This window comes from Streptomyces sp. NPDC059850 (assembly GCF_042731515.1).
In the GTDB taxonomy this organism is placed as follows: Bacteria; Actinomycetota; Actinomycetes; order Streptomycetales; family Streptomycetaceae; genus Streptomyces.
Window position 1 is genome coordinate 155,661 of record NZ_JBHWJI010000001.1, and the last position, 113,787, is coordinate 269,447.

The 113,787-nt window shown below is 71.0% G+C and carries 98 protein-coding genes, 3 tRNA genes and 2 pseudogenes (1 of these 103 cut by a window edge); 47 read left to right on the forward strand and 56 right to left on the reverse strand.

The window, feature by feature from the left end; all coding sequences use genetic code 11:
* The first annotated feature begins 845 nt into the window (after nucleotides 1-845).
* Entirely contained in the window at nucleotides 846-980 is a 135-nt protein-coding gene (locus tag ACFV9T_RS00815) for a hypothetical protein (RefSeq protein WP_385435924.1), read from the forward strand.
* A gap of 324 nt (nucleotides 981-1,304) precedes the next feature.
* On the opposite strand, the gene ACFV9T_RS00820 is transcribed toward ACFV9T_RS00815, so the two are convergent.
* Nucleotides 1,305-3,050 (reverse strand): hypothetical protein, encoded by a 1,746-nt coding sequence (locus tag ACFV9T_RS00820; protein ID WP_385435925.1) that lies wholly within the window; start codon nucleotides 3,048-3,050, stop codon nucleotides 1,305-1,307.
* 147 nt (nucleotides 3,051-3,197) lie between these two features.
* Here ACFV9T_RS00820 and ACFV9T_RS00825 point away from each other — a divergent pair, with 147 nt between their 5' ends.
* Nucleotides 3,198-3,827, forward strand: coding sequence for a hypothetical protein (locus ACFV9T_RS00825; RefSeq protein ID WP_385435926.1), 630 nt, complete (start codon nucleotides 3,198-3,200; stop codon nucleotides 3,825-3,827).
* Between the two features lie 1,218 nt (nucleotides 3,828-5,045).
* On the opposite strand, the gene ACFV9T_RS00830 is transcribed toward ACFV9T_RS00825, so the two are convergent.
* The 6 genes from ACFV9T_RS00830 to ACFV9T_RS00855 form a co-directional block, all read right to left on the reverse strand.
* Entirely contained in the window at nucleotides 5,046-6,539 is a 1,494-nt protein-coding gene (locus ACFV9T_RS00830) for a terminase large subunit domain-containing protein (protein ID WP_385435927.1), read from the reverse strand.
* The gene (locus ACFV9T_RS00835; RefSeq protein ID WP_385435928.1) at nucleotides 6,536-7,069 is read right to left on the reverse strand and encodes a hypothetical protein; all 534 of its coding nucleotides are present in this window, start codon (nucleotides 7,067-7,069) and stop codon (nucleotides 6,536-6,538) included. The genes ACFV9T_RS00830 and ACFV9T_RS00835 overlap by 4 nt, the downstream gene beginning before the upstream one ends.
* Before the next feature lie 25 nt (nucleotides 7,070-7,094).
* On the reverse strand, nucleotides 7,095-7,997 hold the full coding sequence (locus ACFV9T_RS00840; RefSeq protein WP_385435929.1) for a ParB N-terminal domain-containing protein: 903 nt from the start codon (nucleotides 7,995-7,997) through the stop codon (nucleotides 7,095-7,097).
* 2 nt (nucleotides 7,998-7,999) lie between these two features.
* Nucleotides 8,000-9,334, reverse strand: coding sequence for a hypothetical protein (locus ACFV9T_RS00845; RefSeq protein ID WP_385435930.1), 1,335 nt, complete (start codon nucleotides 9,332-9,334; stop codon nucleotides 8,000-8,002).
* A gap of 130 nt (nucleotides 9,335-9,464) precedes the next feature.
* Entirely contained in the window at nucleotides 9,465-9,875 is a 411-nt protein-coding gene (locus ACFV9T_RS00850) for a hypothetical protein (protein ID WP_385435931.1), read from the reverse strand.
* 230 nt (nucleotides 9,876-10,105) lie between these two features.
* On the reverse strand, nucleotides 10,106-11,260 hold the full coding sequence (locus ACFV9T_RS00855; RefSeq protein ID WP_385435932.1) for a ParB/RepB/Spo0J family partition protein: 1,155 nt from the start codon (nucleotides 11,258-11,260) through the stop codon (nucleotides 10,106-10,108).
* Nucleotides 11,261-12,171: 911 nt separating this feature from the next.
* Here ACFV9T_RS00855 and ACFV9T_RS00860 point away from each other — a divergent pair.
* Nucleotides 12,172-12,699, forward strand: a complete 528-nt coding sequence (locus ACFV9T_RS00860; protein WP_385435933.1) for a hypothetical protein — start codon at nucleotides 12,172-12,174, stop codon at nucleotides 12,697-12,699.
* Complete coding sequence (locus ACFV9T_RS00865) at nucleotides 12,680-13,471, forward strand: hypothetical protein (RefSeq protein WP_385435934.1); 792 nt, start codon at nucleotides 12,680-12,682, stop codon at nucleotides 13,469-13,471. Before ACFV9T_RS00860 ends, ACFV9T_RS00865 begins: the two co-directional genes overlap by 20 nt.
* A gap of 6 nt (nucleotides 13,472-13,477) precedes the next feature.
* On the opposite strand, the gene ACFV9T_RS00870 is transcribed toward ACFV9T_RS00865, so the two are convergent.
* Entirely contained in the window at nucleotides 13,478-14,458 is a 981-nt protein-coding gene (locus ACFV9T_RS00870; protein WP_385435935.1) for a recombinase family protein, read from the reverse strand.
* 532 nt (nucleotides 14,459-14,990) lie between these two features.
* Between ACFV9T_RS00870 and ACFV9T_RS00875 the strand changes: the two genes are divergently transcribed.
* Nucleotides 14,991-16,874, forward strand: coding sequence for a tyrosine-type recombinase/integrase (locus ACFV9T_RS00875; RefSeq protein ID WP_385435936.1), 1,884 nt, complete (start codon nucleotides 14,991-14,993; stop codon nucleotides 16,872-16,874).
* A gap of 148 nt (nucleotides 16,875-17,022) precedes the next feature.
* On the opposite strand, the gene ACFV9T_RS00880 is transcribed toward ACFV9T_RS00875, so the two are convergent.
* From ACFV9T_RS00880 to ACFV9T_RS00890, 3 genes are all read right to left on the reverse strand, one after another.
* A tRNA-Ile gene (locus ACFV9T_RS00880) sits at nucleotides 17,023-17,099 on the reverse strand.
* A gap of 191 nt (nucleotides 17,100-17,290) precedes the next feature.
* Nucleotides 17,291-17,363: transfer RNA gene (locus ACFV9T_RS00885), tRNA-Asn, on the reverse strand.
* Between the two features lie 5 nt (nucleotides 17,364-17,368).
* Nucleotides 17,369-17,441, reverse strand: a tRNA-Asn gene (locus ACFV9T_RS00890).
* Between the two features lie 204 nt (nucleotides 17,442-17,645).
* Here ACFV9T_RS00890 and ACFV9T_RS00895 point away from each other — a divergent pair.
* Complete coding sequence (locus ACFV9T_RS00895; RefSeq protein ID WP_385435937.1) at nucleotides 17,646-17,918, forward strand: YtxH domain-containing protein; 273 nt, start codon at nucleotides 17,646-17,648, stop codon at nucleotides 17,916-17,918.
* A gap of 25 nt (nucleotides 17,919-17,943) precedes the next feature.
* Nucleotides 17,944-19,395, forward strand: a complete 1,452-nt coding sequence (locus tag ACFV9T_RS00900) for an FGGY family carbohydrate kinase (RefSeq protein WP_385435938.1) — start codon at nucleotides 17,944-17,946, stop codon at nucleotides 19,393-19,395.
* Nucleotides 19,396-19,411: 16 nt separating this feature from the next.
* Here ACFV9T_RS00900 and ACFV9T_RS00905 read toward each other — a convergent pair whose 3' ends face one another.
* The 7 genes from ACFV9T_RS00905 to ACFV9T_RS00935 form a co-directional block, all read right to left on the reverse strand.
* Complete coding sequence (locus tag ACFV9T_RS00905; RefSeq protein WP_385435939.1) at nucleotides 19,412-20,725, reverse strand: sigma-70 family RNA polymerase sigma factor; 1,314 nt, start codon at nucleotides 20,723-20,725, stop codon at nucleotides 19,412-19,414.
* 196 nt (nucleotides 20,726-20,921) lie between these two features.
* A complete protein-coding gene (gene dnaG / locus ACFV9T_RS00910) occupies nucleotides 20,922-22,859 on the reverse strand; it encodes a DNA primase (RefSeq protein ID WP_385435940.1) in 1,938 nt (645 codons plus the stop codon).
* An 87-nt stretch (nucleotides 22,860-22,946) separates the two neighbouring features.
* The gene (locus ACFV9T_RS00915) at nucleotides 22,947-24,242 is read right to left on the reverse strand and encodes an NAD(P)/FAD-dependent oxidoreductase (protein ID WP_385435941.1); all 1,296 of its coding nucleotides are present in this window, start codon (nucleotides 24,240-24,242) and stop codon (nucleotides 22,947-22,949) included.
* 234 nt (nucleotides 24,243-24,476) lie between these two features.
* Entirely contained in the window at nucleotides 24,477-25,886 is a 1,410-nt protein-coding gene (locus ACFV9T_RS00920; protein WP_385435942.1) for a deoxyguanosinetriphosphate triphosphohydrolase, read from the reverse strand.
* Nucleotides 25,883-26,656, reverse strand: a complete 774-nt coding sequence (locus tag ACFV9T_RS00925; protein WP_385435943.1) for a sirohydrochlorin chelatase — start codon at nucleotides 26,654-26,656, stop codon at nucleotides 25,883-25,885. Before ACFV9T_RS00925 ends, ACFV9T_RS00920 begins: the two co-directional genes overlap by 4 nt.
* A 553-nt stretch (nucleotides 26,657-27,209) precedes the next feature.
* Nucleotides 27,210-27,665, reverse strand: coding sequence for a MarR family winged helix-turn-helix transcriptional regulator (locus ACFV9T_RS00930; protein WP_385435944.1), 456 nt, complete (start codon nucleotides 27,663-27,665; stop codon nucleotides 27,210-27,212).
* Between the two features lie 34 nt (nucleotides 27,666-27,699).
* A complete protein-coding gene (locus tag ACFV9T_RS00935; RefSeq protein WP_385435945.1) occupies nucleotides 27,700-28,680 on the reverse strand; it encodes an adenosine deaminase in 981 nt (326 codons plus the stop codon).
* 188 nt (nucleotides 28,681-28,868) lie between these two features.
* Between ACFV9T_RS00935 and ACFV9T_RS00940 the strand changes: the two genes are divergently transcribed.
* Together ACFV9T_RS00940 and ACFV9T_RS00945 are read left to right on the forward strand one after the other, a co-directional pair.
* A complete protein-coding gene (locus ACFV9T_RS00940; protein WP_385435946.1) occupies nucleotides 28,869-29,480 on the forward strand; it encodes a Uma2 family endonuclease in 612 nt (203 codons plus the stop codon).
* Nucleotides 29,481-29,554: 74 nt separating this feature from the next.
* Nucleotides 29,555-30,238, forward strand: coding sequence for a vancomycin high temperature exclusion protein (locus ACFV9T_RS00945; protein ID WP_385435947.1), 684 nt, complete (start codon nucleotides 29,555-29,557; stop codon nucleotides 30,236-30,238).
* A gap of 16 nt (nucleotides 30,239-30,254) precedes the next feature.
* Here the strand turns inward: ACFV9T_RS00945 and cutA are convergent, their stop codons facing one another.
* A complete protein-coding gene (gene cutA, locus ACFV9T_RS00950; RefSeq protein ID WP_385435948.1) occupies nucleotides 30,255-30,578 on the reverse strand; it encodes a divalent-cation tolerance protein CutA in 324 nt (107 codons plus the stop codon).
* A gap of 108 nt (nucleotides 30,579-30,686) precedes the next feature.
* On the opposite strand from cutA, the gene ACFV9T_RS00955 reads away from it, so the two are divergent.
* Nucleotides 30,687-31,046: a cupin gene (locus tag ACFV9T_RS00955; protein ID WP_385435949.1), complete on the forward strand. Its 360-nt coding sequence runs from the start codon at nucleotides 30,687-30,689 to the stop codon at nucleotides 31,044-31,046.
* A gap of 114 nt (nucleotides 31,047-31,160) precedes the next feature.
* Here ACFV9T_RS00955 and ACFV9T_RS00960 read toward each other — a convergent pair whose 3' ends face one another.
* Nucleotides 31,161-33,719: a CBM35 domain-containing protein gene (locus ACFV9T_RS00960; RefSeq protein WP_385435950.1), complete on the reverse strand. Its 2,559-nt coding sequence runs from the start codon at nucleotides 33,717-33,719 to the stop codon at nucleotides 31,161-31,163.
* Entirely contained in the window at nucleotides 33,716-34,792 is a 1,077-nt protein-coding gene (locus ACFV9T_RS00965; RefSeq protein ID WP_385435951.1) for a LacI family DNA-binding transcriptional regulator, read from the reverse strand. Before ACFV9T_RS00965 ends, ACFV9T_RS00960 begins: the two co-directional genes overlap by 4 nt.
* Before the next feature lie 74 nt (nucleotides 34,793-34,866).
* On the opposite strand from ACFV9T_RS00965, the gene ACFV9T_RS00970 reads away from it, so the two are divergent.
* Nucleotides 34,867-36,981 (forward strand): alpha-galactosidase, encoded by a 2,115-nt coding sequence (locus tag ACFV9T_RS00970; protein ID WP_385435952.1) that lies wholly within the window; start codon nucleotides 34,867-34,869, stop codon nucleotides 36,979-36,981.
* Here ACFV9T_RS00970 and ACFV9T_RS00975 read toward each other — a convergent pair.
* Together ACFV9T_RS00975 and ACFV9T_RS00980 are read right to left on the reverse strand one after the other, a co-directional pair.
* Nucleotides 36,978-37,877, reverse strand: coding sequence for a hypothetical protein (locus ACFV9T_RS00975; protein WP_385435953.1), 900 nt, complete (start codon nucleotides 37,875-37,877; stop codon nucleotides 36,978-36,980). The two genes, ACFV9T_RS00970 and ACFV9T_RS00975, sit on opposite strands and share 4 nt — an antisense overlap.
* Nucleotides 37,878-37,938: 61 nt before the next feature.
* Nucleotides 37,939-38,505, reverse strand: coding sequence for a TIGR04222 domain-containing membrane protein (locus ACFV9T_RS00980; RefSeq protein WP_385435954.1), 567 nt, complete (start codon nucleotides 38,503-38,505; stop codon nucleotides 37,939-37,941).
* A 178-nt stretch (nucleotides 38,506-38,683) separates the two neighbouring features.
* Between ACFV9T_RS00980 and ACFV9T_RS00985 the strand changes: the two genes are divergently transcribed.
* Nucleotides 38,684-39,886 carry a GDSL-type esterase/lipase family protein gene (locus tag ACFV9T_RS00985; protein ID WP_385435955.1) on the forward strand — a complete coding sequence of 401 codons (1,203 nt, stop codon included), beginning with the start codon at nucleotides 38,684-38,686 and terminating at the stop codon, nucleotides 39,884-39,886.
* 63 nt (nucleotides 39,887-39,949) lie between these two features.
* Here ACFV9T_RS00985 and ACFV9T_RS00990 read toward each other — a convergent pair whose 3' ends face one another.
* From ACFV9T_RS00990 to tnpA, 3 genes and pseudogenes are all read right to left on the reverse strand, one after another.
* Nucleotides 39,950-40,597 (reverse strand): 1,4-alpha-glucan branching protein, encoded by a 648-nt coding sequence (locus ACFV9T_RS00990; protein ID WP_385435956.1) that lies wholly within the window; start codon nucleotides 40,595-40,597, stop codon nucleotides 39,950-39,952.
* An 80-nt stretch (nucleotides 40,598-40,677) separates the two neighbouring features.
* The gene (locus ACFV9T_RS00995) at nucleotides 40,678-41,340 is read right to left on the reverse strand and encodes a hypothetical protein (protein ID WP_385435957.1); all 663 of its coding nucleotides are present in this window, start codon (nucleotides 41,338-41,340) and stop codon (nucleotides 40,678-40,680) included.
* A gap of 85 nt (nucleotides 41,341-41,425) precedes the next feature.
* Nucleotides 41,426-41,731 (reverse strand): annotated as a pseudogene (gene tnpA, locus ACFV9T_RS01000) (IS200/IS605 family transposase); the annotation flags it as partial.
* 23 nt (nucleotides 41,732-41,754) lie between these two features.
* Between tnpA and ACFV9T_RS01005 the strand changes: the two are divergent.
* The gene (locus ACFV9T_RS01005; RefSeq protein ID WP_385435958.1) at nucleotides 41,755-42,981 is read left to right on the forward strand and encodes an RNA-guided endonuclease InsQ/TnpB family protein; all 1,227 of its coding nucleotides are present in this window, start codon (nucleotides 41,755-41,757) and stop codon (nucleotides 42,979-42,981) included.
* Between the two features lie 12 nt (nucleotides 42,982-42,993).
* On the opposite strand, the gene ACFV9T_RS01010 is transcribed toward ACFV9T_RS01005, so the two are convergent.
* Together ACFV9T_RS01010 and ACFV9T_RS01015 are read right to left on the reverse strand one after the other, a co-directional pair.
* A complete protein-coding gene (locus tag ACFV9T_RS01010; protein WP_385435959.1) occupies nucleotides 42,994-43,596 on the reverse strand; it encodes a response regulator in 603 nt (200 codons plus the stop codon).
* Nucleotides 43,593-44,747 (reverse strand): sensor histidine kinase, encoded by a 1,155-nt coding sequence (locus ACFV9T_RS01015; RefSeq protein ID WP_385435960.1) that lies wholly within the window; start codon nucleotides 44,745-44,747, stop codon nucleotides 43,593-43,595. The genes ACFV9T_RS01010 and ACFV9T_RS01015 overlap by 4 nt, the downstream gene beginning before the upstream one ends.
* Before the next feature lie 160 nt (nucleotides 44,748-44,907).
* Here ACFV9T_RS01015 and ACFV9T_RS01020 point away from each other — a divergent pair, with 160 nt between their 5' ends.
* A complete protein-coding gene (locus ACFV9T_RS01020; protein WP_385435961.1) occupies nucleotides 44,908-45,801 on the forward strand; it encodes an ABC transporter ATP-binding protein in 894 nt (297 codons plus the stop codon).
* A gap of 68 nt (nucleotides 45,802-45,869) precedes the next feature.
* Nucleotides 45,870-46,589 carry an ABC transporter permease gene (locus ACFV9T_RS01025; RefSeq protein ID WP_385435962.1) on the forward strand — a complete coding sequence of 240 codons (720 nt, stop codon included), beginning with the start codon at nucleotides 45,870-45,872 and terminating at the stop codon, nucleotides 46,587-46,589.
* Between the two features lie 35 nt (nucleotides 46,590-46,624).
* Here the strand turns inward: ACFV9T_RS01025 and ACFV9T_RS01030 are convergent, their stop codons facing one another.
* Nucleotides 46,625-47,407 carry a sulfite exporter TauE/SafE family protein gene (locus ACFV9T_RS01030; RefSeq protein ID WP_385435963.1) on the reverse strand — a complete coding sequence of 261 codons (783 nt, stop codon included), beginning with the start codon at nucleotides 47,405-47,407 and terminating at the stop codon, nucleotides 46,625-46,627.
* 194 nt (nucleotides 47,408-47,601) lie between these two features.
* Between ACFV9T_RS01030 and ACFV9T_RS01035 the strand changes: the two genes are divergently transcribed.
* The 8 genes from ACFV9T_RS01035 to nirD all read left to right on the forward strand — a co-directional run bounded on the left by ACFV9T_RS01035 (nucleotide 47,602) and on the right by nirD (nucleotide 56,048).
* Nucleotides 47,602-48,942, forward strand: a complete 1,341-nt coding sequence (locus ACFV9T_RS01035) for an ATP-binding protein (RefSeq protein ID WP_385435964.1) — start codon at nucleotides 47,602-47,604, stop codon at nucleotides 48,940-48,942.
* Nucleotides 48,942-49,385 (forward strand): roadblock/LC7 domain-containing protein, encoded by a 444-nt coding sequence (locus ACFV9T_RS01040; RefSeq protein WP_385435965.1) that lies wholly within the window; start codon nucleotides 48,942-48,944, stop codon nucleotides 49,383-49,385. The genes ACFV9T_RS01035 and ACFV9T_RS01040 overlap by 1 nt, the downstream gene beginning before the upstream one ends.
* On the forward strand, nucleotides 49,382-49,741 hold the full coding sequence (locus ACFV9T_RS01045; RefSeq protein WP_385435966.1) for a DUF742 domain-containing protein: 360 nt from the start codon (nucleotides 49,382-49,384) through the stop codon (nucleotides 49,739-49,741). The genes ACFV9T_RS01040 and ACFV9T_RS01045 overlap by 4 nt, the downstream gene beginning before the upstream one ends.
* Nucleotides 49,725-50,360: an ATP/GTP-binding protein gene (locus ACFV9T_RS01050; RefSeq protein WP_385435967.1), complete on the forward strand. Its 636-nt coding sequence runs from the start codon at nucleotides 49,725-49,727 to the stop codon at nucleotides 50,358-50,360. Before ACFV9T_RS01045 ends, ACFV9T_RS01050 begins: the two co-directional genes overlap by 17 nt.
* Nucleotides 50,357-51,661 carry a cytochrome P450 gene (locus ACFV9T_RS01055; protein ID WP_385435968.1) on the forward strand — a complete coding sequence of 435 codons (1,305 nt, stop codon included), beginning with the start codon at nucleotides 50,357-50,359 and terminating at the stop codon, nucleotides 51,659-51,661. Before ACFV9T_RS01050 ends, ACFV9T_RS01055 begins: the two co-directional genes overlap by 4 nt.
* The gene (locus ACFV9T_RS01060; protein WP_385435969.1) at nucleotides 51,658-52,935 is read left to right on the forward strand and encodes a cytochrome P450; all 1,278 of its coding nucleotides are present in this window, start codon (nucleotides 51,658-51,660) and stop codon (nucleotides 52,933-52,935) included. Before ACFV9T_RS01055 ends, ACFV9T_RS01060 begins: the two co-directional genes overlap by 4 nt.
* Nucleotides 52,936-53,043: 108 nt before the next feature.
* Complete coding sequence (nirB, locus tag ACFV9T_RS01065) at nucleotides 53,044-55,665, forward strand: nitrite reductase large subunit NirB (protein ID WP_385435970.1); 2,622 nt, start codon at nucleotides 53,044-53,046, stop codon at nucleotides 55,663-55,665.
* Nucleotides 55,662-56,048: a nitrite reductase small subunit NirD gene (gene nirD / locus ACFV9T_RS01070; RefSeq protein ID WP_385435971.1), complete on the forward strand. Its 387-nt coding sequence runs from the start codon at nucleotides 55,662-55,664 to the stop codon at nucleotides 56,046-56,048. Before nirB ends, nirD begins: the two co-directional genes overlap by 4 nt.
* Here the strand turns inward: nirD and ACFV9T_RS01075 are convergent.
* From ACFV9T_RS01075 to ACFV9T_RS01095, 5 genes are all read right to left on the reverse strand, one after another.
* Nucleotides 56,031-56,339, reverse strand: a complete 309-nt coding sequence (locus ACFV9T_RS01075; protein ID WP_385435972.1) for a hypothetical protein — start codon at nucleotides 56,337-56,339, stop codon at nucleotides 56,031-56,033. The two genes, nirD and ACFV9T_RS01075, sit on opposite strands and share 18 nt — an antisense overlap.
* A gap of 104 nt (nucleotides 56,340-56,443) precedes the next feature.
* Nucleotides 56,444-57,619: a CU044_5270 family protein gene (locus ACFV9T_RS01080; protein WP_385435973.1), complete on the reverse strand. Its 1,176-nt coding sequence runs from the start codon at nucleotides 57,617-57,619 to the stop codon at nucleotides 56,444-56,446.
* Nucleotide 57,620: 1 nt separating this feature from the next.
* Complete coding sequence (locus ACFV9T_RS01085; protein WP_385435974.1) at nucleotides 57,621-58,157, reverse strand: RNA polymerase sigma factor; 537 nt, start codon at nucleotides 58,155-58,157, stop codon at nucleotides 57,621-57,623.
* 169 nt (nucleotides 58,158-58,326) lie between these two features.
* Complete coding sequence (locus ACFV9T_RS01090; protein WP_385435975.1) at nucleotides 58,327-59,706, reverse strand: endo-1,4-beta-xylanase; 1,380 nt, start codon at nucleotides 59,704-59,706, stop codon at nucleotides 58,327-58,329.
* Nucleotides 59,707-59,722: 16 nt separating this feature from the next.
* Complete coding sequence (locus tag ACFV9T_RS01095; RefSeq protein ID WP_385435976.1) at nucleotides 59,723-60,766, reverse strand: endo-1,4-beta-xylanase; 1,044 nt, start codon at nucleotides 60,764-60,766, stop codon at nucleotides 59,723-59,725.
* Nucleotides 60,767-60,887: 121 nt separating this feature from the next.
* On the opposite strand from ACFV9T_RS01095, the gene ACFV9T_RS01100 reads away from it, so the two are divergent.
* The 5 genes from ACFV9T_RS01100 (at nucleotide 60,888) to ACFV9T_RS01120 (ending at nucleotide 68,273) form a co-directional block, all read left to right on the forward strand.
* Nucleotides 60,888-61,931 carry a LacI family DNA-binding transcriptional regulator gene (locus tag ACFV9T_RS01100; RefSeq protein ID WP_385435977.1) on the forward strand — a complete coding sequence of 348 codons (1,044 nt, stop codon included), beginning with the start codon at nucleotides 60,888-60,890 and terminating at the stop codon, nucleotides 61,929-61,931.
* A gap of 812 nt (nucleotides 61,932-62,743) precedes the next feature.
* Nucleotides 62,744-64,054, forward strand: a complete 1,311-nt coding sequence (locus tag ACFV9T_RS01105; RefSeq protein ID WP_385435978.1) for an ABC transporter substrate-binding protein — start codon at nucleotides 62,744-62,746, stop codon at nucleotides 64,052-64,054.
* Complete coding sequence (locus ACFV9T_RS01110; RefSeq protein ID WP_385435979.1) at nucleotides 64,054-64,968, forward strand: carbohydrate ABC transporter permease; 915 nt, start codon at nucleotides 64,054-64,056, stop codon at nucleotides 64,966-64,968. Before ACFV9T_RS01105 ends, ACFV9T_RS01110 begins: the two co-directional genes overlap by 1 nt.
* Nucleotides 64,965-65,873, forward strand: coding sequence for a carbohydrate ABC transporter permease (locus ACFV9T_RS01115; protein WP_385435980.1), 909 nt, complete (start codon nucleotides 64,965-64,967; stop codon nucleotides 65,871-65,873). Before ACFV9T_RS01110 ends, ACFV9T_RS01115 begins: the two co-directional genes overlap by 4 nt.
* Nucleotides 65,874-65,915: 42 nt before the next feature.
* Entirely contained in the window at nucleotides 65,916-68,273 is a 2,358-nt protein-coding gene (locus ACFV9T_RS01120; protein ID WP_385435981.1) for a beta-glucosidase, read from the forward strand.
* Nucleotides 68,274-68,335: 62 nt separating this feature from the next.
* Here the strand turns inward: ACFV9T_RS01120 and ACFV9T_RS01125 are convergent, their stop codons facing one another.
* A complete protein-coding gene (locus ACFV9T_RS01125; protein WP_385435982.1) occupies nucleotides 68,336-70,339 on the reverse strand; it encodes a hypothetical protein in 2,004 nt (667 codons plus the stop codon).
* Between the two features lie 143 nt (nucleotides 70,340-70,482).
* On the opposite strand from ACFV9T_RS01125, the gene ACFV9T_RS01130 reads away from it, so the two are divergent.
* Nucleotides 70,483-71,412 carry an oxidoreductase gene (locus ACFV9T_RS01130; protein WP_385435983.1) on the forward strand — a complete coding sequence of 310 codons (930 nt, stop codon included), beginning with the start codon at nucleotides 70,483-70,485 and terminating at the stop codon, nucleotides 71,410-71,412.
* On the opposite strand, the gene ACFV9T_RS01135 is transcribed toward ACFV9T_RS01130, so the two are convergent.
* From ACFV9T_RS01135 to ACFV9T_RS01145, 3 genes are all read right to left on the reverse strand, one after another.
* A complete protein-coding gene (locus tag ACFV9T_RS01135; RefSeq protein WP_385435984.1) occupies nucleotides 71,405-71,785 on the reverse strand; it encodes a hypothetical protein in 381 nt (126 codons plus the stop codon). The two genes, ACFV9T_RS01130 and ACFV9T_RS01135, sit on opposite strands and share 8 nt — an antisense overlap.
* A 69-nt stretch (nucleotides 71,786-71,854) precedes the next feature.
* The gene (locus ACFV9T_RS01140; protein WP_385435985.1) at nucleotides 71,855-71,986 is read right to left on the reverse strand and encodes a hypothetical protein; all 132 of its coding nucleotides are present in this window, start codon (nucleotides 71,984-71,986) and stop codon (nucleotides 71,855-71,857) included.
* A 125-nt stretch (nucleotides 71,987-72,111) separates the two neighbouring features.
* Complete coding sequence (locus ACFV9T_RS01145) at nucleotides 72,112-72,417, reverse strand: hypothetical protein (RefSeq protein ID WP_385435986.1); 306 nt, start codon at nucleotides 72,415-72,417, stop codon at nucleotides 72,112-72,114.
* A 200-nt stretch (nucleotides 72,418-72,617) separates the two neighbouring features.
* Here ACFV9T_RS01145 and ACFV9T_RS01150 point away from each other — a divergent pair, with 200 nt between their 5' ends.
* From ACFV9T_RS01150 to ACFV9T_RS01160, 3 genes are all read left to right on the forward strand, one after another.
* Nucleotides 72,618-73,370, forward strand: a complete 753-nt coding sequence (locus tag ACFV9T_RS01150) for a DUF6879 family protein (protein WP_385435987.1) — start codon at nucleotides 72,618-72,620, stop codon at nucleotides 73,368-73,370.
* 12 nt (nucleotides 73,371-73,382) lie between these two features.
* Entirely contained in the window at nucleotides 73,383-74,231 is an 849-nt protein-coding gene (locus ACFV9T_RS01155; protein WP_385435988.1) for a helix-turn-helix domain-containing protein, read from the forward strand.
* 138 nt (nucleotides 74,232-74,369) lie between these two features.
* A complete protein-coding gene (locus tag ACFV9T_RS01160; protein WP_385435989.1) occupies nucleotides 74,370-75,164 on the forward strand; it encodes a putative protein N(5)-glutamine methyltransferase in 795 nt (264 codons plus the stop codon).
* A gap of 5 nt (nucleotides 75,165-75,169) precedes the next feature.
* Here the strand turns inward: ACFV9T_RS01160 and ACFV9T_RS01165 are convergent, their stop codons facing one another.
* From ACFV9T_RS01165 to ACFV9T_RS01195, 7 genes are all read right to left on the reverse strand, one after another.
* Entirely contained in the window at nucleotides 75,170-75,544 is a 375-nt protein-coding gene (locus tag ACFV9T_RS01165; protein WP_385435990.1) for a hypothetical protein, read from the reverse strand.
* Nucleotides 75,545-75,581: 37 nt separating this feature from the next.
* Nucleotides 75,582-76,043, reverse strand: coding sequence for a roadblock/LC7 domain-containing protein (locus ACFV9T_RS01170; protein ID WP_385435991.1), 462 nt, complete (start codon nucleotides 76,041-76,043; stop codon nucleotides 75,582-75,584).
* Between the two features lie 38 nt (nucleotides 76,044-76,081).
* Nucleotides 76,082-76,816, reverse strand: coding sequence for a transcriptional regulator (locus tag ACFV9T_RS01175; protein WP_385436124.1), 735 nt, complete (start codon nucleotides 76,814-76,816; stop codon nucleotides 76,082-76,084).
* Nucleotides 76,817-76,863: 47 nt separating this feature from the next.
* Complete coding sequence (locus tag ACFV9T_RS01180) at nucleotides 76,864-77,280, reverse strand: hypothetical protein (protein WP_385435992.1); 417 nt, start codon at nucleotides 77,278-77,280, stop codon at nucleotides 76,864-76,866.
* 118 nt (nucleotides 77,281-77,398) lie between these two features.
* The gene (locus ACFV9T_RS01185) at nucleotides 77,399-77,734 is read right to left on the reverse strand and encodes a hypothetical protein (RefSeq protein ID WP_385435993.1); all 336 of its coding nucleotides are present in this window, start codon (nucleotides 77,732-77,734) and stop codon (nucleotides 77,399-77,401) included.
* A gap of 72 nt (nucleotides 77,735-77,806) precedes the next feature.
* A complete protein-coding gene (locus ACFV9T_RS01190; RefSeq protein ID WP_385435994.1) occupies nucleotides 77,807-79,156 on the reverse strand; it encodes an MFS transporter in 1,350 nt (449 codons plus the stop codon).
* Nucleotides 79,157-79,224: 68 nt separating this feature from the next.
* Entirely contained in the window at nucleotides 79,225-80,205 is a 981-nt protein-coding gene (locus ACFV9T_RS01195; protein WP_385435995.1) for a zinc-binding dehydrogenase, read from the reverse strand.
* Between the two features lie 251 nt (nucleotides 80,206-80,456).
* Between ACFV9T_RS01195 and ACFV9T_RS01200 the strand changes: the two genes are divergently transcribed.
* The gene (locus tag ACFV9T_RS01200; RefSeq protein ID WP_385435996.1) at nucleotides 80,457-81,275 is read left to right on the forward strand and encodes an IclR family transcriptional regulator; all 819 of its coding nucleotides are present in this window, start codon (nucleotides 80,457-80,459) and stop codon (nucleotides 81,273-81,275) included.
* Between the two features lie 34 nt (nucleotides 81,276-81,309).
* Here the strand turns inward: ACFV9T_RS01200 and ACFV9T_RS01205 are convergent, their stop codons facing one another.
* Nucleotides 81,310-81,747 (reverse strand): MarR family winged helix-turn-helix transcriptional regulator, encoded by a 438-nt coding sequence (locus ACFV9T_RS01205; protein WP_385435997.1) that lies wholly within the window; start codon nucleotides 81,745-81,747, stop codon nucleotides 81,310-81,312.
* 198 nt (nucleotides 81,748-81,945) lie between these two features.
* Here ACFV9T_RS01205 and ACFV9T_RS01210 point away from each other — a divergent pair, with 198 nt between their 5' ends.
* From ACFV9T_RS01210 to pcaH, 4 genes are read left to right on the forward strand one after another with little or no spacing between them, the layout of a single operon-like run.
* Entirely contained in the window at nucleotides 81,946-82,767 is an 822-nt protein-coding gene (locus ACFV9T_RS01210; RefSeq protein WP_385435998.1) for a CoA transferase subunit A, read from the forward strand.
* A complete protein-coding gene (locus ACFV9T_RS01215; protein ID WP_385435999.1) occupies nucleotides 82,764-83,537 on the forward strand; it encodes a CoA-transferase subunit beta in 774 nt (257 codons plus the stop codon). The genes ACFV9T_RS01210 and ACFV9T_RS01215 overlap by 4 nt, the downstream gene beginning before the upstream one ends.
* Nucleotides 83,537-84,739, forward strand: a complete 1,203-nt coding sequence (locus ACFV9T_RS01220) for a thiolase family protein (RefSeq protein WP_385436000.1) — start codon at nucleotides 83,537-83,539, stop codon at nucleotides 84,737-84,739. The genes ACFV9T_RS01215 and ACFV9T_RS01220 overlap by 1 nt, the downstream gene beginning before the upstream one ends.
* A gap of 11 nt (nucleotides 84,740-84,750) precedes the next feature.
* Nucleotides 84,751-85,521, forward strand: a complete 771-nt coding sequence (pcaH, locus tag ACFV9T_RS01225) for a protocatechuate 3,4-dioxygenase subunit beta (protein WP_385436001.1) — start codon at nucleotides 84,751-84,753, stop codon at nucleotides 85,519-85,521.
* A gap of 30 nt (nucleotides 85,522-85,551) precedes the next feature.
* Here pcaH and ACFV9T_RS01230 read toward each other — a convergent pair whose 3' ends face one another.
* A complete protein-coding gene (locus ACFV9T_RS01230) occupies nucleotides 85,552-86,748 on the reverse strand; it encodes an RNA-guided endonuclease InsQ/TnpB family protein (RefSeq protein ID WP_385436002.1) in 1,197 nt (398 codons plus the stop codon).
* Nucleotides 86,749-86,903: 155 nt separating this feature from the next.
* On the opposite strand from ACFV9T_RS01230, the gene pcaG reads away from it, so the two are divergent.
* From pcaG to ACFV9T_RS01260, 6 genes are all read left to right on the forward strand, one after another.
* Nucleotides 86,904-87,488 carry a protocatechuate 3,4-dioxygenase subunit alpha gene (gene pcaG / locus ACFV9T_RS01235; RefSeq protein ID WP_385436003.1) on the forward strand — a complete coding sequence of 195 codons (585 nt, stop codon included), beginning with the start codon at nucleotides 86,904-86,906 and terminating at the stop codon, nucleotides 87,486-87,488.
* Between the two features lie 16 nt (nucleotides 87,489-87,504).
* Nucleotides 87,505-88,779, forward strand: coding sequence for a 3-carboxy-cis,cis-muconate cycloisomerase (gene pcaB / locus ACFV9T_RS01240; protein ID WP_385436004.1), 1,275 nt, complete (start codon nucleotides 87,505-87,507; stop codon nucleotides 88,777-88,779).
* Nucleotides 88,780-89,296: 517 nt separating this feature from the next.
* Complete coding sequence (pcaC, locus tag ACFV9T_RS01245) at nucleotides 89,297-90,460, forward strand: 4-carboxymuconolactone decarboxylase (protein ID WP_385436005.1); 1,164 nt, start codon at nucleotides 89,297-89,299, stop codon at nucleotides 90,458-90,460.
* 97 nt (nucleotides 90,461-90,557) lie between these two features.
* The gene (locus ACFV9T_RS01250; RefSeq protein WP_385436006.1) at nucleotides 90,558-91,820 is read left to right on the forward strand and encodes an ABC transporter substrate-binding protein; all 1,263 of its coding nucleotides are present in this window, start codon (nucleotides 90,558-90,560) and stop codon (nucleotides 91,818-91,820) included.
* A complete protein-coding gene (locus ACFV9T_RS01255) occupies nucleotides 91,820-92,734 on the forward strand; it encodes a carbohydrate ABC transporter permease (protein ID WP_385436007.1) in 915 nt (304 codons plus the stop codon). The genes ACFV9T_RS01250 and ACFV9T_RS01255 overlap by 1 nt, the downstream gene beginning before the upstream one ends.
* Nucleotides 92,735-92,739: 5 nt before the next feature.
* Nucleotides 92,740-93,606 carry a carbohydrate ABC transporter permease gene (locus ACFV9T_RS01260; protein WP_385436125.1) on the forward strand — a complete coding sequence of 289 codons (867 nt, stop codon included), beginning with the start codon at nucleotides 92,740-92,742 and terminating at the stop codon, nucleotides 93,604-93,606.
* Here the strand turns inward: ACFV9T_RS01260 and ACFV9T_RS01265 are convergent.
* On the reverse strand, nucleotides 93,564-94,652 hold the full coding sequence (locus tag ACFV9T_RS01265) for an ArsR/SmtB family transcription factor (protein ID WP_385436008.1): 1,089 nt from the start codon (nucleotides 94,650-94,652) through the stop codon (nucleotides 93,564-93,566). The genes ACFV9T_RS01260 and ACFV9T_RS01265 overlap by 43 nt on opposite strands.
* A gap of 390 nt (nucleotides 94,653-95,042) precedes the next feature.
* On the opposite strand from ACFV9T_RS01265, the gene ACFV9T_RS01270 reads away from it, so the two are divergent.
* Nucleotides 95,043-95,882: a class I SAM-dependent methyltransferase gene (locus ACFV9T_RS01270; protein ID WP_385436009.1), complete on the forward strand. Its 840-nt coding sequence runs from the start codon at nucleotides 95,043-95,045 to the stop codon at nucleotides 95,880-95,882.
* Nucleotides 95,883-96,016: 134 nt separating this feature from the next.
* Here the strand turns inward: ACFV9T_RS01270 and ppdK are convergent, their stop codons facing one another.
* Complete coding sequence (gene ppdK, locus ACFV9T_RS01275) at nucleotides 96,017-98,743, reverse strand: pyruvate, phosphate dikinase (protein WP_385436010.1); 2,727 nt, start codon at nucleotides 98,741-98,743, stop codon at nucleotides 96,017-96,019.
* Between the two features lie 491 nt (nucleotides 98,744-99,234).
* Between ppdK and ACFV9T_RS01280 the strand changes: the two genes are divergently transcribed.
* Nucleotides 99,235-100,554 (forward strand): hypothetical protein, encoded by a 1,320-nt coding sequence (locus ACFV9T_RS01280; protein ID WP_385436011.1) that lies wholly within the window; start codon nucleotides 99,235-99,237, stop codon nucleotides 100,552-100,554.
* Here ACFV9T_RS01280 and ACFV9T_RS01285 read toward each other — a convergent pair.
* From ACFV9T_RS01285 to dusB, 6 genes and pseudogenes are all read right to left on the reverse strand, one after another.
* Nucleotides 100,542-103,199, reverse strand: a complete 2,658-nt coding sequence (locus ACFV9T_RS01285; protein WP_385436012.1) for a tetratricopeptide repeat protein — start codon at nucleotides 103,197-103,199, stop codon at nucleotides 100,542-100,544. The genes ACFV9T_RS01280 and ACFV9T_RS01285 overlap by 13 nt on opposite strands.
* A gap of 142 nt (nucleotides 103,200-103,341) precedes the next feature.
* A pseudogene (locus ACFV9T_RS01290) lies at nucleotides 103,342-104,082 on the reverse strand (hypothetical protein); the annotation flags it as partial.
* Nucleotides 104,082-105,059 (reverse strand): AAA family ATPase, encoded by a 978-nt coding sequence (locus ACFV9T_RS01295; protein WP_385436013.1) that lies wholly within the window; start codon nucleotides 105,057-105,059, stop codon nucleotides 104,082-104,084. The gene ACFV9T_RS01295 and the pseudogene ACFV9T_RS01290, both read right to left, overlap by 1 nt.
* Before the next feature lie 15 nt (nucleotides 105,060-105,074).
* Nucleotides 105,075-107,270 (reverse strand): caspase family protein, encoded by a 2,196-nt coding sequence (locus ACFV9T_RS01300; protein ID WP_385436014.1) that lies wholly within the window; start codon nucleotides 107,268-107,270, stop codon nucleotides 105,075-105,077.
* Nucleotides 107,267-108,517 (reverse strand): hypothetical protein, encoded by a 1,251-nt coding sequence (locus ACFV9T_RS01305; RefSeq protein ID WP_385436015.1) that lies wholly within the window; start codon nucleotides 108,515-108,517, stop codon nucleotides 107,267-107,269. Before ACFV9T_RS01305 ends, ACFV9T_RS01300 begins: the two co-directional genes overlap by 4 nt.
* Before the next feature lie 90 nt (nucleotides 108,518-108,607).
* On the reverse strand, nucleotides 108,608-109,747 hold the full coding sequence (dusB, locus tag ACFV9T_RS01310; protein WP_385436016.1) for a tRNA dihydrouridine synthase DusB: 1,140 nt from the start codon (nucleotides 109,745-109,747) through the stop codon (nucleotides 108,608-108,610).
* Nucleotides 109,748-109,926: 179 nt separating this feature from the next.
* Here dusB and ACFV9T_RS01315 point away from each other — a divergent pair, with 179 nt between their 5' ends.
* Nucleotides 109,927-111,426 carry an MFS transporter gene (locus ACFV9T_RS01315; protein WP_385436017.1) on the forward strand — a complete coding sequence of 500 codons (1,500 nt, stop codon included), beginning with the start codon at nucleotides 109,927-109,929 and terminating at the stop codon, nucleotides 111,424-111,426.
* Here the strand turns inward: ACFV9T_RS01315 and ACFV9T_RS01320 are convergent.
* Nucleotides 111,393-112,259 (reverse strand): helix-turn-helix transcriptional regulator, encoded by an 867-nt coding sequence (locus ACFV9T_RS01320; RefSeq protein WP_385436018.1) that lies wholly within the window; start codon nucleotides 112,257-112,259, stop codon nucleotides 111,393-111,395. The two genes, ACFV9T_RS01315 and ACFV9T_RS01320, sit on opposite strands and share 34 nt — an antisense overlap.
* Nucleotides 112,260-112,361: 102 nt before the next feature.
* On the opposite strand from ACFV9T_RS01320, the gene ACFV9T_RS01325 reads away from it, so the two are divergent.
* Nucleotides 112,362-113,787, forward strand: the 5' portion of a protein-coding gene (locus tag ACFV9T_RS01325) for an MFS transporter (protein WP_385436019.1). The gene runs 32 nt beyond the window's last position; 1,426 of the gene's 1,458 nt are visible here — the first part of the coding sequence; its start codon is at nucleotides 112,362-112,364; its stop codon lies off the right edge, out of view.

Here is a 113,787-nt window from a genome sequence, read left to right on the forward strand (position 1 = left end):
GTGGTTTTTTTTTTTTTGTTTGTTTGGTTGGGGGGTTTTTTTCCGGTGTTTTGGTTGTTCTTTTGTTTTTTTTTTGGGGTGTTTTTTTGGTTTTTTGGGGGTTTTTTTTTTTTTTAATTTCTCATTTTTGTGGGTGCCCCCCCGGGCTTACCCCCGGCGGGGCCCCCCAGCCGCTGGAAGACCACTCCCCAGGGAGCCCTGCTCTGCACGCGGAGCAGGGCTCCACTGTGTGCGCCAAGCACGGCTTACTCATGTCCTGGACAACGTGGTCGGGCCATTGGCGGTCGGCCCTATCTCGGCCAGTCGAGTGGCGGGCACAACTGGCTCTGGCGATTAGTCGGGTACCGAAAGCGTAGACGATCCGAGAGGCCACTCATAGGGCTTTAAGAGTCATCACCACAAGAACGGCCCTGATCAGCAAGCATTCAGTCGTGTGTTGGTACACGACTCCCGATCGTTGACCCCTGCACGTCCGGGGCTGGTCTCGGGCCCCGCCGCCCTTCTGCAACATCATGGCCAAGCCTCGGTCCTGGCACGTCGGAAGCCGCAGCGCGCCGCGAACTCCCACGGTACGTATGGCACTTGAGATACGCTGCGAGCAGCCAGTCGAGGAGCGCCGACTGGCCTTCAGACACGGAGTACTGGCCGCTGTCGCAGGTCAGCACGTCGCACCCGTGTCTCTGCACTACGAAGCACGATGGGGATGCAAAGAGGGAACGAGTAAGTTTCTGGCGACAGCAGGAACTCAGCTTGGCCATGCCCACCGACATGGCCGGACTGAGTCCTGCCATCAGTCCGGCCGCAGTAAACAGCGGGGAATTATGGACTGGGACACGATCACACTCGTGACACTCGCAGCCTTCGGGTTCGCCGGACTCCTCATCACCCTTTCGATCGGCCTGCTACGCCAGCTTCCGGAACTCTTCCGGGCGCTCCGCGCGGCGAAGAATGCGCTGCGCGATCAAAGCGACCACGAATGACAGCGCCCGCCGTCTCAGGCCCAGACCGCCGGGCCTCCGCCACGCCACTCGACCATGGCCGGGTCCTCCAGCCCTACGTCATCTGTGTCCAGCCCCGCACGCCGAAGAAATTCACGCAGATCAGAGAGGCCGTACGCGATCCCGAGGAACCGTCCATAGGCGGTGACACGGCGCCCACCCTCCGGCGACGGCCGGTGTACAACGATCTGAGCGGCCATACCTTCACCCTGCTCCCGTACGGCGGACCACGCACCTCGGCAGGCAAGCCCGGCCGCGATGGCTCCAGCACGGAAGGATCACCAGCAGGCAACAGGATGGAGCGGATCAGCCACTGGTTGTCGCTGCGGCTTCGAGCTCACGTGACGACCTTTCCGGCCCGTCCTCGTCCTCTTCCTCCGATTCCTCATCGTCCTGTCCACGACGGGCTGCGGCCTCCGCCATCCGTACGGCGGCCTCCTGCTCCGCCTTCGCCCGAATCCGCTCCACCTCCTGCGAGGCGTCCTTGATCGGGTACCCGGCCTCCAGCAGCATCGTCACCGCCGTCTCCAGCGACAGCACCCCGGCCCCGTACGCCGTGACGACCTCCTCCAGCACCGCGGCCCGGTCCGTCGGCGTGTGCGGCGCCCACGCCAGCCGTGTCGGCAGCGTCTCCCCTGCCGTCCAGCCCTCCGCCCGACCCGCCTGGTACAACCGCTGGACCATCTTGAACAGCAACCGGTACTTGTGCTCCCGCGCCAGCCGCATCATCCCGATCAGCGCGTCCAGCGGCCCCAGCGCCAGCTTCAACGCGTACCCCGACGGGACCTCCGTCGCGTCCAGCGTGCCGAGCCCGGCCGCCGTCACTCGGCTGTTCGCCGCGATCCGCTCCAGCAGGTGGTCCACCCGCGCGCGCAGTTCGGCCAACTGCGGCGACGTATCCAGCGCATCCATCCGCCCGGTATCGCCGAGCTGCCACACCGCACCGGCCTTCACCTGAAGCTCCTGCGGCCTGCCCGTCGCCCGGTCCACCGGCAGCCGCGCACCCGCCAGCCCGATGATCGGCGTACCCGTCGTCGCCGACGCCGCCGAACCGTCGGAGTCCGTAGCCGCCAGCTCATCGAGCGCCTGCAGAACCCGCGCGAGGATCGATCGGCCCCAGTGCTCCCCGCCGTCCGGGATCGTGTTCGCGATGTGCACCACCGGCACGAAGTCGATCATCAGATCCAGCCGGTTCAGCTCCGTACCATCCGGTCGCACTCGGAAGCTCGCCTTGCTCTCCGGTAGACGGTCCAGCGTCACGCCGTCCTTCAGGTCCTCCAGCAGCCATTCCGCATCCGTGAGGTAGCACGTCACGTTGGACGCCCGGCCTGGTTCCCACGGGTACTGCCGCCCACCTGCCGCCGCGCCGTCGTCGCCGTGCTCGGCATCCTCGGAGATGGGCCCCAGTTCGTACGTCACCCGACGCACCCTGGCTTTCAACCCGGCATCGTCGTCCGCTGGCAGCTCCCACGCCAGATGCACCCGGCTCGGGAAGTCCTCGTCCTCGTCGTCCCACTGCGGGAAGAAGAACCCGGGATCATATACGCGCAGCGTGGGCCGCTGCTTCGCCGGGTTCCACGCCAGCACCATCACACTGTCCCCAAGCAGCACCGCCGCCCGCTCGGCCTGCTGAACCCGGAAGGTCAGCAGCTCCTTGTCCGCCCACTTCCGCAACCGGTCCTGCACCGCGGCAGCCTCCGCCGCGCCCGGCGTCGGCGTCTCCTCGTCGGCGTGCTCCGCCCCCTCGACCGCGACCTTCTGCTCCGAACCGAGGAGGTAGCCGAGCGCGGTGTCCACGAGCTTCGCCGCGTCGCCCAGCTCCCGCCGCTCCAACGCACTCTGGTCGCCACTGGCCGCCGCGAGCTGCCCGGCCTGGTTGTTGTCGTACGACGCCAGCACCTTGTACGCGGCCAGCCGCCGCAGCTCGTCCGGCGGCACCCACGTCTTGGCCAACTCCGGAAACGCACGGCTGCCCGGACGCCCGGCCTCCGCCATCACCGGCTTGTAGTTCAGCCACGACCACGCATCAATCACGAGTTGGCGCAGGCCCACGGTCTCCTCCGGACGTCGGCCCCGCGCCTGGCGCCCAGCGTAATCCCACGTCAAGGGCGATGTGGAGCGACGTCACCCTGCCGCAGACAAGCCACACTGATCGGAACCAAGCACGACCTACCCGGAGGAGAGAGTACTATCGCTTACATGTCCGGCGCCCGCTTCGAACCGGTACGACCGATTGATATCGATGTCGATCGGCGGGCAGCCATGACCTTGGCCATCGCCTTGGATGCTGCGATTCCGAGTCCCGGATATGTCAGCATCTCTCCGGACTCCACGCTCATCTTGGCGAATGGGTACACCCAGGTGAGCCGCATCCGCGAGGCACTGCTCCTAGGTCTGCTCCGCGCGGAACAAGAGCGCGAACGCATCAGGCGTGAGATCGCAGCACAGCGGACCTACGGTGCCACACAAGACGCGCTGACTTCCTATCTTCGGGACTCGGCTGAGGAACAAACTGGCCTACCCAGCATCAGAACCGACTTCAATCCCGCTCACCCACACTTGCCAGTCGGCGACGCGGCGGTAGATGCAGTTCAGCGTATCGAGCTACTGCGGCAGCAGGAGGCCATCCTCAGCAGGCGCATCACACGCCTGCGCGACTTGCTGGCCCTCGTTCTGGGCACAGCCCACGGCGACTTCGCCGAAACGGTTCCACCACTAGATACATCCCCCTGTGGGGTGATCAGGCTCGCCGCGCCACGGATCCCTCGCGCACCGGCAGAGACCAACTGTCCGCTGGACTCATCCCACAAGCGGGCGATTGCCGCCTAACCTCATCGAGCGATGGGCGGTAGTCCCCATTACTCAGCGAGGTATCCAAGTAGTGCGCGTGTTCCGAGACCTACCGCTTCCGTCATCCCTACATCTCCCGCTGGCGATCCTGCTGGCCGTTGTGGTGCTCATTCCTGTCATCGACTGGTACAGGAGGCAATACGCCCGGAAGTTACGGATCGCGTGGCGAGCCCTGAAACTTCGCATCCGCATGCGCCTCCGTCGAATCCTGCAACACCTGATGCGGGACCCTGACGACCCCGCTTCCGTCTGATCTGCAATGCCGGGGCCCGACCGCCCTCCGCGTCGGGCCCCGGATACAACTCAGACAGAGGCATCCATCATCTTCAACCAATTTGGGACCGTGCGCCGAGTCACACCGCTCAAATCTGCAAGCCGTGTGGTGCCCGCTCCATCGTGGTACGCCGCGACCATGTACTCTCGGACGCGATGCTCAACGCTATCCAATTCCTGTAGTACGCGCTGACGTTGAACACCTTGCACGGCAAGCGCGTGCTCTGCCGTGAGAGGTGGTGCGGGGTTTTGGTCTGACCATTCCCAGATCTGATCCGCCAACTCCTGCCACTTATACGAATCTGGCGCCTGATACGTGGCCTTGGGGATTTCTGCATACCGCCGAGCCCTTTCTTCGGCTTCCAGAAGTTCCTCTGGGGAAAGCGCGACGGCTCGAAAAGTCCGTGGTTGTACCAAGTCCCACCATGCGACATGCGGCGGTTGCGCCTCGGGGAACATCGCAGATTCGCCTGTCGCCGTACCCCAGCAACGTCGGCATCGTCGCTTCAGATCACTCAGGTGCCCTCTTGAGCCCGCAGACCCAGTCCCGCGCCAGAACCAGCAGAGCACAGGGAGAGTCCACGTGACGGAGTAAGCCGCATGGATCCCTTCATAGCCGCATGCGTCGTCATTGAGATGCGGGGTCACCCGGATCAGAGGGGACCACCACTCATCAGCCAAGCTGACGGCGCCCTCCTGACTTTCTTTCACCACTAACTCGTGGCGCCTCAATACGTGGGCCAGTCTTTTGACCGGAGCAGCATCTGGCAGCTCCTCAACCATCACATCAAACGGCCCCACAGTCGTGCACCTCTTCCCGAACGCACGGGAAGGACTTCCCGCTATTTCGAGACGGTGTATCAGCTCTGGAACTGTAGGACAAAGACCACGAGCAGCCATTCACTCATGCAGCTGAATCGAAAATCACCTGCGCCCACTCAACCGCTGGTCATCCCCACCACGCGGCGGCGGCATCGTCGGGTCGAGGAACAGGTCCCACAGCGCCCACACCGCCGAGTCCAGCAAGTCCGGCGAGTCCTCGGTCTCCCCCTGGCCGACGAACGTCGTCATCTGCTCCTCCAGCTCCGCGAACACCCGAGCCGAACCGACGTGATGCACACGCGCCTGCTCGTACAGCTGCGCCGCCGGAGCCGCCCGAGCCCGCTTCCCGCGAGTCGCATGAACAATTCGCCAGTTCACCGTGGGGTCCACCTGCTCCAGCAGCGCGGGCAGGTAGTCCCCACCGTTGTTCGCCTCGATGACCACGCAGTCCGCCCGGTGCTCGTGATACAGCCTCGCGGCCCGCTTCATCGCCTGCGTCGGCGTATACCGGTCCTGCTCGGCGTGCAGCAGATACCCACGGGGCCGGTCGTCGCCGAACATCGTCTCCACCGGCCAGCCGCGCCCGGCGACGGTGAAGGCGGTCATGTCCGCGTTCTCGTGGCTCTTGGTCGCCGGGTCCACCGCGACCACGAGGCGCTGCATGTCCGGCAGGTGCTCCGGCCTCGGGCGGAACCCTTCGACCTCCAGCATCCAGCCCTGCCACAACGCGCCCTCCACGTCCTCAAGCAGCTCGCCCGACAGCTCCTGCCGCCCCAGCCTGGTGCCGGCGTACTCCTCCTCCAGCTCCTCCCGGGCCGCCGCCGACAGGTTCGCGTCGTTCTCCCGCATGTGCCCACGGGTCAACACCACCCGCGGCCGGGTCCCTCCCTCTCGATGCGCCTTCTCCTGGGCGCGGCCGCGCTCGACCAGCCGCTTGACGTGAGGGAGCGGCTTCGGCGTCGTGGAGATGACGACCTGCGGGGTGTCCGCCTCACGCAGGCAGAACCACAGCATGTCGTAGACCTCTTGCGCGGTGTGCCGCGACCAGGCCGCGTACTCGTCGCACCACGCCTTGTCGAACGCCCACCCGCGCAGGTTGTCCGGCGTTTCCGCACCAAACCCGCGGATCAGCGTGCCGTTCTTCAGCTTCAGCGTCGTCTCGCCCAGGCTGGAGTTGTACTTCGCCACCTCCTCGGGCGGGAACACCGACAGCAGCCCCGACTTCGGGGACTCGAAGCAGATGTCCCGCACCAGCGTCGCGTTCCTCGCGATCACCGCTATCTGCTGCCCCGGCGTCTGCGCCCACGCCCGTACCTCTTCCGCAGCCGTCCGCGACTTTCCCCAGCCACGGCCGGTGAGCAGCATCCACACCGTCCACAGCCACAGCGGCCGACGCTGCGCCGCACGGGCATGGTGGTGCAGCCACCCCGTATGGGGCAGCCCGTCACAGTCCGGGACCTCGCACGCCCACCTCCGCGCCGACAGCTCATCGGCCCGGAACAGCGCCGCGGCCTCGGCCCGAAGCTGCTCCTCGCTCATCACCGACGGGTCCGCGAACCCCTCGACCATGCGGCGCTTGGCCAGACCACGGCTCACTGCGCGCCCTCCGACAACCGGCGCTCCAGCTCCCGGCGCAACTGATCCATCCGCGTCCGGCGCTCCTCATCCGACAAGGCAGCCACGTCCGCGCCCTGGTCCCGGTCCTCCACCGCCCCGACCGCCGGTGCCTCACCCACGGCCCGCCGCTCGATCTCCGCAGCGACCTGGACGTACCGCAGCAGCTCCGCAGGCGACAGCTCCCGTGGGTCGAGCACCTGGAGCCGGGCCACCGCCTTGCTCTGCACTGCCTGCGCCAACTTCGCGTGCCTGCGCGCCAGATCCCGCCGCGCCTGCGCCTGCTCCGCGAGGAACAACCGGTCCTGCTCCCGGTCATACGCCGTCGCCCGCATCACCCATGCGAACTGCCGCGACCACCGGCCCACCAGCGCGCGGGATTTATCCAACTCCCGTGCCACCTTCGTGACACTCCGCGCCGGGCCCAGATCGCGGTACACGGCGAACGCCTCGAACGCCTGGACCGACTCCCCACCCTGCCGCTCCCAGGACTCCACGGTGCCCTCGGCCACCGCTCACCTCCTGGCCATCGGCCATCTAGTTCTGCTGTGCGGCCAGGACTTCCAGCGCCCGCCACGGTTCGTCGGCAGGCACAGTGCCGTCCTGCACCATCCGGTCGATCGCCGCCCGTACGACGGCCGCCGTCTCCACCGGCACGTCCCGCACGCCGAACACCGTCTCCAGCGGCGCCGTCCCCGCCCTCGTCGCCTCCCCGGAAGCAGCGTCGAACCAGCCCTCAGCCAGCTCGCCCACATGCCGCTCGAACACGGTGAGGATCACACCCAGCGCCGTCGCGCTGTTGCCGATCCTGTACGCGGCCCGGGAGGACTCCAGCGCATCGAGCACCGGCTCGTACTGCTCCAGCCCCGCCACCCACCGCTGGTCCGACGTCGCCGTCGATCGGGCCGCATCGAACGCGGCCTCCGCCCGCTCCAGCTCATCGGGCAGGAACATGAACTGCACGCTGGTGAAGTCCAGATTCGCCTCACCCAGAGAAGCGACGTCCACCTTCTCCAGCAGATCCAGAGACTTGTCATCCAGCCCCGTGTACTGCCGCCACTCCACCGACTCCAGCTCGTCGTACAGCTCCTTGAGGATCGCCGGATCATCCTGACCCGCGATGGCATTGTGCGAGAGCTGGAGCGCGATCTGCCGCTGACGGGGCAGCGGCTCGTCTATCTGCATCCACCAGATCTGCGGCAGGCCAGCCTCGATCGCCGCCAGCGTGCGGTGGTTGCCCGACAGCACGACCAGCCGCCCCGTCTCGCCGTCGTTCCACACCAACGGCGTCGAGGTCAGGCAGCCATCCTGCTCGATGTTCGCAACGAGCTGCCGGAACTGCTCGTGCGGCAGAAACCGTGCGTTGACATCGAGCAGCGTCAGGGTGCGCGGGTCGCCCTGCACCATCTGCGGCGGGGCGAGCTGCGTGGTCTCCTCCATGGTCAGACTCCCGTCTTCGTCGTCGGGGCGCCCCACCGCTTCGCCCATATCTGAAGGGCATCGGCCAGCGTGTGCTGGCCCATGGCCCCTTGGTAGTGCAGCTGGTACTTCCAGCCGTCCTCGTTCGACGGGCTGCGCTTGTGCAGCCGCAGCAGCCCGCGGTACTTCATCGACACCGGGTTGTTGCTGAACGCCGTCGTCGCCACCCGCCGGATGCGCCGCGAAAGCACCCGCTGGCACAGCAACTGCGCCTCCGAGCTGGTGGCCGCAAGCACGATCAGCTTCGACAACCGCGGGTAGTCGGTCGGCGCGACCGCGAAGTCAGAGAGCAAGTAAGCCTGCTCCGGCGGGAACGTGCTCGGCTCCATCGCGAACACGCCCAGCAGCCGCCCTCCGCCGTCCCGGACCGCCACGGCCAGCCTCGCCGCACCGGGCGTGATCTTGGGGTTGAGGTACCGGGAGCGCAGGGCGTTGAACTGGCCGCGCTTCAGCAGCGACAGCGTCAGTGGGCCGACCAGTTCCTCACCCTGGCGTAGCCGAGGAATCTTCACCGGCTCAATCTGCTGGCGCGGGGCAACGACTCTGGTCGGGGCGGCGCTGGCGTACACGTAGAAGGGAGCGGCCCTTGGTGTCGCCTTGATCACGCCACGCAGGTAGGGGTGCAGCTCGGGAACGTCGTGGTTGGAGGCCGTCAGCCAGTACGGCCGGTCCGTGATCGCGCCGAGCACGCTGACCACGTCGTCGTCGGACAGCGGCTCGTACTCGGGGGCGTCCCAGGTGAAGTGGGCTTCCAGCGGTTCGTACAGCTTCTCGTAGCCGCCGCCGTAGAAGGGAGGGAAGGAGCACACCGGGGCGTCGTGGGGAACCTTCTGGAGCCAGGAGCGCACGTCCTCCACCTCGTACGAGGCCAGCTCGATGTCCGAGGCGGACAGCCGCTCGACCGTCTCCGCATGCTTGGCCTTCCACTGTTCCCGGTAGGAGCGCACCACCCGTTCGTGCCACAGCCCCTCGCGGCCGACACTGGCCAGGAACCGGGTGCCCAGCATCATCGTGGCGACGGTGCCGACCCCATCGTCCAGGGAGTCTGCGAGCCAGCCGAGTTCGTCTCCGCTCTCCTCCCGAAGCTGGATACCGACCGGCTGCCGGGTGAGCCACCGGCCGACCGCGCTGGTGTAGATGGACACGTCCGAGGAGTGGAGGTCGAACCCCATGCCGGCCACGCTGCGCTCGATGGTGAAGTTGCCGCAGCACGGGACGTACACCGGGCCGCGGGGCCACCGGGCTGCGGTCTCGCGCACGATGGAACGCATGGGGCCCGGGATGGTGCCCTGGAACATCTCTCGCCTCCTGGACGGAACAGCGCCCGGCCGGGCGGATGCCAGACCGGGCGCTGCGCTGGAACGTAACACAAGGAGCACGCAGCCCCTTGAAATAATGTCACCTATCTTGTGGGAACGGTTCCGACCCTCACATCAAGGTGCCCTGCTCGTACTGGTCCTCCATGGGCGACAGCTCCCGCACCTCATCCCCGGTGGCGTCCTGCCACCACGCAGCAAAGACCCGGCGGTGACACCACAGCCCCGGCTTGGCCAAGTCCTCGAAGCAGAGAAGGACCAGCCGGTGATCCCCTTCCGCATCCGCAATCTCCCGCAGGCGCGACGCGATCCGCACAGGGCCGAGCTGATCGAGATCAGCTCGGTACACGCGGGTGAACTCGGGCTCGGGCCGGTTCAGATACTCCCGGCGGGGAGCCAGCTCCCGTACCGAGTGGGTGAGGGCATAGGGGAGCTTGAAACGAGGAGCGCCCAGCGTGATACGCACCGGCACCCCCTGCGGAGGCCGGTATGCCTGGTATCGGTTGGTAAAGAGGGTGAGCACGAATTGCTCCTTTCCTGCTGACGGCCGCGACACCGGATCGGCACGGCGGCCCTGTACTCGGTCGGCGTCCGTTCGCGCCCGAGTGAACCCGAACGGCACCGAGCCCGCAGGGAGGCAATCCCTGCGGGCTCGGCGGTGCCGTGATCCTCATCTCGCTCACTAAGCTGGGTGCGTGCCGAGGGGCCCGATTCCAGCGGGCCCCTCGGTGTACCACCAGGCGATCGCAGCCCCTACTTGGCCGCCCCAGCCTCACCCTTGGGAGCGACCTTCTTGGCAGGAGCCTTGCGGGCCACCGGCTTCGTGCCCGCTGCTGTCCGGGTGGTCGGCTTCGCCGCCGCCGTCTTCCTCGTCGGCCGCGGCTTGGGCGCAGGCTTCGCTGCGGGCTTCTCGCCCGCCTTCGGCTCAGTCGGCTTCTCAGCCTCGACCGCCTCGGGCTTGGGCGCCGTCTCCGCCTTCTTCGCGGCCGCTTCCTTCTGGACCTCGACCGCAGCCTTGTTGAACTGCTCCTGCATAGCGCGCTGGATTCCCTGGGCCTTGCTGAGGAGGTTGCGCACCAGCTGCACCTGGCTGAAGAGCTTGCCGACCACCCGCACGTGGCGATCGAGATCGTCACCCAGGATGACCGCCAGGTCCTCCGGCTTCTTCTCCGCCAGTTCCTCCAGGAGAGGCAGCAGCACCTCTTCCGCCTTGCCGAGGCCATCCTTCGCCTTCGCCTTGGCCTTCTTGCGGGTTTCCTGCTCCTCGACGCTCGGCGCCTCCTCGTTGGTGAGCGACGTCTGCTTCTCCATCGTCTTGAGACCGTTCGCGAAGTGCTGCGCCTCGGCCTCGGAGTCGAAGTCGCCCCGCACGTACCGCGTCGCAGCGACCATCTGGTTGCCCGGGTTGAGCTGTGCGATGTGCCACGCCAAGTTCGGCTTGATGTGCCCCTTGTCGACCATCTCCGCGACCTCCTGTCGCAGAGTCAGGAGCCCGAGCCGCCACTTGATGTGCGTCTCCGTCTTTCCGAACTGCTTGGCAGTCTTCGCCGGGTTCCATCCCGCCGCCGCGAGATCGGCGTATGCTCCGGCCTCTTCCATGATCGTCATGTCTTCGCGGCCGACGTTCTCGGCGATGCTGAGGACGTATGCCCGCTCCTCATCGATGTCCTTGATGACCTTCGAGGGGATGACGGTGAGGCCAGCCGCCTTGCACGCCCGCCACCGCCGCTCGCCTGCGATCAGCATGTAGGGAGCCTCGCCGTCCTCGACCGGGCGGACAACGACCGGCTGGAGAAGACCGTTCTCCTCGATGCTGCCCTTCAGTTCCTGGTGCTTCGCCTCGTCGAAGAACTTGCGAGGCTGGTCGGGGTTGGGGGAGATCTGGTCAATCTTGAGGTCTGCGAACATTTCCGGCGCCTTTCTCGAACCGAAAGCCGCTTTCCGGCTTTCCCTTTGTTCTTACACTTATATCTTAATGGCAAATGCCACTAATTCAAGTTACAGAGGCTTTTAATTCGAGAAATTCATTTCCGAATTCCGAGGCAATCCTCGAATTCGACGTGGACCTCAAGATCCCTGCACCCCACGCCGCCACCGAAGAGGGGACAGGGGGAGCGAGCTGAGGCGAGCCCAGGAGGCGAGCGAGCCCGCCGCGGCACGAAGCCGCGACGGGCCCGACGCCCATCACTGCACCCCACCGGCCGCACCGATTGCGACCAGCTCCCCGTAGGCGGGGCGCGGGGGGATCGGCCACCCACGAGGAGCAGGGAAGCGCCGCTCGCACGGCGCCACCGGAGCCGGGTTCCTGTGGCTGCTGTACCCGGCCCGGCCTCACAGAAGGTACAGCAGCGTTCTAAAAATGTCACCTATCTTTGGCACTTGAAGAGTGCGCCGATCCCCAACAGCTCAACGGCCCTCACGTCTCTGCTCATTCGACCCCCCTCCTCGCGGGCCGAGCAGGGCCTGACGCTCCAGAACCTCTCGCGCCTCCCTGGGAGCCGTCGACGCCGCCCGAGGAAGCACTCTCGGGCACTCATTCGCCAACTCGGCGATCCGCCGTGCATCAAGCTCGGACATGCTGCACTTCCTCCCCTGACCGGCAAGCACGGCACAACCGCCCCGCCGACTCCCTCGGTGCACCTGCCCCCGTTGACAGATGCAGGAGCACGATGATGCCGGTCACCATCCGTCGACTCCGAGAGGGAACTGTCCGACAAATCTTATAACCCCTCTGACCAGCAAGGTACTGTACCGCTATCGCCTCATAGCTACGGGCGATCATCAGTTGGCGGACGTACGGCGCACGGTAGGAGAGGGACATGGTGGACCCCAACAACCAACCGCTAAGCCTGAGTGCGAAGTTGCTCACGTTGCTGCGGCTGCGCCGCGACGCGCAGGGCTTCACTCCCAGCGCCCGAGACATCACGAACGCGACGACTCCGCCCGATCAACGCAAGCCCGCCGTTTCTCACGGCCAGGTCAACAGCCTCATGAACGGGGCCAGCAACAACCCCAGATCATCCACCCTGGACGCTCTGGCGAGGGCCCTCGGCGCCCCAGCCGCGTTCCTGCTTCCCGGTTGGGACGACCTCACCGCGCTGACCGTGTACCAGGAGACCCCCGAGGCACGAGAGACCCTTCGCTTAATGAAGGATCTGGACCCGCAGGACATTGTTGAAATCAATACGAAGCTCCGAGAGGTTCGTACTCGCCGAGGACTGTCCACAGACGTCCCAGCGATACCGCCCCCTCCTCCCGGCGTCGACCAGCCCCGTGAGGGCCGCCCACGTCGGCTGAGCTTGCGTGAGACTGCTGAAAGAGCAGCGGATGACCTGGAAGGACTTTGACTTGGCCGGCCTCTTGTTCGGCGCCTGTGCCGTGCTCGTCGCCTTGTGCGCGGCCACGTATACCGCCCGTGCTCCCCGACCGAGCCGTGACAAGCCGTTCTTCGTCGCTCGCCGAGCCCGGCTGTCGATCTTCGCGGCGAGCTTCGTCAGCTCGTTCCTCGCAGTCCCCTCCATCGCGAAGGCCGCAGACAGTCTCATCGGGCGCCCCGGGATTGGCACCCTCTGCTCGCACCTAGCTGCGGAGCTAGTCCTTCTGGGCATGCAGATCATCAAGGTGAACTGGGCGTGGTACCCCTCATCCCACAAAGCCATTGCGGTGCGCGTCGGCATCGCCTGCTGCGTCATGGCTGCGGTGATTTGGCAGTTCCACTACATCAACGTCCCCTCGGAGGAGCTTGCCTACGGCTTGCCCGACACCACCAGGGTCGCCGCCTACATGGTCACCCACCTCGGCTTCCTGATCGTCGCAGGCGCGGCAACCGGCCTCCACTTTGCCGCCCTGGCCAACGAAATCTGGCGCCGCCGACGCACTCCGGCGGCCGGTCTGGCAGCCATCGCTGTGGGGACGCTTCTGGCCGTGGTCTACGCCTCCAGCCGCATGGGAGCGACGCTGACCCATCTCGGAGGGCTTCCCTGGCTCAGCACCGCCGAAGCCCTCATCGTGCCGACAGCAGGCGCCCTGTCGCTGCACCTCATCACGGTCGGCTTCGCGCTGCCCCTGCCTGGGCAGCAAGCCGCTCTGCCGGTCCGCCCACGGGCGACAGAGAACTGAGAAACCCTACGATGCCTGCTCGTCAGCCAAGGGGCTTGCGCCCCACTGGCGCCACTTCAACCCCACGCGCTCAGCGTCCACAGTACGAGAGCCCCTGGCCACAGCGGGATACACCGCGATCTGCTCCAGCATGAGGGTCAGCACGCCCTGCTTCGACGCCAGCGGAGCATGCTTCCACCACCGGACGAGATCCGGCACGTCTCCAACAGGTACATGCCGAACCTGTTCGAGGAGCCGCGCCTGAACAGCGTTCTCTCGAATCCGCTTCGTCAACTGCTGATCGGCAGCCCTGAAAGCGGCCAACGACAGGTCCGGAGAACTGGCGTAGCTCTCGCCCAGCTCCTTTTTCCGAGCCTCGTCAGCCTCGATCTGCTGGCGAAGCCCGGCAGCCTCCGCCAGAACCTCTTCACGCGCCAACGCGATCACGGCACTGACTTCCGGCTTGGCCAGCTCGGCCAGTACATGCTCGGCGAGATAGGTTTCGAGCAAGTCGGCATTGATGCGGACCTTGCCGCACCCGCCCGGATGCTGCGCCGTGCTCGGCGGACACCGATACCCGCGGCTCCCCGTATTTGAAGGGGACGAGCCGAGAGAGCCAGCGCACAGGCCGCAGACACCCAGAGCACCCTGCACCAGGTACTCCCGTTGGTCACCCTGGGTCTCGGCAGTCTGGCTCGGCTGACGCATCGCTCGGATGGCCTTGAAGTCCGCTGGGGGAATGATCTGCGGCCCCCCAGTCTCATAGAGTTCGCCGTTCTCATCCTCTGCCAGCCCGGCAATCGCTGGGTGGTCGAGGACGTTCGCCAGGACTGCCGGTCGCCACCGGCCACCACGAGTCGTGGTGTAGCCCTCGTCGTTCATCCAATCTGTGATCGCCGAGTAGACCTGCTTCTCCAGACGACGGCTGGCAGCCAGCCGGACTCCAGCCGCCTCGCTCTCGCGCACACGCTGGTACGCCATGTCGTCAAACCCGTATAGCCGAGGCATGTACTGGACTCCTTGACCCTCTCAGCCGACCCCCTTAGCACATCAATCTTACCGAAGATAGGTAACACTGTTGCAAAAACAACAGGACACCTCGTATTCGTACATCGTCCACACCAATCAACTGCGCGCCCCTCCGCCCCCATCCACACCGAGGACTCGCCACAGCTCCGCCGTGGGCACACGAACCGTGCCGCCAAGCGGCAACGTCCGGACAGGGAAGCTTCCTGCCCGGATCAGCTCGTACGCCTTGTCCCGGCCGATCCCAAGTGCTCGTCCAGCGGTTGTCACGTTCACCGTGGCAGGAAGGGCCAACAACTCCTCCAGGCCCATCGCTCCAGCAGCAGCCAGGGCTCGCCCGTTGGTCTCGTGAGCAGTCATCTCAGTTGTCGCTATCTCCCCCGCGCCAACTCGGAAAGGACTTTACAACAGTGTCCGACAGCCCCCGCAGGATGAAGAACAACCACACCAGACACGTACAGGCACGTACACGCAACCTCGGCTGGCCGCACGCCAGCCGACAGCAGGGGGTCGGATGTTCTCGCCGAGCTACTACCGGCGATGCCAGTGCAAGGGGCCGCTCAAGGACAAGGAAGGCAACCCGGTCCTCGACGCCGACGGCGCACCGAAGATCGGAGACATCGGGCTGACGTGTCCGAAGCTAGGGAAGGGCCACGGCACCTGGTACCTCTACTTCGAGGCCGAACCCGGCGAGGGCGGCAAACGCGCGCGGGTCCGCCGAGGCGGCTTCGCCAAGCTGGACGACGCCAAGAAGAAGGCGAAGGAGCTGTACGACGCCGTAACGGCCGGCACCGACGTGCTGTCCGATGAGAAGTGCGGCGACTACTTCCTCCGGTGGATCCAGGCGAAAAAGTCCCTCGCCCGAACCACCCGCCACGGCTACGAGGAACACATCAACCTCTACCTCCTCCCTCACCTCGGCCACATCAAGCGTCGCGACCTCAAGGTCCGCCACCTCGACAAGATGTATGACGCGATCGAGAAGGAGAACGCCGAGCGAATCCTCCACCGCCTCCGCGTCGACCAGCTCCAGAAGGACCGCGACCAGGCACACCGAGCCTGGGTGAAGGCGGCCGGGAAGAAGGAGGAGCGTCGAGCCGCCCGCCGAGCGTTCCTCGACGCGAACGCGGCGCTCCGAGAGGGCAAGCGGGGGCTGCGGAAGATCACCTCCGCCGCCACCATGCACCGCCTCAACGACACCCTCAGCTCGGCACTGTCCTGGGGGATCAAGCGCGAGCAGGCGTTCGCCAGGAACTGGGCAAAGCTCGTGGAGCTGCCGCCGGTCACCCGGCCGAAGCCGCTCGTCTGGACGCCCGAGCGCATCGAGCACTGGAAGCGCACCGGCGAGAAGCCCGGCCCGGTCATGGTCTGGACACCGGAGCTGACCGGCCAGTTCCTCGACTTCGTCAAGGGCGACTGGCTCTACGAGCTGTGGCACTCGTTCATCTTCCTCGGCCCCCGCCGCGGTGAGATGGCCGCGCTGCCCTGGACGGAGGTCAGCACCGATGCCCTCTGGCTGCGGATCTCCCATCAGATCGTGGAGGTCGCGTACGAGCTGTACGGCGAAGCTCCGAAGGCCGACAGCGTCCGCACTCTGTCCCTGAGCTTGGAGTCCGGCGACAACCTGGTCAGCTTCCGCACGAAGCAGGATCAGAAGCGTCAGGAGTGGGCGGACGCCTACGTTGAGTCTGGTCGCGTGTGGACGCAGGAGAACGGCGAGGCGCTGCATCCCGACTGGATATCCCGACGCTTCACCCGCCTCGTGGAGCTGTCCGGCCTGCCGCCGGTCCGCCTCCACGACCTCCGCCACCTCGCCGCCACTCTGTCCCTGCTCGCCGGTACCGACATCAAGGTGGTCCAGGAGAAGCTGGGGCACTCCTCTCGCCAGATCACCTCCGACACCTACACCAGCGTGCTGCCCGAGATGATGCGGGCCGAGGCCGAATCGATCATGGCTGTCGTCCCCCGCGACGTGCCGTTCAACGTGCACACCCCGTTCGAGGTACCAGAAGCGGCCTGGCAAAACGACATCGCCGTCTTCTTCGCCCACGGTGCACGGCAGTCGGGTGGCGCCTGGGCAGTTGGAGCGCAGACCCAGCCCGACTCCGATCTCCTCGGCCTGATCACCCTGGCCAGCCAGGGCCAGGACAACGCCGCCAACGCCGCCGTGAAGTGGATTCGTGACCACTGCACCGCGCACGAGTTGGAGCTGGTCCGGGTGGAGAACTTCAACGACCAGTACTCGGAGAAGCAGCGGGCGGACTTCTCCCTCACGCGCTTCACCATTGCCCGCTCAGAGTCTCCGGACCGGGGTGGTTGGGCACTGCCGATGGGCCTTCCGCCCGCTGCAACCCGGACCGCTCGCCGGACTCCGAATGGCGGTCGTAAGGCCGCGTGAGGGCTGCTCTGTCCCCTGCACGGGCCGCTTGTCCCCTGTGTGTCCCCTGGATCTTGGTCCGAACGTGAGAATGCGGGTCGCCACGTTGGAGTGGCGACCCGCATTCTCACGTTTTCGCAGGTAAGAAGGTTTCTCCCCGCGTAGCGCGTGGTGGGGCGGGTGGGACTCGAACCCACGGCCGACGGATTATGAGTCCGCTGCTCTAACCGGCTGAGCTACCGCCCCGTAACGGCGCGTCGTGCACATCTGTGCGCGCCGTCTGCCGCAGCATAGCCGCTCATACGATCTGTTGCTTCGGCGGGCCGGTCTTGGGTGCCCGCATGCCGTGGATCAGGGGTGGATCAAGGGGTGAGCACGGCGTGAACAGGGGATGAGGGCATGAAAAAGGACCCCCTCAGGGGTCCTCTCCCGTGTTGCTCCCCCGACTGGACTCGAACCAGTAACCCTCCGGTTAACAGCCGAATGCTCTGCCAATTGAGCTACAGGGGATCGCGCTCCCCCGACTGGACTCGAACCAGTAACCTGCCGGTTAACAGCCGGCTGCTCTGCCAATTGAGCTACAGGGGATTGCTCCGGGTGCCTCGACCGCGCCCCCGTCCGGGGCTCCCGGAGGGCGTGCGCTCGCTGCGACACATACATTAGCGCAAGCAGGGGGGTGCTCCGCCAATCGGTAGGCCCGTGGGTGATCGGAGGGTGATCTGCGGCGCCTGCGGGTAGACGTGCGGCACGGCTCCGGGGTCCGACGGACAGGACAACCAGAAGGGCAGGTCGATGCGCTACCGGCTGACGTTCATGACCGGATTGGCTGTTGGTTACGTGTTCGGCACACGGGCCGGCCGCGAGCGGTACGACCAGCTGCGCGCCTGCGCGCAGCGGTTCGCGCAGAACCCGGCGGTCCGTAATACCGCCGAGTCCGCCGCGCTGGGTGGCCGGGAGGCCGCCACGAAGGCGCTCGGCAAGGTGCGGCCGCTGCGGGACAAGATCGCGCAGCGGGAGTCGCGCTCCGCGGCGGAGGAGGACGACTGGGGCACCAGCAACACCTAGCCACCTCGGTGGCATGATCTGGTCCATGGGGATAGTCGCCGGGTTGGACAGTTCGTCCGAGAGCACACGGATCGTCGTCTGCGATACGGATACGGGTGCCGTACTCAAGCAGGGGTACGCGCCGCACCCGGAGCCGTCCTCCGGCGGTTCGCCCAACGACGTGGACCCGCAGGCATGGCTGCTCTCCCTCGGGGAGGCCGCCGAGGGCGGGCTGCTGGAGGGGGTCCAGGCCATCGGCGTCTCGGCACAGCAGCACGGGCTGCTGACGCTGGACGGGAGCGGGGCGCTGGTGCGCCCCGCGCAGATGGGCAACGACCGGCGGGTGCAGTCCGCGGCCGCCGATCTGATCGAGACGCTGGGCGGGCGCGCGGCGTGGGCCCAGGCCGTGGGCGCGGTGCCGACCGCCGCCCAGTCGGTGGCGAAGCTGCGCTGGATGGCGCGGTCCGAGCCGGACGCCGCGCGCCGGGTGGCCGAGGTGCTGCAGCCGCACGACTGGCTGGTGTGGCAGCTGCTCGGGCGCCCGCTGCGGCGTACGACGGACCGTGGCACGGCCTCCAGCACCGGCTACTGGTCGGCGGCGACCGGCGGCTGGCGGCCGGATCTGGCCGAGCTGGCGCTCGGGCACCAGGTGCGGCTGCCGGAGGTCATCGGACCGGCCCAGCCCGCCGGGCAGACGCCCGAGGGGCTGCTGATATCGGCCGGTACGGGCGAGACCATGGCCGCCGCCTTCGGGCTCGGCGTGGGGGTCGGCGACGCGGTGATCTCGCTCGGGGCCTCGGGTTCGGTCTTCTCCATCCACCACGAGGCGCTGGCCGACCACACCGGCACGATCCTCTCGTACGCCGACGCCACCGGGATGCACCTGCCCGTCGTGCACACGCTCAACGCGGTGCGGGCGCTGCGCGGTACGGCTGAGCTGCTGGGCACGGACCTGGAAGGGCTGTCGGCGCTCGCGCTGAACTCCACCCCCGGGTCGTACGGCATGGTGATGCTGCCGTATCTGGAGGGCGAGCGGACCCCGTACCTGCCGCACACCGCCGGGACGCTGACCGGGCTGCGGCGCGAGTCCATGAAGCCGGAGCATCTGGCGCGGGCCGCGTTCGAGGGCATGCTGTGCGGGCTCGCCGACGCGCTCGACATCCTGCGGGGTCGCGGGGTCGGGGTGCGCCGGGTGTTCCTGCTGGGGCCCGCGGCCGATCTCCAGGCGGTACGGGCGATCGCGCCCGCGCTGCTGGGCGCCCAGATCGTGGTGCCGCAGCCCGCCGACTACGCCGCGCTGGGCGCCGCCCGGCAGGCCGCGTGGGCACTGGGCGCCGCGCAGGGGGCGCTGTCCCCGCACGAGCCGCCGCGCTGGCCCGCGGCCGCCAGCCAGGTGTTCGAGCCGGGCGACGACCTGGCGGTGGGGCAGGCGGTGCGGCAGCAGTACGTGGCGGTACGGGAGCAGACGCATCCTGGGGCGTTCGAGGCGCAGCCGTAGCCCCGCCGGGACGGCCTCAGTCCAGGTAGCCGCGGAGCTGGTCGGCGAAGGCGTGGTCGCGGAGTTTGTTGAGGGTCTTGGACTCGATCTGGCGGATGCGTTCCCGGGTCACGCCGAAGATCCGGCCGATCTCCTCCAGGGTGCGGGGGCGGCCGTCGGCCAGTCCGTACCGCAGCTGGACGACCTTGCGCTCGCGCTCCCCGAGCGTCGACAGCACGGCCTCCAGGTGCTCGCGGAGCAGCAGGAACGCCGCGGACTCGACCGGTGAGGCGGCGTCGCCGTCCTCGATGAGGTCGCCGAGCGCGACATCGTCCTCCTCCCCCACGGGCGCGTGCAGCGACACCGGCTCTTGGGCGAGGCGCAGCACCTCGCTCACCCGCTCCGGGGTGAGGTCGAGGTGGACCGCGACCTCCTCGGGGGTGGGCTCGTAGCCGCGCTCCTGGAGCATCCGGCGCTGCACCCGGACGACCCGGTTGATCAGCTCGACGACATGCACCGGGACCCGGATGGTCCGGGCCTGGTCGGCGAGGGCGCGGGACATGGCCTGGCGGATCCACCAGGTCGCGTACGTCGAGAACTTGTACCCGCGGGCGTAGTCGAACTTCTCGACCGCTCGGATCAGGCCGAGGTTGCCCTCCTGGACGAGGTCCAGCATGGTCAGGCCGCGGCCCACGTAGCGCTTGGCGACGGAGACGACGAGGCGCAGGTTGGCCTCGATCAGGCGGCGCTTGGCCATCCGGCCCAGGACGACCAACCGGTCGAGGTCGAGGGCGAGTTGGCTGTCGAGGTCGGGGGCGTTCGCGAGCTTCTCCTCGGCGAACAGGCCCGCCTCGACCCGGCGGGCCAGCTCGACCTCCTCGGCGGCGGAGAGGAGCGGGATCCGGCCGATTTCGCGCAGGTATTGGCGGAAGAGGTCGGAGGAGGGGCCGGTGGTCTCGGCGCGTGCGGGGCGTTCGGCGGGGCCGTCGTCCGGTTCGGGGGCGTCGTCGGCTCCGGGGCCGTCGTCGGGTTCGGTGGCGCCTTCCGGTTCGCTGTCGGGTTCCGGTTCGGTGCCGGGCGCGGGGGCGGGTTCTGTGGCCTGCCCGGCGTCCGCTGCGGTGCGCTGGGCCCCGGCGGCGCCCGGGGCGTCCGGGGGCAGGGCCGCACCGGGCAGCGTGGGCGGTTCCGGGGGCTCCACGGCCGCCGGTGCCCGGGACTGCGGCGACGCGGCGGGGGCCGCGTCGGTGAGGATCTGGGTCTGCACGGGGGCGACCTCCAGGGTGATCGCTGCTGAGGCGGCAGAACGATCGGGTACGGACGCGCCGGTTACGCCGCCGTCCGTCCCGTACATCTTGAGCGGATCTGCGGGGGATCCCGGCCTACCCGGCCAACACCGCCGCGCTCCGAGGACTCAGGCACCACACCCAGTGTGGAGTACGACACACGCCCGCCACGAGGGGCGTGCGGGCACTTTTTGCGCAGCGGCCGGTGACCGGCCGATTACGCGACGTTCCGCGCGGCCCGGCTACGGCCCGGCTGCGGCCCGGTCAGAGCGCCGCCGCGCCCTGGGTCTGGAGGGACACGGCGTACTGCTGGAGGACCCACAGCTCGTTCTGGACGGCGGCCAGATGGGCCGGGTCGGCGTGCTGGCCCAGGCGCTGCAGGGTGCCCTGGACCTCCCTGATGCGGTGGTTGACGGCGGCCTGGCGGACCCGCACCAGCTGCTCGCCCGCGTACGCCTCGTCGGCCTCGCGGCGGGTGTGGAGGGGCTCCACGGCCAGCTCGGTGACCATGGCGCGGACCGTGTCGTCGGGGGCGACCTCGCGGACGCGGCGCAGATAGTCGGCGTCGGCGCGCTCCGCGCCGCCCGCGTCCTCGACGGCGCGGCGCACGGCGGCGTAGGGCGGGGCGGTGAACTCGTCCTCGCCGTAGGCGTCGAAGGCCGGGGAGACCAGCTCGGGGCGCTGGAGGGCCAGCTTCAGCAGCTCGCGCTCGACCCGGTGGGCCGGGCTGCGGAGGTTCAGGGCGGGGCCACGGGGGCCTGCCGGGGCCTGGGCCCCGGAGCCCTGGGGTGCGCCGGGTCCGCCGGGCCCGCCGGGCCGGTGCTGTGCGCGGCCGCGCTGGTCGGGGCGCTGGTCGCCGCCCCGGCCACGGTCCCGCGCCCACCGGGCGAGCTGGCTGACGCGCTGGACGACGAACTGGGTGTCGAGGATGCCCAGCAGCCCCGCGAGATGGACGGCCGACTCGTGCTGGATGGAGCTGTTCTTGATGCCCGCGACGACCGGCGCGGCCTCGTCCAGGGCGGCGGCGCGGCCCACCGCCGTGTCGAGGTTGTGGCGGGCGATGATCTGCCGGATGGCGAACTCGAAGAGCTGGGTGCGGCTCTCGACCAGCGCCTTGACCGCGTCGTCGCCCTGCGCGAGCCGCAGATCGCAGGGGTCCATACCGCCCGGGGTGATCGCGATATAGGTCTCGGCGGCGAACTTCTGGTCGTCCTCGAAGGCGCGCAGGGCGGCCTTCTGGCCCGCCGCGTCGCCGTCGAAGGTGAAGACGACCTCGGCGCCGGAGTTGTCCATCAGCAGCCGCCGCAGGATCTTGATGTGGTCGCCGCCGAAGGAGGTGCCGCAGGTGGCGATGGCGGTGGTGACCCCGGCCAGATGGCAGGCCATGACGTCGGTGTACCCCTCGACGACCACGGCGCGGCTGGTCTTGGCGATGTCCTTCTTGGCGAGGTCGATCCCGTACAGGACGTGGGACTTCTTGTAGAGCGGGGTCTCGGGGGTGTTGAGGTACTTGGGGCCGTTGTCGTCGTCGCGCAGCTTGCGGGCGCCGAAGCCGACGACCTCGCCGGTGATGTCGCGGATGGGCCACATCAGGCGGCCGCGGAAGCGGTCGATGGGGTTGCGGCGGCTCTCCTGGGCGAGGCCGGAGAGGATCAGCTCCTGGTCGGTGAAGCCGCGGCCGCGCAGGAAGCGGACGAGGTGGTCCCAGCCCGCCGGGCTGTAGCCGACGCCGAAGTGCTGGGCGGCGGCCTGGTCGAAGCCGCGCTCGGCGAGGAACTTGCGGCCGATCTCCGCCTCGGGACTGTCCAGCTGCTCGACGTAGAACTGCGCGGCCGCCCGGTGGGCCTCGACCAGGCGGGTGCGCTCGCCCTGCTGGCGGCCGGGGGTGGCGCTGCCCTGCTCGTACCGCAGGGTGATCCCGGCCTGGGAGGCGAGCCGCTCGATCGTCTCGGAGAAGGAGAGATGGTCGATCTTCATGACGAAGTCGACGGTGTCGCCGCCCTCCTGGCAGCCGAAGCAGTAATACAGCCCCTTGCTGGGGCTGATCTGGAAGGACGGTGACTTCTCGTCGTGGAAGGGGCAGAGCCCCTTGAGATTGCCACCGCCCGCGTTCCGCAGCTGGAGATACTCGGATACGACGGCGTCGATCGGGACCGCGTCCCGCACCGCCTTCACGTCGTCATCGTTGATCCGTCCTGCCACGCGTGAATTCTACGGCCGGGGTCCGACAGCGATGTCCGGCACGGGTGTCCGGCACCGGACGGGCCCCGGCCCGGGGCCCGGGGTCCGTTACGGCACGAGGGAGGTGAGCGGGACGGACGGGTCGGCCAGGGCACCCGGGTCGGGCTGGGCACCGCTGCGGATGAGCTGCTGGATGGGCCCGGTGACGTCCCACACGTTCACGTTCATCCCCGCCAGCAGGCGGCCGTCGCTGAGCCAGAAGGCGATGAACTGCCGCTTGCCGACGTCGCCGCGGATCAGCACCTGGTCGTACGAGCCGGGCGGCGCGTACCCGGAGTACTCAAGACCGACGTCGTACTGGTCGGAGAAGAAGTACGGCACCCGGTCGTACGTGACGTCCTGGCCGAGCATCGCGCGGGCCGCCGCCGGGCCGCCGTTCAGCGCGTTGGCCCAGTGCTCGACGCGCAGCCGGGAGCCGGGCGCGAGGGCGGTGCGCACCGGGGTGCCCTCCAGGAAGGCGAGCGGGGCGGAGGCGGCGTCGCCCGTCGCGAAGATGTCCGGGTCGCTGGTGCGCAGCGCGGCGTCGACGGCGATGCCGCCGCCCGACGCCCGGTCCACCACGTCAAGACCGGCGGCCTCGGCGAGGGCGGTGCGCGGGGCGGCGCCGATGGCCGCCAGCACGCTGTGGCAGGGGTGCTCCTCGCCGTCGTCGGTGAGGGCGGCGAGCACCATGCCGTCCTGGCCGGTGATCTCGGTGAGCGTCGCCCCGAAGTGGAACCGGACGCCGTGCTCGCTGTGGAGGTCGGCGAAGAGGGCGCCCAGTTCGGGACCGAGGACGGAGTGGAGCGGGGTCGGCTCGCGCTCGACGATCGTCACCTCGGCGCCGTAACCACGGGCGGCGGCCGCGACCTCCAGGCCGATCCAGCCCCCGCCCGCGATGACCAGCTGGCCGTTGTCCCGGCCGAGGGTGGTGAGGACGCCCTTCAGCCGCTCGGCATGGGCCAGGCGGCGCAGATGGTGCACGCCCGCCAGGCCGGTGCCCGGGATATCGAGGCGGCGCGGCTCGGCGCCGGTGGCCAGCAGCAGCCGGTCGTAGTGGATGCGGGTGCCGTCGCCGAGGGTCACCGCCTTGGCGGTGCGGTCCAGGTGGGTGGCGGGCTGGCCGAGGTGGAGTTCGATGTCGGCCTGCGCGTACCAGGCGGGTTCGTGGACGAAGACGCTGTCGCGCTCCTGGCTGCCGGTGAGGAAGCCCTTGGAGAGCGGGGGACGCTCATAGGGGTGGTCGCGCTCGTCACAGATCAGGATCACCCGGCCGGTGAATCCCTCCGAACGGAGGGTTTCCGCGGCTTTCGCCCCGGCCAGACCCCCTCCGACGATGACGAACGTCTGGTGTGCGTCGACCACTTGTTTTCCTCCTCGCTGCCGGGCGGTGCCTCTGCGTTTGCTTCTACCCCGGTCGCGTCGACCAGTCGCATCAGCCGGAGCTTTGGCCATAGGGAGCCACCGGGGAGCCTCCCGCACCAAGCGGGGTGGGGGAAGGGGGCCGTGCGGAGTGGCGGGAACGGGCCCTGTGCGGTGCGAGAGCGAAGCGGTGGCGGTCGTACGCGATCATGCGTGACCACATACGGTCAGGTGCGGTCATACGTGGCGCGTCGCGCGCGGGGTCGTGATGCGGGCGTGGAGGGCGCGGGCCGAGACGTCCGTCAAGGCGGCGATCTGGTCCACGATCGCGCGCAGCCGCCCCTTCTCGTCACCCGCCGCGTCGGCCGCGTCGAACAGGGCGCGGAACTGCGGGTCGAGCCCGTCCGGGGCGCGGGCGATCAGCGCCTCGCCCAGTTCTGCGATCACCACGCGCTGGTCGGCGCGGACCAGCTCCTGGTCGGCGCGCTGGATGACATAACGGTCCGCGACCGCCTTGAGCACCGCGCACTCCAGCCGGGCCGGGCGCGGCGCCACCAGCTCGGCGCGGTAGCGGGTGAACCGGCCCGTCCCGTACGCCGCCCGGGTCGCGGACTCGGCGGCGAGGCAGAACCGGCCGATGAGCTGGCTCGTGGCGTCCTTGAGGCGGGCTTGGGCGACGGACGTGCCGTCATAGCCGTGCGGCCACCACTCCTGGTCGAGCAGCCGGTCCAGCGCCTCGGCCAGCTCGTCCGCCTCCGCTCCCGGCGCGTAGCGGGCCGCCGCCACCGCGAACACCTCGCGCCGCTCGGGCTCGGCGAGCAGGCTGTTCGGGTCGAGATGGCCCGCGTGCAGGCCGTCCTCGACGTCGTGCACCGAATACGCCACATCGTCCGCCCAGTCCATGACCTGGGCCTCGAACGGGGTGCGGTCCTCGGGCGCGCCGCGCCGGAACCAGTCGAAGACCGGCAGGTCGTCCTCGTACACCCCGAATTTCGGCGAATCCGGGTCGCGGGGGTGTGCGCCGCGCGGCCAGGGGTATTTGGTGGCCGCGTCCAGGGCCGCCCGGGTGAGGTTGAGGCCGACGCTGACCGGTTCACCGGTCTCCTCGTCGGGGACGAACCGCTTCGGTTCGAGCCGGGCCAGCAGCCGCAGCGACTGGGCGTTCCCCTCGAAACCGCCGCAGTCGCGGGCCACCTCGTTGAGGGCCTGTTCGCCGTTGTGGCCGAACGGCGGATGGCCGAGGTCATGGGCGAGGCACGCCATCTCCACCAGGTCCGGATCGCAGCCGAGGGCCGCCCCCAGCTCCCGGCCCACCTGGGCGCACTCAAGGGAGTGGGTCAGGCGGGTGCGGGGCGTGGCGTCCCAGGCCGGGGTGCGGGCGGAGGCGCCGAGGTCCGTGTCGGTGGCCGGGGCTGCGGGCACGACCTGCGTCTTTCCGGCCAGTCGGCGCAGTGCGGCGGAGTGCAGCACCCGCGCCCGGTCCCGCTGGAACGCGGTCCGTCCGGGGCGCTTGTCGGGCTCCTGGACCCAGCGCTCCAGGTCCGCCGCGTCATAGCCGGGGGTCGTCGGTGGTGCGGTGGTGGTGTTGGTGCCGTGGTTCGTGGTGTGACGTGTCGTACGACCTGCTCGACCTGCTCTGCGGCTCATACACCGACGGTAACCGCCCGGTACGACAGCGGAGCACTGGAGAGGGCCTGTTCATAGCGGTGCAGCACCAGCCGGGCGACGGCCGGGTGGGCGCCGAGCGGGGCCGCGGCGATGCTGGGGGCGGCGTCCGCGGACTGGGTGGCGAAGCGCCCGGGGGCGGTGAAGTACGAGGCCACGGCGATGTGGCCTGCCTTGTGCGGGGCGAGGGCGAGGGCGCGTACGGCTTCGGCCACGGTGGGGGTGGCGGCGGAGGCGTACGCGGGGACGACCGGTATGCCGCCGAGCCGGGCGCTGAGCAGGGTGGCGGTGGCGCTGGCGTCCACGGCCGCGTCGGGGTCGCGGGAACCGGCGGCGGCGAGGACGACGGCGTGGGGGCGTCGTCGGCTGGCTTCGCTGAGGCGGGCGTGGAGGGCCTCGGCGAGGAGCGGGTGGGGGCCGAGGGGCGCGGCGATGCGGGTGGTGAGGTGTCCGGCGGCTGCGGCTGCCGCCGGGAGGTCTTCCTTGACGTGATAGCCGCGGCCGAGGAGGAGCGGTACGAGGACGGCTTCGCCTCGGAGGGTGGCGAGGGTGTCCGCGAGGAGCGGCTGGTTCAGCTCGATGTGCCCGAGGCGTACGAGCACGTCGGGGCGCAGGGCCCGGACCGCGTTGAGGAGGGCCGTCACGGTGCGCAGCGCCGCCGGGTCCCGGCTGCCGTGCGCCACGGCGACCAGCGTCGGGGGACGCTTGCCGGTGGGGCGGCCGGAGGGAAAGGGGCGGAGCGACGCTGTCATGGAGCGACTGTGGCAGGGGCATATTGCGCCCCCGTTGCGCGGCCGTGACGGGTGATTGCGGCGAGTTCACGGTGCGGGTGGGGGGTGGGTGCGCTGCCGGTTTGGCGTGGGTGCCGGGGGCGGGGCCTCCGGGGCAGGGGCCTGGACGCGTATATTTTTGGCGCCACCGCCCGGAAACGTGGGGTGGGCCGGAAATAGGCGCCACAAATACACGTCGTCGTCCAGGCCCCCACCCCTGCGACCCCGCCCCCTCCGTCTCGTCGGCGACTCCCCGCCGCTGGCCCCGGGCCCCGGCCCGGCCCGGCCCGTGGCGGGCGGCCGGGCGGGGGTGGGTCGCGACCCCGCACCCGTGCCGGGCGATGGGTACCTCCAGGTTGTGGGCAATCGTTCCGCCGGGGGGCGCCTCCCAGCGGTAGCTGGGGGAGGAACGGGTGGGCACAACCCGGCCACCGGCCCGCACTCTGCAACGAAACCCCGGCCCGGTCCGGGGCCCGGGGTGTCCCCGGTTTCGGGAAGGGGCGGGGAGGGGAGAGCCGCCGCGCAGCGGCCCCCGTCAGTGGTGCCAGGCTTGGCCGTTGGTGTTGTGGATCATGCGCTGGAGCACCTTGAGGGTGGCGACGTAGTCCTCGTCGGGGATGCCGTCGTGGATACGTGCCCGCATCGACACCTGGCGTTCCGCCGCGCGGGCGCGGAGGTCGCGGCCCTCGGGGGTCAGGTGGAGGCGCTGGGCGGTGGTGGTCAGGAGGCCGCGGGACAGGAGGGCGTCGATCTCGGGTTCCAGGGCGGTGCCCACGTCCAGGTAGCCCTGGAGGACGGCCCGCACCTCGTCGCGGGTGCGGCCGTCCTCGCCGCCGTCGAAGACCTGGTTCAGGACCCACCACTGGGGCTGGCTGAGGCCGAATTCCGAGAGCCCTTCCCGGATGTAGGTCACGACCGCCTTGGAGGCGGCCCGGCTCCAGTAGCCGATGGGCTGACGGATCAGTTCGGTGTCGCTGTGTGAGTACTCCATGGCGACGAACGTAGAAGTTGAACCAAGGTTGAGGTCAAGACGCGTCGAGTTCCCGGAGGTAGGACGCGCGCGTCTCCTCGTCCAGGAACGAGGCCTGGAAGGAGTTGCGGGCCAGGGTGCGCAGCGCGGTCTGGTCGAGGCCGAGGGCGTCGCGTACGGCGGTGAAGTTGTCCTCCGCGTAGCCGCCGAAGTAGGAGGGGTCGTCGGAGTTGACGGTGACCAGGAGGCCCGCGTCCAGCATGGCGGGGAGGGGGTGGTCGGAGAGGTGGTCGACGACGCGGAGGCGGACGTTGGAGAGGGGGCAGACGGTGAGCGGAATCTGGTCCGCGACCAGGCGTTCCACCAGGGCCTTGTCCTCCAGGCAGCGCACGCCGTGGTCGACGCGGTCGACGCCGAGGATGTCCAGGGCCTCCCAGACGTACGCGGGCGGGCCCTCCTCGCCCGCGTGGGCGACGCACTTCAGCCCGGCTTCGCGCGCGAGGGCATAGACCTCGCGGAACTTCGACGGCGGGTGGCCGACCTCGGCCGAGTCGAGGCCGACGGCGGTGATCCGGTCGAGGTAGGGGCGGGCGGACTCGAAGGTGGCCAGGGCCGATTCGGCGGTCTCGTCCCGCAGGAAGCACATGATCAGGCGGGTGGTGATGCCGTACGTCTCGGGCGCGGCGTCGAGGGCGCGGGTGAGGCCGCGGATGACGGTGCCGATGTCGACGCCTCGGGCGGTGTGCGCCTGGGGGTCGAAGAAGATCTCGGCGTGCCGGACGCCCTGCTCGCGGGCGCGGGCGAGGTAGGCGTTGGTGAGGTCGGCGAAGTCGTCCTCGGTGCGGAGGACGGCCATCAGCGCGTAGTAGAGGTTGAGGAAGTCCTGGAGGTCGGTGAAGGAGTACGCGGCGCGCAGCTCGTCCTGGGTGGCGTAGGGCAGCTCGATGCCGTTGCGCTCGGCGAGCGCGAAGGCGAGTTCGGGCTCCAGGGTGCCCTCGATGTGGAGGTGGAGTTCTGCTTTGGGGAGCGGCGGCACGGCTGGGATCACCTGCTGGTTTCGCTGGTACGGGACGACCCCCAAGGCTATGCGGGATGGGGCACATCGCTCGTTCGGGGTAATGCGAACGGATAACGGATACCTGGCGCCGCCCGTCGCTACGGTGAGGCCGAGAGTACGCTCCGTAGCAGATGGAGGATGTTGTGACCGCGATATTGGAGCGGCCGATGACCACAGACACACCGGACGCCGAGGAGCCCCAGAAGGGGTTCGACGACCTGCTCCGGACCACGGAGGAACTGGATACACCGGACGGCTTCAAGGCCGAGCTCATCAGGGGGAAGATCGTCGTGTCGCCGTGGTCGGGGCTGCAGTACCTGTGGCCGATGCGGGAACTTCGGCTGCGGCTGGAGCCCTATGCCCCCAAGGGGCATATCGCGGAGACGTCACCATTCCTCTTCACCTTCCCGTCTGCCGAACGGGCGTTCGGCCCGGATCTTTTCGTCGCGGCTGGCAGTGCGTTCCGGGGCGTCCAGGGACGGCATGCCGACAGCGAGGCGCTGTCCCTCGTCGCCGAGTTGACCTCGGTCTCCACGCGTGACGTCGACTGGAAGGAGAAGCTCGAGGTCTACGGCCGCCATGTGCCGGTGTACCTGGTGCTCGACATGCAGGCCGAGGAGGTCACCGCCTTCTGGGATCCGTCGGACCACGGTTACCGGGCCCACATGACCGTCCCCTTCGGCAAGCCGCTGCCCATCCCCGCCCCGTTCGACTTCGAGTTGGAGACGGACATCTTCCTGACCTCCCAGGAGCCCGAGGGGGACGACGCCGCCGAATAGCCCGGTGCAACCGACCCGCCCCTTGGCCGCGTCACTCAGCGCGATGGTGCTGGTGAGGCCAAGGGGGACAGGGCATGTTCAGGTGGGCGCGGCGGCGGTTGCCGCGGACGCGGCGGGGGTGGCGGAGGGTATTTCAGGTTGCTGTGGTCGTCAGTGTGCTGGCGCTGTTGCCCGCGACCTGGCTGCGGCTGAGTACGGAGGGGCGGGTGCGGGCGGCGGGTGGGGACGTGCCGTGGGCGCCGGTGGGGGTGGTGTTCGGGGCCGGGCTGTGGGACGGGGAGCCGTCGCCGTATCTGGCGCACCGGCTGGACGCGGCCGTCACGCTGTACCGGGCCGGGAAGGTACGGGCGCTGCTGGTCACCGGGGACAACAGCCGGGACGACTACGACGAGCCGAACGCGATGCGCGCCTATCTGGTGAAGCGGGGCGTGCCGGACCGGCGGATCGTGAGTGACTTCGCGGGCTTCGACACCTGGGACTCGTGCAGCCGGGCGCGGCGGGTGTTCGGGGTGCACCGGGCGGTGCTGGTGAGCCAGGGGTTCCATATCCGGCGGGCGGTGGCACTGTGCGGGGCGGCGGGGGTCGACGCGTACGGGGTGGCGGTGGACGAGCCACACGACGCTACGTGGGGCTTCGGCGGGCTGCGGGAGACCGTGGCGGCGGGCAAGGCGGTGCTCGACGCCACGTTCCGGCCCGATCCTCAGTTCCTGGGGCCCCGGGAGCGGGGTATCAGCCAGGCGTTGGCGGATAGCAGATGACAGATGTTGTTTTCTGTCAGTCGATTGTTGTTTCCGCTACCACCCACGCCAGATAGTCCTCATTGCCCTGCGTGATCGGCGTCGCGATCACTTCCGGCGTCTCGTAGTCGTGCGCCTCGCGGATGTGCGCCTCCAGCTCGTCGTAGCGCGCGGCGGTGGTCTTGAACAGCACCTGCCACTCGGCGGCGGTCTCGATGGCGTCCTGCCACCGGTAGACGGAGGTCACCGGCTGGCTGATCTGCGCGCAGGCCGCCAGCCGCGCTTCCACGGCGCCGCGCGCCAGGGCCTCCGCCTTCTCGGGGGTGTCGGTGGTCGTCAGGACGGTCAGGTAGTCGGCCACGGATGCCTCTTTCCATGTCGCGGGGGTGCGGACTGGCGCGCATCACGCTAGCCGGTGACGATTGAGGGAACCCGGCGACGATCAGATCAGGCCGATCGAGGGGCACTCATGGATGACCTCACCGCGCTCGCGCGCCACCATCTGGATCAGGCGAAGGCCGATCCGCACGGGCGCAGCGCTCATCTGTTCCTGCATGACGGGCCGCTGCGGCAGAGCGTGATCGCGATGGTCTCCGGTTGTCAGCTGGACGAGCACAACGCTCCCCCGGCGGCGAGTCTGCACGTACTGCACGGTCATGTGCGGCTGACCGGGAGCGGGGTGCGCACGGATCTCATCGCCGGGCAGGTGGAGCGCGTTCCGCACGAGCGGCACGGGATGGTCGCGCTGGAGGACTCCGTGGTGCTGCTGACCGCCGTGACCGCCACCGTGGGCTGCCCCACTCCCGGTGAGGACGCGGCGACCGCCTGACGGCGATCACCTTAAAGCGCGCCGTTCCGGTGTCGTCCGCGCTGACACCGGAAGCGGTGCCCCACGCCCCGGTGCGGCTGCACGGCCGCACCGGGGCGCATCACGCGAAAGGGATCAGCCGATGACCGGGGCCAGGTCGATCCGGTCGAGGTTGGGGGCGTACGCGCCCGGGTTGGCGAAGGTGACCGTGTTGGCGCCCTTGGCGAGGTCGACGGGGACGGCCAGGGGCCAGTAGTCGTTCCAGCCCCAGGTGTTCTTGAACATCACGCGCCGGGGCTTGCCCTGGCCGACCGTGATGTCCGCGCCGCGCGAGACGATGTCGGTGTTGTACGCGTGGCCGTTGTCGCGCCGCTCGTTGTTGGCGTAGCGGACCGCCATCAGGTAGCGGCCCGCGGCGGGGGCCTGGACGGTGAGGGTGGCGGTGTTGGACGCGCCGTTGCCGAGCCAGCCGACGTAAGCGCCGCCCGAGGCGTGCGCGCCGGACTCGGGCTTGGCGGTGCCGGACAGCGCGGCGCTCTCCGCCTCGTATCCGCGCACGCCCGCCGTGTCGTCGCCCGCGCCCGTGACGTCCAGGGAGCGCAGCCGGACGGGGGCGGCTCCGGCCGGTGCGGCGGTGACGCGGTTGTTCCCGGCGGTCAGATAGAGCCGCTGGGACGTCGTCGTGGTCGCGCCGTGCGCGGTGAGCTTCAGCGGGCCGCCCGAGGCGCGCGGGGTCACCGTGTAGTAGCCCTCGCGGGGCGCGTAGACGTCGAAGACGGCGGTGTCCCGGGAGCCGAGGACGAGCGCGCCGGTGCCGGTTCCGCTCGCCGAGCCGTAGTCGTAGGACGGGCTGCCGGTGGTGTCCGCGAGCGTGGCCTCGTACGCGGCGGAGGGCTGCGTGGCGGCAGTGAGGTCGACGCGGTCGAGGGTCACCTCGGCGGTGTCATGGGCCAGGGCGATCTCGTGGCGGCCCGCGGACAGGCGGACGGTGGTGTTCTTGAGGCCGCGGTAGGTCCAGTTCTCGGTGGAGGGGTAGGTGAGGGTGCGGGCCGCGCCGCCGTCAACCGTGAGCCGCTGGGTGGCCGGGCCGCCGCTCTGGTTGCCGTAGAGGACGGCGAGGTCGTAGTCCCCGGTGCGGGGCACGTCCACGGTGAACGCGACCTTACTGGTGTCCTGGTTGAGGGAGCCGACGTCCTTGGTGCCGGAGGCGGCGTAGCCGTTGGCGTTGGCGACGGTGCCCTGGGTGTAGACCTTGCCCTCGGTGATCGCCGCGTCCTCCGCCTCGTACGCCGCGTGCCACGGCACCCGCGCGGGCTGCGGGGTGCCGCCGCCCGCCGGGGTGAGCACGATCCGGTACGCGGACATGCGGTCCATGCCGGTGAGCGGGACGGTGACCGAGCCGTCCGGGCGGACGGTGAGCTTCTTCCGGGCCAGGGTGCGGGGTGCGGCGTGGGCGCCCTCGTAGCCGGACCAGGCGGCCTCCGAGACGGCGGCGGTGACCTGGCCGCCGAACACCTTCGGGTCGACGTGGCCGACCGTCACGTTCGCGTCGCCCGCCGCCCCGCCGACCAGCACCTGCGCCTGGCGCTTGGCGGTGTCGTAGGAGGCGAGGCCCTGGAGGGTGTCGACGGCGTTCGGGGTGGGCGGGGTGACCTTGACGGTCCGGCCGGTCATGGTGGCGTACCAGCGGAAGAACCACCACGCGCCGTTGGGGATGTTGGCCTGGGCGACGCTGCCGGAGAGGTTGCCCGCGGCATCCCAGTACGCCTGGTCGGCGTAGACCTTGTTGCGCTCGAAGAGGGAGACCCACTGGACGAGTTGCCCGGGGACGGACAGATCGCGGCGGTTGGCGTACTCATCGATGTTGATCGGGCGCGGTGCGATCCCCGCGCGCTTCTCCCGGGCGCGGTAGTCGTCGTAGTGGCCCTGGAAGTCGCGCAGGGAGTCCGGGCCCAGCTCATGCCAGGTGGTGACGTCGGGCAGGACCTTCTCCTGCTTCGCCCAGGTCAGGAAGTCGCCCATCAGGCGGGAGTGGTACGAGGACTCGTTGGGGCCCGCGATGCGGGCGTCCGGGTCGAAGGCGCGGATGCGGTGGTAGACGGTCTTCCAGTCGCGGAAGAAGCGGTCCCGGTTCTTCTCGTACGTGGCCTGGTCGGCGACGCCGAGGTTGTACCAGATCTGGTCGGGCTCGTTGAACGGGACATAAACGAAGTGCTCGCTGTTCGGCGCCTTGGCGACGTCGGGCACGATCTTGTCGACCTTGGTGAGGTAGTCCTCGATGCCTAGGTCCTCGTACGGCCACTTGGCGTAGATGTCCTGCATCATCACCAGGACGTCGCCGCCGCCGTTGCGGAAGAACGACTTCGAGACGGTGACGGCGTCGCCGTTCGGGTGCTGGGCGCCGCCCTCCGGCTTCTGGGTGACGGTGGTGAGCTTCAGCGGCGCGAGGGCGGCGTCGGTCGGCACGCCGTCGTCGCTCAGGCCGTACAGCGATCCGTTGGCGCCGCGCAGGACGGGGCCCTCGGGGGCGGCGAGGTCGACGGCGAGGTTCGGGGCGGCTTTAGCAGTAGCTGTGGGGGTGGTGGCGTCGGCGGGGACGGCCGCCGCCAGGAGCGCGGCGGCGAGGGCGGTGGCGGTGGCGGCCGTCCGTATGCGGTGTCCGGTGGACCTGGTGGGCGTACTGGATCTGCTCATGCGCGGGGGGCCTCCGAGGGTGGGGTCGGGGGTAACGGGGCCGGCGGTGGGCCGGAGCTTTCGCGGACGATCAGCAGCGGTACGGAGACGGGGCGCGGCGCGACCGGTGCGGCCGCCTCCAGCAGGCCGTGCAACCGGCCGAAGGCGGCCCGGCCCAGGCCCGTGAAGTCGAGCCGTACGGTCGTCAGGGAGGGGGTGAGGAACGCCGAGTGCGGGGCGTCGTCGAAACCGGCCACGCTCACCTCGCCCGGGATCGCCCGGCCCGCCTCGTGCAGCGCCCGGATCACCCCGAGCGCGAGGTCGTCGTTGCCGCACAGGATCGCGGTGACGGACGGATCGCGGGCCAGCCGCAGCCCCGCCTGGTAGCCACCGGCCGGATCCCAGCTCCCGGCCAGCGGGCGCGGCACCGGCGCCCCGGCCGCGCGCAGCGCGTCCCGCCAGCCCGCGGTGCGCTGGCCGGTGCGGCGGGTGCTGGAGGGGATGGCGACGTAGTGCACGGTCCGGTGGCCGAGGTCCAGCAGATGGCGGGTGACGGTGCGGGCCGCCTCGCGGTCATCCGTCCACACCCAGGGGCGGTGCCCGGCGGGCGGCCGGGACGGGGTCTCGACCACGCCCACGACCGGGAGTTCGGTGGGTACGGCGGCCAGGGCGCGGACCCCGGCGGTGTCGTACGCCATCACGATCAGCCCGCCGCCGGTGTCGGCGGCCCGCCGCACTTCGGTCCGGACGTCGGCCACGGTGTCGGATTCCAGGACGCCGATGGCGACCGTGTAACCGGCGGCGCGGGCGGCCTCCTCGATGCCCTGGAGGGTGGCGGCGTAGCCGTAGTGGGTGGTGTTCGCGGTCAGCACGGTGACCGAGCGGGCGCGTCCGCTGGCCAGGGCGAGCGCGGTGGCGCTGCGGCGGAAGCCAAGGGCCTCGATCGCGGCGAGGACGCGCTCCCGGGTGGCCGGTTTGACGCTCGGATGGTCGTTGATCACGCGGGAGACGGTCTGGTACGAGACGCCCGCGGCGGTGGCGACGTCGCGGATGCCGGGCCGCTTGCCGCCTCTTGTGTGACCGGTCACATGCACGCCAGGATTGTGACCGGTCACACAGGGGCCGTCAAGGGACTCGTCAAGCGGCCGTAGTTGGGGAAGGGGCTGGCGTGCGGGAGACGTTCACATGGGGCCATACGGCGCTCACGGCGGAGTTCGCGACCGGGGCGGACGGGGTGCTCCGGCTCGTACGGCTGGGCCCGCCGGGCGATACCGCACCGTCGGAGCCCGAGGGCACGCCGGTCGTCGAGGTGCTGGCGCTCGGTTACGGCAGCGAGTGGTCCGGGCAGCGCGGCATCGAGACGGTGCTCGGCGCGCGGCTGCGATACCGGGGCCACCAGACCGGAACGGACGACGACGGCCGCTGGCACCGGCTGACGCTCGACCTCCACGACCCCGGCTCCGGTCTCACCGCCGAGGTCCGCCTCTCCTCCCCCGACGGCCTGCCCGTGCTGCGCTCCGAGGTGCGGCTGACGAACGAGGGCACCGGCCCGCTCGTCGTCCAGGCCGTCCCGCACCTCGTCCTCGGCGGCCTCCCCTCCCCCGACGCGCTCGATGCGCACTGGGCGCGCAACGAATGGCTGGCCGAGTGCCGTTGGACCGCCGTACCGCTGCGCGACCGGATCGTGGACCTGTCGCGCGAGGCCCACGGAAACGCCAGCCGCGTCGCCCTCGTCCTCAGCAGCGTCGGCAGCTGGCCCACCGATGGCCACCTGCCGATGGGCGCCCTCACGGAGCGCGCCACCGGCCGGGCCTGGCTCTGGCAGGTCGAGTCGCCGGTGGGGTGGCGGTGGGAGGCCGGGGAGCGGGGCGACGGTACGTACGTCGCGCTCAGCGGGCCGACCGACGCCGAGCACCAGTGGCGCGAACGGCTCGAACCCGGCGCCTCGTTCACCACCGTCCCGGCCGCCCTCGCGCTCGCCGCGCGGGGCGGGTTCGACGCGGCGATGGCCCATCTCACCGCGTACCGCCGGGCCGTACGGCGGCCGCATCCCGACCACACCGCCCTGCCCATCGTGTTCAACGACTACATGAACACCCTGATGGGCGACCCCACCACCGAGCGTCTGCTGCCGCTGATCGACGCCGCCGCCCGGGCCGGGGCCGAATACTTCTGCATCGACGCGGGCTGGTACGACGACACCGACGGCTGGTGGGACAGCGTCGGCGCGTGGCAGCCCTCCACCCGGCGCTTCCCCGGCGGGCTCCAGGCCGTCCTCGACCGTATCCGTTCCCTCGGCATGGTCCCCGGGCTGTGGCTGGAGCCCGAAGTCGTCGGCGTCCGCAGCCCGGTGGCCGCCGAGCTGCCGGACGACGCGTTCTTCCAGCGCGACGGCGTACGGCTCACCGAGAACGGCCGCCACCACCTCGACCTGCGCCACCCCGCCGCGCGCCGCCACCTCGACACGACGATCGACCGCATCGTCGGCGACTGGGGCGTCGGCTACCTCAAGCTCGACTACAACATCAGCATCGCCCCCGGCACGGACTGGGACCCGGCGCACGGCCACGCCGCCCCCGGCGCGGGCCTGCTCGGCCACGCGCGCGCCCATGAGCGCTGGCTGGCCGCCGTGCTCGACCGCCACCCCGCGCTCGTCATCGAGAACTGCGCCTCGGGCGGCATGCGCATGGACGGCTCCTCGCTCGCCCTCACCCAGCTCCAGTCCACCAGCGACCAGCAGGACCCGCTGCGCTATCCGCCCATCGCCGCCGCCGCGCCCAGCGCGGTGCCGCCGGAGCAGGGCGCGGTGTGGGCGTACCCGCAGCCCGGCTTCACCGACGACGAGATCCGCTTCACGCTGGCCGGTGCGCTGCTGGGGCGGGTCCATCTCTCGGGCCACCTCGACCGGATGGCCCCGGCCCAACTGGACCTCGTCCGCGACGCCCTCGCGGTGTACCGGCGGGTGCGCGCCGATCTGCCCTCGGCCGTCCCCTTCTGGCCGCTGGGGCTGCCGGGGTGGACGGACGCGTGGGTGGCGCTGGGGCTGCGTACGGGCGATGACCGGACGTACGTAACGGTCTGGCGCCGGGGAGGCGAAAAACCCCAACAAGTTCTCTCTCTGAGTCACTTGGCGGGGCGCGCGCTGCGGATCGAACACCTCCACCCGGCGGAGTCCACCTCCGGAGCCACCTGGGCGGCGGACCGCGCCGAACTCACCGTCACCCTGCCCCACACCCCCACGGCGCTCCTGCTGTGTCTGACCGCCGCCGAGCAGACCGGCTAGGCGGCGGGACGTCGCAGCGCGTGGAGCACCTCGGCGTCGCTGGCCGGGCGGGCGGTGTGCAGCATGCGGCGTAGCTCGTCCCGGTCGGCCGGGCCGCTCGGGCCGCGCGCGGTCACCGTGAGCCGCATGCCGTCGCGGTACGCCGACAGGACGATTTCGACGTTCCCGCCGCCGAGGGTGCGGGTCGCCTCGGTGATGCCGTCGGCGTCCCGCATGGTGGTGCGGCTCACCATGAACGCCACATCGGGACGCCCGCCGCCCACCGTGCTCGGCGCGTACGGGACGTAGTGGACCCCGAAGCCATCGGCCGTCAGCAGGCCGTTTCCCTCGTCCACGCGGTATCCGGCGGGCGGGTCGGGGAGCAGGAGGTCCTGCCGGGCCAGTGACGTACCGGCCATGAGGCCCCGCATCTCCTTCTCCTGCTGCGACTTGTGGGTGACGGCCGTGCCGTACGCCACCACGCCGAGCACCGCCACACCGGATATCAGACGGACCGTCACGCCCGCGATGAACAGCGCCGCCACCAGCGCGTACGGCACGCCGCACAGCGCGGCGCGCTGTGCGGGCCCGCCCACGTGCAGCGCGCCGGAGCGGTAGGCGCCGATTCCGGCCGCGAGGCCGACCGTGCCGCCGAGGAAGACCGTCACGGCCCAGCCGAGCCGCCCGCCCGCCGTGCGGCACGGCCGCACCACATGGCCCACCGGGGCCACGCCGACCGCGAGCACACTGACCATGGCGGCCGCGCCGATCCCGATCGCGGGCAGCCGCTCGACGTCGATTCCGAGCCCGTGGCCGAAGCCGATGCGGTAGGCGCGCGGCACCACCAGTGCCCCGGCCGCCCACACCAGCCCCAGGTAGAGGGCGAGGTGCGTCCATCGTTTCCCCGTGGCCTTCACGTTCCGATCATGTCAGGGCGCGTACGGCGAACTCATGAGCACCCCCACCCATGTTCAGTCGCTATCGCAGGAGTCCGCCGCCGTCGTGACGGTGGCCCGACTGCCGGTCGTCGAGGGCCTCGCCCAGGCGGATCAGTCGGCCGCCCAGGCTGAGGGGCGTCTCTATCACCTCGCCGATGTGATACCTCAGCGCTACGTCCGGCAGCGCGCCCAGGCCCTCGAAGACGTATGCGGGGTACTCCCCGCTCTGTTCGGCCGCCTCCAGGTGCTGTCGGCCCGCGCGGGTGAGGCGGCAGCGCCTGGGGGTCATCAGACGGGAGGCGATCATGCGGCGCTCGATTTCCCCCACTTCGGGCCCGCCCTCGATCGCTTCGAGCAGGGAGAGCGTGCTCCGCGAGTGGCGGCGGCACAGGGCGATGATGGCGCGCTCGACGGGGTGGACGCGCCGGTCGACCGGTTCCTCCACGAGGCGCACCCGCGAGACGCGAATCCGCACGACGCCACGCTCGTGCAGCGCGACGAGGGCGACTTCCATCATGCGCTGCGGCGCGCCGCTCAGATAGGCGACGTCGTAGAGATCCAGTGTCTGCGGTACGGGCTCGGTGGTGCGCCGGAAAACGCTCCTCATCGGAATGCCCCCTTCCATCCGCTCTTGCTTCCTTGTCGTCAGTTTTGTCCGGGTGGCAAGGTCACGAACCGTGATCACGCCAGTTCAGAGGGGAACTTGAGGTTGGCTGGCCACTCTCCCCATTACCTAAAAGCTTTAGGCATATGCTTAAGTACTTACGGCGAAAGGAAGGAAGAGCATGGCACCCGCACCCGAGCGACTGACCGAGACGACCCCCATCACCGCGCAACTCCTGCGCGGCGCCCTCGATGTGGAGCGCACCGAGCGCGGGGTGCTGCCGCACCGGCTGCCCGCCTGGGCCCGCGCGCAGTGTGCCGACGGGCAGTTGGCCCTGGCGGAGGCTCAGCCCTCCGGGGTGCGGCTGGCGTTCCGTACCCGGGCCACCGCCGTCGAACTGGACGCGCTGCGCACCAAGATGGCGTACCGGGGTGCCCCGCCCCGCCCGGACGGGGTGTACGACCTGCACATCGACGGCCGTCTGGCCGGGCGGGCGAGTGTGACCGGGGGCAACGTCCGGATGGTCGACATGACCACCGGGTCCTCGGAGACCCGGCCCGGCCCGGTCGGCACCGTACGGTTCTCCGGGCTGCCCGACCGCATGAAGGACGTCGAGATCTGGCTGCCGTACAACGAGATCACCGAGCTGGTCACCCTGCGCACGGACGCCCCCGTCGAGGCCGTGCCGGACGGGGAGCGCAGGGTGTGGCTGCACCACGGCAGTTCGATCAGCCATGGCTCCGACGCCGAGAGCCCCAGCACCACATGGCCCGCGCTGGCGGCCTCACGCGGTGGCGTGGAGCTGATCAACCTGGGTCTGGGGGGCAGCGCCCTGCTCGACCCGTTCACGGCCCGAGCGATGCGGGACACCCCCGCCGATCTGCTCAGCGTCAAGATCGGCATCAATCTGGTCAACGCCGATCTGATGCGGCTGCGCGCGTTCACCCCGGCGGTGCACGGCTTCCTCGACACCCTCCGCGAGGGGCATCCCACGGCGCCGCTGCTGGTCATCTCCGCCACGTACTGCCCCATCCACGAGGACACACCGGGCCCCGCCGCGCCGGATTTCTCCGGTCTCAGTGAAGGGAGGCTCCAGTTCCGGGCCACGGGCGACCCCGCCGAGCGCGCCGCCGGAAAGCTGACGCTCACCGTCATACGGGACGAGCTGGCCCGCATCGTGCGGCAGCGGGCGGCCGACGATCCGTTTCTGCACTACCTCGACGGACGCGACCTCTACGGCGAGGCCGACTTCGCCGAACTGCCGCTGCGCGACCAGCTCCACCCGGACGCGGCCACCCATCGCCGCATCGGCGAGCGCTTCACCGATGCGGCGTTCGGGAGCGGCGGACCATTCGGCGCCGCCGCTGCGCGGCCGGAGTCGTGACGGACGCGGTGGCCGCCGGGCCTGTGGCGGCGGCGGTCAGGAGGCGTCGTCCGACATGTCCCTTCAGCTGTCGCGCAGGACGGCGAACCGGCCGCGCCCCTCGCCGCCGTCCGGCAGCCGCCAGCCCGCGCTGACCTGGGCCAGCGCCGCCGCCTCCTCGGCCACGTCCTCCTCTCGCCGGAGGACGCGCGTCACGTCGAGCGTCAAGGACCCGACCGCGAGACACGTACCGCCAGGGCTGTCGGTGACGTCCGGCGCGCCGGAGGGCCTTCCCGGGATCGCCTCCGCGCCCTCCACCGCGACGGAGGGGTCGGGGGTGTCGGACTCGCTCTGCATCTGCGGTGTGGCGCGGCCCTGGAGGAGTGCGAGGAGCTGGGCGACGAGCACCGGGTCATGGGTTCCGTCGTAGATCCACCGCTGCCCCAGCACCCCGTGCTCGGACGTGCCGATCAGGGCGTGCTCGGCGCCGTCGAGCGGGGCGGCACGGTAACTGAGCGGCAGGTGGTACCAGACCGGCCGCTCCCCGGACGCGTCCTCGACCACCATGAACTCGATGCCCACCTCCCCCGCCGGATCGTCGAGCCGGAATCCCCCGACCCGGGACAGCTCCGGCGCGCGCCCCGCGCCGAGGTACCAGGGCCGAGCGGGGAGCCAGGGCGCCAGAAGCTCCAGCTTGGTGGGGCGCATGGTGGTTTTGTGGATGACAGCCATGCCTCATGAACGCCTTCCGTCGGCGGGGTCTTCCCCGTGGCGTCCACCTTCCCCATGGCGTCCACCGGCAAGGCCGGTCATCACATGTAGTCCGGCATCTCGATGCCCCGGCGGCGGCGGACATGGCCACGGCGCCCCGCCAGGACCGTGATCAGGGTCCAGGCCACGGTGCCGCCGATCAGACCGCCCATCCGGCCCCCGGCGTCCACGTCCTCCGCCTGCTCCATCGGCACGGTGCCCTCCGGGTCGCGGATGACATCGAGCCGTTCGCCCACCTTGGGGTCCCAGGTGTCGCCGTCGTACTCCAGCTTCTCCTTGAGCGTGCTTCCGTCCGTACGGCGGAGGGTGAAGCGATGGTTGTCGCCGCCCGTCCCGGCCGCGCTGTCCGCCACGATCACCACGCTCTCGCGTACACCGCGCCGCTCCAAGGCCGCCTCGGGCGCGTACTGGACGGCCCCGACGAGGACGAACAGCGCGGGCACCACGGCCAGTACGGCCAGCCAGGCGGCCCGGTGGAGAAGCATCAGCAGCACGGCGAAGGCCAGGCAGAGGACCACCCCGAGCGCGATGGGGACCACCTCCGAGCCCAGCGTCAGATAGGCGGCGCAGGTGATGGCCGCCGCGGCGGCCCACACGAACACCACCAGCGCGAACGTGCGCCGCGCCGATTTCCACGGACTGATGTCCTCCGGGACCAGCCCGTTCCGCGCCGCGATCCGCCAGTCCCGTGTCCCCGTTGCCATCCCCGCTCCTTGTGCCGACTGCCGGCCCGGGCCCTGTGCCCGCCTGGGTCGCTGACTCCTGTTTACAATCATCTTGCGTGACGGCGCGGTTCATAGCTCCGGTGTACTCGCGTCGCAGGTAACAGGCAGAGACGCTCTTGAGGCTGTTGACCAGCTTGGAGACGGCGATCTTCGGCGGGTAGTGCACCAGCAGGTGCACATGATCGCGCTCGCCGTTGAGCTCCTTGGAGTCCGCCTCGAAGTCCTGGCACACGTTCCGCATGATCTTTTCGCAGCGTGTCACCATCTCATCGGTGAACACTCCACGCCGGTACTTGGCCACAAAGACCAAGTGAACGTGCATCGCCGAAACTATATGCCTGCCACGGCGACATTCCTTCTCGCAGTCCATGAGACCGCAATATGTTCGGGTTCATGCAGCTCCGTTACAACTACCGGGTTTACCCGGACGCCCCGCAGCGCGTCGCGCTGGCGCGTGCGTTCGGGTGTGCACGTGTGGTGTGGAACGACTGCCTGCGCGACCGGAAGGAAGCCCACGCGGCCGGGCTGCCCTATATAACGTCGGCCGAACTGTCCCGGCGCCGCATCACCCAGGCCAAGCACACCACCGGGCGCGCCTTTCTAGCCGAGGTATCGGCGGTCGTGCTCCAGCAGTCCCTGCGCGATCTGGATGCCGCGTACAAGAATTTCTTCGACTCCCTCAAGGGCACACGCAAAGGCCGCAAGGTCGCCCCGCCCCGCTACAAAACGAAGAAGGACACCCGGCAGTCCATCCGCCTGAACACCAACGCCTTCTCTCTCCAGGACAACGGCAGGGTGTATGTGGCCAAGGTCGGCACCATCAAGGTCACCTGGTCCAGGCCGCTACCGGCCGCACCCACCTCTCTCACCGTCACCAAGGACTGTGCGGGCCGGTACTTCATGAGCTTCGTGGTGGACACCGGACCGGACCCCCTTCCCGAGCTGGAAACCGAAGTCGGCATCGACCTGGGTCTGTTCACCTTCGCCGTCCTGTCCGACGGCACCCGCATCCACTCCCCGAAATTTCTGCGCCGCGCGGAGAAGAAGCTCAAACGGTTACAGAAGGACCTCAGCCGCAAGGCCCAGGGATCAAAGAACCGGACCAAGGCCCGTATCCGGGTCGCGCGGCAGCATGCTCGGGTGGCCGACCGCCGCCGGGACTGGCACCACAAGGCTTCCACACAGATCATCCGCGACAACCAAGCGGTGTATGTGGAAGACCTCGCGGTGTCCGGCCTGGCCCGGACCCGGCTGGCCAAGTCCGTGCACGACGCCGGATGGTCGGCGTTCGTGAACATGCTGGAGTACAAGGCGGTCAAGCACGGCCGGTACTTCGGGAAGATCGGACGCTTCGAGCCGACCTCGCAGGTCTGCTCCGTGTGTGGCATCAAGGACGGCCCCAAGCCCCTCCACGTCCGCCAATGGACGTGCGCAGAGTGCGGGACCGTCCACGACCGTGACGACAACGCCTCGAAGAACACCCTGGCCGCCGGACGGGCGGACAGGCTAAACGCCTCGCAGAGCGCAGGTAAGACCAGGACGAGAGTCCCGGCACAGCGCGTTGAAGCAGGAAGCCACCCAGATGGTCACACGACCGTGGCAGGAATCCCCGGACTTTAACCGGGGAGCACGTCAAAGCCAGTCGCGCTTGCGGGCGTACCGGGCGGCCTCGTGGCGGGTGCGGGTCTGGGTCTTCTGCATCGCGTGGGAGAGGTAGTTACGTACCGTGCCGCCCGCCAGGTGGAGTTGGGCGGCGATGTCGGCGACCGAGTAGCCCTCGCCGGTCGCGCGCAGCACGTCGATCTCGCGGTCGGTGAGTGGGCAGTCGTCGACGACGGCGAGGGCGGAGACGTCCGGGTCTATCCAGCGCTTGCCCGCGTGGAGTGTCGCGATGACCGACGCGATGTGCGCGGGGTCGGCGGCCTTGCTCACGAAGCCCTGGACGCCGAGCTTCAGCGCCTTGCGAAGCACACCGGGCTTGGCGTGGCGGGTCAGCATGAGGATCACCTGGTCCGGGCGGGCCCGGCGGATCGCCGCGACGGCCTCCAGCCCGTCGACGCCCTGCATCTCCAGGTCGATGACGAGGACGTCGGGCTGGTGACGCAGCGTCGCCCGCACCGCCGCTCCGCCCTCTTCCGCCTCGGTGAGCACGGTGATGTCGCCTTCGAGCGGGAGCAGTGCGGCCAGGGCCTTGCGGAGCAGGGCTTCGTCGTCGGCGAGCACCACGGTGGTCATCGGCCCTCCTCCGGAGCCGTGGACGTGGCCGTCGGGCGGGGGTGCGAGCGGGGGTGCGGGAATGTCGCGGCCGTCAGGAACCGGCCGTCCTTCTGCTCCACTATCAGTTCGCCTCCGTTGTCGGCCACGCGCTCCATGAGGGTGGAGAGCCCGCTGAGTTCGGGCGGCAGCCCCTCCTGGGCGCCGTCGTTGAGGATGGTGATGCCGGACGCCACGAGGGTGATCCGTACCTGTTCGGCCTGGGCGTGCCGCAGGATGTTGGTCGTCGTCTCCCGGAGGACCTGGCCGAGCAGTTCGTTGTCCCGCTCGTCGATCTCGGCCTCGCGGTCGACGCGCACGCGGATGCCCGCGGCTTCGAAGAGGTTCTTCGCGTTCTCCAGCTCCGCGGACAGGTTGAGCCGCCGCTGCGCGTAGGCCAGCTCCTTGGTCTGGGTGATGGTGTCGCCGACCAGGGCGTAGATCTCCCGTAGCTCTTCCTCCGCGCGTGTGGGGTCGCTGCGCACCAGCTTCTGGGCCAGTGCGGTCTTCAGCTTCACCACGTGCAGCGTGTGGCCCTGGATGTCGTGCAGGTCGCTGGCGAACCGCATGCGCTCGCGGATGACGGCCATCTCGGCCTCGCGCTGCCCTGACTCCTCCAGGTCCGCCACGACGTCGTAGAACCGCTGGTTGGGGAACATGAGCCCGGCCGCCACCGCGGCGACGCCCGTGGGGATGATGACGTACGAGACCAGAACGCCGGAGACATCGTCCGGTGTCACCGTCAGCCTCGCCGCCCCCACGGCGGCGACGAAGACGGCCAGCCCCACCGCCGCCGCGCCCCGGTGGCGGCGCAGCTGGCGAATGGCGAGGGGGCCCACGATGGAGATGCCGTAGAACGCCGTCGCGCTGTCGGCCACCAGGACCCCGCAGAGCCACACCGCCGCGGTGATGGCCAGGCAGGGGAGGGCGACACGGGGGGCGATGTCTCCCCCTGCCCACTTCACGAAGGCGACCAGCGCCGCCACCACGCCCAGGCCCAGGATGGCGGCATGCCACCAGCTCCGGGCGTCGACGGCCACCACGAGCGCTCCTGTGGCGGTGAGCGTCGGAAGCAGCAGGGTGAGGTTCAGTCGGCGCAGCCGTTCCTGCGTGGTCTCAGCATGTTCGGACATCGGTCTCCGGGATCGAACAGCAGGGTCCGCGCTTCAGTATTCTTCCGGTTCCGTTCCGCCACCAGTGACACTGCGTCATGGCTCGACCGGCGATATGTCATGGCGAGGTTATGACACCGTGGCACTGCCGGGCCGGTGGGACGTCGGCTGAAATCGGCGTATGCACACGACACCAGTCATCGACGTCGACAGCCTGAATGTCACCTACGGCGACTTCCACGCCGTGAAGGACCTGTCCTTCCAGGTGTGGCCCGGGGAGTTCTACGCGCTGCTCGGCACGAACGGGGCGGGCAAGACCTCGGCCCTGGAGACCATCGAGGGCCACCGCACGGCCACCTCAGGTTCCGTACGGGTCTTCGGGCGCAGCCCGCACGACCGTCCCGCCGTGCGGCCCCGGATGGGCGTCATGCTGCAGGAGAGCGGGTTCTCGCCAGACCTGACGGTGCGGGAATCGGTCCGGCTGATAGGCAAGCTCACCCGGCGCACGGACGAGATCGGGCGCGTGCTCGGCATCGTCGGCCTAACCCACAAGGCCCGCACCAAGGTGTCCCAGCTCTCCGGCGGTGAGAAGCGCCGTCTGGACTTCGCCACGGCCGTGTACGGCACCCCGGAGCTGATCTTCCTGGACGAGCCCACGACCGGCCTGGACATCCAGTCCCGGGACGCCCTCTGGGACGCCGTGGACAAGCTGCGCGAGGGCGGCGCCACCATCGTCCTCACCACGCACTACCTGGAAGAGGCCCAGGCGCGGGCCGACCGCGTCGGCCTCATGCACAAGGGGGCGTTCCGCATGGAGGGGACCGTCTCCGAGCTGACGCGGACGCTGCCGGGCACGATCCGCTTCACCCTTCCGAACCTTCCGGCTCCCGGGGCGTCGCTTCCGCTGGACGCCACGCGCGGGAGCGACGGGAAGGTGCTCATCGAGACCCATCGCCTCCAGAAGGATCTGCACACCCTGCTCCAGTGGGCGCAGGAGCAGGCGGTGGAGCTGCACGACCTCGAAGCGGGGCCGACCCGGCTCGACGACGTCTTCCGCTCCATCGGCAGCGACTGAATCGCCCCGGAACTCCCCGAAAACCAGAACGCCCCGAACCAAGAAGTCCCCGAAAAGGAACCCCCGCCATGCTCTCCATCGCCCTCAGTGAGCTGATTCAGCTCTTCCGGAACCGGCTCGTTCTGGTCACCAGCCTCATCATGCCCGCAGCGGTCAGCGCGTTCTTCCTCTACCGGCACGAGATCTTCGCGGACCTGTACGGTCTGGGATACATCGCGGCGGTGGTGGTGTTCACCGTGGGGGCGTTCGGGCTCTACACGACCACGGTGACCACGCTGGCCTCGCGCCGCCAGAACCTCTTCCTCAAGCGGCTGCGCTCCACCGCCGCCGATGACACCAGCGTCCTCTCCGGGCTGCTGTTGCCGGTCACGGTCATGACGCTGGTCCAGGTCGCGGTGATCCTGGGTGTGCTGGGCGCGGTCAGCGGCAAGCCCGCCCAGGTGCTGCTGCTGGTGGCGGCCGTCCTCTCGATCGTGATCATGATGCTGGGCCTGGGGCTCGCCACCGCCGGGCTGACGAACTCCCCCGAGCACGCCCAGGTGACCACCCTGCCCGTCAGCCTCGGCACCATCGCCGTCGCCAGCTGGGTGGGGATCAGCGGCAGCGAGGACCTCACCGTGCTCAAGCGGCTGCTTCCCGGCGGCTCGGCCACCGAGCTGGTGGTGAACGCCTGGGATGGCGGCACCGCCGTGTCGGACTCCCTGGTGCTGCTGGTGCCCACGCTGAGCTGGGTCCTGGTCGCCGTCGGGCTGGCGTCCCGGCTCTTCCGCTGGGAGCCGCGCCGGTGAAGACGCAGGTGAAGAGGCGGGTGAAGACGGGCGCCTCAGGCCACCCACTGGTCGTAGCCGAGCTTGACCACCAGCGAGACCACGACCACCACCAGCACCCCGCGCACGAAGCCGGTCCCGCGCTTCAGCGCCATCCGCGCGCCCACCATGGCGCCCGTCAGGTTGAAACAGGCCAGCAGTGCGGCCAGGCCCCACAGCACCCTGCCCTGGGAGCCGAAGGTCACCAGCGCGCCCAGGTTCGTGCAGACGTTGACGACCTTCGCGGTGGCGGAGGACGTCACCAGGTCCGTGCCCAGCGTCGCGGCCAGCGCGATGACCAGGAACGTGCCGGTGCCCGGCCCGAACAGACCGTCGTAGAAGCCGATGCCAAGACCCACGCCCAGCACCGCCGTGAGGACGCGGTGGCGGGAGAGCGGACCCGCGAGGGCGGGAGCGGCGCCGAAGGCGGGGCGCAGCAGGACGAACGCGAGCACCGCCAGCAGGACGACCATGATGAGGGGGCGCAGGACGGCGCTGTCGATACCGGAGGCGAGGACGGCCCCCGCGAGCGAGCCGATGGCGGCCGCGACGCCGATGCGTACGGCCATCCGGACGTCCACCGGGGCCTTGCGGGTATAGGTGACGGCGGCGCCTGTCGTACCGCAGATGGCGATGGCCTTGTTGGTGCCGAGGATGAACGTGGGCGGGAGGCCCGGCAGCCCGACCAGCAGGGCGGGGAGCAGCAGCAGTCCCCCGCCGCCCACCACGGCGTCGATCCAGCCCGCCGCTCCCGCCGCCAGGCAGAGCAGGAGCAACGTCATCAGCGGTATGTCAGGCATGACGGGGAGCCTACGAGGCGGGCTCGGGCGGGCTCGGCCGGGCCCTGAAGGCGGTCGCGCCTACCGCAACTTCGGGCCGCTGTGAAGGCGTCATCCGTCACGGGTGAGAGTTTGGCAACTACCAGACGCAACTGATCAGTTGATGAGTAGTATCTGCCCGGTTCATGGCCGTGTCCCGGATGGAGGTGTCAAAGGTGCTGTCGGGGACGGTGGCCGTCATCGTGGCCTTGTCCGTCGCTCTGGTGCTGGTGCTGCTCCTGGGGCTGCTGTGGGTCTCCAGACTGCGCAGAGCCGTCGCCCGGGCCGAGGCCGCGACACTGCGGGAGCGCGAGGTCGCCGGGCAGGAGCGCGCGACCGCCGAGCGGGAGCGGGCCCGCGCCGCCGAGCGCGCCGAGGAGATCACCCGGCTGGCTGCCGTACGGGCGGAGCTGGACGAGGCGGCCCGCCGCGAGCGGATGCTGCGCGACTCCGTTCAGGCGTCGTTCGAGTCCGTCGCCCGCAACATGCACGCCATGTCGACCGTGCAGCAGCAGGTCCTCGACGGCCTGGAGCAGCACGTGGCCGACGCGCGGCTGATGGCCGAGGTGATGAAGGCCGACCACGCCGCCGCCCAGATGACCCGCAAGGCGCAGACCCTGCTGGTGATGTGCGGGATCTGGCCCGCCCGGCGGGAGACCCGGCCGGTGACGCTCTTCGACTGCGTACGCGGCGCCCAGTCGCGGATCGTGGAGTTCGGGCGGGTGGAGGTGCACGGCGGGCAGTCGCTGTACGCGGTGGCACCGGCCGTCGAGGGGCTGATGCACGCGGTCGCCGAACTGCTGGAGAACGCGACGGTGTTCTCGCCGTCCCGCACCCAGGTGGCCGTCTCCGTCCGGGAGGTGGCGGCGGGCGCGGTCATCGAGATCGACGACGCGGGGCTCGGCATGCCGCTGGACGTGCTGGAGCAGGCCACCGGGCAGCTGCGCGAGGGACTGGATCTCGCCCAATTGGGAGCGGTCCCACGGCTGGGGCTCGCGTGTGTCGGGCGCTGGTCGCGGGAGCTGGGGTTCGGCGTCGAGCTGTCGACGGCCTCGGCGTACGGCGGGACCCGGGTCGTGGTCTTCGTACCGCACCGGCTGCTGACCGAGCCGCTGGACAGCGCCCCCAGGGCGGACGCCGAGCCGGTGGTCATCGAGCCGGTGGCGGCGGAGCGCGCCGACCGGGACCCGGCCGGGGACGCCCCCGCCCCGGCCGTCGGCGGCCTTCCGCAGCGCCGCAACCGGCGCCGTACGACACCGCGCGACGCCTCTCGTGCAGCCGCCCCCGACCCCGGCGCCCCGGACCCCGGAACCCCGGGCCCCGCCGCCCCGGACCCCGGCGCGTGGTCCCCCGATGCCGCGCGGGCCTCCATCGCGAGCGTGGTGTCCGGCACCCGACGCGGGCGGGCCGAGGCGGCGCAGGCCGGGGAGGACGGGGGCCATGACCGGGTGCGCGTCCCGGAGCACGACCGGGACCGGGACCGTGAAGATCACGAGGATCGAGAAGGAGGCCGGTAGTGGCCGGAACCATATCCAGACTGCCCGACGTTGGATGGATGCTGCGTCCCCTGACCCAGATCGCGGGGGTGCGGCACGCCGTCGTCGTCTCGGAGGACGGTCTGCGCATGGGGCACGGCTCCGCCGAGGGACTGACGGGAGAGGTCCCCGAACTGGGCGTCGCCGAGGCCGAGTCGCTGGCCGCGGCCTGCGCGGCGCTGACGGTGACCAGCCAGTCCACGGTGTCGCTGCTGTTCGGCGAGGAGGCGGGGGTGAGACAGCTGATGATCGAGTCGGACGGCGGATTCGTGCTGTTCACCTCGGCCGGTCAGGGCGCCTCGCTCGGGGTTGCCACCGGCACCGAGGCGGATGTCGGGCTGGTGGCCCAGCAGATGCAAGTGCTGGTGGCGAGAATCGGCGCCCATCTGAGCAGTCGGCCACGGGAGCAGATCAGCGCGCCATGACCGACCCCGGGGAGGAACGAACCACCGCTGCGGTGCGCCCATACGTGATCACACGAGGGCGCGCGGGTTCCTCACGGGATGCTCTGCCGCTGGAGACGCTGGTGAAGGCCTCCGGAAGCGCGCTGCCCCCGACCCTCCAGCCCGAGTACCGGCGGATCGTCCGCTGCTGTCAGGGGCTGCTGTCGGTGGCGGAGGTCGCCGCTCACCTCGGCCAGCCACCGGCCGTGGTGCAGGTGCTGCTCGCCGATCTCATCGACTGGGGGCACATCGTGGCGCGCCCGCCCATCCGGGTGGCCGAGCGCGCCGATATGGACTTGCTGAGGAAGGTGCTCGATGGGCTTGAAAGCAAGCTCTGAGATCGTGGACGACAACAGGGATGACACCCACGACATGGACGACGCGACGGTCATGTACGTGCAGCCCAGCGTGTCCGGCGCGGCGAAGATCCTGGTCGTCGGGCCGATGGGGGTCGGCAAGACCACGCTGATCGGCACGGTCTCGGAGATCAAGCCGCTGTCCACCGAGGCGACCATGAGCCGGGCGGGTGCCCGGCTGGACATGCCGGTGCGGCCGACGAAGTCCACCACCACCGTCGCGCTGGACTTCGGACGGATCACGCTGGGCGGCGAGTTGGTCCTGTACCTCTTCGGCACCCCCGGCCAGCAGCGCTTCCTCCCCGCGTGGAAGGACCTGGCGCGCGGCGCCCTGGGCGCGCTGGCGCTGGTCGACACCCGCGATCTGGAGGCGTCGTTCGACGCCATCGGCCACCTGGAGGACCTGGACGTCCCGTTCTCGGTGGCCGTCAACTCCTTCCCGGACAGCGTGCTGCACAGCGAGGACGATCTGCGCTCGGCGCTGGATCTGCTCCCCCACACCCCGCTGGTCATCTGTGACGCGCGCGAGCACACCTCGTCGGTCAAGGCGCTGATCTCGCTGGTGAGCCATCTCATCGAGTCCGTCACGGAGGCGCCGTGACGACCGCGCGCCCAACCGGTACGGCCACCACCCGCGTGCCGCTGTACGGGACGGCGCTGGACGGGCCGCTGACCGAGCTGTACGAGCGGATGCGCCGCGACCACGGCAATGTGGTGCCGGTCGAGATCGCGCCCGGGATCGAGGCGTGGCTCGTCATCGGCCACCGTGAGCTGCTCCATCTCACCCGCGACGAGCAGTACTTCTCGCACGACCCGCGCCGCTGGACGCCGCTGCGCGACGGCCGGGTGCCACCTGATTCGCCGCTGATGCCGCTGGTGGGCTGGCGTCCCGCGCTGCTGTTCGCGGACGGCGCGCAGCACCGCCGGATGCGCTCGGCGGTGGCCGACGCGCTGGGCCGGGTCAACGGGCACGAGCTGATCCGTACGGTGCGGGCCACCGCGGAGCGGCTGGTCGCCGGGTTCGCCGATCAGCACCGGGCCGACCTGGTCGCGCAGTACGCGCGCGTCCTGCCGCTGCAGGTGGTCACCGAGCTGCTGGGTCTTGACGCGGAGAGCGGGCCACGCCTGGTCGACGCGATCGCCACCATCGTCGCGCCCACCGTGGCCGCCACCGGCGCCAACAAGCGGATGGGCCGCATCCTGCTGGACCTGATCGCCTGGAAGAAGCAGCGGCCGGGCGCGGACCTCACCTCCTGGCTGCTGGAGCACCCGGTCGGGCTGAGCGACGAGGAGGTGCTGCACAACCTGGTGGTGATCATCGTCGCGGGCAACCAGACCACCGTGAACTGGATCGCCTCCACCACGCAGATCCTGCTCACCGATCCCGCGTTCCGCTCCTCGCTGGCCCGGGGCCATCTCACCGTGGACGACGCGCTCGACCTGGTGCTGTGGCGCCAGCCGCCCACCCAGAACTTCCCCGGCCGCTACGCCACCCGGGATCTGCGCCTCGGCGGACAGGACGTCCGGGCCGGGGACATGCTGATCCTCGGTCTTGCCGGGGCGAACGCCGATCCGGAGGTGCTGCCCGAGGACGGGCGGCCGGTGGTGGGCAACCGCTCGCACCTGGCGTTCGGCGCGGGACCGCACACCTGCCCGGCGCGCGATCCGGCCCGGCTGATCACCCGTACCGCCGTGGACACGCTCCGCCACCGGCTGCCCGATCTGGAGATCGCGGTGCCGGAGGAAGAGCTTCCGTGGGTCACCTCGCCCTGGTCCAAGGGGCTGGCCGGGCTGCCCGTGCGGTTCTCCGCACCGCAGCTCGCCGCCGAGGCCCCGGCGCCATCGCCGCCATCTCCGCCATCGCCCCAGAGACCCGACTCGCCTCCAGGAGACCGCAGATGACCGACGGCCGCTGCCCCGTGGCGCACGACGACCCCGTACCGCACGACGTAGCGCATGACGGCCCCGCGACGCCGCACCGGCTGGAGCCCGACGACCAGCACGCGGTCAACGCCGGGTTACGCGCCCGGGGGGCCGCGGTCCCGGTCCTGCTGCCCGGTGACGTACCGGCGTACGCCGTCACCCGGCACGAGGAGCTGAAGGGCTTCCTCGCCCACCCCGACGTGGCCAAGAACGCCCGCCACTTCGCCGCCCTCCAGAGCGGCGGGATCCCGGCCGGGTGGCCGATGCTGACCTTCGCCACCGTGCCCGGCATGACCACCGCCGACGGCGACGACCACAAGCGGCTGCGGTCGCTGGTGACCCGGGCGTTCACCCCGCGCCGGATGGAGGCGCTGCGTCCGGTCGTCCACGAGCTGACCGGCACGCTGCTGGACCGGCTCGCCGAGGCCGCCGACGCGGACCCGGACGGGGTGGCCGATCTGCGCCGCCACTTCGCGCTGCCGCTGCCGATGAGCGTGATCTCCCAGCTGCTGGGCGTCGACGCGGCGCACCAGGACCGGCTGCACGAGCTGTCCAACGAGATCGTCTCCACCGCCACCGCCCCCGAGCGGGTCCCGGCGGCCAACCGCGAGATGGTGGCGATTCTCGGCCAGGTGGCGGCGGCCCGGATGAAGGACCCGGGGGACGACCTGACCAGCGCGCTGATCGCGACCCGCGCGGAAGACGGGGACCGGCTCAGCGAGGAGGAGCTGATCGGCACCCTGATGCTGACGATCATCGCCGGACACGAGACCACCCTCAACCTGATCACCAACGCGGTGCGGGCCCTGTGCAACCACCGCGATCAGCTGGAGCTGGTCCGCTCCGGGGCCGCGAGCTGGGACGACGTGGTCGAGGAGACGCTGCGGTACGACAGCCCGGTGAGCTACTTCCCGTTCCGCTACCCCACCCGGGACCTCCCCGTCGGCGACGCGGTGATCCCGAAGGGCGCGCCCGTGCTCGTCTCGTACACCGCCGCCGGGCGCGACGAGCGGGAGTACGGAGCGGACGCGGACCGGTTCGTGGTGACCCGGGCGGCGCGCCATCTGTCCTTCGGCCACGGCGCCCACTTCTGCCTGGGCGCCCCGCTGGCCCGGATGGAGGCCGTGATCGCCCTCGAAGCGCTCTTCACCCGCTTCCCCGGCCTCGACCTGGCGGTCCCGGACGATGAGCTGGTGCCGCACCGGAGCTTCGTCGGCAACAGCCCGCAGAAGCTGCCGATCACGCTGCGGTAGGGCTCCCCCGGGGCTCACAGTCACTGCGGGGGCGCGCTGAGGGCAGCGTTGCGTCCGGGAAACGATGGTGATGCGGTCGGGAAACAGCGCTCCCGCACGCTTCCTGGCATGACGAAGAGCGCACCGAAGACCGAGACCGCCCCCACGATCGTGCTCGTCGGGCACGGCATGGTCGGCCAGCGCTTCCTGGAGGCCCTGGCCGACCGGGGCGTGACGACGCGCGCCCGGGTCGTCGTGCTGTGCGAGGAGCCCCGGCCCGCGTACGACCGGGTGCAGCTGACCTCGTACTTCTCCGGCCGGACCGCGGACGATCTGTCCATGGTCGAGGACGGCTTCATGGAGCGGCACGGCATCGAGCTGCATCTGGGCGACCCGGCCGAGACCATCGACCGGGGGGCGCGCACGGTCACCGCGCGCTCCGGGCTGACCGTCCCGTACGACACGCTGGTGCTGGCCACCGGCTCGTACCCGTTCGTCCCGCCGGTGCCCGGCAAGGACAGCGAGGGCTGCTTCGTCTACCGCACCGTCGACGATCTGCTGGCGATCGAGGAGTACGCCAAGGACCGGGCGACCGGCACCGTGGTCGGCGGCGGGCTGCTCGGCCTGGAGGCGGCGGGCGCGCTCAAGGGGCTCGGGCTGACCACGCACATCGTGGAGTTCAACGCGCGGCTGATGGCGCTCCAGGTGGACGACGGCGGTGGCGCGGCACTGCGCCGCACCGTCGAGGACATGGGGCTGATCGTGCACACCGGCGTCGGCGGCAAGGAGATCACCGCCGACACGAACGGCGCGGTGACCGCCATGGCGCTCTCGGACGGTTCGTCCATCGACACCGACCTGGTGATCTTCTCGGCCGGGGTGCGCCCCCGCGACCAGCTCGCCCGCGACTGCGGCCTGACCGTCGGCGAGCGCGGCGGCATCGCGGTCGACGAGCGGTGCCGCACCAGCGATCCGGCGGTGTACGCGATCGGCGAATGCGCGCTGACCGCCGACGGCAAGGTCTACGGGCTGGTCGCGCCCGGGTACGAGATGGCGCAGACCGTCGCCAACGACCTGGCCGAGGTGGGCTGCGAGGGCTTCACCGGCGCCGACACCTCCACCAAGCTCAAGCTGCTCGGCGTGGACGTGGCGTCCTTCGGTGACGCCCACGGCACCGCCGAGGGCTGTCTCGACGTCGTCTACTCCGACTCCCGCGCGGGCGTCTACAAGAAGCTGGTGGTCGGCGCGGGCGGCGAACTGCTCGGCGGGGTGCTGGTCGGCGACGCCGACGCCTACGGCATGCTGCGGCCGCTGACCGGTTCCGTGCCGCCCGTCGCGCCCGAGCAGCTGGTACTGCCCGCCGGGCTCGGCGCGCCCGCCGCGCTCGGCCCGTCCGCGCTGCCCGACGAGGCGGTCATCTGCAGCTGCCACAACGTCACCAAGGGCTCGATCCGCTCGGCGGTCACCGAGCACGAGTGCGTCACCGTGCCCGAGGTGAAGAAGTGCACCAAGGCGGGCACCGGCTGCGGCAGTTGCGTCAAGACGCTCACCACGCTCGTCAACGACGAGCTGGAGGCGAGCGGGGTCAGCGTCGACAAGGGGCTGTGCGGCTGCTTCGGCTACACCCGCGCCGAGCTGTACGAGATCGTCCGCACCCTGCGCATCACCACCTACGCGCAACTGCTGGAGGGCCACGGCCGCGAGGAGGCGCGCGGCGGCGACGGCTGCGAGGTGTGCAAGCCGACCATCGGCTCGATCATCGCCTCGCTCGCCCCGACGCTCGGCGCCAGCGGCTACGTCCTGGACGGCGAACAGGCCGCGTTGCAGGACACCAACGACCACTTCCTGGCCAACCTCCAGCGCAACGGGTCGTATTCGATCGTGCCGCGCATCCCCGGCGGTGAGATCACCCCCGAGAAGCTGATCGTCATCGGCGAGATCGCCCGGGACTTCGGCCTCTACACGAAGATCACCGGCGGTCAGCGGATCGACCTCTTCGGCGCCCGAGTGGACCAGCTCCCGGTCATCTGGTCCAAGCTGGTGGACGCCGGGTTCGAATCCGGCCACGCGTACGGCAAGGCGCTGCGCACCGTGAAGTCCTGCGTGGGCCAGACCTGGTGCCGCTACGGCGTCCAGGACTCGGTACGCATGGCCATCGACCTGGAGCTGCGCTACCGGGGCCTGCGCTCCCCGCACAAGCTGAAGTCGGCCGTCTCCGGGTGCGCCCGCGAATGCGCCGAGGCGCGCGGCAAGGACTTCGGCATCATCGCCACCTCCAACGGCTGGAACCTGTACGTCGGCGGCAACGGCGGCGCCGAGCCGCGCCACGCCGATCTGCTCGCCCAGGACCTGGACGACGAGGGCCTGATCCGGCTCATCGACCGCTTCCTGATGTTCTACATCCGCACCGCGGACCGGCTGGAGCGCACCTCGGCCTGGCTGGAGCGGATCGAGGGCGGCCTGGACCACGTACGGGACGTGGTGGTCCACGACTCGCTGGGGCTGTGCGCCGAGCTGGAGGCGCTGATGGCCGACCATGTGGCGGGCTACCGCGACGAATGGGCCGAGACCATCAACGACCCGGAGCGGCTGCGGCGGTTCGTCTCCTTCGTCAACGCGCCCGAGTCGCCCGACCCGACCGTCGCCTTCGTGCCCGAGCGCGACCAGGTCAAGCCGGATCTGACGCTGCTGTCCGGCCCCACCATCCCCGTCCGTACCGCACGCACTCTCGAAGGGACCTCCAGCCGATGACGATGACGACGATCATGGCGCCCGAGCGGATCGACCTCCGCGTGGAACTCCTCGTCGACCAGCGGTGGTTCGCGGTCTGCGCCCTCACCGACCTCATCCCCGGCCGTGGCGTGGCCGCCCTGCTGCCGGACGGCAGCCAGGTGGCGGTATTCCTGGACCGGGCGGGCAGCCCGTACGCGATCGACAACCGCGACCCGTTCACCGGCGCGTACGTCCTCTCCCGGGGGCTGCTGGGCTCGGCGGACGGGCGGCCGTTCGTGGCCTCGCCGCTGCTCAAGCAGCGCTTCGACCTGGAGACGGGGCGGTGCCTGGACGATGAGACGGTCACCGTCCAGGCCTATGCCACGCGAACCGCTGATCAGGTGTCAGCGCAGGTAGCGTGAGACCAGCAGGCCGCACTGGACGGGGTCGCCCGCGCATCCGGCCAGCCCCGTGGCGAACACGCCGTTCGTCCCGGGGACACCGGCGATGCCGGTCACCGAGGACATCTCGCTGTGCTCGGTGACGTCGGCGGGCAGCTCCTCCGCCGCCCACTCCCTACCCGTCCAGCGGGCGGCCATGGTGGCCCGGGGCGTGTCCTCGTTGGTGCCGCCCACGATGGAGACCGCGTTACGGCCGGTGGCCACGGGGATTCCGGCCGTCCAGCCGGTCGGGGACGCGGCGGGTACGGGCACCTCGCGGACCGTCCAGCCGCTGCCGTTCTAGTGGTGGAGCAGCGGCTTCGTCACCCCGCCGGTGGAGGCGTCGGAGGTGACCCACACGTCGTCCGGGCCTCGGCTCATGGCGTCCTCAGCTGCCGGTCGGTCCACTCGGCCGTGACGGTGGCGTTGTAGCCGACCACCGTGCCCGCCGTCAGCCCCGCCTCGGCGGCCTGCGCGTTCGGCTTGATCACGCGCTGCTGGTCGGCCAGCAGGGCCCCGGTCGCCGGGTCCACGATCAGCTCCGAGCGCGCCGTCCCGTAGTCGGTCCCCTCGGTCGCGGGCAGGGCGAAGCCGATCCCCTTGCGGCCGGTCGGGTCGGTCACCTCGCCGAGCGACGCGATGCCCGGCAGCTCCGCGATGACGCGGTACGCGGCGGCCCGCACCTCGGGCTTGACCGGCAGCCGGATCAGCCCGGCCGCCTGCTGCCACATCCACTCGGTGCGGTCCTTGATCTCGCTGTACCGGTCCGCCTCGTACAGGTCGGCCAGCGCCGCCCTCAGCTTGGCGCTGTCGCCGGGGAGTTCCCTCAGGTCCCCGTAGGTCACATTGCGCGCGCCGAGCGAGGCGATCCGGTCGCCCTGGTTGGTCCGGGTCACCGTGGGCCGCTTCTGCTTCGACCCGGTGTCCATCCGCAGGCCCAGCTTGCCGCCCGACTCGGCGGCGAGCGTCACGTCCTTCGGTGACCCGGCGGCCCGCCAGCGCGCCGCGTCGCGCTCGGTGCGGGGTACGACGCGGTCCTCCAGCCCGGAGATCCACAGGCTCTCCGTACCGGGGCGTACGCCGATGGACTGCTGGTCCGTCGCGGAGGTGAGGACCGCGAAGGCCGTTCCGGAGTGGTCGACGACGCCGGTCCAGGCCGAGCGCGTGGTCGTCTGCCAGTACGTGCCCTCGTGCGCGGCGCGGTCCGCCCGGGCGGCCACGTTCAGCAGCGCGAGACGGCCGTTCTCCGGGGTGTGCCGGGGGGAGTCGTCCGTGGCGGGGGTGGCGGAGGCGCGGGCACCATCGGGGCTCCGGGCGCCCTCGGGCAGGGCCACCACCACCCCGACGACGGACGCCGCCACCGCGACAGACAGCGCCCAGCGCCAGGTGAACGGCCGGGCGGGGCGGTGGGCTTGGGGCGTCTCCGGCGTACTGGCCAGGATGGTGATCAGGTCGTGCCGGGCGCGCGCGGAACCGGCCAACTGGTCGGGGTCCAGCTCCGGGGGGCGCGCGTCCGCCAGGGTCTTCATGACATCGGGCCGCTTGCGTGCCATGTCAGTGCTCCTTCACTGTCACTGTCGGGTGAGCGTCACGAGAGAGCCCGACCGCGTCCACGGCCCGCTCCAGCCGCCGCCGGGCCCGGTGCAGCCGCACCGAGAAGGTGGCGATGGTGCAGCCGAGGACGCGTGCGGCCTGCCGGGGGCCGAGCCCCTGCCAGGCGACCAGCGTCAGCAGCTCGCGGTCGGCGGCGGACAGCCCGGCGAGGGCCTGCAGCGCCGCCGCGCGTTCGGTCACATCGGCGGCCACGTCGCCGACCTGGGCGCCCGAACTGATCAGACGCTGCGCCTCCTCGGCGGCCAGCGCGTACTGTCTGCCGTCGCGGCGGCGCAGCTCGCGGGTCAGATTGCGGGCCACGCCGAGCAGCCACGGCAGCGGCGGCGCGGGGATGTCCCGCATCCGGCGCCAGGCGACGGTGAAGGTCTCACTGGTGATGTCCTCACCGACCTGCCGTCCCACCAGGCTGGATGCGTAGGCCAGCACGCGGGGGTGGCACTCCTCGTACAGGTCCCGGAAGCGTTGGGCGTCGGTCACGCGCCGTCTCCTCATCTTGGCTCTCTCACCTGGGAATGGCCGGGAGCCGCGACTTCTTACAGCGTTGTTCTCAGAAACAGCGTTGTTCGCGGAAGAGGAGAGGGATTTTCGGGGCGGCGGGGTGCCTGGACGGCGGAGGCTCGCACCGTCCAGGCGTCTGCGGAAGCGCTCAACGCGTGGTGCAGGTGAACGTGGCGGGCGCGGTGTTGGCGCCGGACCAGGTGCCGTTGAAGCCGAACGACACGGAGCCACCGGCCCCGATGGTGCCGTTGTACGCGGCGTTCGCGGCCGTCACCTGGGCGCCGGACTGGGTGACGGTGGCGTTCCACGCGGAGGTCACCCGCTGGCCGGAGGGGTAGGTCCAGGCCACCTGCCAGCCGCCCACCGGGCTCGATCCGGTGTTCTTGACGGTGACGTTCGCGGTGAAGCCGGTGTTCCACTGGCTGGTGACGGTGTAGCCGACCGTGCAGCTGCCGGTAGGCCCGGGATCGCCGCCGCCGGTCCAGCCGAGGGATTCGGCGATGCCGTAGTAGGCGGGTTTGGGGCGGTAGTTCTCGTCGTACGGGGTGGCGGCGCCCTGGCCCTCGAACACGTCCGGGATCCAGGAGTCGGAATCAGTGAAGCCCCAGGCGGTGACGCCCTTGCAGCGGGATACGGCCACGCAGGCGTCGGTGACCGCCCGGTAGTCGGCCTTCTGCTGGGCCAGCTTGGCGTCGGTGGCCGGGAGCGTCATCCGGATGTCGAGTTCGGTGACGGCCACGTCGACACCGAGGTCGGCGAAGCGCTGCAGGTTGGCCTTCATCGTGGACGGCACCTGGCCGAGGATGAGGTGGCCCTGGAAGCCGACGCCGTCGATCGGCACGCCCTGCGCCTTCAGCGACTTGACCAGGTTGTACATCCCGTCGCTCTTCGCGCCGAGACCGTCGGTGTTGTAGTCGTTGAGGTACAGCTTGGCGTCCGGGTCGGCGGCGCGGGCGGCGCGCAGCGCGTCCGCGATGTACGAGGGCCCGAGCTTGCTGTGGAAGAGCGACTGACGGAAGGTGCCGTCCTCGTTGAACGGCTCGTTGACCACGTCCCAGTGGCTGATCCTGCCCTTGTAGCGACCGGCCTCGGCGGTGATGTGGTCGGTCATGAGGGTGCGCAGCTGGTCGGCGGTCCAGGAGCCGTTCGTCAGCCAGCCCGGCAGCTGGCTGTGCCAGACCAGGGTGTGGCCGCGTACCTCCATGTCGTGCGCCTCGGCGAAGTCGACGATCCTGTCCGCGCCGGACCAGTTGTACGTGCCGCGACTCGGCTCGACGGACTCCCACTTCATCTCGTTGCCGGGAGTGATGGAGTTGAACTGGGAGCCCGCGATGTCGGCGTACGTGCCGGTCAGCTTGGACGCGGTGACGGCGGTGCCGTAGTACTTCCCCTTGGCCTCGGCGAGGTCGCGCAGCACGGGGTCGGCGGCCTGGGCCAGGGCGCTGGGCGTCGCGAGGCCGATCAGGAGCGCACCGGTGGCCGCCAGGCCCAGGGCGGTTCTGCGTAACGCGTGCGGGTGGAGTCTCATGGCGTACGTGTCCTCCCTACGATCCGGCGAGTCCGTCGCGGAAGGCGTTGTAGGCGGGCTTGGGCTGGTAGTTGGTGTCGTACAGATTCGCCGCGCCCTGGCCGGGGAAGGTGCCCGGCACCCAGGAGTCCCGGTCGCCGAAGCCCCACACCGTGATGCCGGTGCAGCGGGCGACCGCCAGGCAGGTCCTGGCCACCGACTTGTAGTCGTTGGCCTGCTGCTGGAGCTTGGTGGCGTCCGCGGGGGTGGTCATCCGGATGTCCAGCTCGCTGATCACGACCTCCACGCCGAGGTCGGCGAAGCGCTGCAGGTTGGCCTTCATCGTGGACGGCACCTGGCCCACGATGAGGTGGGCCTGGAAGCCGACGCCGTCGATGGGCACGCCTTGCGACTTGAGCGACTTGACCAGGTTGTAGAGGGCGTCGCTCTTGGCGTTCGTGCCCTCGGTGTTGAAGTCGTTGATGAAGAGCTTGGCGCTCGGGTCGGCGGCGCGGGCGGCCCGGAAGGAGTCGGCGATGTACGACTGGCCGAGCTGGGTGTAGAACTTGGACGCGCGGAGGGTGCCGTTCTCGTTGAACGCCTCGTTGACCACGTCCCAGCGCTGGACCTTGCCCTTGTAGCGGGCGACCTGGGTGGTGACGTGGCCGGTCATGATGGTGCGCAGCTCGGTGTTGGAGAACGAGCCGTTCGCCAGCCAGTTCGGCATCTGGCTGTGCCAGACCAGGGTGTGGCCGTACACCTTCTGCTGGTTGGCCTGGGCGAACGAGACGAGGCGGTCGGCGGCTGCCCAGTTGAACTGGCCGCGGTTCGGCTCGACCGAGCCCCACTTCATGGCGTTCTCGGCGGTGACGCTGGAGAACTCGCTCTTGGCGATGTTCGCGTAGGTGCCGTCGCCGAGGCGGCCGTCGTTGACGGCGGTGCCGACGAAGCGGCCGGTGCGGTCGGCGACTTCGCGCAGGGTGGGGTTGGCGGCGGCCGCCGTCTGGGACGGCGCGGTGAGGATGACGGCGAGCGCCGCCGTAGCGCCAAGTGCGGCACTACGTAAGCTCAGAAGCTTCATGGGAGTGTCCCTCTCTTCTCTTCACGTCTGATCCGGTTTTCCGGAAGACTTCTGCAAGGTTCCGAGGGTGCGACCGGAAAGCTAGAGGCGGGCGTGATGCCCGTCAACGGAGGAGGCGGAAATGGCTACGGAGAGCGCGGGCCCCGACGGCGGCACCAGGCCCAAGGTGACGATCACCGCCATCGCCCAGGAGGCCGGAGTGTCCGTACCCACGGTCTCGCGGGTCGTCAACGGACGGTCGGACGTCTCCCCCGAGACCCGGGCCCGGGTCGAGGACCTGCTACGCCTCCATGGCTACCGCCGCCGCCAGACCGCCCCCGGCGACCGCGCCGCCCTCGTCGACCTGGTCTTCAACGACCTCGACAGCCCCTGGGCCGTGGAGATCATCCGTGGTGTGGAGGAGATCGCGCACCAGGACGGGGTCGGTACGGTCGTCTCCGCCATCCACGGGCGGGCGGGCTCGGCCCGGCAGTGGATGAAGAACCTGCGGGCCCGCGCCTCGGACGGGGTGATCCTGGTGACGTCCGTCCTGGAGCCGGTGGTCCACGCCGAGCTGCGGCGGCTGAACGTCCCCATCGTGGTCGTCGACCCGGCCGGTTCCCCCGCCCTCGACGCCCCCACGGTCGGGGCCACCAACTGGGCGGGCGGCATGGCCGCCACCGAACACCTGCTGAGCCTGGGCCACCGGCGGATCGGTCTCATCGCCGGGCCGCCCCGGCTGCTGTGCAGCCGGGCGCGGCTGGACGGACACCGGGCGGCCCTGGAGGCGGCGGGGGTTCCGTTCGATCAAGCTCTCGTCGCACAGGGGGACTTCTACCACGAATCCGGTTTCCACGGCTGCGACCAGCTGATGGCCTCCCCCACCCCGCCCACCGCCGTCTTCGCCTCCAGCGACCAGATGGCCCTGGGCGCCATCGAGGCCCTGCGGCGGCGGGGGCTGCGGGTGCCGGAGGATGTGAGCGTGGTCGGCTTCGACGACCTCCCCGAGGTCCGCTGGTCGGCCCCGCCCCTGACGACGGTCCGCCAGCCCCTGGCCGACATGGGCAAGCTGGCGGCCCGCACGGTGCTGCGGCAGGCGCGCGGCGAGGAGATCGACTCCCCTCGCGTGGAGCTGGCCACGCAACTGGTGGTCCGCGCCAGCACCGCTCCCCCGACCAAGGCGTAATCCCCCACCCCGCCCCTTCCCTCAGTATCGACATGCGGCTCCGCCGCGTGGCGGGCTCCGCCCCGGCCCCCGGTCCTCAATCGCCGGACGGGCTGGCTTCCCACGGCCCCCCGGCGACCCCCAGGACCGGTCGGGAGAAGCGCACCCCCAACTCGGCCTGGCAAACCAGCCCCAGCAGGAGCCCGAGGCATCCCCCCGGCAAGGCGCCGAGACCCCAGCCCCGCCACACCCCGGGTGCCCAGCCCCCAGCGGGGGCCAGGGGCGGAGCCCAGCGAGGCTTGGGGTCGTGGGCCCAGCACGGGCCCAAGTCGGAGCCCGGCAAGGCTCGGGGCGCAGGCCCAGCAGGGGCCCGGGGCGGAGCCCAGCGGCGTTCGGGGCGTGAGCCCGGCTGGGGGGCCGTGCCCCCAGGGCGGGGCCCGAGGGCGCAGCCCCGGTGAGGGCCGGGGCGGAGCCCCAGCGAGGTTCGGGACGTGGGCCCAGCGAGGCTCGGGGCGCGGGCCCCTGGGGGACCCGGGCGTGGGGTCCGGGGCGGAGCCCGCCACGCGGCGGAGCCGCATGTCGATGCTGCGGGAAGGGGCGGGGCGGGGGACAAAGCCGGGGCAGCGGCCCGGGGCGGAGCCCAGCGGCGTTCGGGGCGTGGGCCCGGGGGCGCAGCCCCGGTGGGGGTTCGGGGGCGGAGCCTCCGTTCGGGAAGGGGCGGGGCGGGGGAACAAAACCGGTGGCTGTCGGGGACCTTGACACCGCATCAGGGCCCCCATACCGTCCACGCAACCGCTTCCGAGAATTATCGGGCTACTTCCGGAAGGCACGCGATGCGCATACCTCGGTCAAGGTCATCTCTCCGTGCGACGGGCCTCGCGGCGGCAGCCGCGCTCGCCATCGGGGGAACGCTCAGCGGCTGCGGGAGCAGTGGGCCCGGGGGGTCAGGGGAGGGGGAGGTCAGCGTCTGGGTCTACCAGGACCCCTCGACCAAGGTGCAGCGCGACGTCGTCGCACGCTTCAACAAGACCTCGAAGGTGAAGGTCAAGCTCACCCAGGTGCCCGGCGACGGGTATTCGGACAAGCTGCGCACCTCGATGGGCACGCCCAACGCCCCCGACGTGTTCTTCAACTGGGGCGGCGGCAGCATCAGCGAGTTCGTCGAGAAGGACATGCTGCTCGACCTCGGTCCCGCGATGGAGAAGGACCCGTCGCTGCGGAAGGGGTTCATCCCCTCGATCCTCGACGCGGGCGCGATCAACGGAAAGCATTACGGCGTCCCCATGCGCGGCATGCAGCCGGTGATCCTCTTCTACAACAAGGACGTGTTCAAGGAGGCGGGGGCCCAGCCCCCGAAGTCCTGGAACGACATCATCAAGCTCATCGGCACCTTCAAGGGCAAGGGCGTCACCCCCTTCGTCGTCGCCGGTACCGACCCATGGACCGAGATGATGTGGGTGGAGTACCTGGTGGACCGCTACGGCGGGGCCGGGGTCTTCAAGAAGATCCAGAGCGAGGGCAACGCCGCCTGGGACGACCCCGCGGTGCTGAAGACGGCGCAGACGATCAAGGACCTGGTGGACCGCGGCGCGTTCGGCAAGAACTACAAGTCGGTCAACTACACGGCGGACGGCGCGTCCACGTACTTCGCCAAGGGCAAGGCCGCGATGCACCTCATGGGCAGCTGGGAGTACGCCAACCAGAAGGCCAACCAGCCCGAGTTCGCCAAGTCGGGCCTCGGCTGGACCACCTTCCCGGCCGTCCCCGGCGGCACCGGCGACCCCAAGAACGTCGTCGGCAACCCGACCAACTACTGGTCGATCAGCGGAAAGCTGAAGGGCAAGAAGCAGCAGGCGGCGATCGACTTCGTGAAGTTCGCGGCCAAACAGGACTACGCCAAGGCGCTGATCGCCAACGGCGACGTCCCCACCACCTCCGACGCGTCCTCGCTGCTGAACGGCCACGAGAACCCCACGTATGCGAAGTTCCAGTACGACATGGTGCGCGAGGCACCGGACTTCACGCTCTCCTGGGACCAGGCGCTGCCCGCCAAGTACACGCCGCCCCTGCACACCAACATCCAGAAGCTGTTCAACGGACAGCTCAGCCCGACCGCGTTCGTCGATGCCCTGAAGGGCATGTGATGGCGAAGGCCGCCACCGAACCCAAGGCCGGGAACAAGGGCGTCGGGCGGCCGAGCGCCGCCTGGGCCCTGCCCGGCGCCCTGTTCTTCGTCTTCTTCGCCGTCGCCCCCATGATCCTCGTCGGCGCGCTGGCCTTCACCGACTGGGACGGCATCGGCACCCCGCAGTGGACCGGTGTCAGCAACTGGACCCGGCTGTGGGACGACCCCGACACCCACCAGGCCATCCGCCTCAGCCTCGTCCTCACCGTACTGACCTGGCTGGTCCAGACCCCGCTGGCGCTGCTGCTCGGGGTCTGGGCGGCCGGGCGGCAGCGCAACCGGGCCGTGCTGTCGGCGATCTTCTTCCTGCCGCTGCTGGGGTCGTCCGTCGCGCTCGCGCTGGTCTGGAAGTCGCTGCTGGACCCGAACTTCGGCCTGATCGCCGACATCGGCCCGGCCCTCGGCTTCGCGGACGGCGATCTGCTGGGCAGTTCCACGGGCGCGTTCGGCGCGATCCTCTTCGTCACCGCGTGGCAGTTCATCCCGCTGCACACGCTGATCTACCAGGGCGGTGCCCGCGCCGTCCCGCGCTCGCTCTACGACGCGGCGGCGATCGACGGCGCCGGCGCCGTACGCCAGTTCTTCTCGATCACCCTCCCGCAGCTGCGGAACACCATCGTCACCTCGTCGGTGATCATGGTGGTGGGCGCGCTGACCTTCTTCGACACCGTCCTGATCCTCACCAAGGGCGGCCCCGGCACGGACACCACGATCCTGCCGTACCTGATGTACAGCAACGGCTTCAAGGCGTTCGACCTCGGCTACGCCAGCGCCCTCGCGACCATCCTGGTGATCGTCGCCACCACCGTCTCCCTGCTGCTGGTACGGCTCACCGGCTTCGCCGCGATGCGCAGCACGCGGGAGGGAATGTGAGCGACGTGCTCTCGGAACGTCCCACAGACGGCGTCCATGCGCCGAAGAGGACTCCGGCGGCGGTTCACCCCCGCCCCCGCCGCCGGGGTCTGCCCCGCTGGAACTACGCCGCCGGGCTCGGCTCGCTCATCTGGCTGGGCATCGTCGGCCTGCCGCTGTACGTGCTGGTCGCGGCCACCTTCCAGAGCCGCGACGGCTATATCGACGACGGCCCGCTGGCGCTGCCCGACCGCCCCACCTTCGCCAACTACCGGCGGGTGCTGGACTCCGGCTTCCCCCAGTACCTTCTGAACACCGCGCTGGTCACGGCCGTCTGCGCGGCGCTCGTGATCGTGCTGTCGGTGACCGTCGGCTACAGCGTCGTCCGCACCCGCAGCCGCGCCTCCCGCCGGATCTTCCAGATCTTCCTGCTCGGGCTCGCGATCCCCTCCCAAGCGGTGATCATCCCGATCTATCTGGTCATCACCAAGCTGCAGCTGTACGACACGCTCCTCGCCGTCATCCTGCCGACGGCCGCGTTCTCCCTCCCCGTCAGCGTGCTGATCCTGGTCGGCACGATGCGCGACATCGACGAGGAGCTGTACGAGTCGATGGCGCTGGACGGCGCGAGCCCGACCCGGGTGCTGCTCCAGCTGGTCGTACCGCTGTCCCGGTCCGGGATCTCCACGGTCGGGGTGATGTCCGCGCTGCACGCCTGGAACGGGTTCCTCTTCCCGCTGATCCTCACCCAGTCCAAGAGCAACCGGCTGCTGACGCTGGGCCTGTACGACTACGTCGGCGAGTTCCGGGTGGACACCCCGGCGCTGCTCACCGCGGTCGTGCTGTCCATCCTCCCGATCTTCCTCGTGTATCTGTTCGCGCGGCGCCAGCTGATCAACGGTCTGATGGGCATGGGCGGCAAGTAAGCCGCACATCCCGGTACGACGCCGCTCACCACAAGGAGCTTCATGCCTCACTCCTGGCAGGACACCTCCCTCCCCGCCGAGGACCGCGCGGACGACCTGCTCGCCCGTATGACGCTGGAGGAGAAGCTCGCCCAGCTGTACAGCGTGTGGCCGGGTTCGGAGAGCGAGGAGGGCGAGGACGTCGCCCCGCTCCAGCACGAGGTGGCGGAGGACGTGGACCTCGACGGCCTCCTCCCGCACGGCCTCGGCCAGCTGACCCGCCCCTTCGGCACCGCCCCCGTCGACCCCGCCGAGGGCGCCGCCGCGCTCGCCCGCACCCAGGCCCGTATCGCCGCCGCGAACCGCTTCGGGATCCCGGCGCTCGTCCACGAGGAGTGCCTGACCGGGTTCACCGCCTGGCGCGCCACCGTCTTCCCGACGCCGCTCGCCTGGGGCGCCTCGTTCGACCCGGCCCTGGTGGAGCGGGCCGCCGGGCAGATCGGCGGCTCGATGCGGTCGGTCGGCGTCCACCAGGGGCTCTCGCCCGTACTGGACGTGGTGCGGGACGCGCGCTGGGGGCGTACGGAGGAGTCGATCGGCGAGGACCCGTACCTGGTGGCGACGGTGGGCACCGCGTACGTACGCGGCCTCGAATCCGCCGGGATCATCGCCACGCTCAAGCACTTCGCGGGCTACTCGGCCTCGCGGGGCGGCCGTAACCACGCGCCGGTCTCGATCGGCCCGCGCGAGCTGGCGGAGATGATCCTGCCGCCGTTCGAGATGGCGCTGCGGGACGGCGGGGCCCGCTCCGTGATGCACTCCTACAACGACCTCGACGGCGTCCCCTCCGCCGCCAACCCGTGGCTGCTGACCGAACTGCTGCGGGAGCGGTGGGGCTTCACCGGCACCGTCGTCGCCGACTACTTCGGCGTCTCCTTCCTGGAGCTGGCCCACCGCGTCGCCGACTCCCCCGGGCGCGCCGCCGCCCTGGCGCTGGCGGCGGGCGTGGACGTCGAACTCCCCGCCGTCCGCTGCTACGGCACCCCGCTGCGGGACGCCGTACGGGCCGGGGAGGTGCCGGAGCGGCTGGTCGACCGGGCGCTGCGCCGGGTGCTCACCCAGAAGTGTGAACTGGGGCTGCTGGACCCGGACTGGTCGCCGCAGGCTCCGGAGCGCGTCGACCTCGACCCGCCCGCGATGCGGGCCGTCGCGCGGCAGCTGGCCGAGGAGTCCGTGGTGCTGCTCGCCAACGACGGCGATGTGCTGCCGCTGGCGCCCGACGCTCGCGTCGCCGTCGTCGGACCGCTCGCCGACGACCCGGCCGCCATGCTCGGCTGCTACACGTTCCCCCGCCACGTCGGCATCGAACACCCCGATCTGCCCATGGGCGTCGACGTGCCGACGCTGCTCGCCGCGCTCCGTGCCGAGCTGCCCGGCGCCCGGATCAGCCACGCCGAGGGGTGCGCCGCTCCCGGCCCGGCGCCCGCCGCGCAGGCCGGACCGGGTTCGGGGGGCGCCGCGGCGCTCACCGCCGAGAGCCGCCTGGCGCAGGCGGCGCGGATGGCGGCGGACGCCGAGGTGTGCGTGGCCGTGCTCGGCGACCGCTCCGGGCTCTTCGGGCGCGGCACCTCGGGCGAGGGGTGCGACGCCGCCGACCTCGAACTCCCCGGCGATCAGGGCGCGTTGCTGGACACGCTGCTGGCCACCGGGACGCCCGTGGTGCTGGTGCTGCTCACCGGCCGCCCGTACGCCCTCGGCCGCTGGTCGGGGCTGCTGGCCGCCGCCGTGCAGGCGTTCTTCCCCGGCGAGGAGGGCGGTCCTGCGGTGGCCGGGGTGCTGGGCGGGCGGGTCGGCCCGTCCGGGCGGCTGCCGGTGAGCGTGCCGTACGCGCCCGGCGGCCAGCCGTGGACGTATCCGCAGCCCCCGCTCGGCCGCCTCGGCGAGGCCAGCACCGTCGACCCGACCCCGCTGTTCCCCTTCGGCCACGGGCTGACGTACACCTCGTTCGCCTGGGAGCGGCCGGAGGCGGACGCCGCCGAGGTGCCGACGGACGGCGAGACGACGGTACGGCTGACCGTGCGCAACACGGGCGAGCGGGCCGGGACCGAGGTCGTGCAGCTGTATCTGCACGACCCGGTGGCCCGCACCGCCCGCCCGGTGGCGCGGCTGGTCGGCTACACCCGGGTGCCGCTCGGGCCGGGCGAGTCGGCCGAGGTGCACTTCACCTTTCACGCCGACCTCGCCTCGTACCCGGCGGACCAGGACGGCACCCGGATCGTCGAACCGGGCGCGCTGGAGCTGCGGTTGGCGTCCTCCAGCGCCGACGCCGACGTACGCCACACCGTGCCGCTGACGCTGACCGGGCCGGAGCGCCGGGTGGACCACCGGCGGCGGCTGGTGTGCGAGGCGCGCGTGAAGTAACCGGCGGGCCCGCGTGAAGGAACCGGTCGGCCCGCGTGAAGCAACCGGTGGGCCCGTGGGTGTCAGCGCGGGCCCTCCCCCGCCTCCACCCGCGCCCAGCCTTCCGCGAACAGCTCGGGCAGCGTGCGGGTGGGCAGCGGAAGCGGGTCCTCCACGCGTCCGTCGTAGCCCAGCCGCAGACCGTGGAGGTCCGCCTTCCACACCTCGATCGGCTGGTAGAACTTCTTGGGCGCGGGCGCCCAGCCGCCGGGCAGGAACACCTGGCGCCCGGCCCGGGCCCGCTTGTCCGCGACCGCGAGCCCCCGGTCGACCAGCGCGGCGGCGGCCTCCTGGTGCCGGGCGGCCGTCCATCCGTTCCAGACGCGGACGCCACGGTCGGTCGGCCGGGGCAGGACCAGCAGCTGCAGATAGAGGACCGCCGGGTCCTGGTCGAGCCCCAGCTTCCCGGCGACCGACGCCACCACGCCGGGCGCCGAGGCCGCCGGATCGCTCTCGTACGCCCCGGCGGGCAGCGCCCCGGAGACGATCCGGTCCACGATGCGGGCGCAGACCGGGCCGCGCAGCCACTCCACGGCCTCCAGCTCACGGCGGCCGACCCCGGGCGCGGACGCCGTCGACAGCCGCTTGGAGCGCTCGTCGTCCCCGTAGAACGCCGGGCGGAAGTAGAGGCGGGTGTTGTCCCGGTAGCCACGGCGGTCGATCATGCCCTCGGCGCCGATCGTGAGCCCGTCGTCCACCGTGGCGACGTCCAGCCGCTCCGGTCCGGCGTACGGGCTCCCGCCGAACACCTCGCGCAGCTCCGCGATCGGTTCGTCGGTCTGGTGGCGGAAGTAGCCCGCGTCCAGCAGCAGTCCGGGGTGGTTGAGCCGGTCCTTCATGAGGCCGACGAATCCGGGCACCCCGTCCCGGACCGGGTCCCCGGCGGGCAGCTCGGCGCAGGCCCAGGGAAGGTCGCTGACGGCGCCGCTCAGCAGCTCCCTGAACCGCACGATGTCGTACCGCTCGTCGGCCGCCGTGCATCCGTAGTCGGTCCTGCGGATCCAGGTGTCCAGGTCGGCGCGGAGCGTGGGCTCCCCGGCGGGGTCGGTGAACGCGGCGCAGAAGCGGCCCGCCGACAGCGGGAACGTCCCCCGCTCCACGACCGCGCTCAGCGTCCGCTCCGGGACGACGGTCCGCCGCCCGTACCGCTGCCGCCAGGCCTCGGCGATCCGCTCGGCCACCGGGCCCATCCCGCCCGGCTCCCACAGCTCGGCGGGGTCCTCCGGCAGGACGCCCGCCAGCAGCTCCAGCCGCTCCGCCGCGCCGATCCCCGCCAACTCGCTGTTCGCGTCCTCGGCTTCGGCCGTCTTCAGCCGCAGCGTCGCCCGCTCGTCGGCGTCGAGGGCCGGGCGGTAACTCAGGCTGACCATCCCGGCCAGCGCGAGCGACGCCGCCGCCCGGCCCAGCCCCGTACCGTCCCTGAGCAGGTCCACCGCCGCCCGGTCCCACGGCACGGGCCCCCGCTCCCGCACCAGCGCCACCAGCCGCCGCAGCTGCTCCGCGCTGCCCCAGCCGCGCGGCACCTCGGTGACCTCCGCGATCTCCCCGAGGCCCGGCGGCTCCGCGCCCCCGGTGCGCAGATCGACGAACCGGCGCCGCCGGTCCCGGTCCCACCCGACGCTGACGGCCGCCCCGCGCTCGTCACGCACCGCCGCCCGCTCGGTGACCACGATCCCGGTCCGCAGCCGGGCCGCCGGATCGGCGAACGGCGTCTCCGCCCACATCTCCAGCAGCGCCAGCTGCCGCTGCCGCCGCCCGTCCCGCGTGGGCGCGACGGCCGCCCGCAGCGCGACGGCCCCGATCCGCCCGATGAACCGCGCCCAGGACCCCTCACCGGCCTTCCCGGGCCCCTCCCCTGTCTCTGTCTCTGTCTCCGCCGGATCCCACGCGCCCCGCAGATACGCCCCGGTCCGCTCGATGCCGCCGAGCGCCCCGGGCCCCCAGTACCCCGTGCCGTCGATGAGCCCCGCCAGCGCGTGCACCAGCCAGCGGTCGTCCAGAGCGGCCCACGCGCGCGCGTCCGTCATCGACCCTCCCCCGTTCGATCGCGTCATGGGGAGATCCTCGCTCATGGGTACGACAACGGGGTTCTGGTGCACTGGGGGCGGCCATGGCATGTTCGTTCCCGGCAGCACCGACCACCACTGGGGTACCGCGAAGGAGCGCGTTGATGAAGGGCTGGACCGCGAGCGACATCCCCGACCAGACCGGCCGCACCGCCGTGGTGACCGGCGCCAACAGCGGCCTCGGCTACGCCACCGCCGTCGAACTGGCCCGGCACGGCGCCCAGGTGGTGCTGGCCTGCCGGGACGCGGGGCGCGGCAAGGACGCCGAGGAGCGCGTCCGGGCCGAGGTACCGGGCGCGGCGGTCCGATTGGCGCCGCTGGACCTGGCCGACCTGGCGTCCGTACGGGCCTTCGCCGCCGATCTCCCGGGCGACCGGCTCGATCTGCTGATCAACAACGCGGGCGTCATGGCCATCCCCTACCGCAGGACCGCAGACGGCTTCGAGACACAGTTCGGCGTCAACCACCTCGGCCACTTCGCGCTCACCGGACTGCTGCTCCCGAAACTGCTGGCGGCCGGGCCGGGCGCCCGGGTGGTCACCGTGTCCAGCTTCATGCACCTGCTGGGCACGGTCGATCCGGCCGACCTCAACATGCAGCGCAGATACCGCCGTTGGGCCGCGTACGCGCGCTCCAAGAGCGCCAACCTCCTCTTCACCCACGAGCTGGCCCACCGCCTGCGCACCGCGAACGCCCCCTTGGTGGCGGCCGCCGCCCACCCCGGTTACGCCGCCACCAACCTCATGTCCGTCGCACCGAGGATGCGGGGCCGCCGGGCCACCGAACGCTTCATGGGCATCGGCAACCGCTACTTCGCCCAGCCCCCGGAGCGCGGCGCCCTCCCCACCCTCTACGCGGCCACCGCCCCCGACGTCCACCAGGACGACTACTTCGGCCCACCCCTCCAAGGCCTCCGCCCCGGCTCCCCCACCCACGCGACCCGCGCCAAGTGGACCCTCAGCGACAAGGCATCCCGCCAGCTGTGGGCAGCTTCGGAACAACTGACGGGCGTGCGGTTCGCCGGGCTCACGTAAGCCGCTGCGGGCAGGGGATCTCGGGCCGCATCCGGTGCGGCCCGCAGGCGACCAGACAGACGGACAGAAACCGCCGCCCCGTCAGATACCACCCCCCGACGACATCCTCCCCGGCCTCCACGGCGCCGACCGCGCGAGCCGCCGCGCCCGTGACCGCTCCGTGCGCGTGTGCCTGACTTTCGAACCAGTCGACCGCGTCCGTGGGGTCGGTCCAGGTGCCCTGGATGAACGACGGCGGCTTCAGCAGCCAGTGGGCCACTTCCAGCGGAACGACCTTGCTGGACGTGAAGTCAGGGTGGATGGGCCGCCGGGGCCCGTCCTTCGACAGCTCATGGCCGGAGCCGAGCCAGGTATAGCCGTGGTGATGGTGCACATGCGCCGCCTTAGCTGACCGCGCGGGCAGCCCCGGCACGCCGACCGGGACTGCCCGCGCCTACCGGAGTTACTGACGGCCGCAGCCGTCACCGCCACCGCAGCCGCCGCCCGAAGGGGGTGACGGCGCGTCGGTGTCGGGCATGGTGTCGCCGTCGTCCGGGTCCTGCCGTAAGACGGTCTTGTGTCCTGCCAGCCGCATCGGGATGATTCCCTCCTGTGCTGTCGGCGCGTGGGCTCTCCGCACGCCGTCGTGCACGTGCACCCGTTCCGGCTGGGCTCGACCTGCCAGGGCTCCGGTCCAGTCGGTACGGGGGTCTGCGCCGTCTACGGCGAGGTGGCCTTCTTCGTCTGCTCCTCCAGCGCGGCGCGCATCAGGACCTCGGCGAGCCGGTTCGCGCTGTCGAGCGGAATGCGACCGAGGGCCACCAACGGATAGCCGGACACGGTGAGTTCGCCGCGCAGGGTGGGCCAGTACAGCTCCCCGCCCTTGACGCCGTGCGGCACGTCAGGGGTGAAGCCGAGCCGCCCCAATACCTGGCGCAGCAATTCGGCCACGGCCTGGGCCTCGGCCCTGGGCGTCGCGCGCTCATCGGCACCCATCGCCTCGATGTCCTGTTCGCGGATTCTCATCGGTCACCTCTCCCGCCGTTTCTGCGTGAACGGGACGTTAGGGACAAGGGGTCAGGGAGCGCGGGCGATGTTCTCGAATGTTCTCGCCTACCGGCGGGATGTTCTTGATTGATCTCACGTAGGGTCATGGAAGGCATACCGAGCGCGCACACAGGTGCGGCATGCTCGTGGCGTCCAGATCAACCAGGGAGGACGTGATCATGGCGCGACGACTGCGCTTCAACGGCACGGACAGCAAGAGCGGTTCGTGCCCTGCCGTTCACGAGGACCTTGACACTGGTGAAATCATCGTCCAGGGAACACCGCTCACCGATCTCGAGGACATCGCCCAGCTTCAGCACCTGGGCACTGGGGACACAGCGGTGATCGTCCCGCGCGAACTGCTCGTCAACCACGGCCCCAAGGAGATCGACCGCGTGCCCAAACTGATCGACTCGGAAGAGTTCAGGAAGCTCTTCGAGACCTTCGAGCACTCGGCCTGGCACCTTGAGACGCGACACGGCTACGCGTCCGACCGCGAGGACGACTCCTATGTGGCTTTCGTCGAGACAGGCATCGCCACATGGGACCTCGATAGCGAGTGGTGCACGAACATGCGGCGCCAGACGTCACAGGGCAAGCACGTCGGCCGGGTCCGCGTCGTCGACGACCCGCCGACCACTGGACAGCTCTTCCTGCTCGACTACGCGAAATGCAACGCCGCCACAGGTGAGGACGTACGCAATCTCTGGCGCGGCGAGGCCGACCGACTGCGACTGCCCGCCGAGGACTTCTGGATCTTCGACTCCCGGCTCGTCGCTCTCCTCAACTTCGATGACGACGACACACTGCTCAATGTCGAGGTGATCACGGAACCCGCAGAGGTCCTGCGGTACTGCCAGGTGCGTGACGCGGCAATGCATCGCGCCATCCCGTACGACCAGTTCGCGGCAGAGGTGGCCGCGAACAGCTAGCGAGCGGTATCGGTGAGCACTGACTTTCAGCAGGCACGGGTGGCCCTAGGAGCGCGGCTTCGGGAGCTGCGTGCGTCATGTCCTGGAGGTCGACTCACCGGTACACAACTGGCCGAGCGGCTGGGCTGGCCGCACTCCAAGATCTACAAGCTGGAGAACGGGCGCCAGACCGCGACGGCGGACGACCTGCGCGCCTGGGCGACCGCGACCGATCAGCCGGAGGCCGCGCAGGAGCTGCAGTCCCGGCTGACCGGCCTTGAGTCCCAGATCCGGTCGTGGCGCCGCCAACTGGCCGCAGGACACAAGCCCGTGCAGGACACGATCAACGCCGAGCACCAGCGCTCCACCACACTGCGCGGCTGGGAAAATTGTCTCGTGGTGGGCCTGCTCCAGACGCCCGACTACGCACGGGCCGTCTTCACTCAGAACGCCGACCTGCACAAGTCGCCACGCGACACCGAGGCCGCGGTACGCGGTCGGCTACAGCGCCAGCAAGGACTGTACGACTCGCGCAAGCGGTACCACATGATCATGTGGGAAGGAGCGCTCCGCGCTCGCGTCTGCCCGCCGTCCGTGCTCGCCGCCCAGCTCGACCGGCTGATGAGCGTCATCGGACTGGACACGGTCGAGCTGGGCATCGTGCCGTTCACGGCAGCCCTGAAGATCCAGCCCGCCAATGGATTCTGGATTCACGATGAGCGGCTAGTCCTCGTTGAGGACTGGCACGCCGAACTCTGGATCAACGACGCCGACAGCATCGCCCTCTACCTCCGCGCCTGGAACGCCCTCCGCGAATCCGCCGTCTTCGGCGCCGACGCCCACCGCCTCATCCACGAGGCCCGGCGGGCGCTGATCGGGTAATGTGGCCGTCACTCGTACGCACCAAGGAGGTGAGACCCATCAACGCCAGTTCAGGCTGGGTGCTCTCGCCTCAGGGCTACGCGGGATAGCTGACCGCCGGGAGCGCCCTCGGGGATTCCGAAAGGCTTCCAGGCTTCCATGTCGGCACCTTCACTCGTCACCTTCTCCACCGTCGTCGCCCGGCTCCGCGCCGCCGGGTGTGTGTTCGCCGAGGACGAGGCGCGGTTGATCCTTTCCGGAGCACGCGGTCCGGACGAACTCGACGTCATGGTGGACCGGCGCGCCGCCGGGCTGCCGCTGGAGCATGTTCTGGGGTGGGCGGAGTTCCGGGGGTTGCGGATTTCTGTGGACGTCGGGGTGTTCGTACCACGGCGGCGTACGGAGTTCCTGGTCGAGCGGGCGGCCGCGCTGGCGCGGCCCGGGGCGGTGGTGGTCGATCTGTGCTGCGGGTCGGGCGCATTGGGGGCCGCGCTGGTGGCGGCGCTGGGCGGGCGGGCCGAGTGGCACGCCGCCGACATCGACCCGGCCGCGGTGCGCTGCGCCCGCCGCAACGTGGAGCCCGCGGGGGGCGCCGTATACGAGGGCGATCTGTACGAGCCGCTGCCCGCCACCGCACTGCGCGGCCGGGTCGATGTGCTGCTGGCGAATGTGCCGTACGTCCCCACCCGGGAGGTCGGGCTGCTGCCGCCCGAGGCGCGCGTCCATGAGGCGCGGGTGGCGCTGGACGGGGGCGCGGACGGGCTGGACGTACTGCGCCGGGTGACCGCCGGGGCGCCGGGGTGGCTGGCACCGGGCGGCAGTCTGCTGTTCGAGATGAGCGAGCGGCAGGCGTCGCGCGCGCTCGACATCGTCGCCGCCGATGGGCTGGTCCCGCGCATGGAGGTGTGTGCGGAGCGGGAGGCCACGGTGGTGATCGGGACGGTCGGCCGCTGAGAGGCTCAGATCTCCAGTTCGGCTTCGATCTTTCTCAGCTGGTGGCGGGCCATCGCGAGGTTCGCGCGCCCGGAGTCCAGGACGAGGTAGAGGAAGAGGCCGTTGCCGCCACGGCTCTTGAGCAGCCGTATCAGGTGGTACTGGGTACCCAGGGTGATGAGGATGTCCTCGATCTCGTCCTGGATGCCGAGGTGTTCCATGGTGCGCAGCTTGGCGCGGACGACGTCGGTGTTACCGGCGGCCGCCACGTTCAGGTCGAAGTTCGCGCTGCCTCCGAGGGTGCCCAGCGCCATCCCGCTGGTGTAGTCGACGAGCGCGGCTCCGGTGGCGCCCTCGATCGTCGAGAGCGCGTCCTTCAGTGCTGTTTCGGTGTTCGACATGACGGGTGTCGTTCCCTTCGGGTTGCGGGGGGGCGGTTTAACGGGTGCGTCGGGAGGTGGGCCGTACGGGCAGAGGAGGGGCATCGGTGGCGGCGGGTGGCTGTTCGCGGGGGCGGTCCGGCTGCTGGACGGTGGTCTGCAGCAGTTCGCTGACGCGGCGGCCAGAGCGGCGTCCTTCCAGGTGCAGTCGGCCGACGTTCACCTGCCCCTCGGCCAGCAGGGTCAGCACGGCGGACGGTCCGGCGGCGTAGGTGGCCAGATAGCCGCGATCGCTGCGGATGAGGAGTTCGCGGAAGCCACCCTGCCCGGTGGCGTCGGTGAGCCGTAGGGCGATGCCCAGGGCGGCCGCGGTGAGGGCGGCCACTCCCTCCGGCTCGACGCCCCGGGTGTCCTGCGCCAGTACGAGGCCGTCGGCGCTGGCCGCGAGCGCGCCGGTCAGCTGCGGCATGCGCGACCGGAGCCGGTGGAGTTCGTCGAGGATTTCGGCCTCGGCCGACATGAGCTGTCTCCTTTCGGCACGCTGTCTGAGCGCGCGGATCACAGGCCCTCCAGCGCGTTCCTGAGGCGGCGCAGGAGGCTGATGTCGGGGCCAGTGCTGGATGTGGCAGCAGTACGGGGCTGCGGGGCAGCCACGGCGCCGGGCCGCCGAGGTGGCCGCCCAGGTGGCCGCCGGGTCGGTGGCTGCCGGGTCGGCGTCACGATCCCGGCGGCGACGAGACGGCGTACGTCCACGAGCGTGTGGAACGCGGGGCGGCCGAGGAGGCGGGAGATGTCGGCCGCGGTGCACACCCCGTCGACGTTGTCGAGGACCGCCCGCTGCCGCGACGGCACGTTCGCGTCGAGGGCGCGAGGGGTCCGTACGAGCGGTTCGGTGTCCGCTTCCCCCTCCGGCCAGATCTCGCGCAGCAGCTCCCGTCGCCGCGCGGCCTCCCGCTGCACCGCGCCGACCGGCACGGGGCGGACGGCTCCCATCCAGTGGGCGGCCCCGGACCGGAAGCGGGCCGGGCCGCCGTCCGGGGCGAGGACGAAGAACGCCGCGTCGTACAGCGCGCCGAGGTGGCACAGCTCCAGCGCCCCCTCGGGGAAGCGGCCGCTGTCCACCAGAAACCGCCCTACCCGCTGTTCGGGTCCGGCTTCGGCAAGGGCCTGCCGCCACTCCTCGGTGGACAGGGCGCCGCCCGCCGTGAGCAGCAGCCCGAGATCAGGGGTCTCCGGGCTCTCCGCGTGGATGACGTGTCCGCCCGCGAGATGGAGCGTGCCCCGCTCCCGCATGAACGTGCCGGTGGCCTTCTCGGCGGCGAGCCGGTGCAGCAAGGCGCTCACCCCAGAACCAGTTGCCGCGCCATCTCGCCCAGCCGGATGCGGGCGAGGGCGAGATTGCCCTCCGTACGGCCGAGCCACAGATGCAGGAACACACTGCTGTCGAAGGTGGTGCGGACGAACTGGAGCACGTGATAGCTGTCCCGGTTGCTGACGATCACGTCGTGCACAGGCGTGCCCTCGTCAGGCCCGCCGGATCCCTCGGACCAGTCGGAGCCGTCGGCCGGGGCGAAGGACGGGTATTCCGCCGCCATCCGCGCGAGTTCCGCCGTCTCGGCCGCCGTGGCCTCGTGGTCGCCGCTCGGCGACTCCCCGACCGTGCCCAGCACCAGACCGCTGGTCCAGTCGACCACGGCGGCACCCCGGGCGCCGGGCAGCTTCATGGCCTCCAGCAGACACTCATCGATTCCGGGCACCGTGACATCCCTCCCCGTGGGCGTCGAATGAATATGGAGAACCTAGACTCCGAATGTGAGGGAGATGTGAAGGCACGGGTAAATTTCCGTGGAACCTGTGACTAATGAGTAGCCAGTGTCAACGTTCTGAAATTCCGTCGCGGCCGATACGGCGATCCAGCGCGCGGCGGGCGCCCTCGAGGGCGGGGCCGGTGGCCCGCCGGGCGGACGCGGCGTCGGGGTGGCCGAGCGCGTCCGCGATCTCGTCCCAGGTGCGGCCCGAGGCGAGCAGCGCGTGGACGGCGGCGCCGAGCGCGTGGTCGGTGGCTCGGCTGGCCTCACCGATCCGGCTCAGGGTGGCGAGCAGATCGGGTGCGGTGTGGGCGGCGTCGGTGTACTGGCCGACGAGGGTGAGCGACTGGTCCGCGGTCACCCACCAGTCGGCGGAGGTGGGGCGTTCTGGAGTCACGGTCACCCGGCCATCGTAGGCTCGGCGGACCGCTGAGTGGGTCATGTGGTCCGCACAGCGGACCCGTCATGACGAGGCTCACGCCTCGATGCGTTCCACCCGGTCGATGAGCAGCGCGTACGCCACCAGACCCACGGCGACGACGATGGCGATGTAGCCGAGCGCCCAGGTGAAGGAGCCGGTCGCGTCGACGATGAAGCCGATGACGAGCGGGGTGAGCACACCGCCCGCGTTGGCCATGAAGTTGAAGACACCGCCACCGGTCCCGGTGAGCCGCCGTGGGACGGAGTCCGCGAACAGCGCCCAGCTGTTCTGCATCAGCCCCTGCGCGAAGAACGCGATCGACATGAAGGTGATCACGAGCGGGGCGGAGTCGGTGAAGTTCGCGCAGACGATGATCGAGGCGAGTACGAAGCCGATCATCACCGGAAGCTTGCGGGCGACCGTACGGGACCGGCCGTTGTTCAGCATCCGGTCCGACCAGGCGCCGCCCGCCAGCGTGCCGACCAGCGCCGCGAGGTAGGGCGCGGAGGCCCAGAACCCGGCCTTGATGATGCCCATCCCCTTCTCCTCCACCAGATAGCTGGGGAACCAGGTGAGGAAGAAGAAGAGGACGGAGGCGCTGGCGAACTGGCCGATGTACATGCCCCACAGCCGCTTGTTGGTGAGCAGCACCCGCAGATCGGCGCGCAGGGTGGAGAGTTCCGCCTCGGACGCGTTCTCCACGGCGGCCGCCGACTCCTGCTCGTCGGGCTGCTGGATGTGGGCCAGCTCCTCGACGCTCACCTTCGGGCTCTGCTCGGGACGGTCGTACACCCGGCGGAACCAGACGACGGAGAAGAGCAGCCCGATCGCCCCGGTGACCAGGAACACCGAGCGCCAGCCGAAGTGGACGGTGAGCAGCGACAGTACGGGGGCGGCGATCGCGAGCCCGATGTACTCGCCGGAGGTGTACGTGGCGGTGGCCCGGCCGCGCTCGCTGCCCGGGAACCAGTTGACGACCAGGCGGTTGTTGGACGGGAACGCCGGTGCCTCGAAGGCGCCGAGCGCGACCCGGATGCCGACGAGCGAGCCGAAACCGCGCGAGAGGACGACGGCGGCGGTGGCGAGGGACCAGCCGATCAGGGCGTATCCGAAGGCCAGCTTGGCGCCGATCTTGTCGATGAGACGGCCGGTGGGGATCTGCAGCAGCAGATAGGCCCAGCCGAAGGAGGAGAGCAGGATGCCCTGCTGGGTGGCGGTGAGATGGAGGTCGTCCTTGATGTGCGGGAGGGCGACCGAAAGGTTCGTGCGGTCCAGGTAGTTGATCGCGGTGATGATGAAGAGGGAGGTGAGCAGCCCGTAGCGGGCCCGGCTGACGGCCGGGCGGGCGGAGTCGGGGACGAGGGCCGGGGGCGCGGCGGTGGCGGGCGTGCCGGTGGTGCTCATGGTGAGACTCCTTCGTCTCAGGATTCGCCTCGGGATTCGTTCTCAGGGAGAGGCGTGGGGAGGGGAGTTCAGTCGGCGGGGGTGAGCGAGATCCAGGTCTTGCCCGCGCGTTCGCGGGCCCCGGCGAACGCCTCCTGCGCGCGCTCCAGCGGGAAGCGAGCGTCGATCGAGTCGCCGGGCCGTACCGCGCCCGAGGCGATGTCGGCCAGGGCGGCGGTGAAGTCGCCGGGATGGTCGTAGATGAGCGAGCCGCGCAGGGTGAGCTGTGCGCGGACGAGCTGGTTGAGGGTGAGCGGCAACGGGTCGGCGCCCAGCCCGACCAGGACGTACGTGGCGCCCGGCGCCGTACGCTCCAGCGCGGCGCGCAGCGCGGCCTGGGCGCCGGACGACTCGAAGACGTACCCGAAGCCGCCCTCGCCCTCGGCCGCCGCGCGGGCGCCCAGCTCCACGGCGCGCGCCAGCCGCGACGGATGGGGTTCGACGACGGCCGGGCGCACGCCGATGGCCAGCAGCGCCTGGCAGAGCAGCAGCCCCTGAGCGCCCGCGCCGACAACGAGGGTCTTGTCGTCGGCGGTGACACCGCCACGCCGTACGGCGGTACGGGCCACCGTGTACGGCTCGGCGCAGGCCAGGTCGACGGCGCGGGCGGAGTCGGGGACGGGGTGGGCGAAGTGCGCGGGGACGGCGACGCGCTCGGCGAGGAGGCCGGGGGCGTTCATGCCGACGATGGTGCGCTTGGCGCAGGCGGAGGTGAGCCCGCGGGCGCAGTCGGGGCACTGGAGGCAGGCGTAGTTGGGCTCGATGACGACGCGCGTTCCGGGGGCTGTCGTGACCTGGGCGCCGACCGCGACGACGCGTCCGAAGCCTTCGTGGCCGACCACCCAGGGGAGGGCGGGAGGCTGCCGCGTACCGTCGAAAACGGCCAGGTCGGAACCGCAGATCCCCATCCCGTCGAGCTGGACGAGGACATCGTGGGGGCCGCATACGGGTTCCGGCCAGTCATCGGCGATCTGGAGGCGGCGGGGTGCGGTGAGAACGGCTGCTTTCACCGTGACTCCTGACATTGGTCCGCTGAATGGACCCGGAGGTCCGAGTGACGGTGACGATAGGACGTATGCTGAGCATCGACAAGAGGTTGCGGGCGAGTATCCGCGATGTGACACGACCCGCGCCCCCGGGTACCGCCCTGACGTGCCCGGACGCCCCCGCCGCCACGGAGGCGTTGGTCCGCGCAGCGGACCCGGGCCCATACTGGGGCCGTCGGTGGACCAGCCGGCGGACCGGTGCGAGGAGTGGCGGCATGGGCAAGGGCGGGGCGTCGGAGGACACGGGGACCGGCGACGGCGGCCATGTGAGTGACGGTGGCGGCGGCAACGGCGGCATGCGGACCGTCCAGCGGGCCATCGACATCCTCGGCCTCTTCAGCGAGCACCGCCCCGCCCTGTCCATCCGCGAGATCGTCGAGGCCAGCGGGCTGCCGAAGACGACCGTCCTGCGCATCCTGCAGACCCTGCGCCTCAACGGGCTGCTCTGGCTCGACGAACACGGCCGCTACACCGCCGGGCCCACCTTCCTGCGCTGGGTCCGCATGGCGGACCAGGGCTGGCGGCTGCCCGCCCCGGCCCGGCGGGCCCTGCGCGAGCTGGCCGCCGAGCACCGGGAGACGGTGCATCTGTACGTACGGCGCGATGTGCACCGCGTCTGCGTCGCCCAGGAGGAAGGGCCGCAGGCGCTGCGCCACATCGTGCAGGTCGGGGACGAACTGCCGCTCTGGGCGGGCGGCCCCTCCAAGGTGCTGCTGCTCGGCGCCGACGACGCCCTCCTGGACCGGATCGCCCGCCGCTCCCCGAACGGCCCGGCCCACGCCGATACGCTGCGCCGCTGGGCGGCGGAGACGGCCCGACAGGGGTACGCGGTCAGCCACGGCGAGCACGAGGAGGGGCTGTCCTCGGTGGCCGTCCCTGTGCGCGGGCGCGGCGGCGAGGTGGTCGCGGCGCTCTCCTTCGGCGGCCCGTCGGCGCGCTTCACGCCGGAGCGACTGCCGAGGTTCGTGGCCTCGCTGTCGAGCGCGGCCCGCACGGTGGCGGGCGGTCTGGGCGCGCTGCCGACGGAGGGCTGACCAGCACGTTCATGCCGTAGAGCTGCGGCAGGCGTTACGACCGCAGCTCCTCCGCCGCGTCCGCCACCCGCCCGATCAGCCGGAGCAGCAGCTCCCGCTCGCTCTCGTCCAGCGGCGCCAGGAAGACCCGGTTCATCCGCGCCGTCCGCGTCACCAGCTTCCGGTGCAGCCGGACGCCCTCGTCGGTGAGCTTGAGGACGTTGCGGCGCCCGTCGCGCGGGTCGCGGACCCGCTCCAGGAGGCCTCGGCGGCCGAGCCGGGCGACCACGTCGGCGATCGTGGAACGGTCCAGGTGGACGTGTTCACTCAGAGTGCGCTGATCGATGTCCGGCTTCTCGACCAGCGCGTTGAGCACCGCGAACTGCGGCGATGTGGTCTCCTCGGAGACCATCGCACCCCACAGCAGCGAGTGGGCCTGCTGAAGTCGGCGGGCCAGATGCCCGGGGTGAGTATTGAGATCGACCGCACCCATGCCCTGACCTCCCGGCGCCCCGCCTTTGGTTCGTGTACTGAACGATTCTGCCCTGTGGAAGCACCAGTGTCGAGCGGCCCATCTTCGTCCTAGACTCCCTTGACGAGCGCCCCGAGCGATGGGAGCGTTCGAGACCGGCAAGAAAATAGTCAGCACACTGAGCATTCCGAAACCGTGTGCGATCACCGCGGAGTGACGATGGCCGACATTCGAAGCCTGCACGACGCCGTGGCGGACCTCGTCCACGACGGGGACACCGTCGCGATGGAGGGGTTCACCCACCTGATCCCGTACGCCGCCGCGCACGAGGTCATCCGCCAGGGCATCACCGACCTCACCCTCGTCCGCATGACCCCCGACGTCGTCTACGACCAGCTCATCGGCGCCGGGCTGGTCCGCAAGCTGGTCTTCTCCTGGGGCGGAAACCCCGGCGTCGGCTCGCTGCACCGCTTCCGCGACGCCGTCGAGAACGGCTGGCCCCGGCCCCTGGAGCTGGACGAGCACAGCCACGCGGGCATGGCGAACCGCTACGTGGCGGGCGCGTCCAAGCTGCCGTTCGCCGTGCTGCGCGGCTACCGGGGCAGCGACATCCCGACCCGTACGGACACCATCTCCACCGTCACCTGCCCCTTCACCGGTGAGGAGCTGGCCGCCGTCGCCGCGCTCAACCCGGACGTCACCGTGATCCACGCCCAGCAGGCCGACCGCGCGGGCAACGTCCAGCTGTGGGGGCTGACCGGGGTGCAGAAGGAAGCCGCGCTCGCGGCGAGCCGGGTGCTGGTGACGGTCGAGGAGATCGTCGAGGCGCTGGAGCCACGGCCCGGCGGGATCGTCCTGCCGACCTGGGTGATCGACGCCGTATCGGTCGTGCCCGGCGGGGCGCACCCCTCGTACGCCACCGGGTACTCGGTGCGCGACAACGGCTTCTACCAGGCATGGGACCCGATCGCCCGGGACCGCGAGGCGTTCACGCAGTGGATCGAGGAGAACGTGCGTACCGAAAAGGCTGCCGTCCGATGACCGAGAGCACCCCTGACTTCACGCGCGACGAACTGATGGAGGTCAACGCCGCCCGCGCGCTCGCCGGGGCGAAGACCTGCTTCGTCGGCATCGGCCTGCCCAGCACCGCCGCCAACCTCGCCCGCGCCACCGTCAACCCCGGTCTGGTCCTCATCTACGAGTCCGGCACCATCGGCTCCAAGCCGACCCGCCTCCCGCTGTCCATCGGCGACGGCGAACTCGCGGAGACCGCCGACTCCGTGGTCCCGGTGCCCGAGATGTTCAACTACTGGCTCCAGGGCGGCCGGATCGACGTAGGGTTCCTCGGCGCCGCCCAGGTCGACCGCTACGCCAACATCAACACCACCCTCGTGGACCGTGGCCCGGACAAGCCCGAGGGCCGTCTGCCCGGCGCGGGCGGCGCCCCCGAGATCGCCTCCAACTGCGGCCAGGTGCTGATGGTGCTGCGCCACTCCACCCGCAACTTCGTGCGGAAGCTCGACTTCGTCACCACCATGGGCCACGGCAGCGGCCCCGGCGACCGCACCAAGCTCGGCATGCCCGGCGCGGGCCCGGTCGCCGTCATCACCGACCTCGGCGTGCTGCGCCCCGACCCGGCCACCGCCGAACTGACGCTGACCGAGCTGCACCCGGGCGTCACCGTCGAGCAGGTACGGGCCGCCACCAGCTGGGAGTTGGCAGTCGCCGACACCGTGACCACCACCGAGCCGCCGGCCCCCGGCGAACTGGCCGCCCTCCGCGCCCTCAAGGCCGCCGGAAAGGACGCGTGATGACCGCATCGCCCGCCGTGCGTGACGTGTACATCGTGGACGCCGTCCGCACCCCCATCGGCAAGTACGGCGGCGCGCTCGCGGGGGTGCGCCCCGACGACCTCGCCGCGCATGTCCTGCGCGGCCTGGTCGCCCGTACGCCCGCGCTCGACCCGGCCCGTATCGACGACGTCTACCTCGGCAACGCGAACGGCGCGGGCGAGGACAACCGCGATGTGGCGCGGATGGCCGTCCTGCTCGCCGGGCTCCCGGTCACCGTGCCCGGCGCGACCGTCAACCGGCTGTGTGCCTCCGGCCTGGAGGCCGTGCTGCAGGCGGCCCGCGCCATCGCCGTCGGCGACGCGCATATCGCGCTCGCGGGCGGCGTGGAATCCATGTCGCGCGCCCCCTGGGTGCTGCAGAAGCCGGAGCGCGCGTTCCCCGCCGGGCATCAGCAGCTGTACTCCACCACCCTCGGCTGGCGCATGACCAACCCCGACATGCCGCCCGAGTGGACCGTCGCCCTCGGCGAGGGCGCCGAGCTGATCGCCGACAAGCACGGCATCACCCGCGACGCGCAGGACGCGTTCGCGCTGGCCAGCCACGAGAAGGCGGCGCGGGCGTGGAAGGACGGCGCGTACGAGGCCGAGGTGCTGCCGTACCCGGACACCGGTCTCGTCCGCGACGAGACGATCCGCGAGACCACGTCCCTCGACGCCCTCGCCAAGCTGAAGCCCGCCTTCCGGCCCAAGGACACCGGCACCGTCACCGCCGGAAACTCCTCCCCGCTCAACGACGGCGCCGCCGCTCTGCTGCTCGTGGACGACGAGGGGCTCAAGGCCACCGGACGCGAGCCCCTGGCCCGCATCGGCGCCTCCGCCGTCACCGGCATCGAGCCGCAGTACTTCGGCCTCGGCCCCGTCGAGGCCGTACGCCGCGCCCTCGCCAAGGCGGGCCGTACCTTCGCCGACCTGACCACGCTGGAGCTGAACGAGGCCTTCGCCGCCCAGTCGCTCGGCTGCCTCGCCGAATGGCCCGGCCTCGACCCCGCCCTGGTCAACCCGCGCGGCGGCGCCATCGCCATCGGCCACCCCCTCGGCGCCTCCGGTGCCCGCCTCGCCGGAGCCGTCGCCCACCAGCTCGCCGCGGCGGGCTCGGGCACGGGCGTGGCGTCCCTGTGCATCGGCGTCGGGCAGGGCCTCGCCCTCGTACTCGAAAGGTAAGGCGTACCGCCATGGCACTCACCCAGGCCGACATCGACCGCGAACTCGCCGACAGCCGCGCCGCCTACGACAAGGCGCGCGCCGACGGCGCCCCCGCCGCCGACCACCCCGCGCGCGACTTCGCCCCGTACCGCAGCAGCGTGCTGCGCCACCCGAAGCAGCCGCTGGTCGCGGTGGAGGGCGACCCCGAGACCGTCGAACTGCACACGCCCGTCTTCGGCCACACCGACATCACCGACGTCGACAGCGACCTCACCATCCAGCACCCGGGCGAACCGCTCGGCGAGCGCATCACCGTCTCCGGGCGGCTGCTGGACAGCCACGGACGGCCGGTGCGCGGCCAGCTCATCGAGCTGTGGCAGGCCAACGCGGCCGGTCGCTACGCCCACCTCCGCGACCAGCACCCGGCGCCCCTCGACCCCAACTTCACCGGTGTCGGACGGACGTTGACCGGCGACGACGGCTCGTACCGCTTCACCACCATCAAGCCCGGCGCCTACCCGTGGCGCAACCACGAGAACGCGTGGCGACCGGCGCACCTCCACTTCTCCCTCTTCGGTACGGCGTTCACGCAGCGCCTCATCACCCAGATGTACTTCCCCGGCGACCCGCTCTTCGCCTACGACCCGATCCTCCAGTCCGTGACGGACGCATCGGCGCGGCAGCGGCTCGTGGCCGCCTACGACCACGCGCTGTCCCAGCCGGAGTGGTCGCTGGGCTACCGCTGGGACATCGTGCTGGACGGGCCGTCGGCCACCTGGATCGAGGAAGGCCGCTGTTGACTTCTCCCCTCTCGTGAACGAGGGGGATTCTCACGGCTCGCGCTGTGAGGCTTTCTGCTTCGTCGCCGACTGCCCGCCCGGAGTTCTCCGTTGAGGTCTTACACCAGCTCCACAGACAGACACCGCCAGCCCGGCGGCCAGAAGATTCTTCCCCGCGTTCACATCCCGGTCATGGGTCGCACCGCAACCGCCGCACGTCCAGGTACGGACACTGAGCGGCATGGCTTCGGCGAGCGTGCCGCAGTTCGAGCACAGCCTGGAGGAGGGAAACCAGCGGTCCACCGCGATCACCTCGCGCCCGTACCAAGCGGCCTTGTACTCCAGCATGCTCCGGAACTCCGACCACGCCGCATCACTGATCGCGCGGGCCATCTTCCGGTTCCTGACCATGTTGCGCACGGTCAGGTCCTCGATCACGAGCGTTTGGTTCTCACGCACGAGTCGGGTAGTCAGCTTGTGCAGATAGTCCCTGCGGCGGTCGGCGATCCGGGCATGGATACGGGCGACCTTCCGCCGGGCCCTGGCCCGGTTCGCACCATCCCCCCGCGCTGTGCGGGACAGCTTCCGCTGGGCCCTGGCCAGCCGTTCCCGGTCACGGCGCTCATGGCGCGGGTTGACGATCTTCTCCCCGGTGGAGAGGGTCAGCAGGTGATCGAGACCGACATCGATCCCCACCGCCTGATCGCGGGCCGGAAGCGGCTTCACAGCCGGGTCCTCGCACAACAGCGACACGGACCAGCGGCCGGCCGCGTCCTGCGAGACGGTCACCGTGGACGGCTTCGCGCCCTCCGGGAGGGGCCGGGACCACACGATGTCCAGCGGCTCGCTCATCTTCGCCAACATCAGCTCGCCATCGCGGTACCGGAACGCGCTGGTGGTGTACTCGGCGGACTTCCGGGACTTCTTCCGCGTCTTGAAGTGCGGGTACCCGGTCCGCTTGGCGAAGAAGTTGGTGAACGCGACCTGCAGGTGCCGGAGCGCCTGCTGCAGCGGGACCGAGGACACCTCGTTGAGGTAAGCCAGTTCCCCGGTCTTCTTCCACGCCGTCAACATCGCCGAGGTCGCGTTGTAGTTCACCCGCACCTGCCGGGCCCACGCCTGGGTACGGGCGGCAAGCGCCATGTTGTAGACCTTCCGCACGCACCCGAACGTCCGCGACAGCTCAGCTGCCTGCGCATCCGTCGGATAGAAGCGGTACTTGAAAGCCCGCTTCACGTGAGTGGCCACAACTCACAAACTACCATGACACGTTGTGACTGCCTGACTGCATTTGGTGCCGAACACCCATCCCCCCCAGCGGCGAATCGGCTTACCCTGCCCGGCTCCGCAGGAGTCCGTTTCCTCTCCGCCCTGAAGGGCGGAGTATCCACGGAGGAGACCAGATGACCCAGCTCTCCCCTACCCCCTCCCACACCGTCGGCCCCTTCTACGGGTACGCGCTCCCCTTCCCCGGCGGCGGCGACCTCGCCCCCACCGGCCACCCCGACGCCATCACCGTGCACGGCCACGTCCACGATGGCGCGGGCGCGCCCGTCCCCGACGCGCTGATCGAGCTGTGGCAGGCGGGGCCGGACGGCTCGCTGTCCGGCGCGCCCGGATCGATGCGCCGCGACCCGGTGACCGGCGGCTTCGCCGGGCGCAACGGTGTCGACTTCACCGGCTTCGGGCGCGTCGCCACCGACGCCGACGGCCACTGGACGGCCCGTACGCTGCGCCCCGGCGCCCCCGCCGCCGTCCCGTACATCAGCGTGTGCGTCCACGCGCGGGGGCTGCTGCACCACCTCTACACGCGCCTGTACCTCCCCGAGGACGCGGCGCGGCCGGGCGCCGCCGACCCGCTCCTCGCCGCGCTGGATCCGGCGCGGCGGGAGACGCTGGTGGCGACGGCGGAGGCCCAGCCGGGGACGTACCGCTTCGACATCCGGCTACAGGGTGAGGGAGAGACGGTTTTCCTTGAGTTCAGCTAGTTCAGGCAGCGACGACGTGGGTCTTCTCGCTCCCGCGCGGGTCGGCTCGGCGGTCGAGTCCGCCACCGGCGATACGGCCTTCCTCCAGGCCATGCTGGACGCCGAGGCCGCCCTCGCCCGGGCGCTGGCCCCGGCCGAGGCGGCGGCCGTGGTGACGGACGCGGCGCGCGCCGGGCTGTACGACGTACGCGACCTCGCCGAGCGGGCCCGTTCCGGCGGCAACCCCGTCATCCCGCTGGTCGCCGACCTCACCGCGGCGGTGGCCCGTACAGACCGCGATGCCGCGGCGTACGTCCACCGGGGCGCGACCAGCCAGGACATCGTGGACACCGCCACCATGCTGGTCGCGGCCCGCGCCCTGCCGCTGATCGTCGCCGACCTCGACCGTACGGCGGCGGAGCTGGCGCGGCTCGCCACCGCCCACCGCGCCACGCCCATGCCGGGCCGCACCCTCACCCAGCACGCGGTGCCCACCACGTTCGGGCTCAAGGCGGCGGGCTGGCGGTCGCTGGTGTTGGACGCCCGCGACCGGCTCGGGGTTTTGCGGCCGGTGGCCCAACTGGGCGGTGCGGCGGGCACGCTGGCCGCCTTCGACGACGGCATCCCGCTGCTGGCCCGCTTCGCGGCGGAAACCGGCCTCGCCGAACCCGATCTGCCGTGGCACACCCTCCGCACGCCCGTCGCCGACCTGGGCTCGGCGCTGGCCATCGCGGTCGGCGCGCTGGGGAAGCTGGCCGCCGACGTACTGACTCTCTCCCGTACGGAGATCGGCGAGGTGGCGGAGGGGGCGGGCGGGGGCTCGTCCGCGATGCCGCACAAGTCCAACCCGGTGCGCGCCACCCTCATCGCCTCCGCCGCGCGCCAGGCCCCGGGCCTGGCCGCCACGCTGTTCGGCGCGCTCGCCGCCGAGGACGAACGCCCCGGTGGGGCGTGGCACGCCGAGTGGCAGCCCCTGCGGGACCTGCTACGGCTCGCGGGCGGCGCCGCCCGCGATGCCGCCGAACTCGCCTCCGGGCTGCGGGTCTTCCCTGACCGCATGGCGGCGAACCTGCGCTTGACGGACGGCCTGATCGTGAGCGAACGCCTCATCGCGGCCCTCACCCCGGTGGTGGGCCGCGCCCGAGCGAAGGCCCTGCTGACGCAGGCGGCCCAAGAGGGCAAGCCCCTGGCCGAAGCGCTGGCGGGCACCCTTCCCCCAGACCACGTACGCGACCTACTCAACCCCACCACCTACGTAGGCGAAGCCCCCACCCTGGTAGACCGAGCCCTACGCCGCCATGCCCAACCCTGAGCCCCGCCGATTCCCCACCCCGGGGCACGCCCCGGACCCCACCGGGCGCCGCAAGGCCTCCGGCGGTCATGCCCCACCCCGCCCCTTCCCGAAACCGGGGCAAGCCCCGGACCCCACGGGGCTCCGCCCCGGACCCCGCTCCTCAAACGCCGGAGGGGCTGGAGGGTGGGACATCTCCGCCCCACCCCAACCACCGGAGGGACTGCGAGTGGGAACCCTCCTCCCCAGCCGCCGGAGGGGGCGCATCCGCCAGCCCTGCGTCGGCGGTCCGGCAGGCTGCCCCGGCGGGACCGCCCATCCCCGCCGCTCCGCAGCCGTTGTGGGCAATCGTTCCGCGAGGGGGCACCTCCCAGCGGTAGCTGGGGGAGGAACGGGTGGGCACAACCCACCCACCGGCCCGCACCCGGCAACGAAACCCCGGGGTCCAGGGGCCGTGCCCTTCGTTCGGGACGGGGCGGGGTGGGGAACACGCACCGGCCGCAGCCAACCCACAGACCCCCACCCCGGAGAGCAAACCGTGACCCACGCCCCGGAACTCCACACCACCCTGGACGGCCCCACCACCGCCCCACCCCTCATCCTCGGCCCCTCCATCGGCACATCCCTAGCCGTCTGGGAACCCCAACTCCCCGCCCTCGCCCGCACCCACCGCGTCCTGCGCTGGGACCTGCCAGGCCACGGCGGTTCCCCCACCGAAGCGCTCACCCGCGGCAGTGCCACCATCGCCGACCTAGCCACCCTCGTACTCAACCTCGCCGACGCGAACAACTGGCCCCGCTTCGCCTACGCAGGCATCTCCATCGGCGGCGCCGTAGGCCTGCACCTCGCCACCCACCACCCCGACCGCATCACCTCCCTAGCCGTCATCTGCTCCTCGGCACACTTCGCCGAGCCCCCCGTCTGGCGAGACCGCGCAAAGCTCGTACGCGAGCAGGGCACAGAGGCGATGGTCGCCAGCCGCCCCGGCCTCTGGTTCTCCCACGCGTTCGCCGAAACGCCCCGCGGCCGCGCCCTGCTCCAGGACCTGCGCGACACCGACCCCGCCGGGTACGCCGCCTGCTGCGACGCCCTCGCCGACTACGACGTACGCACCGCACTCCCCACTATCACCGCCCCCACCCTGATCATCGCGGGCCGCGACGACCCGGCCACCCCTCCCCCGCACGCTCGCGAAATCGCCGACGCGATCGAGGGCGCGAGCCTGGTGGAGGTCGCCCACGCGGCTCACCTGGCAGGGGTGGAGCGCCCGGAGGAGGTCACCTCCGCGCTGGTCACCCACTTCGCGCGAGAGAAAGCGGACGACGCCTCCCGCCACGCCGCCGGAATGGCCGTCCGCCGCGCCGTCCTCGGCGACGCCCACGTGGACCGCGCGGTGGCCCGTACGACCCCGTTCACCGCCCGCTTCCAGGACTTCATCACCCGCTACGCCTGGGGCGAGATCTGGACCGGCGACGGCCTGGACCGCCGGATGCGCAGCGCCATCACCCTCACCGCGCTCATCGCCCACGGCCACGACACCGAACTCGCCATGCACATCCGCTCCGCCCTCACCAACGGCCTCACCCGCGACGAAATCGGCGAAGTACTCCTGCAGAGCGCGATCTACTGCGGCGTCCCGGCGGCCAACTCGGCGTTCACCACCGCCCAGCGGGTCTTCGAAGACCTGGACAACGAGAGTTGATATACGGCCGCAACCTACCTGTCGTAATCCCACCCCATCGTTGATCGTTGAGTCTGACGGCGATACAGACACACCGGCATCGAGGGGGCTCGGCCATATGTCCATCAGCCGTAGGAGACTGCTCGGCACCGGCGGCGGCCTCGTCCTCGCCGGGGCGGCGGCCGCCGGGTGCGGGTCCAACACCGGGCGGGGCGGGGACGACAAGGGCAAACCGACCCTGTCGCAGTGGTACCACCAGTACGGCGAACCCGGCACCGAACAAGCCGTGAAGCGCTACGCGGACGCCTTCGACGACGCACACGTCGAGGTCCAGTGGCGGCCGGGCAACTACGACCAGCAGACGGCCGCCGCCCTGCTCACCACCTCCGGGCCGGATGTCTTCGAGGTCAACGGGCCGACCCTGGACCAGATCCAGGGCGGGCAGGTGGTCGACCTCACCGACCTCCTCAAGGAGGCGAAGGACGACATCAACCCGGCCGTCCTCGCGCCCAAGACCTACGAGGGCAAGATCTGGGCCATCCCGCAAGTAGTGGACATGCAGCTCCTCTACTACCGCACCAGCATGCTGGAGGACGCCGGGGTGGAGCCGCCCCGCACTCTGGACGCGCTGGTCGACGCGGCGAAGAAGCTGACCACTAGGGACGTCAAGGGGCTGTTCCTGGGCAACGACGGCGGCCCCGGCGTCCTCGGCGGAACGCCGCTGCACGCCGCCGGGCTTGAGCTGATCACCGAGGACGGAAAGGTCGGCTTCGACGACCCGGCCGCCGCCCGCGCGCTCTCCAAGCTGCGCCAGCTGTACGCGGAGAAGTCGCTGCTGCTGGGGGCGCCTTCGGACTGGTCGGACCCGGCCGCGTTCACCCAGGGGCTGACGGCCATGCAATGGTCGGGGCTCTGGGCGCTGCCGCAGGTCAAGAAGGCGCTGGGGGACGACTTCGGGGTGCTGCCGTTCCCCAGGGAGGGCGCACATGGGAGGCCCGCGGTGCCGGTGGGGGCGTACGGGGCGGCGGTGAGCGCCCGTAGCCAGCACAAGGCCCTGGCCAAGGCGTTCGTGAGGTGGCTGTGGGTGGAGAAGACGGAGTATCAGGAGGACTTCGCGCTCACCTACGGCTTCCACATCCCGGCCCGCATCTCGCTCGCGCAGAACGCCGCCAAGCTGCGGCAGGGCGCGGCGGGCGAAGCGGTGCGGTTCTCCACCGAGCACGGCCACGCCGAGCCGCTGCTGTGGACACCGGCCAGCAAGGTGGCGTACCAGGACGCGCTGAGCCGCGTCATCAAGGGCGGCGCGAACCCGGAGAGCGAGCTGCGGACGGTGGTCCGTAAGACCACCGCAGAACTGCGCCGCGTACAGAAGAAGCGGTGATGCCGGGCAAGCTGACGGGTCGCCGTAACCGCACGCTCTGGTTCTGGATCTTCGTCGGTCCCTTCGCCCTCGGTCTGACCCTCTTCACCTACGTCCCGCTCGCCTGGAGCGCCTACCTCAGCTTCTTCGACGCGCACAACACGGTCTCGCCGACCCGCTTCGTCGGGTTCGACAACTACACGGCGATGCTGCGCGACGACGCGTTCACCGGCAGCCTGGTGACGTTCCTCGTCTTCACGGCCTTCATCGTCCCGGCGACGTACGTCCTCTCGCTCTCCCTCGCGCTGATGGTGAACCGGCTGCCCCGCGCGCAGGCGTTCTTCCGGTCGGTGTTCTTCCTTCCCGTGGCGTGCAGTTATGTCGTGGCGGCGCTGATCTGGAAGATGTCGATCTTCAACGGGGTGCGGTTCGGGCTGGCCAACACCGTCCTCGGCTGGTTCGGCGCCGATCAGATCGCCTGGCTGTCGACCACAGAGCCGCCCTGGTACTGGCTGGTGATCGTCACCGTGCGGCTGTGGCTCCAGGCGGGCTTCTACATGGTGCTGTTCCTGGCCGGGCTGCAGCGCGTCTCGCCACGCCTGTACGAGGCGGCCGCCGTGGACGGGGCGCGGCCGGGGTGGCAGGTGTTCCGGCACATCACGTTTCCGCAGCTGCGGGCGACATCGGTCGCGGTGGTGCTGCTGCTGGTGATCAACGCGTTCCAGGCGTTCGACGAGTTCTACAACCTGCTGGCCGACTCGCGCGGCTATCCGCCGTACGCCCGCCCGCCGCTGGTCTACCTCTACTACACGGCGCTCGGGCAGGGGCAGAACCTGGGCCTCGGCAGCGCGGGCGCGGTGATCCTGGCGCTGATCATCGCGGTGGTGACGGTGATCCAGGCGCGCTGGTTCGGCCTGGGCCGGAAGGAGGACTGATGCTGATGCGCCCCCGCCAACAACACCCGCGTGACGTACGGGACGCCCTGGTCAGCGCGGGACGCGCGGTCCGGCTGGTTCTCCTGATCGCCCTGGCGCTGCTGTTCCTGATCCCGTTCTACCTCCTCGTACGCAACGGCCTGTCCAGCGAGGCGGACATCACCTCGCCCGACTGGACGCTCTTCCCCGGCGAGCTGCACTGGTCGAACGTCAGCGAGCTGTTCGACGACCCCAACGTGCCGATGGCCCACGCGCTGCTCAACTCCTCCCTGATCGCCGTCCTCACCACCCTCGGCACCGTGCTGCTCGCCTCCCTCGCCGGGTACGGGCTGGCCCGTATCCCGTACCGCCACGCCGACGCCGTCTTCTACTACATCCTCGGCACCCTCATGGTCCCGGCCGCGGTCACCTTCGTACCGAGCTTCGTGCTGGTCAGCTCGCTGGGCTGGATCTCCACGCTGCGCGGCCTGGTCATCCCGACGCTGTTCAGCGCGGTCGCGGCGTTCATCTTCCGCCAGTACTTCCTGGGCTTCCCGAAGGAGCTGGAGGACGCGGCGCGGGTGGACGGGCTCGGCTACTGGCGTACGTACTGGCTGGTCGTGGTGCCGAACGCGCGGCCGGTCTTCGCGGCGGTCGGCACGATCGTCTTCATCGGCGCCTGGAACGCCTTCCTGTGGCCGCTGGTCATCGGCCAGGACCGGGAGGCGTGGACGGTCCAGGTCGCGCTGTCGACGTTCACCACGGCCCAGAGCGTCAACCTCCACGAGCTGTTCGTGGCGGCCGCGGTGTCGATCGTGCCGCTGCTGGTCGTCTTTCTCTTCCTCCAGCGCTACATCGTCGCGGGCGTCGAGCGTTCCGGCATCGACGACTGACGCCCCGACTGACGCCCCACGCCTCGCGACGGCGCCACCGGGACACCGCCGCGCAGCAGGGCGGCGCCCAGCGGGGTGAGGGTGTGCAGGACGGCGCCGCCCTGGCGCAGCGTGTGGACGAGCCCCGCCTCGCGCAGCACGCTGGCGTGCTGGCTGGCCGAGGCGAGCGATACGCCGACCCGGCGGGCGAGTTCGCTCGTCGTACAGCCGCCGCCGACCTCCAGCAGCACGGCCGAGCGGGTGTGCCCGACGAGCTTGCCGAGCGACCCGGCCCGGCCGGGCACGGCGGGGGCGGCGACCGTGGGCACGATACCGGCCCGCGGCTGGGCCGGGGCCCCGCCGCGGGCGTGCTCGACGGGATAGACCAGCACCGGAGTCAGCTCCGGGTTGAGATACGTCACCGGGGTCCTGCGGCAGAAGAACGAGGGCAGCAGCAACAGCCCCCGCCCGCGCAGCTCCAGGTCCCGGTCGACGGGATAGTCCACCTCCAGCACGGGCGCCCGCCAGCGCATGGTCGGCGGCAGCGAGGCCAGCAGCCCGTCGGCGCCCCCGTCGAGCAGCGCCCGGCCACGGGCCGCCCGGTCCGCCTCGATACGGGCCTGGATATGCGGCCAGTACGGCGCGACGGCGGCCTCGTGATAGGAGCGCAGCACGCCCACCAGCCGGTCCAGCGGCCGCCGTTCGCCCTGGGCCAGGCCGCGTATCCATCCCGGGAGGGTCCGGGCCGAGGGCAGCCGGTCGATTTCGGAGTACAGCCGCTCGGCGGGGGTCGCGTGCAGCGCGTCCATGGCGGCGTCGCACCCGATTACGCCTTCGGCGGGCGTCAGGAAGTCGGGGAAATAGCCCCGCGAGGGAATGAGCGGCGCCAGCAGCCGCCCTTCGCCGTTGAGTCGGTTACGCGCCTCCGAGCGCCATTCCCCGTATACGGTCTCCGCCCGGTTCTCCCGCAACCGGTGGAAACTTAAAACGGTCTCCCAGAGCGCGTCCGGGCGGACTGCCATCCGCAGCCGGGCCAGATCGAGTTCACTGAAATGAACACGTAGCACCAGACCCTCACAAGTGACATGGTGACCGGCCCCCCGACCACCGTTGAGTATGCACGGTGGCACGGTCAGTGACCATGCCCTTTTGGCCAGATGTGAAAGGGGGAGCGCTACGCCCCGTCCAAGAGGAAAGCTGTTCTCCGGGAAAACCGGACGCGCCGGGGAAACGCTCCCGACGTCAGTCCGTAATTCAACAGGCGGTGCTCTGGGCCGTATTGCTCGTTCCCGTGGGGGGTGACGAGTGTGCGACGGCGACAGGGCACTTGTTGCCGCCCGATCCGATGCCGGGCGGCAACGGCTCCCGTGGGGGGAGTGAGAGGGGGCGGCACCTCCGCACAAAGGTGCCGTCCCTTCAGCCGTTCCTTCATGCATGCTGCGGCTACCCTCCTCCCCATGCCCGACAACCCCACGCCCGCCCGGCGCGACGACCGCCCCGAGGAGTCCCGGCGCGCGCGCCTGAGCCGGACGTTCGACGAGGACGCGGAGCTGTACGACCGGGCCCGCCCCGGCTACCCGCCGGAGCTGTACGACGACCTCATGGAACTCGCGAGCACCGGCCCCGGCAGCCGCGTCCTGGAGGTGGGCTGCGGGACCGGGCAGGCGACGGTCCCGCTGGCCGGGCGGGGCTGCCGGATCACGGCCGTCGAGGCGGGTCCGCACATGGCCGCCGTCGCCCGCCGCAACCTGGCCGGGGCCTCGGCGGTGGAGGTGGTGACGGCCGAGTTCGAGAGCTGGCCGCTGCCGGAAGAGCCATTCGACGTGGTCGTCTCGGCGACGGCGTTCCACTGGATCGACCCGGCGGTACGCATCACCAAGGCCGCCGACGCCCTGCGCCCGGGCGGCGCGCTCGCCGTGGTCCGCAGCCAGCATGTGCGGGGCGGCACCGAGGAGTTCTTCGTCGAGGTCCAGCGCTGCTACGAACGCTTCGACCCGGAAACCCCACCCGGCCTGCGCCCTCCCGAAGCCGCCGACATCGACGGCTCGGACCACGCGGCGGAAGTGGCCCGAAGCGGCCGCTTCGCCCCCACGGCCTTCCGCCGCTACGAGCAGGACCTCACGTACACCACATCGGCCTACCTGGACCTCCTGCGCACCTACTCCGGCCACCGAGCCCTCCCGGACCCCGCCAGAAACGGCCTGTTGGACTGCGTCGCGAACCTGATCGACGGCCGCTACGGCGGCCAGGTGACCAAGCGCTACCTCATCGAACTGGGAGTCTCCCGCAGCCGGTGAGCCTCCCCGGCGCAAGTGAAGGGGGCGGCACCTCCGCACAAGGTGCCGCCCCCTTTGAGATCCGGGGCCGGGTGCCGGGTGAGGGTGGGTGGTCCCGGCTGGGCCCCGGTGGCCTTATCGGCCCGCGCCCGCCGTCAGCGGCCGTTGGCCGCCGCGCGGCCCGACTCCAGGCGGGCTACGGGGATGCGGAACGGGGAGCAGGAGACGTAGTCCAGGCCCACCTCGTGGAAGAAGTGGACGGACTCCGGGTCGCCGCCGTGCTCGCCGCAGACGCCGAGCTTGAGGTCGGGGCGGGTGGCCCGGCCGGCCCGGGCGGCGTCGCGGACCAGGGCGCCGACGCCGTCCTTGTCGATGGTCTCGAAGGGGCTGACGCCGAAGATGCCCTTCTCCAGGTAGGCGGTGAAGAAGCTGGCCTCGACGTCGTCGCGGGAGAAGCCCCACACGGTCTGGGTGAGGTCGTTGGTGCCGAAGGAGAAGAAGTCGGCGGACTCGGCGATCTGAGCGGCGGTCAGTGCGGCCCGGGGCAGCTCGATCATGGTGCCGAGGGAGAGCTTGAGGTCCACGCCGTGGGCGCGCTCGACCTCGTCGATGATCTGCTCGGCCTCCTCGCGGACGATCTCCAGCTCCTGGACGGTGCCGACGAGCGGGATCATGATCTCGGCGCGCGGGTCGCCCTTGGCGTTGCGGCGGGCGGCGGCGGCCTCGGCGATGGCCCGGACCTGCATGGCGAACAGGCCGGGGATGACGAGGCCGAGGCGTACGCCGCGCAGGCCCAGCATCGGGTTCTGCTCGTGCAGCCGGTGGACGGCCTGGAGGAGCCGGAGGTCGTTCTCGTTGTGGTCCTTGCGGGACTCGGCGAGCGCGACGCGAACCGACAGCTCGGTGATGTCGGGCAGGAACTCGTGCAGCGGCGGGTCGAGCAGCCGGACGGTGACGGGCAGCCCGTCCATCGCCTCGAACAGCTCCACGAAGTCCTTTTTCTGGAGCGGCAGCAGCTCGCCGAGGGCGGCGTCGCGCTCCTCCTCGCCGTGGGCGAGGATCAGCCGCTCGACCATCTCGCGGCGCTCGCCGAGGAACATGTGCTCGGTGCGGCACAGCCCGATGCCCTGCGCGCCGAAGCGGCGGGCGCGGGCGGCGTCCTCGGCGTTGTCCGCGTTCGCGCGGACCCGCAGGCGGCGGACCCGGTCCGCGTACGCCATGATCCGGTGCACGGCGGCGACCAGCTCGTCGGCGTCGTCGGCGCCCGCGTGCATCCGGCCCTCGAAGTACTCGACCACCGGGGACGGGACGACCGGGACCTCGCCGAGGTAGACCTTGCCGGAGGAGCCGTCGATCGAGACGACGTCGCCCTCCTCGATGACCAGGTCGTCCTTGCCGTCCGGGCTCGGCACGATCATGCGGCGGCGCTTGGTGTCGACCTCCAGGTCCTCGGCGCCGCACACACAGGTCTTGCCCATGCCGCGGGCGACGACGGCGGCGTGCGAGGTCTTGCCGCCGCGCGAGGTGAGGATGCCCTCGGCGGCGATCATGCCGTCCAGGTCGTCGGGGTTGGTCTCGCGGCGGATGAGGATGACCTTCTCACCGGAGCGGGACCACTTGACGGCCGTGTACGAGTCGAAGACGGCCTTGCCGACGGCGGCGCCCGGGGAGGCGGCGATGCCGCGCCCGATCTTCCGTACGGCGTCGCCCGCCGCGGCCTCCTCGTCGAAGCGCGGGAACATCAGCTGCGCGAGCTGCGCGCCGTTGACCCGGCGCAGCGCCTCGGCCTCGTCGATCAGGCCCTGGTCGACCAGCTGGGTGGCGATCCGGAAGGCGGCACCGGCGGTGCGCTTGCCGACCCGGGTCTGCAGCATCCACAGCTTGCCGCTCTCGATGGTGAACTCGATGTCGCACAGGTCCTTGTAGTGCGTTTCGAGCGTTTCCATGATCTGCATCAGCTCGTCGTACGAGCGCTTGTCGATCTGCTCCAGGTCGGCGAGCGGAACGGTGTTGCGGATGCCCGCGACGACGTCCTCGCCCTGCGCGTTCTGCAGGTAGTCGCCGTAGACGCCCTGGTGGCCGCTGGCCGGGTCGCGAGTGAAGGCGACGCCGGTGCCCGAGTCGGGGCCGAGGTTGCCGAAGACCATGGAGCAGATGTTGACCGCGGTGCCCAGGTCGTGCGGGATGCGCTCCTGGCGGCGGTAGAGCTTGGCGCGGTCGCCGTTCCAGGAGTCGAAGACGGCCCGTACGGCGAGGTCCATCTGCTCGCGCGGCTCCTGCGGGAAGCTGCGGCCGGTCTCCTGGGAGACGATCGCCTTGAACTCGGTGACCAGCTTCTTGAGGTCGGCGGCGTCGAGGTCGATGTCGACGGTGACGCCCTTGGCCTGCTTGGCCGCGTCGATGGCCTCCTCGAAGAGGTCGCCGTTCACGCCCAGCACGGTCTTGCCGAACATCTGGATGAGGCGGCGGTAGGAGTCCCAGGCGAACCGGTCGTCGCCCGCCTGCGCGGCGAGCCCGGCGACGGACTCGTCGGAGAGGCCGATGTTGAGGACGGTGTCCATCATCCCGGGCATCGAGAACTTCGCGCCGGAGCGTACGGATACCAGGAGCGGGTCGTCGGCCTGGCCGAGCTTCTTGCCCATCTTCCCCTCAAGGGCTTCGAGGTGCGCACTCACCTCGTCGCGGAGGGCCGCGGGCTCGGTACCGCTGTCGAGGTAGACCTTGCAGGCCTCGGTGGTGATGGTGAATCCCGGTGGCACGGGGAGACCGAGATTGGTCATCTCGGCGAGGTTCGCTCCCTTCCCGCCGAGGAGGTCCTTGAGATCCTTGTTGCCCTCGGTGAAGTCGTAAACGAACTTCTGCTGATCTTGTGTTTCCGGCACGGGACTCGATCTCCTCGGCTCGGCTGCCCTGACGGCGGGGAGCGTACCCAGATCGAAGGCTCCTGAGTATGTCCACTCCACCGTCATCGGGCTGTAACCACCCGCCTGCCACGTGTTCGAAAGTGCGCCGGGAGAGGGAGTGGCGCGGGTCACTCCTTCAAGAGTCGAACGCATGCACACGCCACGCATATGAGGCGGCGGCCATTCGCTACTTTCCGTTATCACTGGTTCGAGGGCTCGAACATCGAGAGCGTGGCACTGAGTGCCATGCATTGAGGAGGTGAGCACAGCGGACGACCGCCGGACCACCTCCATTCACCCGCTCATCTGAGCGAGGGGGTGATCAGAGTGGCGAGAATCACCCCCCTCCAGGGTGCCTCGTCTCACTCCGTGGACGCGACGAGAGGGGCATCGCTCAGATGAGCGATTCGCAGGTGAGCGGCGTCGCGGGCCCGGTATCGTGCCCGCATGGGCGATGACGAGGAGGGCCCGTGACCAGCGCCCGGCCCGCGCTCACGCAGCTGGTGCCCGGCGCGCGGCGCGTCCTCGACGAGAACTGGACCGGCTCCTCCACAGTCCCCTCCCGCGCGCTCTATCCGCACCAGTGGAGCTGGGATTCGGCGTTCATCGCGATCGGATCGCGTCATCTTTCGGTACGCCGCGCCCAGCGGGAACTGGAAACCCTGCTCAGGGCCCAGTGGGGCGATGGACGCGTCCCCCACATCGTGTACAACCCGGCGGTGCCGCCGGGCGCCTACTTCCCGGGCCCGGACTTCTGGCGCCCGTACGCACAGGGCACCGGCGTCGCGACCTCCGGGATCATCCAGCCCCCGGTGCACGCGCTCGCCTGTCTGCTCGTCCACCGCGCCGACCCGCGCGCCTCGGCGCGGTCCGGCTTCCTGGCCCGTACGTATCCCCGGCTCGCCGCCTGGCACCGCTATCTGACGGACCGGCGCGATCTGGGCGGCGGCGGGCTGGTGTCGGTGGTCCATCCCTGGGAGCCCGGCATGGACAACAGCCCCTGCTGGGACGCCCCGCTGGCCCGCGTCGAGCCCGTCCCGCCGGACGCGTTCCGCCGTGCCGACCTCGACCACGGCGCGGCCGCCGACCGTCCGACGGACCTGGACTACGGGCGCTACGTACGGCTCGCGGCGGACTACCGGGACGGGGGCTACGAGGACCGCCCCGGCGCCCACGCCTTCGCCGTCGAGGACCCGGGCGTCAACGCCCTGCTCATCGCCTCCGAACACGCCCTGGCCGAGATCGCCCGGCACCTCGGCGCGGACCCGCGGCCGCACCGCGCCCGGGCCGCCCGGCTGACGGCCGCCCTGCTGGACCGGCTCTGGGACCCGGCCGCCGGGCTGTTCCTGTGCCGCGATGTGGTGGGCGGGGGCCTGATCTCCGAGCGGAGCGCGGCGGGCCTGCTGCCGCTGCTCGTCCCGGAGCTGCCCCGGGCCACGGTCGGCGCGCTGCTCCGTACGGCGGCGGGCGAGCACTTCGGGCTGGGCACCTCAGTACGCCTGGTGCCCAGCTACGACCTGCGCGGCCACGCCTTCGACCCGTCCCGCTACTGGCGCGGCCCCGCCTGGTTCAACGTCAACTGGCTGCTGGAGCGCGGCCTGCGGCTCCACGGCGCGGCGGACGAGGCGGACGCGCTGCGGGACGCCGCCCTGGAGGCGGCCGCCGCGACCGGGTTCGCCGAGTACGTCGACCCGTACACGGAGGAGGCGCGCGGCACCCGGGACTTCAGCTGGACGGCGGCCCTGGCCCTGGACCTGGCGGTGGCGGTGGCGGCGGATCAGGGCGCCTGATCGTCATCGGCCGCCCGGAGCCGGGCGAGCGCCGCGCGGGTCATCCGGGTGCATCTGTGGTCGTCGCCCAGCACCCGCTCGCTCACCTCCAGCACCGCCCGCCACTCGGCCTCGGCCTCGTCGAGCCGACCGAGCCCCTTGAGCGCGGTGCCCAGGTTGTGGCGGGTCCACAAGGTGGCAGAACTCTCGGCCCCGAGGGCACGCGTCCGCAGCTCGGCCGTCGCGCGGTTCTCCGCTTCCGCCTCCGCGTAGCGGCCCAGCTTGCCCAGCACATTGCCGAGGCTGTGCCGGGCCGACAGCGTGTCCTCGGCCTCGGGCCCCAGGACCCGCGCCCGCCCCTCGGCCACATGCCGGTACTCCGCCTCGGCTTCTCCGTAGCGCTCCTGGGTCCGCAGCAGGTCGGCCAGCATCCGATGGGTCAGCAGCGTGCCGGGGTCGTCCGGCCCCCGCACCCGCGCCTCCGCCCCCATGATCGCGCGGTACTCGGCCTCGGCCTCCTCCAGTCGGCCGAGGTCGCTCAACGCGTTCGCGCGGCAGTACCGGGTCACGAGCGTCACCGCCGCTTCGGCTCCCAGAGTGTCGGTCCGGTCGCGCAGCACCGCGGTGAACTCCGCCAGCGCCTCCTCATATCGCTTGGCCTCGGCCAGGCAGACCCCCAGGCCGTGCCGCGTGGTCAGGGTGCTGAAATGCTCCCCGCCCAGCACGTCGGTCTGCATCGCCAGAAGGCCCCGGAACGCCGCTTCCGACTCCTCGGATCTGCCCTGATCGGCCAGGAGCATCGCCCGCAGACGGCGTGCCTCGAAGGAATTGACGTGCCGCTCCCCACGGGCCCGGTCCGACACGTCGATCAGCGCCGCGACCTCGGTCTGAGCCTCTTCGTAGCGTTCCAGATCGCGCAGCACGGTGATGTGCCAGTGCGCCGCGCTCAGGGTCCGCTGGTGCTCCGTACCGAGTCCGTCCCCCAACCGGTCGGCCGCCTCCCGCCACAGCTCCTCGGCCTCCTCCTCCCGGCCCCGCTCTCCCAGGAGATGCGCCAGCCTGAAGACGGCGGTGGCCCACGCGGGCAGACCCCCCTCTTCCGAAGGCCCGCAGTCCGCGACGGCCGCCCGGCTCTCCAACTCCGCCTCGTCATACCGTCCGAGCTGCGCCAGCGCGTCGGACAGCCACACCCTGGCATTGACCGTGTCCTGGTGCGCCCAGCCCTTGAGTTCCCCCAACTCCTCCTGTGCGACGCGGAACTCCCGCTCGGCCTCCTCCGGGCGCCCCAGCGCCATCAGCATGCGGCCACGGCTCACCCGGAGATCCGCGACAAGCCCGTGCGGGTCATCCGGCTGGCCGAGATACGCGTCGATGAGCGTGCGGCGCTCCTCCTCCGCCTCCTGCTTCCGCCCGGCGTATTCGAGCAGGTTGGCCAGGTGGCCGCGGGCGTTCAGCGTGTACTCGTGGTCCCTGCCGTGCACCCGGCCCGAGATCTCGACCACCGCGCTCAGATGGCGCTCGGCCTCCTCGTGCTCGCCCAGCTTGTTCAGCGCGAGGGCCAGATAACCACGCAGGGTGCGCGACTCCAGCTCTTCCCCGCCCGACACCTCGGGAAGCTGTTCCAGGATCGTGCCGCGCAGCTCGTCCGCGTAGTCCCGCCATCCGCCCTCGACCAGCGCCTCGACCAGCCCGGGCAGTCGCCGGACCCCGCGCCAGCCGCACTTCTCGTCCTGGTCCTCCGCCTCCGCCAGCAATCGGTCGACCCATACGCCCACCGGCACCGTCATCCTCTCGTCGGCCGCGATCCGGCGCACCAGGGCGAGGAACGGCGGCTGGACGCGCTCCGACACATGGGAGCGAACGGTGAGATCGGGGACCGGGAGCGTCGGCTCGGGCGGGGACGGGGGCTGCGGCGGCTCCGGGCTCTCGTACGGCTCCTCGTCCCGCAGCCCCAGCCGCTGCAGCAGCTCCGGGGAGGCCGCCGCGAAGGGGCGGGCCTCGTCGGCGACGCGGGAGTCGCCGTGGTCGCCGGAGAGCCGGGCGCGGAACTCGGGGCCGCTGCCCTGGCGGCGCAGCAGGAACTCGGTGACCTGCGCCGCCGTTTCCAGCGCGTCCGAGGTCCGGACCGCGTCCAGCAGGAGATCCGCGACCCCCGGGTGGAACGCGTACTCCTCCGCGCCGCCCTCCCGCCTCCGCAGCAGCCCGCCGAGGAACACCTCGGCCAGCTGCGCCGGGTGGAAGCGCTCCCCACGGCCCGCGCCCGCCTGGTGGATCAGCCGCATCACCGGCAGCGTCAGCGGATGGACGGTGGCCAGCGCCCCGGCCAGCCGCTGGGCCTCGGGCGAGGCGGCGCCCCGGAAGCGGCGCAGCCGCTCCTCGGCCGTCGGCTCGGGGACATGGGCGGTGGCCTGCGCGGCCACCGGCTTCTCCGCCCCGTCCAGCAGCATCACCGGCAGCGCCGCGCCACCGCCGCCGGTGCCGGTGCCGGTGCCGGTGAGCGCCGCCCAGGCGCCCAGCTCGCCCTCGGCCAGCTCCAGCACGGGTACCGGGGTCTTGCCGTCGTACGACACCAGGCCGCGCGGAAGCACCGGGTGGCGCACGGACAGCGCACGGCACGGCGCGCCCTCCCGGCCACCGCCGTCGACCAGCAGCCGCTGCGTGGGCATTCCGCGCTCCGGCCACATCCGCGCGGGCAGCGGTTGGAGGACCGCCACCGGCGAGTGGCGGGCCCAGCGGCGCAGCAGACGCGGAAATCGCGCCGCTGCGCCACCCCGGGCCCACTCCGTCCGAGAGGACCAGCATCACGGTGCGGCCGGAGATGTCGGTCAGCTGGCGCGCGGTGCGGCGCGGGGCGCCGGGGGCGTAGGGGCGGGCCGTGAGCAGCGGTTGGGGTTCGTGCCCGGGCGCCGGTCGGGCGTCCTGAGCGCTGTCCAGCCCGTAGGTCCGTACGGAGCGGAAGGCGCCCTGCCGCTCCAGCAGTCCGCGCACCTCGGCGGCGAGCTGCTGCCACAGGACCATCGACGGGCCGTCGTCCACGATGAGCGCGACGCTCAGCCAGCGCTCCGGGCGGGGGCGCAGCACCACGTCCGGCAGACCGGTTTCGGCGATCCACTCGGCGGTGGCGGCCTCGTCGACGCGGAAGGACGTGCGCGACGGCACGCTCCGCCGCAGCGGTCGCAGCGCGCGGGACAGCCCGCGCGCCGCGGGCAGCGCCCGTACGCCCCGGACGCCGACGCCGCGCGCCGGGCGGGCCGCGGTGGAACGGGCGGCGCCCGCGGCGTAGAACCCGGCGGGGGCGAGGGGGCCGGGCACGGGTTCATCCGCGGTGTGCGCCCCGGCGGGCGGGCGCCGGGCGCCCTCCCCCTCGTCGTCGCCGTCGGCCGCGCCGGGGGCGGGGCCGGTCGTGCCCGGGGGCGGCGTCCGCTCCTCGCCGTCCCCTTCGCCCCGCGCCGGGGCCGTGGTCGCGGCGAACCACAGGACGTCGCACAGCTCCTCCTGGGAGAGGTCGACCCCCGCGTCCTCCAACAGGGCGCACAGCCGCTCGATCATTACGCGTCGACTTCGTTCAGCGAGCGGAACAGCTTGTCGAGGACGTCCTGATCGACCCGCACCCCGGAGGAACGCAGGCGGACCGCGTTGAGGAGTTGGTCGGTGGCCAGCTCTCGTTCGTTCCGCCGGGCCACGAAGTCGGCGATCAGCTCCCGTGCCCGCGCGCCGACCTCCTCGCCCAGATGCATGGTGACGATCTGCTGGAGCTGCCGCTCATCGGGCTGCTTGAGGTCGAGCCGTACACAGCGGCGCAGAAACGCCGGAGGGAACTCACGCTCACCGTTGCTGGTGATGACGACGACGGGGAAGACGCGGCAGCTGACCCAGCCGCTGGTGATCCCCACCTTCGCCCGGGAACCGGCGGTCTGCACATAGACCGTCTTCTCCTCCCCCAGACGGGCCAGCTCCGGGATCTCGAACTCGCCCTCCTCGAAGACCGTGAGGAGGTCGTTGGGCAGGTCGACATCGCCCTTGTCCAGCTCGTCCACGAGCAGAACACGCGGTGTGTCGGTCGGCAGGAGCGCGGTGCCGAGCGCGCCGAGCCGCAGATAGTCGCCGATGTCCGGCTCGGCTCCGGCGCTCTCGTCGGCGCGCCGTTTGAGGGAGACTTCGCGCAGTCGGCCCACCGCGTCGTACGAGTAGAGGCCCTCGGTGAGCGTGGAGCGGCTGTTGACCGGCCAGTGCAGCACCTCGCCCAGCTTCAGTTCGCGGGCGATGGCGTGCGCCAGGGTCGACTTGCCGGTGCCGGGGCGGCCGGTGACCAGCAGTGGGCGGTGCAGATGCAGCGCCATGTTGACGACGTCGCGGTCCTCGTCGGTGATCAGATACGGCAGCCCCCGCCCCTCGTCCCGGCCCCGCCCCTCGTCCCGGCGCCGCGCGCCGTCGCCGAAGCGCCGCCACGGCGGGGCGGTGGGCCAGGTCTCCACGTCGTGGGGCTCGGTGTCGCCGCCCTGGAAGAGCCTCCAGTCCTGTGCCATATTCTTCGTCTCTCCTCAGGGTGCGGACAGGTCGAGTTGGTCGGGGAGCGGGTGGTGCGGATCGTCCCACAGGAGGGACATGTGCCTGCCGTGGTGGCTCCGGTAGGGGTCGCTGTCGGACCGGAGTTCACGCAGCCGCTGGGGAAGGGAGCGCAGCGGTCTCTCCTCGCCGAGCAGCTTGCGTATCTCGTCCTCCGCTATGGCCGGTTCCGCCTCGCCGTGCCAGATGAGGACGGGCACCCCGCCGAACAGACAGACGTTGAAGAGGTCCGCCCGGGCCCGCGAGGGGGTGGCCGTCATCGCGCCGGGAGCGTCCACGGTCTGCTGGACGACGGCGTACACCTCACCGCAGTCCATGTCGCCCGGCAGCCAGCGCAGATCCCTGGTGGCGGCGGTGCCGACCCGCTTCCAGCGGCCCTTCCACAGATCGTGGCGCTGGGGTTCACGGAATTCGGTGCAGCGCATGACGACCGGGTAGTCGGTGCCCAGATGCCGCTTGACGGGGCGCGCGAACTGCCAGCGGTGCACGGCCAGTTCGAGGTCGGTGGAGGGAACGAAGAATTCCACCAGAGTGTCCGGGGTGTAGGGCTGGGCGCTCAGCACGGCTTCCAGGCCGTCCCGTATCTCCTCCAGGGAAGCGGGGGTGTCCACCTTGGCCAGGGAGTTGACGTCCTCGCCGCGCCGCGTCCACACCTCGTACGCGCGCCCGGGCCCGTTGGAGGGGTGGAGCCTGATCTGAACGCGCTGCTCCTGGGCGGGACCGGCCGCCTCGACGCCTTCGGCGTACTCCTCGGCCTCGCCGCGCCGCTCCTTCAACTGGCCCTTCATGCCCAGCCGTTCGGCGCACCGCAGCGACCAGGCACGCAGATCGGCGGCGACCGCCCCGCCGTCGACGGCCGCGAAGCGCTCCACGACCCTGAGCAGTTGAGGGAGCTGGTCCGGTTTGGGGAGCAGCTCCTCCAGCGCGTCGGCGAGCGCGGCCGGATCGTGGAACGCCAGATCGACGAGGCCGAACAGCGCGCGGGCCTCCTCGGCGGCGTCGTACCGGCCCCGCTCGTCCAGCCGCCCCAGCAGCGCGACCAGCTCCACGTACTCGGCACGGGTCAGCCACTGGTTCTGGAGGACGTGGCACGCCTTGCGGATCTCCGCGCGGACCGGGACGGGTGCGCTCAGCTCGGCCAGGAGGGTGACGGTGCCGTGCGGGTTGTCCAGGGCCCAGTCGACCAGTTCCCCGGCCGGGAGAGGAGTCATGGTGGGCGGGCCGGTGGTGAACTGCTCGCACAGCCGGGCGGCGACCCTCGCCGCCGACCCGGCGGGATCCGCCCCGAGCAGCCCCGCCGCCTCCAGTACCACCATCTCCCGGAACCGCCGCTTCTCCGGATCCAGGGGCGGGGCGGGTGGGCCGAGCCGGTCCGTCCGCTCTTGCTGGTCCCAGTCGATGACATGCATCGTCGGGTACTGTCGGCCGCTCCCGGTCGCGGGTCGCTGGGCGAAGTCGTCCCGTACGCCCTTCCCGACCCGGTCCAGATCCAGCGCCGCTCCGGCGCCGCCCGCCGCTTCGAGCTGCCGCAGCAGAGCAGAGGTGAAGCGCCCGGCTCCCTCCTGCTCCATGGCGACGGCACCGGCCTGGCAGGCGCGCATCCAGAAGACCCGCCGATCGGATCTGATCTGGGGCGCCTTGGTGAGCGGCTGCGGGGTGTCGGCCAGCTCATGAGTGTGGAGGGGAAGGGCGCGCCGACAGGCGTCGACGATCACGGTGACCCGGTCCACTCCGTCCCAGGGCAGATGGTCGGTGCGCACCAGGTCGAGCAGGCTGTCGGCGTCCAGCCCCTGCAGGTCGGTGTCGGACGTCTCGGGGTACAGCAGGCTCCACCCGCCGCCCGGTGCCTGCACCCCGTGCCCGGCCCAGTAGATCCACAGCCAGTCGCCGTCGATCTCGCGCAGCCCGTCCCGGAAGACCTCGCGCACGTCCCGGCGCTCCGCCGGGCGGTAGTCGGGGTGCGCCGCCGCCAGGGCCTCCCGGTTGCGCTCCATGGGCGAGGCCAGTAACTGGATGTTCCCCGGCGGTACGCCCCTCCCGGTGAGCCAGTTCCGCATCCCGATGGCATCGTGCACCGGGCCGTCGAGGTTCAGCTCCTCGCTGCCGTTGTACCGCTCGACCGCCACGATCACGGCATGGGTGCGGCGCCAGTCGTGTTCCACCGCTGTCACTTCGGCAGCTCCGGGGCCAGCAGTTCGTACAGCCGCTGGTGGGCGAAGTACGCGGTGTGGGCGCGCGGGAAGGGCTGGCGGGTGTTGACGCGCAGATCGGTGACCCGGTCGGGGAAGACCTTCTCCCCGACGAAGCCCAGCAGATCCTGCTCGTCGTAGACGTTGATCCAGCGGGGAAAGGTGCCGGGCAGCGGTTCGCCTCGGCGCAGCGCGGTGAGCGCGTCCAGCTCGTAGAGGAACGGCGCCTGCGAGCCGACCGTCACCAGCAGCTCCACGCCCTCGGGCGGATCGGGTTCGGCGAGCAGATCGACGCAGGCGATCCCGCCGAGGCTGTGGGCGAGCAGCACCACCGGGCCGCCCCCTGACGCGATCGCCTCGCGCACCGCCGTACGGATCGCGGTACGCACCCCGGCGCCGCGCACCTGGTAGCGGAGGATGTCGCCACTGGCCGGGACGGACTTCTCGGTGATCCCGCCACGGAAGGTGTGGGCCAGCGAAGACAGCGGCGAGAGGTAGGAGTTGAGCGCCCGTACGGCGACGCCCTTCGCGGCGCGGACGGCGAATCCGTCCCGGCCGGTGCCGCCCAGCTGACCGGTGAGCGCGCCGACGACGGTGTCCCGGTCGGCGCCGTCCACGGCGAGCGGCTCATCGTCGCCGTGCGGCCCCTCGGCCCGCTGGACGGCCAGGGCGTACACGGCGCGGGCCGCGATGGGCTCGATGCCGTCGGCGTACGGAGTGCCGCCCAGGGCGCGGGAGATCTCCTGGGCGACGCGGCCACCGGCCGGGCCGAGGTGCGGCACGAGGTCGGCTGCCAGGTCGTCCAGGCTGCCTCCGCCGCCGGTCACCGCCGCAAGGCTCAGCCCGCGTGCCTTCTCGGCCACGGTCTGCCAGGGGTCCTGACGGCCGGGGGCGAAACCGGCCCGCGACGCGCCTGTGCCGCGCCGCGCCGTCGCCACCTCCGCGAACTCCCGCAGCTCGGCGAGCGGATCCACCTCCAGCAGCGCCCAGACGGCCAGCGGATCGTCCTCGTCCAGCAGCGCGTCACCGCCGACGCCACGGCTCTTGGTCCGCACCGGGACCGACGCCCCGCCGAGCCCCAGCGACGCCCCGTGCCGCTCGCCCCAGAAGCAGCGGACGACGCGGATATCGGCTCTCGCCCGCCCGAGGCCCTTCACGACCCGCGCGATGCTCTTCTCGTACGATTCGGCCCGGACCCCCGTGCCGTGGACGAAGACGACGCTTGTCACCGATCCCCCCAGATCGTCCGGATCCCACCGCGACCACGAGCCCATCACTTTAACCGGTGATGACCCCATGTGACCCCCGAACTACCGAGGTCAGCCGCCCGAGGTGTCCAGCTCCGCGTCCGCCGTCACGCCCGCGCAGTCGTACGGGTCCGCCAGCCAGCCGTCCGGGAGCACCACGCGGTTGCGGCCGGAGGTGCGGCCTCGGGGGCCGTCGGCGCCGGGGGGCCACTCCTGGTCCAGGTCGAGACCGGCCAGCAGCTCGTCCAGCTCGGCCAGGGACGAGGTGATCGCGAGCCGCTTGCGCATCTCGGAACCGACCGAGAAGCCCTTGGTGTACCAGGCGACGTGCTTACGGAAGTCGATCACGCCGCGCTCCTCGTCCTCCAGCCACTGCGCGAGCAGCTCGGCGTGGCGGCGCATCACGGCGGCGACCTCCTTCAGGGTGGGCCGGGCGGAACCGGCCCCGCCGCCCGGTTCGAAGGCCGCGACCAGGTCGCCGAAGAGCCAGGGCCGCCCCAGGCAGCCGCGCCCGACGACCACGCCGTCGCACCCGGTGCGGCTCATCATCCGTACCGCGTCGTCGGCGGACCAGATGTCGCCGTTGCCGAGCACCGGGATCTCCGGGACGGTCTCCTTGAGCCGCGCGATGGCGTCCCAGTCCGCCGTGCCGCCGTAGTGCTGGGCGGCGGTGCGGCCGTGCAGGGCGATCGCGGTGACGCCCTCCTCGACCGCGATCCGGCCCGCGTCGAGATAGGTGATGTGATCGTCGTCGATGCCCTTGCGCACCTTCATGGTCACCGGCAGCGAACCGGCGCCCGTCACCGCCTCGCGCAGGATCGCGCGCAGCAGGTTCCGCTTGTACGGGAGCGCCGAGCCGCCGCCCTTGCGGGTCACCTTGGGCACCGGGCAGCCGAAGTTGAGGTCGATGTGGTCGGCCAGGTCCTCGTCCACGATCATCCGTACGGCCTTGCCGACGGTCACCGGGTCGACCCCGTACAGCTGGATGGAGCGCGGCTTCTCGGTGCCGTCGAAGTGGACCAGCCGCATGGTCTTGGCGTCCCGCTCGACCAGCGCGCGGGTCGTGATCATCTCGCTGACGAAGAGGCCCTTGCCGCCGCTGAACTCCCGGCACAGGGTGCGGAACGGCGCGTTGGTGATCCCGGCCATCGGCGCGAGGACGACCGGTGGCTGGACCGTGTGCGGGCCGATCTGCAGCTGTGTCTGGGTCATGGGGTGAGCTTCCTCGCGGTGCGGGTAGGACGTTCGTATGGGTGGCCGTACCGGGCCGTCGTACGCGTCGTGGTACGTGGCGTCGTACGGACCGGACCTCTCATTGTCCCGCACCCGCGCGGGGAATCGGCCGGGCGGTTCATACGGCCGTTCCCCCGACATCGTTGTAGCGTTCAACCATGCCTGAGCTAAGCCCTCGGCGGCGCATGCTCGTGCTGGCGATCTGCTGCATGAGCCTGCTGCTCGTCAGCCTCGACAACACCGTGCTGAACGTCGCCCTGCCCTCGATGCGCAGCGATCTGAACGCCTCCGTCTCCGGGATGCAGTGGACGATCGACGCGTACACCCTCGTCCTGGCGGCGCTGCTGATGCTCGCCGGGTCGACGGCCGACCGGATCGGGCGCAAGCGCGTCTTCCAGACCGGGCTGGTGATCTTCACCCTCGGCTCGGCGCTGTGCAGCCTGGCGCCCAATCTGGGGGCGCTGGTCGGCTTCCGTATGGTGCAGGCCATCGGCGGTTCGATGCTCAACCCGGTGGCCATGTCGATCATCACCAACACCTTCACCGAGCCCCGGGAGCGGGCCCGGGCGATCGGGGTGTGGGGCGGTGTCGTCGGCATCAGCATGGCGGCCGGACCGATCGTCGGCGGGGTGCTGGTGGAGTCGATCGGCTGGCGCTCGATCTTCTGGATAAACCTTCCGGTCGGGCTCGCGGCGATGGCACTGACCGCCCGCTTCGTACCGGAGTCGCGGGCTCCGAAGCCCCGCAGGCCCGATCCCATCGGCCAGCTGCTGGTCATCGCCGTCCTCGGCTGTCTGACGTACGCCATCATCGAGGCGCCGGGGCACGGCTGGGCCTCGCCGCTGATCACCACCTGCGCGACGGTCGCCGTCATCGGGCTGGTCGCGCTGATCCGCTACGAGCGGCGGCGCGCCGAGCCGCTCATCGATGTGCGCTTCTTCCACAGCGCCCCCTTCAGCGGGGCGACGGTCATCGCGGTGAGCGCGTTCGCGGCGCTCGGCGGCTTCCTCTTCCTGAACACGCTCTATCTGCAGGACGTGCGCGGGCTCGACGCCCTGCATGCCGGGCTGTGGATGCTGCCGATGGCGTTCATGTGCTTCATCTGCGCGCCGCTGTCCGGTCGGCTGGTGGGCCACGGCGGGCCCCGGCTGCCGCTGCTGCTGGCCGGGGTGACGATGGCGGCCAGCGGGGTGCTGTTCGCGGTCTTCGACGCCCAGTCCACCAATGTGCTGCTGCTGATCGGCTATGTGCTGTTCGGTATCGGATTCGGCCTGGTCAACGCGCCCATCACCAATACGGCGGTCTCCGGGATGCCCCGTTCGCAGGCCGGGGTCGCCTCCGCCGTCGCCTCCACCAGCCGCCAGGTGGGCCAGTCGCTGGGGGTCGCGGTGATCGGCGCCGTGCTGGCCGCGGGCGCGGCGGCCGGGGTGGCGGGCGCGGAGCCGGGCCACAAGGCCTCGGCCGCGGCCGCGGCCGCGTTCGTGGACTCCGCCCGGCCCGCCTGGTGGATCATCGCGGGCTGCGGTGCCGTCATCCTGCTGCTGGGCGCGCTGACCACCGGCCGCTGGGCGCTGGCCACGACGAAGCGCGCCGCCGCGCTGTTCGAGGAGGGCGGGCCGACGGGTCAGACCTCGGCCAATTCCAGCGCGAGGGCGTGAAGCCGGTCCAGGCGCTCACGGGACTCCTCGTCCGCCGGGGTGTACGTGAGCAGCTTGGGCCCGGCGTTGGGGCCGGTCCACAGGCTGGTCGAGGTCAGCCGCACGACGCCCACGCTCGACTGCCGGAAGATCTTGATCCGGTCGCCGGGCCGCACCACCTCATGGCGCGCCCAGATCTCCCGGAACTCCGGTGAGGCCTCCTCCAGCCGCCTCAGCAGCGCCTTCCACGCGGGTTCGGCGACATGTTCGGCCATCGCGGAACGGAACTTGGCGGCCATCAGGCTGATCGTCTCCTCCCGCTCGACCAGGCTCGCCCGCCACTCGTCGTTGGTGAAGGCCAGCCACATGCAATTGCGGTCCTCCGGCGGCAGCGCGTCCAGGTCGCACATCAGCAGCCGGTAGGAGCGGTTGTACGCGAGGAGGTCGAACCGGGCGTTCTGCACGCACGCCGGGAACGGCTCCAGCTGCTCCAGCATCACCTGAAGCGACTGCGGCACCCCGGCGCACTCGTTCGCGGGGCTCGGATCGGCCTGCGCGGCGAGGACGAAGAGGTGGGCGCGCTCGCTGCGGTCCAGGAGCAGCGCGCGGGCGATGGCGTCGAGCACCTGCGCCGAGACGTGGATGTCCCGGGCCTGCTCCAGCCAGGTGTACCAGGTGACGCCCACCGTGGAGAGCTGGGCGACCTCCTCGCGGCGCAGTCCGGGGGTCCGCCGGCGGCGGCCTCGGGGCAGCCCAACCTGCTCGGGGGTGATCCGCTCGCGGCGGCTGCGCAGAAAGGCCGCCAGCTCGGTCCGTCGGATATCACCTGTGGCAGTCTGCACCGTGATGGTCATGGCTCCAGAGTGCCCCATGGGCTCAGGCGGTTGCCAGGTAGTTCTTGTACCAGGATAAAGAGACTCTGGTACCCGTCTGAGTGTGGCGGGATCGTCTGAAGCGTGACCGATACCGAAATCCCCACCAGAACCCTCGCCCCGGCGGCCCGGGGCGCCGTCGCGGCGACGCCCGGCGAGCCCGGCCAGCTGAGCGGCCCGGGGCTGTTCACCCTGCTGCTCGGGGCGGCCCTACCCCTGATCGACTTCTTCATCGTCAACGTGGCCCTGCCCACCATGGACCGCGATCTGGCCGCGGGCCCGGCCGTCCTGGAGCTGATCGTCGCTGGGTACGGCGTGGCCTACGCGGTGCTGCTGGTCCTCGGCGGACGACTGGGCGACACCTTCGGACGGCGCCGCCTCTTCCTCGCCGGAATGGCGGCCTTCGGGCTCACCTCGCTGGCCTGCGGGCTCGCCCCGGACGCCTGGACCCTGGTCGCGGCGCGCGTCGCGCAGGGCGCGGCGGCGGCGCTGATGCTGCCGCAGGTGCTCGCCACCATTCACGCCACCACCACCGGCTCGCGCCGCGCCCGCGCGCTCAGCATGTACGGCGCGACGGCCGGTCTCGCCATGGTGGCGGGGCAGATCCTGGGCGGGCTGCTGGTGGCCGCGGACATCGCGGGCACCGGGTGGCGCGCGGTCTTCCTGGTCAACGTCCCGGTCGCGCTGATCGGCCTGGTGCTGGCGGTGCGTACGGTGCCCGAGACCCGCTCGGACCGGCCCGCGCCGGTGGACGTGCCGGGCACGGTGCTGCTGGGCGTCTCGCTGATCACGCTGATGGTGCCGCTGACCGAGGGCCGGGCGGCGGGCTGGCCGCTGTGGACCTGGCTGCTGCTGGGCGCTTTCCCCTTCGTGGCGACCGCGTTCTACGTGATCGAGCGCCGCGCCGACCGGGCCGGGACCACTCCCCTGCTGCCGCCGAGCCTGTTCGCGCTGCGCGCGCTGCGGCGCGGCCTGCCGATCCTGGTGCCGTTCTCGATCGGCTTCGGCGGCTTCATGTTCGTCATCGCGGTCGCGCTGCAGCAGGGTCTGCGGTACGGGCCGGTCGCGGCCGGTATGGCGCTGGCGCCGATGGCTATCACGTTCTTCGTGGCCTCGCTCATGGGGCCGCGCCTGGTCGGCCGGTACGGCAGCCGCGTGGTGACCACCGGCGGACTGCTCCAGGCGGCGGGCCTCGGGCTGCTGATGCTGGCCGTGGCGCGCGACTGGCCGGACCTGTCCCTGGCCGGACTGCTGCCGGGGGTCGCGCTGGCCGGTCTCGGGCAGGGGCTGCAGCTGCCGGTGCTGATCCGGATCGTGCTGTCCGAGGTGCCGACCGAGCGGGCCGGGGTGGGCAGCGGCGTACTGGTCACGACCCAGCAGTCCTCGCTGGCGCTGGGCGTGGCCACGCTCGGCACGCTGTTCCTCGCGCTGGCGCCGTCGATGGGCATGGGCGACGCGCTGGTGATCACGCTCGCGGCGCAGCTCGCGGCGGTCGCGCTGACGGTGGCGC

Coding starts and splice junctions, on each gene's coding strand:
- ACFV9T_RS00960 (WP_385435950.1), bottom strand. CDS start 33,719: ATGAGCAGATCCAGTACGCCCACCAGGTCCACCGGACACCGCATACGG.
- ACFV9T_RS00980 (WP_385435954.1), bottom strand. CDS start 38,505: ATGAGGAGCGTTTTCCGGCGCACCACCGAGCCCGTACCGCAGACACTG.
- ACFV9T_RS00985 (WP_385435955.1), top strand. CDS start 38,684: ATGGCACCCGCACCCGAGCGACTGACCGAGACGACCCCCATCACCGCG.
- ACFV9T_RS01150 (WP_385435987.1), top strand. CDS start 72,618: ATGGCGCGACGACTGCGCTTCAACGGCACGGACAGCAAGAGCGGTTCG.
- ACFV9T_RS01320 (WP_385436018.1), bottom strand. CDS start 112,259: ATGACCATCACGGTGCAGACTGCCACAGGTGATATCCGACGGACCGAG.
- ACFV9T_RS00900 (WP_385435938.1), top strand. CDS start 17,944: ATGGGGATAGTCGCCGGGTTGGACAGTTCGTCCGAGAGCACACGGATC.
- ACFV9T_RS01060 (WP_385435969.1), top strand. CDS start 51,658: ATGACCGACGGCCGCTGCCCCGTGGCGCACGACGACCCCGTACCGCAC.
- ACFV9T_RS01120 (WP_385435981.1), top strand. CDS start 65,916: ATGCCTCACTCCTGGCAGGACACCTCCCTCCCCGCCGAGGACCGCGCG.
- ACFV9T_RS00825 (WP_385435926.1), top strand. CDS start 3,198: ATGTCCGGCGCCCGCTTCGAACCGGTACGACCGATTGATATCGATGTC.
- ACFV9T_RS01010 (WP_385435959.1), bottom strand. CDS start 43,596: ATGACCACCGTGGTGCTCGCCGACGACGAAGCCCTGCTCCGCAAGGCC.
- ACFV9T_RS00990 (WP_385435956.1), bottom strand. CDS start 40,597: ATGGCTGTCATCCACAAAACCACCATGCGCCCCACCAAGCTGGAGCTT.
- ACFV9T_RS01005 (WP_385435958.1), top strand. CDS start 41,755: ATGCAGCTCCGTTACAACTACCGGGTTTACCCGGACGCCCCGCAGCGC.
- ACFV9T_RS01105 (WP_385435978.1), top strand. CDS start 62,744: ATGCGCATACCTCGGTCAAGGTCATCTCTCCGTGCGACGGGCCTCGCG.
- ACFV9T_RS01130 (WP_385435983.1), top strand. CDS start 70,483: ATGAAGGGCTGGACCGCGAGCGACATCCCCGACCAGACCGGCCGCACC.
- dusB (WP_385436016.1), bottom strand. CDS start 109,747: ATGACCCAGACACAGCTGCAGATCGGCCCGCACACGGTCCAGCCACCG.
- ACFV9T_RS00875 (WP_385435936.1), top strand. CDS start 14,991: ATGTTCTCGCCGAGCTACTACCGGCGATGCCAGTGCAAGGGGCCGCTC.
- ACFV9T_RS01140 (WP_385435985.1), bottom strand. CDS start 71,986: ATGCGGCTGGCAGGACACAAGACCGTCTTACGGCAGGACCCGGACGAC.
- ACFV9T_RS00920 (WP_385435942.1), bottom strand. CDS start 25,886: ATGAGCCGCAGAGCAGGTCGAGCAGGTCGTACGACACGTCACACCACG.
- ACFV9T_RS00845 (WP_385435930.1), bottom strand. CDS start 9,334: ATGTTCCAGGGCACCATCCCGGGCCCCATGCGTTCCATCGTGCGCGAG.
- ACFV9T_RS01175 (WP_385436124.1), bottom strand. CDS start 76,816: ATGCGGGAGCGGGGCACGCTCCATCTCGCGGGCGGACACGTCATCCAC.
- ACFV9T_RS01145 (WP_385435986.1), bottom strand. CDS start 72,417: ATGAGAATCCGCGAACAGGACATCGAGGCGATGGGTGCCGATGAGCGC.
- ACFV9T_RS01030 (WP_385435963.1), bottom strand. CDS start 47,407: ATGCCTGACATACCGCTGATGACGTTGCTCCTGCTCTGCCTGGCGGCG.
- ACFV9T_RS01190 (WP_385435994.1), bottom strand. CDS start 79,156: ATGAGCACCACCGGCACGCCCGCCACCGCCGCGCCCCCGGCCCTCGTC.
- ACFV9T_RS01270 (WP_385436009.1), top strand. CDS start 95,043: ATGCCCGACAACCCCACGCCCGCCCGGCGCGACGACCGCCCCGAGGAG.
- ACFV9T_RS01125 (WP_385435982.1), bottom strand. CDS start 70,339: ATGACGGACGCGCGCGCGTGGGCCGCTCTGGACGACCGCTGGCTGGTG.
- ACFV9T_RS00895 (WP_385435937.1), top strand. CDS start 17,646: ATGCGCTACCGGCTGACGTTCATGACCGGATTGGCTGTTGGTTACGTG.
- ACFV9T_RS00865 (WP_385435934.1), top strand. CDS start 12,680: ATGACCTGGAAGGACTTTGACTTGGCCGGCCTCTTGTTCGGCGCCTGT.
- ACFV9T_RS01080 (WP_385435973.1), bottom strand. CDS start 57,619: ATGGCACGCAAGCGGCCCGATGTCATGAAGACCCTGGCGGACGCGCGC.
- ACFV9T_RS01295 (WP_385436013.1), bottom strand. CDS start 105,059: ATGGCACAGGACTGGAGGCTCTTCCAGGGCGGCGACACCGAGCCCCAC.
- ACFV9T_RS00905 (WP_385435939.1), bottom strand. CDS start 20,725: ATGTACGGGACGGACGGCGGCGTAACCGGCGCGTCCGTACCCGATCGT.
- pcaH (WP_385436001.1), top strand. CDS start 84,751: ATGGCACTCACCCAGGCCGACATCGACCGCGAACTCGCCGACAGCCGC.
- ACFV9T_RS00855 (WP_385435932.1), bottom strand. CDS start 11,260: ATGTTCGCAGACCTCAAGATTGACCAGATCTCCCCCAACCCCGACCAG.
- ACFV9T_RS01170 (WP_385435991.1), bottom strand. CDS start 76,043: ATGTCGGCCGAGGCCGAAATCCTCGACGAACTCCACCGGCTCCGGTCG.
- ACFV9T_RS00840 (WP_385435929.1), bottom strand. CDS start 7,997: ATGGAGGAGACCACGCAGCTCGCCCCGCCGCAGATGGTGCAGGGCGAC.
- ACFV9T_RS00925 (WP_385435943.1), bottom strand. CDS start 26,656: ATGACAGCGTCGCTCCGCCCCTTTCCCTCCGGCCGCCCCACCGGCAAG.
- ACFV9T_RS01260 (WP_385436125.1), top strand. CDS start 92,740: ATGCGCCCCCGCCAACAACACCCGCGTGACGTACGGGACGCCCTGGTC.
- ACFV9T_RS01020 (WP_385435961.1), top strand. CDS start 44,908: ATGCACACGACACCAGTCATCGACGTCGACAGCCTGAATGTCACCTAC.
- ACFV9T_RS01045 (WP_385435966.1), top strand. CDS start 49,382: ATGACCGACCCCGGGGAGGAACGAACCACCGCTGCGGTGCGCCCATAC.
- ACFV9T_RS01315 (WP_385436017.1), top strand. CDS start 109,927: ATGCCTGAGCTAAGCCCTCGGCGGCGCATGCTCGTGCTGGCGATCTGC.
- ACFV9T_RS01285 (WP_385436012.1), bottom strand. CDS start 103,199: ATGCCCACGCAGCGGCTGCTGGTCGACGGCGGTGGCCGGGAGGGCGCG.
- ACFV9T_RS01220 (WP_385436000.1), top strand. CDS start 83,537: ATGACCGCATCGCCCGCCGTGCGTGACGTGTACATCGTGGACGCCGTC.
- ACFV9T_RS01100 (WP_385435977.1), top strand. CDS start 60,888: ATGGCTACGGAGAGCGCGGGCCCCGACGGCGGCACCAGGCCCAAGGTG.
- nirB (WP_385435970.1), top strand. CDS start 53,044: ATGACGAAGAGCGCACCGAAGACCGAGACCGCCCCCACGATCGTGCTC.
- ACFV9T_RS01210 (WP_385435998.1), top strand. CDS start 81,946: ATGGCCGACATTCGAAGCCTGCACGACGCCGTGGCGGACCTCGTCCAC.
- ACFV9T_RS00955 (WP_385435949.1), top strand. CDS start 30,687: ATGGATGACCTCACCGCGCTCGCGCGCCACCATCTGGATCAGGCGAAG.
- pcaG (WP_385436003.1), top strand. CDS start 86,904: ATGACCCAGCTCTCCCCTACCCCCTCCCACACCGTCGGCCCCTTCTAC.
- ACFV9T_RS01160 (WP_385435989.1), top strand. CDS start 74,370: ATGTCGGCACCTTCACTCGTCACCTTCTCCACCGTCGTCGCCCGGCTC.
- ACFV9T_RS01200 (WP_385435996.1), top strand. CDS start 80,457: ATGGGCAAGGGCGGGGCGTCGGAGGACACGGGGACCGGCGACGGCGGC.
- ACFV9T_RS01015 (WP_385435960.1), bottom strand. CDS start 44,747: ATGTCCGAACATGCTGAGACCACGCAGGAACGGCTGCGCCGACTGAAC.
- ACFV9T_RS01090 (WP_385435975.1), bottom strand. CDS start 59,706: ATGAGACTCCACCCGCACGCGTTACGCAGAACCGCCCTGGGCCTGGCG.
- nirD (WP_385435971.1), top strand. CDS start 55,662: ATGACGATGACGACGATCATGGCGCCCGAGCGGATCGACCTCCGCGTG.
- ACFV9T_RS00930 (WP_385435944.1), bottom strand. CDS start 27,665: ATGGAGTACTCACACAGCGACACCGAACTGATCCGTCAGCCCATCGGC.
- ACFV9T_RS01250 (WP_385436006.1), top strand. CDS start 90,558: ATGTCCATCAGCCGTAGGAGACTGCTCGGCACCGGCGGCGGCCTCGTC.
- ACFV9T_RS01205 (WP_385435997.1), bottom strand. CDS start 81,747: ATGGGTGCGGTCGATCTCAATACTCACCCCGGGCATCTGGCCCGCCGA.
- ACFV9T_RS01110 (WP_385435979.1), top strand. CDS start 64,054: ATGGCGAAGGCCGCCACCGAACCCAAGGCCGGGAACAAGGGCGTCGGG.
- ACFV9T_RS00995 (WP_385435957.1), bottom strand. CDS start 41,340: ATGGCAACGGGGACACGGGACTGGCGGATCGCGGCGCGGAACGGGCTG.
- ACFV9T_RS01025 (WP_385435962.1), top strand. CDS start 45,870: ATGCTCTCCATCGCCCTCAGTGAGCTGATTCAGCTCTTCCGGAACCGG.
- ACFV9T_RS00945 (WP_385435947.1), top strand. CDS start 29,555: ATGTTCAGGTGGGCGCGGCGGCGGTTGCCGCGGACGCGGCGGGGGTGG.
- ACFV9T_RS00860 (WP_385435933.1), top strand. CDS start 12,172: ATGGTGGACCCCAACAACCAACCGCTAAGCCTGAGTGCGAAGTTGCTC.
- ACFV9T_RS00940 (WP_385435946.1), top strand. CDS start 28,869: ATGACCACAGACACACCGGACGCCGAGGAGCCCCAGAAGGGGTTCGAC.
- ACFV9T_RS01215 (WP_385435999.1), top strand. CDS start 82,764: ATGACCGAGAGCACCCCTGACTTCACGCGCGACGAACTGATGGAGGTC.
- ACFV9T_RS01255 (WP_385436007.1), top strand. CDS start 91,820: ATGCCGGGCAAGCTGACGGGTCGCCGTAACCGCACGCTCTGGTTCTGG.
- ACFV9T_RS00870 (WP_385435935.1), bottom strand. CDS start 14,458: ATGCCTCGGCTATACGGGTTTGACGACATGGCGTACCAGCGTGTGCGC.
- ACFV9T_RS01095 (WP_385435976.1), bottom strand. CDS start 60,766: ATGAAGCTTCTGAGCTTACGTAGTGCCGCACTTGGCGCTACGGCGGCG.
- ACFV9T_RS01165 (WP_385435990.1), bottom strand. CDS start 75,544: ATGTCGAACACCGAAACAGCACTGAAGGACGCGCTCTCGACGATCGAG.